General features: G+C 38.8%; 81 protein-coding genes. 41 read left to right on the top strand and 40 right to left on the bottom strand.

The window, feature by feature from the left end; all coding sequences use genetic code 11:
- Positions 1-144: 144 nt before the first annotated feature.
- Entirely contained in the window at positions 145-1290 is a 1146-nt protein-coding gene (locus DC53_RS09525; protein ID WP_033029958.1) for an iron-containing alcohol dehydrogenase, read from the bottom strand.
- A gap of 181 nt (positions 1291-1471) precedes the next feature.
- Between DC53_RS09525 and DC53_RS09530 the strand changes: the two genes are divergently transcribed.
- Positions 1472-2368 carry an AraC family transcriptional regulator gene (locus DC53_RS09530; protein WP_033029957.1) on the top strand — a complete coding sequence of 299 codons (897 nt, stop codon included), beginning with the start codon at positions 1472-1474 and terminating at the stop codon, positions 2366-2368.
- A 51-nt stretch (positions 2369-2419) separates the two neighbouring features.
- Here DC53_RS09530 and DC53_RS09535 read toward each other — a convergent pair whose 3' ends face one another.
- The gene (locus DC53_RS09535; protein ID WP_007378226.1) at positions 2420-2839 is read right to left on the bottom strand and encodes a VOC family protein; all 420 of its coding nucleotides are present in this window, start codon (positions 2837-2839) and stop codon (positions 2420-2422) included.
- Positions 2840-3052: 213 nt separating this feature from the next.
- Here DC53_RS09535 and DC53_RS09540 point away from each other — a divergent pair, with 213 nt between their 5' ends.
- On the top strand, positions 3053-3421 hold the full coding sequence (locus tag DC53_RS09540; protein WP_239462865.1) for a hypothetical protein: 369 nt from the start codon (positions 3053-3055) through the stop codon (positions 3419-3421).
- On the top strand, positions 3418-3792 hold the full coding sequence (locus DC53_RS09545; RefSeq protein WP_007378224.1) for a hypothetical protein: 375 nt from the start codon (positions 3418-3420) through the stop codon (positions 3790-3792). Before DC53_RS09540 ends, DC53_RS09545 begins: the two co-directional genes overlap by 4 nt.
- Here the strand turns inward: DC53_RS09545 and DC53_RS09550 are convergent, their stop codons facing one another.
- Positions 3793-4611: a sterol desaturase family protein gene (locus DC53_RS09550; RefSeq protein WP_033029956.1), complete on the bottom strand. Its 819-nt coding sequence runs from the start codon at positions 4609-4611 to the stop codon at positions 3793-3795.
- Entirely contained in the window at positions 4608-5054 is a 447-nt protein-coding gene (locus DC53_RS09555; protein WP_033029955.1) for an SRPBCC family protein, read from the bottom strand. Before DC53_RS09555 ends, DC53_RS09550 begins: the two co-directional genes overlap by 4 nt.
- 398 nt (positions 5055-5452) lie before the next feature.
- Here DC53_RS09555 and DC53_RS09560 point away from each other — a divergent pair, with 398 nt between their 5' ends.
- The 4 genes from DC53_RS09560 (at position 5453) to DC53_RS09575 (ending at position 9547) form a co-directional block, all read left to right on the top strand.
- A complete protein-coding gene (locus tag DC53_RS09560; protein WP_033029954.1) occupies positions 5453-6457 on the top strand; it encodes an AraC family transcriptional regulator in 1005 nt (334 codons plus the stop codon).
- Between the two features lie 97 nt (positions 6458-6554).
- Positions 6555-7319, top strand: a complete 765-nt coding sequence (locus DC53_RS09565) for a substrate-binding periplasmic protein (RefSeq protein ID WP_008135107.1) — start codon at positions 6555-6557, stop codon at positions 7317-7319.
- Positions 7320-7373: 54 nt separating this feature from the next.
- A complete protein-coding gene (locus DC53_RS09570) occupies positions 7374-8327 on the top strand; it encodes an alpha/beta fold hydrolase (RefSeq protein WP_008135106.1) in 954 nt (317 codons plus the stop codon).
- A gap of 122 nt (positions 8328-8449) precedes the next feature.
- The gene (locus DC53_RS09575; protein ID WP_008135105.1) at positions 8450-9547 is read left to right on the top strand and encodes a polysaccharide lyase family 7 protein; all 1098 of its coding nucleotides are present in this window, start codon (positions 8450-8452) and stop codon (positions 9545-9547) included.
- On the opposite strand, the gene DC53_RS09580 is transcribed toward DC53_RS09575, so the two are convergent.
- Positions 9548-9949 carry a nucleotide triphosphate diphosphatase NUDT15 gene (locus DC53_RS09580; protein WP_033029961.1) on the bottom strand — a complete coding sequence of 134 codons (402 nt, stop codon included), beginning with the start codon at positions 9947-9949 and terminating at the stop codon, positions 9548-9550.
- 185 nt (positions 9950-10134) lie between these two features.
- Here DC53_RS09580 and DC53_RS09585 point away from each other — a divergent pair, with 185 nt between their 5' ends.
- Together DC53_RS09585 and DC53_RS09590 are read left to right on the top strand one after the other, a co-directional pair.
- Positions 10135-12018, top strand: coding sequence for a propionyl-CoA synthetase (locus DC53_RS09585; protein ID WP_033029953.1), 1884 nt, complete (start codon positions 10135-10137; stop codon positions 12016-12018).
- Positions 12019-12195: 177 nt separating this feature from the next.
- Positions 12196-13053, top strand: coding sequence for an MBL fold metallo-hydrolase (locus DC53_RS09590; RefSeq protein ID WP_033029952.1), 858 nt, complete (start codon positions 12196-12198; stop codon positions 13051-13053).
- Positions 13054-13319: 266 nt separating this feature from the next.
- Here the strand turns inward: DC53_RS09590 and DC53_RS09595 are convergent, their stop codons facing one another.
- The 5 genes from DC53_RS09595 to DC53_RS09615 all read right to left on the bottom strand — a co-directional run bounded on the left by DC53_RS09595 (position 13320) and on the right by DC53_RS09615 (position 17936).
- Positions 13320-13664, bottom strand: a complete 345-nt coding sequence (locus DC53_RS09595; RefSeq protein WP_033029951.1) for a PDZ domain-containing protein — start codon at positions 13662-13664, stop codon at positions 13320-13322.
- 157 nt (positions 13665-13821) lie between these two features.
- Positions 13822-14016 (bottom strand): ATP-binding protein, encoded by a 195-nt coding sequence (locus DC53_RS09600; protein WP_033029950.1) that lies wholly within the window; start codon positions 14014-14016, stop codon positions 13822-13824.
- A 533-nt stretch (positions 14017-14549) separates the two neighbouring features.
- A complete protein-coding gene (locus DC53_RS09605) occupies positions 14550-15695 on the bottom strand; it encodes an ABC transporter permease (RefSeq protein WP_033029949.1) in 1146 nt (381 codons plus the stop codon).
- Positions 15692-16426, bottom strand: a complete 735-nt coding sequence (locus tag DC53_RS09610) for an ABC transporter ATP-binding protein (protein WP_008135099.1) — start codon at positions 16424-16426, stop codon at positions 15692-15694. Before DC53_RS09610 ends, DC53_RS09605 begins: the two co-directional genes overlap by 4 nt.
- Before the next feature lie 4 nt (positions 16427-16430).
- Positions 16431-17936 carry an alpha/beta fold hydrolase gene (locus tag DC53_RS09615; protein ID WP_033029948.1) on the bottom strand — a complete coding sequence of 502 codons (1506 nt, stop codon included), beginning with the start codon at positions 17934-17936 and terminating at the stop codon, positions 16431-16433.
- Positions 17937-18028: 92 nt separating this feature from the next.
- Between DC53_RS09615 and DC53_RS09620 the strand changes: the two genes are divergently transcribed.
- From DC53_RS09620 to DC53_RS09645, 7 genes are all read left to right on the top strand, one after another.
- Positions 18029-18400 carry a GntR family transcriptional regulator gene (locus tag DC53_RS09620; RefSeq protein ID WP_007376926.1) on the top strand — a complete coding sequence of 124 codons (372 nt, stop codon included), beginning with the start codon at positions 18029-18031 and terminating at the stop codon, positions 18398-18400.
- Between the two features lie 5 nt (positions 18401-18405).
- Positions 18406-19242 carry an ABC transporter ATP-binding protein gene (locus DC53_RS09625; protein WP_007376927.1) on the top strand — a complete coding sequence of 279 codons (837 nt, stop codon included), beginning with the start codon at positions 18406-18408 and terminating at the stop codon, positions 19240-19242.
- Positions 19239-20483, top strand: coding sequence for a hypothetical protein (locus DC53_RS09630; RefSeq protein ID WP_033029947.1), 1245 nt, complete (start codon positions 19239-19241; stop codon positions 20481-20483). Before DC53_RS09625 ends, DC53_RS09630 begins: the two co-directional genes overlap by 4 nt.
- A gap of 28 nt (positions 20484-20511) precedes the next feature.
- Entirely contained in the window at positions 20512-21210 is a 699-nt protein-coding gene (locus DC53_RS0120540; RefSeq protein WP_232525501.1) for a hypothetical protein, read from the top strand.
- A gap of 201 nt (positions 21211-21411) precedes the next feature.
- Complete coding sequence (locus DC53_RS09635) at positions 21412-24156, top strand: Ig-like domain-containing protein (RefSeq protein ID WP_033029944.1); 2745 nt, start codon at positions 21412-21414, stop codon at positions 24154-24156.
- Positions 24157-24169: 13 nt separating this feature from the next.
- Complete coding sequence (locus DC53_RS09640; RefSeq protein ID WP_007376932.1) at positions 24170-26848, top strand: TonB-dependent receptor; 2679 nt, start codon at positions 24170-24172, stop codon at positions 26846-26848.
- Positions 26841-27911, top strand: a complete 1071-nt coding sequence (locus DC53_RS09645; protein WP_033029942.1) for a cytochrome-c peroxidase — start codon at positions 26841-26843, stop codon at positions 27909-27911. The genes DC53_RS09640 and DC53_RS09645 overlap by 8 nt, the downstream gene beginning before the upstream one ends.
- Here DC53_RS09645 and DC53_RS09650 read toward each other — a convergent pair.
- On the bottom strand, positions 27906-28823 hold the full coding sequence (locus DC53_RS09650; protein ID WP_204247268.1) for a LysR family transcriptional regulator: 918 nt from the start codon (positions 28821-28823) through the stop codon (positions 27906-27908). The two genes, DC53_RS09645 and DC53_RS09650, sit on opposite strands and share 6 nt — an antisense overlap.
- 80 nt (positions 28824-28903) lie before the next feature.
- Here DC53_RS09650 and DC53_RS09655 point away from each other — a divergent pair, with 80 nt between their 5' ends.
- Positions 28904-30043, top strand: coding sequence for an alkene reductase (locus DC53_RS09655; RefSeq protein WP_033029938.1), 1140 nt, complete (start codon positions 28904-28906; stop codon positions 30041-30043).
- A gap of 368 nt (positions 30044-30411) precedes the next feature.
- Positions 30412-31152: a DUF6515 family protein gene (locus tag DC53_RS09660; RefSeq protein ID WP_033029936.1), complete on the top strand. Its 741-nt coding sequence runs from the start codon at positions 30412-30414 to the stop codon at positions 31150-31152.
- Positions 31153-31310: 158 nt separating this feature from the next.
- On the opposite strand, the gene DC53_RS09665 is transcribed toward DC53_RS09660, so the two are convergent.
- The 3 genes from DC53_RS09665 to DC53_RS09675 all read right to left on the bottom strand — a co-directional run bounded on the left by DC53_RS09665 (position 31311) and on the right by DC53_RS09675 (position 35036).
- Positions 31311-31781, bottom strand: coding sequence for a GFA family protein (locus DC53_RS09665; protein WP_007376937.1), 471 nt, complete (start codon positions 31779-31781; stop codon positions 31311-31313).
- A 102-nt stretch (positions 31782-31883) separates the two neighbouring features.
- Positions 31884-33956, bottom strand: a complete 2073-nt coding sequence (locus tag DC53_RS09670) for a catalase (RefSeq protein WP_033029960.1) — start codon at positions 33954-33956, stop codon at positions 31884-31886.
- 246 nt (positions 33957-34202) lie between these two features.
- Positions 34203-35036, bottom strand: a complete 834-nt coding sequence (locus DC53_RS09675; RefSeq protein ID WP_010553100.1) for a mechanosensitive ion channel family protein — start codon at positions 35034-35036, stop codon at positions 34203-34205.
- Positions 35037-35335: 299 nt separating this feature from the next.
- Here DC53_RS09675 and gss point away from each other — a divergent pair, with 299 nt between their 5' ends.
- The 5 genes from gss (at position 35336) to DC53_RS09700 (ending at position 44007) form a co-directional block, all read left to right on the top strand.
- Complete coding sequence (gene gss, locus DC53_RS09680; protein WP_033029935.1) at positions 35336-37192, top strand: bifunctional glutathionylspermidine amidase/synthase; 1857 nt, start codon at positions 35336-35338, stop codon at positions 37190-37192.
- 135 nt (positions 37193-37327) lie between these two features.
- Positions 37328-37696, top strand: a complete 369-nt coding sequence (locus tag DC53_RS09685) for a DUF2237 family protein (protein WP_033029934.1) — start codon at positions 37328-37330, stop codon at positions 37694-37696.
- Positions 37697-37930: 234 nt separating this feature from the next.
- Complete coding sequence (gene dps, locus DC53_RS09690; protein ID WP_007376944.1) at positions 37931-38455, top strand: DNA starvation/stationary phase protection protein Dps; 525 nt, start codon at positions 37931-37933, stop codon at positions 38453-38455.
- A gap of 605 nt (positions 38456-39060) precedes the next feature.
- Positions 39061-42000 carry a TonB-dependent receptor gene (locus tag DC53_RS09695; protein ID WP_033029932.1) on the top strand — a complete coding sequence of 980 codons (2940 nt, stop codon included), beginning with the start codon at positions 39061-39063 and terminating at the stop codon, positions 41998-42000.
- Between the two features lie 288 nt (positions 42001-42288).
- Positions 42289-44007 carry a SulP family inorganic anion transporter gene (locus DC53_RS09700; protein WP_033029930.1) on the top strand — a complete coding sequence of 573 codons (1719 nt, stop codon included), beginning with the start codon at positions 42289-42291 and terminating at the stop codon, positions 44005-44007.
- Between the two features lie 142 nt (positions 44008-44149).
- Here the strand turns inward: DC53_RS09700 and DC53_RS09705 are convergent, their stop codons facing one another.
- On the bottom strand, positions 44150-44764 hold the full coding sequence (locus DC53_RS09705) for a response regulator transcription factor (protein WP_008135054.1): 615 nt from the start codon (positions 44762-44764) through the stop codon (positions 44150-44152).
- A 33-nt stretch (positions 44765-44797) separates the two neighbouring features.
- Positions 44798-45886, bottom strand: coding sequence for a sensor histidine kinase (locus DC53_RS09710; protein ID WP_033029928.1), 1089 nt, complete (start codon positions 45884-45886; stop codon positions 44798-44800).
- 326 nt (positions 45887-46212) lie between these two features.
- Here DC53_RS09710 and DC53_RS09715 point away from each other — a divergent pair, with 326 nt between their 5' ends.
- From DC53_RS09715 to queG, 4 genes are all read left to right on the top strand, one after another.
- Positions 46213-47079 (top strand): DMT family transporter, encoded by an 867-nt coding sequence (locus tag DC53_RS09715; RefSeq protein WP_008135050.1) that lies wholly within the window; start codon positions 46213-46215, stop codon positions 47077-47079.
- The gene (locus DC53_RS09720) at positions 47076-47780 is read left to right on the top strand and encodes a glycerophosphodiester phosphodiesterase (protein ID WP_033029926.1); all 705 of its coding nucleotides are present in this window, start codon (positions 47076-47078) and stop codon (positions 47778-47780) included. Before DC53_RS09715 ends, DC53_RS09720 begins: the two co-directional genes overlap by 4 nt.
- A 60-nt stretch (positions 47781-47840) precedes the next feature.
- Positions 47841-49058, top strand: a complete 1218-nt coding sequence (locus tag DC53_RS09725) for a methyl-accepting chemotaxis protein (protein ID WP_007376955.1) — start codon at positions 47841-47843, stop codon at positions 49056-49058.
- Positions 49059-49297: 239 nt separating this feature from the next.
- Complete coding sequence (gene queG, locus DC53_RS09730) at positions 49298-50431, top strand: tRNA epoxyqueuosine(34) reductase QueG (RefSeq protein ID WP_033029925.1); 1134 nt, start codon at positions 49298-49300, stop codon at positions 50429-50431.
- 243 nt (positions 50432-50674) lie between these two features.
- Here queG and DC53_RS09735 read toward each other — a convergent pair whose 3' ends face one another.
- The 3 genes from DC53_RS09735 to DC53_RS09745 form a co-directional block, all read right to left on the bottom strand.
- Positions 50675-51802, bottom strand: a complete 1128-nt coding sequence (locus DC53_RS09735; RefSeq protein ID WP_007376957.1) for a response regulator — start codon at positions 51800-51802, stop codon at positions 50675-50677.
- 56 nt (positions 51803-51858) lie between these two features.
- Complete coding sequence (locus DC53_RS09740) at positions 51859-53838, bottom strand: ATP-binding protein (RefSeq protein ID WP_033029924.1); 1980 nt, start codon at positions 53836-53838, stop codon at positions 51859-51861.
- 120 nt (positions 53839-53958) lie between these two features.
- Complete coding sequence (locus DC53_RS09745) at positions 53959-54447, bottom strand: GNAT family N-acetyltransferase (protein ID WP_033015403.1); 489 nt, start codon at positions 54445-54447, stop codon at positions 53959-53961.
- A gap of 83 nt (positions 54448-54530) precedes the next feature.
- Here DC53_RS09745 and DC53_RS09750 point away from each other — a divergent pair, with 83 nt between their 5' ends.
- The 5 genes from DC53_RS09750 to DC53_RS09770 all read left to right on the top strand — a co-directional run bounded on the left by DC53_RS09750 (position 54531) and on the right by DC53_RS09770 (position 60219).
- Entirely contained in the window at positions 54531-55103 is a 573-nt protein-coding gene (locus DC53_RS09750; RefSeq protein WP_033029923.1) for a glutathione peroxidase, read from the top strand.
- A gap of 86 nt (positions 55104-55189) precedes the next feature.
- On the top strand, positions 55190-55471 hold the full coding sequence (locus DC53_RS09755) for a peptidylprolyl isomerase (RefSeq protein ID WP_007376961.1): 282 nt from the start codon (positions 55190-55192) through the stop codon (positions 55469-55471).
- Positions 55472-56318: 847 nt separating this feature from the next.
- Positions 56319-56669, top strand: coding sequence for a DUF2750 domain-containing protein (locus DC53_RS09760; protein ID WP_007376962.1), 351 nt, complete (start codon positions 56319-56321; stop codon positions 56667-56669).
- Between the two features lie 147 nt (positions 56670-56816).
- Positions 56817-57497 carry a site-specific integrase gene (locus DC53_RS09765; protein ID WP_033029922.1) on the top strand — a complete coding sequence of 227 codons (681 nt, stop codon included), beginning with the start codon at positions 56817-56819 and terminating at the stop codon, positions 57495-57497.
- Between the two features lie 148 nt (positions 57498-57645).
- Complete coding sequence (locus DC53_RS09770; protein ID WP_033029921.1) at positions 57646-60219, top strand: M1 family metallopeptidase; 2574 nt, start codon at positions 57646-57648, stop codon at positions 60217-60219.
- Positions 60220-60295: 76 nt separating this feature from the next.
- On the opposite strand, the gene DC53_RS09775 is transcribed toward DC53_RS09770, so the two are convergent.
- Together DC53_RS09775 and DC53_RS09780 are read right to left on the bottom strand one after the other, a co-directional pair.
- The gene (locus DC53_RS09775; RefSeq protein ID WP_007376965.1) at positions 60296-60661 is read right to left on the bottom strand and encodes a hypothetical protein; all 366 of its coding nucleotides are present in this window, start codon (positions 60659-60661) and stop codon (positions 60296-60298) included.
- Positions 60662-60736: 75 nt separating this feature from the next.
- The gene (locus DC53_RS09780) at positions 60737-61612 is read right to left on the bottom strand and encodes a TolB-like translocation protein (RefSeq protein ID WP_007376966.1); all 876 of its coding nucleotides are present in this window, start codon (positions 61610-61612) and stop codon (positions 60737-60739) included.
- A gap of 157 nt (positions 61613-61769) precedes the next feature.
- Between DC53_RS09780 and DC53_RS09785 the strand changes: the two genes are divergently transcribed.
- From DC53_RS09785 to yjjG, 3 genes are all read left to right on the top strand, one after another.
- On the top strand, positions 61770-62669 hold the full coding sequence (locus DC53_RS09785) for a phosphoribulokinase (RefSeq protein WP_007376967.1): 900 nt from the start codon (positions 61770-61772) through the stop codon (positions 62667-62669).
- A gap of 64 nt (positions 62670-62733) precedes the next feature.
- Positions 62734-63279 carry an inosine/xanthosine triphosphatase gene (gene yjjX, locus DC53_RS09790; protein ID WP_108912446.1) on the top strand — a complete coding sequence of 182 codons (546 nt, stop codon included), beginning with the start codon at positions 62734-62736 and terminating at the stop codon, positions 63277-63279.
- Positions 63280-63292: 13 nt separating this feature from the next.
- The gene (gene yjjG / locus DC53_RS09795; RefSeq protein WP_033029919.1) at positions 63293-63967 is read left to right on the top strand and encodes a pyrimidine 5'-nucleotidase; all 675 of its coding nucleotides are present in this window, start codon (positions 63293-63295) and stop codon (positions 63965-63967) included.
- 80 nt (positions 63968-64047) lie between these two features.
- Here yjjG and lpxC read toward each other — a convergent pair whose 3' ends face one another.
- The 16 genes from lpxC to mraZ all read right to left on the bottom strand — a co-directional run bounded on the left by lpxC (position 64048) and on the right by mraZ (position 81788).
- The gene (gene lpxC / locus DC53_RS09800) at positions 64048-64959 is read right to left on the bottom strand and encodes a UDP-3-O-acyl-N-acetylglucosamine deacetylase (protein WP_007376970.1); all 912 of its coding nucleotides are present in this window, start codon (positions 64957-64959) and stop codon (positions 64048-64050) included.
- A 106-nt stretch (positions 64960-65065) separates the two neighbouring features.
- Entirely contained in the window at positions 65066-66310 is a 1245-nt protein-coding gene (gene ftsZ, locus DC53_RS09805) for a cell division protein FtsZ (RefSeq protein ID WP_033029916.1), read from the bottom strand.
- Positions 66311-66331: 21 nt separating this feature from the next.
- Positions 66332-67564 carry a cell division protein FtsA gene (gene ftsA, locus DC53_RS09810; RefSeq protein WP_033023600.1) on the bottom strand — a complete coding sequence of 411 codons (1233 nt, stop codon included), beginning with the start codon at positions 67562-67564 and terminating at the stop codon, positions 66332-66334.
- The gene (locus DC53_RS09815) at positions 67561-68340 is read right to left on the bottom strand and encodes a cell division protein FtsQ/DivIB (RefSeq protein ID WP_033029914.1); all 780 of its coding nucleotides are present in this window, start codon (positions 68338-68340) and stop codon (positions 67561-67563) included. Before DC53_RS09815 ends, ftsA begins: the two co-directional genes overlap by 4 nt.
- Position 68341: 1 nt before the next feature.
- Entirely contained in the window at positions 68342-69262 is a 921-nt protein-coding gene (locus tag DC53_RS09820; protein WP_033029912.1) for a D-alanine--D-alanine ligase, read from the bottom strand.
- The gene (gene murC, locus DC53_RS09825; protein WP_008135027.1) at positions 69259-70710 is read right to left on the bottom strand and encodes a UDP-N-acetylmuramate--L-alanine ligase; all 1452 of its coding nucleotides are present in this window, start codon (positions 70708-70710) and stop codon (positions 69259-69261) included. The genes DC53_RS09820 and murC overlap by 4 nt, the downstream gene beginning before the upstream one ends.
- Positions 70711-71787: an undecaprenyldiphospho-muramoylpentapeptide beta-N-acetylglucosaminyltransferase gene (gene murG / locus DC53_RS09830; protein WP_033029910.1), complete on the bottom strand. Its 1077-nt coding sequence runs from the start codon at positions 71785-71787 to the stop codon at positions 70711-70713.
- Positions 71784-72959: a cell division protein FtsW gene (gene ftsW / locus DC53_RS09835; protein ID WP_007376977.1), complete on the bottom strand. Its 1176-nt coding sequence runs from the start codon at positions 72957-72959 to the stop codon at positions 71784-71786. The genes murG and ftsW overlap by 4 nt, the downstream gene beginning before the upstream one ends.
- Positions 72956-74290: a UDP-N-acetylmuramoyl-L-alanine--D-glutamate ligase gene (murD, locus tag DC53_RS09840; RefSeq protein ID WP_033029906.1), complete on the bottom strand. Its 1335-nt coding sequence runs from the start codon at positions 74288-74290 to the stop codon at positions 72956-72958. The genes ftsW and murD overlap by 4 nt, the downstream gene beginning before the upstream one ends.
- Positions 74291-75373, bottom strand: coding sequence for a phospho-N-acetylmuramoyl-pentapeptide-transferase (gene mraY, locus DC53_RS09845; RefSeq protein WP_007376979.1), 1083 nt, complete (start codon positions 75371-75373; stop codon positions 74291-74293).
- Positions 75373-76755 (bottom strand): UDP-N-acetylmuramoyl-tripeptide--D-alanyl-D-alanine ligase, encoded by a 1383-nt coding sequence (locus DC53_RS09850; RefSeq protein WP_033029904.1) that lies wholly within the window; start codon positions 76753-76755, stop codon positions 75373-75375. The genes mraY and DC53_RS09850 overlap by 1 nt, the downstream gene beginning before the upstream one ends.
- A complete protein-coding gene (gene murE / locus DC53_RS09855; protein WP_033029903.1) occupies positions 76752-78230 on the bottom strand; it encodes a UDP-N-acetylmuramoyl-L-alanyl-D-glutamate--2,6-diaminopimelate ligase in 1479 nt (492 codons plus the stop codon). The genes DC53_RS09850 and murE overlap by 4 nt, the downstream gene beginning before the upstream one ends.
- The gene (locus tag DC53_RS09860; protein WP_007376982.1) at positions 78223-80040 is read right to left on the bottom strand and encodes a peptidoglycan glycosyltransferase FtsI; all 1818 of its coding nucleotides are present in this window, start codon (positions 80038-80040) and stop codon (positions 78223-78225) included. The genes murE and DC53_RS09860 overlap by 8 nt, the downstream gene beginning before the upstream one ends.
- Positions 80037-80366 carry a cell division protein FtsL gene (gene ftsL, locus DC53_RS09865; protein WP_007376983.1) on the bottom strand — a complete coding sequence of 110 codons (330 nt, stop codon included), beginning with the start codon at positions 80364-80366 and terminating at the stop codon, positions 80037-80039. Before ftsL ends, DC53_RS09860 begins: the two co-directional genes overlap by 4 nt.
- Entirely contained in the window at positions 80363-81301 is a 939-nt protein-coding gene (gene rsmH / locus DC53_RS09870) for a 16S rRNA (cytosine(1402)-N(4))-methyltransferase RsmH (RefSeq protein WP_007376984.1), read from the bottom strand. Before rsmH ends, ftsL begins: the two co-directional genes overlap by 4 nt.
- 28 nt (positions 81302-81329) lie before the next feature.
- Positions 81330-81788 (bottom strand): division/cell wall cluster transcriptional repressor MraZ, encoded by a 459-nt coding sequence (gene mraZ / locus DC53_RS09875; protein ID WP_007376985.1) that lies wholly within the window; start codon positions 81786-81788, stop codon positions 81330-81332.
- Positions 81789-82282: 494 nt separating this feature from the next.
- Between mraZ and DC53_RS09880 the strand changes: the two genes are divergently transcribed.
- Genes DC53_RS09880 through DC53_RS09890 form a run of 3 tightly spaced genes read left to right on the top strand, consistent with a single transcriptional unit; the run spans position 82283 to position 83327 of the window.
- Positions 82283-82621, top strand: coding sequence for a hypothetical protein (locus DC53_RS09880; RefSeq protein ID WP_007376986.1), 339 nt, complete (start codon positions 82283-82285; stop codon positions 82619-82621).
- Positions 82622-82627: 6 nt separating this feature from the next.
- Positions 82628-83083, top strand: a complete 456-nt coding sequence (locus DC53_RS09885; protein WP_033029901.1) for a hypothetical protein — start codon at positions 82628-82630, stop codon at positions 83081-83083.
- Position 83084: 1 nt separating this feature from the next.
- Positions 83085-83327 (top strand): hypothetical protein, encoded by a 243-nt coding sequence (locus DC53_RS09890; protein ID WP_007376988.1) that lies wholly within the window; start codon positions 83085-83087, stop codon positions 83325-83327.
- On the opposite strand, the gene DC53_RS09895 is transcribed toward DC53_RS09890, so the two are convergent.
- Together DC53_RS09895 and DC53_RS09900 are read right to left on the bottom strand one after the other, a co-directional pair.
- Complete coding sequence (locus DC53_RS09895) at positions 83324-84304, bottom strand: glutathione S-transferase family protein (RefSeq protein WP_033029899.1); 981 nt, start codon at positions 84302-84304, stop codon at positions 83324-83326. The two genes, DC53_RS09890 and DC53_RS09895, sit on opposite strands and share 4 nt — an antisense overlap.
- 21 nt (positions 84305-84325) lie before the next feature.
- On the bottom strand, positions 84326-85168 hold the full coding sequence (locus DC53_RS09900; RefSeq protein WP_008135012.1) for a pirin family protein: 843 nt from the start codon (positions 85166-85168) through the stop codon (positions 84326-84328).
- A 482-nt stretch (positions 85169-85650) separates the two neighbouring features.
- Here DC53_RS09900 and DC53_RS09905 point away from each other — a divergent pair, with 482 nt between their 5' ends.
- Complete coding sequence (locus DC53_RS09905; protein WP_007376992.1) at positions 85651-86532, top strand: LysR family transcriptional regulator; 882 nt, start codon at positions 85651-85653, stop codon at positions 86530-86532.
- 39 nt (positions 86533-86571) lie between these two features.
- Here the strand turns inward: DC53_RS09905 and DC53_RS09910 are convergent, their stop codons facing one another.
- Entirely contained in the window at positions 86572-87525 is a 954-nt protein-coding gene (locus DC53_RS09910; protein WP_007376993.1) for a YihY/virulence factor BrkB family protein, read from the bottom strand.
- 116 nt (positions 87526-87641) lie between these two features.
- Between DC53_RS09910 and DC53_RS09915 the strand changes: the two genes are divergently transcribed.
- Positions 87642-88721: a mechanosensitive ion channel family protein gene (locus DC53_RS09915; RefSeq protein ID WP_008135008.1), complete on the top strand. Its 1080-nt coding sequence runs from the start codon at positions 87642-87644 to the stop codon at positions 88719-88721.
- Between the two features lie 211 nt (positions 88722-88932).
- The gene (locus DC53_RS09920; protein ID WP_033029897.1) at positions 88933-89400 is read left to right on the top strand and encodes a YcxB family protein; all 468 of its coding nucleotides are present in this window, start codon (positions 88933-88935) and stop codon (positions 89398-89400) included.
- The last annotated feature ends 101 nt before the right edge of the window (positions 89401-89501 follow it).

The raw sequence follows: 89501 nt of genomic DNA, 5'->3' as shown, positions 1-89501 counted from the left end.
TTATGCTGCGTTATCGCCTATTCATGGGGAATAACCACACTACATAGGCTCCGCCTTGCCTAAAAACCAAACATACTGCTGCGAATTCACCCACCAAAGATCAACACGCCCTAGTATATTTAAGTAAGCGCTTAGCTTTGAAAATTAAGCAACCGCTTGCTCTAAAATTTCGCGGCTTTCTTTTAGCGTAATAGCTTGGTTTTCGCCTAGAGCAACCATGCCGTGCGCTTCAAGTTTGCCAATAATATTGTCAATAGCTGCAGCTTTATCATCGCCATGCTCAGTAAGCTGGGTCGCTACGTCGAGGCTATGGTAAAACGCTTCAATCGCTAGAATTGTTTTCTCAGCCAGGTCGTCAGATTGCTCAAGACCAAACACATTTTTACCCATTTGCTCAAGCTTTGCTTTTTTAACTGCAAATTGGTTGCGCAGTAAAGAAGGCTGAACAATAGCAAGTGAACGTGCATGATCAACGCCGTAAGCGGCTGTAAGCTCGTGACCAATCATGTGCGTAGCCCAATCTTGCGATACACCAGAACCAATTAAACCATTAAGTGCTTGGTTAGCAGACCACATAAGGTTTGCGCGCCATGCGTCGTCTTGGTTTTCAAAGTTATCGCCCAGTGTTTTAAGCGCTTTTAATAGTGCTTCTGCGTAGCCATCTTGTACAAGTGCGCCTGCTGGGAATGTTAAGTATTGCTCACAGGTATGAACCCATGCGTCTACTAAACCATTTACAAGTTGGCGCTGTGGTAATGTTTTCATTACATCAGGGTCCATAATTGCAAACTTAGGTTGTACCGCCGGAGACATAAACGGAAGTTTTTGTTTAGTCGCAGCTTTGCTCACAACAGAACCTTGGTTAGACTCAGAACCTGTAGCAGGAAGAGTAAGTACTGCCCCAATAGGTAATGCGCTAGTTACTTTATGTTTACCAGTAGGAATATCCCAACCTTCGCCATCATAAACTGCAGATGCTGCGATGTATTTAACGCCGTCGATTACTGAACCGCCGCCGACGCCTAATACAAAGTCGATACCTTGTTCTTTACAAATTTTTACTGCCTGGTCTAATACTTCAATTGTTGGGTTAGCACCAACGCCCGAAAACTCTACCCAATCAAAGCCTTCAAGTGCTGCAGCAACTTGGTCGTACACGCCGTTCTTTTTAATTGAACCGCCGCCGTATACTACAAGTACTTTTTGATCCTTTGCGATCAAATCAGTTAGTGAGGCAATTTGTTCTTGGCCGAACTGGATAAGTGTTTGATTTACGTAGCTAAATTTCATTATTTTGCTCCTAGGTGACGGTTAATTGCTGAGTACTTTACTTAGTTACCTAATAAAGTATCGATGTGTGCATATTAATGGCAAAACAAACATAAAAAAAGCCCAATAACTCGCAAAAGCTTGCCTAAAACTATCAACGTTGTTATTTTACGTAAAATACACTCAATTAAAGATGCCTTTTATGCCCACCATAGCCAATATGTTGCAACAATACGCCGAGCATAATCAATTACTCAGCTTTGAAGGCACCATGGAAACTATTATTCCAGGCGTGTATTTTCATCGAGCAACTAAAAGCTCGCCGCGTCAGCCGCTTATATATAACTCAGGTATTATTATTGTTGGACAGGGTCATAAAATAATTCACTTTCCTGGACATCAAATAAGATACGGTGCAGGGGACTACTTAGTCCTTGGCGTACCGGTGCCATTAGAGTGTGAAGCATTTACTGATAACGATTTACCCGTTATGGGCATTGCCATAGATATAAACCCTGCAATGCTACACAAACTCGTTAATCAAATAATGCAGCATAAGCCTCTTTCAGCGTCATCGTCGTCAGCACAAATTGGCGCAGTGCAGTCGGCAACTCTAGATACAGCAATGGAGCTCATTACCCATCGGCTATTGACTGTTTTAAATAACCCACTTGAGGCAGAAATATTTGGCGAAGATATAGTAAAAGAATTGGTATATCGCGTACTCTGCGGCCCTCAAGGCAACACTTTAATAGGCCTTGCGATGCATGATGGGCATTATGCTCGCATAGCACGTACGCTCTCCACTATGCACAGTAGTTATGCAAACCAAATAACTGTTGAAGGTTTGGCGGAAGATGTAAACATGAGTGTATCGTCGTTTCATCGCGCCTTTAAGCAAATTACCTTTGAATCCCCTCTACAGTATCTAAAAAAAGTACGCTTGGCTAAAGCAAAAGAACTCATTACTGCCAGCGGCAGTAAAGCCAATGAAGCCGCGTTAAGAGTAGGTTATACCAGTCCATCACAGTTTAGCCGTGAGTTTAAACGCCACTTTAATAAAACACCTAGCGAAGTATTAACTCAGCTACATAGCTAGCCCACAAAAAAGCCACTATAAAAAGTGGCTTTAAATAGCACGAGTGAAAAACTATACTTTTTTAAATAAAACCTCTGGGTTAACCATGGTTTTCATTTCAAGTACATTGCCATTTGGATCTTCAATAAAGAATGTTTCTTGCTCAAACTCATCACCAATAAAGCGACGGTAAGGTTTATCAAGATACTCTATACCCGCACTTTGTATTCGTACTTTTAACGCGTTAAAGTCGGTTTCTGATAAATGAATACCAAAATGCGGTACAGCTACAGCGCCCATATCTACGTCGTGGCGCACTGTAGGAAGACGCTCAACACTTTGATGCAATGTTAACTCGTTACCCCAAAAGTCGATATCAACCCAGCGACCCTCTTCACTATTACCGGTTTTACAACCAAGTACGTCACAATAAAATGCTTTAGTGACTTTTAAATCACCAGCTGGAATAGCTAAATGCAAACAGTTAGACATAAATTACCCTTGGTTAACTCTTTTAATATACTAAATTACCCGCATTATACATAAATCTTAATTTATAGAACATTAACAGCCATATAATTAAGCATATTTAATACTTTCAAAATGATTAATAAACAACCTTATTAAAGTTAGTGAATACTTATGCAATTATATTTGCAGGCAGTGCTTTAAAACCAAAAAGGGTTACTTTAAAATGCGTGGACTATGATTAAATTCTTATCTTTAAAATTCATCACTTTTTTTATGGGTTTTATATCCTGCTTTGTGATGCATACAACATTTAATGTTCCATTAGTGATTTCGGCCGCATTAACTGGGCTCATTGGCTCGTTTATACCGTTTCCTAAAAACGTTAAAAATCACCCTTATGCTGCTATTTATGCCGGTAGTTTTGCTGGCATGTGCTCGACTAATTTAATTACTAGTTATTGGGAGATTGTAATTATCTCGCTTATAGGTGCTAGTTTGTATGTGCTTACTATGAACTTATTTACTGGTTTTGGCGGCAAGTTAGGTGGTGTTGCTTTTGCAAGTGTTGCAATATTTGTATTAGCTAAAGGGATTGTATTATGAGCCTTGAATATCCGTTAATTGCGCTGCTAGGGGCATTTTTAACGTTTTTTTTAGCAAAACATAATCGCTTTGATGCCATAAGAGCATCAGCTGCGCTTTCCATTGTTGCCTATCTACTTCTTAGCGTGCTTAACTTAAACCCTGAGCTTTACAGCATTGTGTTTTTTGGCGGCACATTTATAGGCATGAGCGCCCCACATCGCTTTGGTATATATACTGTAACTAACTCAGCCATTATTTTTTCAATACTCTTTGAGTATTTAGTTCCAAGGCTCGATGGCTATGGCGGTGCACTTGGCATTAGCGCGTTTTTGTCTGTATGTATTTGCCATACTTTTATTCTACTAGGCGCACCAAGAAGTAAAAAATAGTTAGGATTTACGAGAGCATGTGGGGTAACCAAATAAAACGTTTAGCTTTGCTTTAATGCCTTTTACTCTATAAATGCTTTTTATCAAATAGTCCCATTGGTGAAATGTTATTTTAAATGGGTTGTTAGTCTTTAACTGTCCTACGATGCCATATTTACAGGTTTTATTTGGGTCTTCCTCAACAAAGGTGCCAAATAATTTATCCCAAATAATTAATACACCCGCAAAATTTTTATCCAGGTAGCCTGCATTAATTGCATGATGCACTCTGTGATGAGAAGGTGTATTAAACACCTTTTCAAACCAACCAAGCTTATTCACTATTTGTGTATGCACAAAAAACTGATACGCCAAGTTGAGCGCCACAACAGTTAGGACTGTCATTGGGTCAAACCCGATCAACATCATAGGTAACCAAAATATCCACATGCCCACCAAGGGATACATTAAGCTTTGCCTAAACGCGGTAGTAAAATTCATTTTAGTAGAACTATGGTGTACGACATGCGCCGCCCATAACCAATGAATATGATGTGATGCTTTATGAAACCAATAGTACAAAAAGTCTTGCAGTAAAAAAGCACATAAAATAGAAAATACAGAAAGCTCTATATCAAACAAGCGGTATCCGTAAAGCCAATAAAAAAACGGCATGAGTATAATTAATGAAAGCGCATCTGCTCCTTGATGCATTAAAGCCAAAACCGTATTAGCTAGGCTGTCTTTTATACTGTAATAACGCCTAAACGCTATAAATTCAAATACTACAAAGGTTAAAAATACAGGGCTTAAGGCAAGTAAAATAATTTCAACACTCATGTTGTGCACTCCTTAAAATAGCGCTCTAATTTTGTAAGTGCGTTTTTAATATCATTTTTAATGAAAAATTTAAGTATAAAACTGGGCATCCACCAAGGTGAAATACACTGTATAGAATAAGTAAGCTCAGTAGAGATAAATGCCTGCTTTTCGATAACAGTTAAATAAATATCACCTTGATGAGCAGCCACAGGCTTATTGCCCACAATTTGATAGCAAATGTGATTATCACTAGCACTTATAACTTGCTCAGTAAAAGTATACCCTGATGTTCTAACTTGCCTCACGGCTCCTTTTCCGCCGCTTATCTGCCCGCAATTTTGCGGTTTCAATAATAAAAATTGAGCGTTAAAAAACCTATTTAAACGTTCATGATCAAGCAACACATTAATTATTTCAGTGGGAGGAGCCGCAAGGTTTTGTTTTAAATTTATTAATATCACTGCTATAACCTTAAAAATTATTCACCTAGGGCCCGTTTATCTTTCTAAGTTAAATTTGCAGCCGTATGCTTGGTTTTTAGGCAAGGCTGCGCCCATGTTGTGTGGTTATTTCCCATAAATAGACGATAACGCAGTATAAATACCAAACATGATCTCCCCTTGAGTTCGTCCTAGGGGCGGTAGCAGGATACAGAACTTTGCTCAGCTTTTAGGATGTAAGCCAGATCGGTAACACATGAGTAGGTACTTAGCCTTTTAGGTTACAAACCTCGCGCTGCGATTAAATTCCCCCTAAATAGAACAAACTTTAATCCCCAAAGGTCAATAGGTCCTAGCATAATAAAATTTTACATGGCAGACTTGCTCATACACGACCATTTTTTAGCTTTAGACGACAAATGTACTCACTTGCTGATCATTACTTTTCAAGTACTCTTGATTACTTACAAAGCCAAGGTATAGCCAATGAAGTGGCTTTGAAGGCCATCAAGTTTAATGAGTACAGTGATAATAAAGCACGACAATTCGCACCTCGTATTACCTTAACAAGTTACAACGCATTACTTGAATATTCACAAAAAACACTTAACGATCCCCTGTTCGGCTTTAAGTTTGGGCAGCATATTCGCACAGCAAATTTTGGAATTTTAGGTTACTTAATAGAATCAAGCGATAGTTTAGCCAGTGCTATACAGGTACTTTTAAATTATGACAGTTTGGTCGCTGACATAGGTAAATCACAATTTGAGCAGCTCGGCGATATTGCAATTATTCGCTGGCTACCGCATCCAAGTTGTAACGAACAGGTTATTTTGCGTAATATGACTGCTTGGGTATGTGTAATACGTCAATTACTTAACTCCAAACTATCTCCTAGTTCAATATGTTTTACGCATCACTACTCAAAAGAACATTTAAATACATTGGCTACGTGGTTTAATTGCCCTGTAAGCATAAACGCTAAGTACAATGAAATTTCATTCCCGAGTAGTTATTTAACCCTGCCATTTAAAACCGATAACGCAGCAGTTCACTTAGCACTTAGGCAAATATCAGAGCAGCAGCTTTCTAACTTTAAAAGCCAGCAACATGTAAGCGAAAAAATTAACCATATGCTTATGGTAAAAACCGACTTGCAAGAGTGCGACTTAATACGTACTGCAAATGCGCTAAATATCACGCCAAGGACCCTTCAACGGCATTTAAAGCTAGAGCAAACATCCTTTGCAATATTACTCGAACAAGAGCGTAAAAGACGTATTCCCTTATTAATAGGAACACAATCCTTAGCCAATTTAGCTTTATCACTCGGCTTTAAAGATCAGAGTTCGTTTAATCGGGCATTTAAACGCTGGTACTCATATAGCCCTATTAAATATTTTAAAATGCAAATAGGTAAATAAACCTACAATATAAAATTTACTTATTTCATACATTTGAGTATATATTTCAGACAAGAGTCTTTAAACTCAAGACATTGTAGTTAAAAAGATTATTGCTATGTATTTGCGTATTGTAGTTAATGCCTTTGTATTTATGTTTTGTAGTACGGTAAACGCAACTAGTCCACTTACCTTTATTGCCGAAGATTTACACCCTTATCATTTTCAAAACGAAAACGGTGAAGCAGACGGAGCCTCGGTAGATATAGCTAAAGCAGTATTAAGAGAAGCTAAGCTAAACGCGAAGTTTGAAATAATGCCTATGGCGCGTGCTTCCCATGAATTAAAAACCAACCCTAATACTATTATGCTCTCTTTTTTAAAAACCCCTGTTAGGCAAAATCAATTTAAATGGTTAGGTGCGATATACTTTACAGATGCGTACTTAGTTAGTTTAAAAGATCATAAAGATAATATTAGCCATTTAAATCACGCCAAATTTTACAAAGTAGCAACCATTCGCGGTTATACGAGCGCCAAATATTTAAAAGATATGGGTTTCGAAGAAGACAAAAATTTAATCTTAGTTAGTTATTATCAGCAGCTATGGCAAATGCTCTACAAAAAACGTATCGATTTTGTTGTAGTGAATACACTTACTTTAAATAATGAACTAAAAATGTCCGGGCTTGATCCTAGCTTAATAGCTAAACGAGTTCATTTAACTGATTTTCCTTCAACCCTCTATCTTGCTACTAATAACCAGTTTGATGAACAAACAGCCATCGCAATATCAAAAGGGCTAAAAACGCTAAAGGTAAATGGCAAGTACCAAGCTATTTTAAAAAAATGGCAACTCCCCCTCCCACCTACCATAAATTAAATGTAATAAAGCTGCCCTATACTCCTCACAAAGCTTGCTAACACTCACTTTGCCATGGCTATTATTAAGACTAAAAAAGGTATTAAACTCAGCTACCAAGATGAAGGCGATAAAACAGCACCAGCTATTATTTTAATTATGGGGCTTGGGGCGCAAATGATAGTTTGGCCAGACTCGCTCTATTATGGTTTAGTAAAAAAAGGCTTTAGAGCGATTAGATTTGATAACCGTGATGTCGGGTTATCTAGCCATTTAGATGATTACAAAAATCCTAGTTTATTTAAAACATGGTTAAGTAAGTACTTACCTATACGCTCGAATATTCCTTACCTGCTTGATGATATGGCTGATGATGTACTCGCCTTAATGGCTGCACTTAAAATAAAAAAAACGCATTTAGTTGGCGCATCAATGGGTGGGATGATTGCCCAAATTATTGCAGCAAAACATAAAAAGAAAGTACTTAGCTTAACCACAATAATGTCGAGTAGCTCTACTTTTAAGCCAACAATAAAAAGTTTAAAGGTATTTTTAAAAGTATCTAAACTGCAACCAAAAACACTAACGCGCAGTGCCGCTATAAACTACAACATTCACTTAAACCAACTTATTGGTAGCCCAGCTTACCCACAAAGTGAAGAGTTATTAAAAGAGCATGCAATTAAAATAATTGACCGCTCATATAATCAAAATGGCTATAAACGCCAACTAATAGCCATAGCAGCCAGTAAAAACAGAGCCCAGTTAATAAAAAAAATAAAAGCGCCTACGTTAATTATTCATGGTAGTGCCGATATAGTTTTTCCATCTATTGAAGGTGAAAAAACGGCTAAACTCATTAAAAAATCGAAGTTAAAAATTATAGATGGTATGGGTCATAACTTTGTACCAGAGCTTACGCCTAAAATGACAAAGTGGATTGCTAAGCATATAAAAAAGTCTCAACGAAAGTATTTAGAAAAATTACGCAATAAAAAACACCAACTGGTTAACCAAAATAAACTTTAAAAATAAGGTTTAATTATAAAAAACACAAAATTGGTAAGTTTTAATTTTTAAATTGGTATGTTAGATTGAAGTTGAGCGATGTCTTTACCGCACAATTTTTACTTCATCACACAGAGACAATAATGATAAAAAATACATCCACATTTAAACTTACGGCTTTAGCCGTTATCACACCTCTACTTTTTACGGCTTGTTCAAGTACCCAAAGCACTAATCAGCAAAGCGATGCGCCGGTACCTGCAACAAAGTTTGATTTATCACACTGGAAAATAAATGTACCAGTTGATTTAAACAACGACGGTAAAATTGATGAAATAGATGTAGAAGAAATTCAGACTTACGCACACCCTGATTTTTTCTATCTTGATGATAAAGGCTACATGGTATTTACCTCGCCTAATAAAGCGCTTACAAGTGCTAACTCTACTAATACTCGTAGTGAACTTAGACAAATGATCCGTGGATCAAATACTAAAATTAAAACTAAACACTCTAAAAACAACTTTGCTTTAGCTGTACATCCGTTATCTGACCGATTTGGTTCTGTTGGTGGAAAAATGGAAGCAACGTTAAAAGTAGATCACGTTGCGCTACGTGCAACTGATCCTGATAAAAAAGCAGCTTACTCTGTTGTTGTAGGGCAAATTCACGCAGGTAAAGATCAAGCGCTTATTGATACCAAGCTTGGTTATGGCTGGGGCAATGAGCCACTTAAAATATATTACAAAAAATGGCCAGGGCACAAAACAGGCTCAGTTTTTTGGAACTACGAACGTAACTTAGCTAAAACCAATCCTGACCGTACAGACATTACTTACCCAGTTTGGGGGAATACATGGGAAAACCCTAACGAGCCTGGCAGTGCCGGTATTGCACTAGGTGAAGAATTTAGCTACACGGTAAATGTGTATAAAAATGTTATGCACCTTACATTTAGCGCACAAGGCAAAGAAGACGTTAACTACTCTATTAACTTAGGTAATAACGTAGATGCTTATGGCAAAGTGGACGAAAAAGATCACCCACATGGTTACGCTGCAGATTGGCATTACTTTAAAGCCGGCGCTTATAACCAATGTAGCACTAAAAGCGCGAAAGGTATTTGGTACCCAGGTTGTTTAGGTACTGGCGATTGGACTACAGATAAACAAAATGGCGATTACGCTCAAGTAAGCTTTAGTAAACTAGCGTTAAGCCCAGCGACACCGCCAACAAAATAACTAGGCTAGTACAGCCTCAGATAAGTAATTTTTTAGTGATGTAAACAGCGGCGTTGGTAGATTATTAATATCGCACCAGCGCCACTTTAAACATTTATTAGGCTCTTTAAGCTCAGGCTCTCCGCCTTCAAAATCAGCTTTTACATACAACGTAATATAGTGTTTGTTCTCTGCTGTAAAAATATCATTGGTAAAATCAAGCTTAGTAATTTTACTTACCTTTAAACCTGTTTCTTCAAACACTTCTCGTATTGCACATTGCTCAGCACTTTCACCAAACTCTAAATGCCCACCAGGTGTTGCCCATGTATTAGCACCATGCGCGCCAATGCGCTCACCTAGTAAAATTGTGTTTTGATGCTTTATGATAACCGCAACCCCTACTCTTACTACGTTACTCATATCGTGTTTTCTCATATTTTTTACTGCCCGCCATGCTGAACCACACGCTTTGTATTGTCAATTTTGTATTTTTAAAACCAGTGTATTGATTAACTTTTAACCGACCAAGGTCGAATAGCTTGCTTGCTAAAAAAAGCCTACATTTTGTAAGGTCTCTCACACAAATTTAGCTTTAGGAGCCTTACATGTCAGGCGAATATAAACAGCAATATAATGGCTTTAAACAAAACCCAGCCCAATTTTGGCTCGAACAAAGTAAAAATATTCCATGGTATAAAACCCCCACAAAAGCATACACACAAGACGACGACGGGCTTTATCATTGGTTTAGCGACGGGCAATTAAACACCAGTTTTTTAGCGCTAGACCAACATGTTATTGCCGGGTTTGGCGAGCAAACTGCACTTATTTACGACTCTCCAGTCACTAACACAAAGCAAACTTATAACTACTCACAACTACAACAAGAAGTTGCTAAATTTGCAGGCGTAATACAATCGTTAGGTGTTACAAAAGGCGACCGCGTTGTTATTTATATGCCAATGATCCCACAAGCTGTTATTGGTATGTTGGCGTGCGCTCGCCTTGGTGCTATTCATTCGGTGGTATTTGGTGGGTTTGCTGCACATGAATTGGCTGTACGCATTGATGATGCCAAGCCCAAACTTATACTTAGCGCCTCATGCGGTGTTGAAGTAAACAGCGTTATTGAATACAAACCACTTATTGATAACGCAATAGACTTAGCTACGCACAAAGTAGAACACTGCGTTATTTATCAGCGCCGACAAGTAACCGCCACTCTTAAGCCTAAACGAGACATAGATTGGACTCAGGCAATGCAAACTGCTGCAAGCGCAGATCCGGTGCCTGTAAATGGAGATGATCCGCTTTATATTTTATATACCTCAGGCACGACAGGCACACCCAAAGGCGTAGTACGCGAAAATGGCGGTCACGCAGTGGCAATGCAATACAGCATGGCAACCGTTTATGGTATGAAGCCCGGCGACGTATTTTGGGCAGCGTCTGACATTGGCTGGGTAGTTGGGCACTCTTATATAGTTTACGCGCCGCTAATGTATCGCTGCGCGACCGTATTATATGAAGGTAAACCGGTTAAAACACCCGACGCCAGTGCATTTTGGCGCGTGGTTGAAGAATATAAAGTAAATGCATTATTTAGTGCCCCCACCGCATTTAGAGCAATTAAAAAAGAAGATCCAAATGCCGATGGTTTTAATCAATACGATACCTCTAGCTTAAAACGTTTATTTTTAGCTGGCGAGCGGTTAGATCCTCCCACTTACGAGTGGCTTAAAGAAAAAACCAAACTGCCAGTGCTCGATCATTGGTGGCAAACAGAAACCGGCTGGGCTATTGCTTGTAACCCTGTAGGGCTTGAGTACTTAACAACAAAACCGGGCAGCTCTACCGTGCCTACTCCAGGTTTTGACGTGCGAATATTAGATATGGATGGCAATGAATGCGCAGCTAACGAGCAAGGCGCCGTGGTAATTAAACTGCCACTACCACCGGGTTGCCTACCAACAATTTGGCAAGATACCCCGCGTTTTAAAGCAAGCTACCTAAATGAATACGAAGGTTATTATTTATCTGGCGATGGCGGCTATATTGATGAAGACGGCTACCTATTTATTATGGGCAGAACCGACGACGTTATAAATGTAGCAGGGCATAGGCTTTCTACCGGCGAAATGGAAGAGATAGTAGCCGCGCACCCTGCTGTTGCTGAATGCGCTGTTTTTGGTGTGAACGATCCTCTAAAAGGGCAACTCCCTATGGGAATGATCGTGCTTAAAAATGATTTTATGGGCTCAAGTACCGACGTGGAAGAAGCGCTTGTTTTAAGTGTTCGTAATCAGATTGGCGCTATTGCGTGCCTTAAAAATATAGTTAGCGTAGATAGGTTACCTAAAACCCGCTCGGGTAAAATACTACGTAAAAACCTGCGCCAACTGGTTGATGGCGAAGAGCTAAAAATACCTTCAACCATAGATGATGCCAGTATCTTTGAAGAAATAAACCAACAACTAACACAAAGATAAACCCAACCAACCTATCTAAAGCCATTTTTATAATGGCTTTTTATTTCATCCTTATATTTGATCTTTTTACTTAAGTTTAGGCTTAGGTTTAAGTTTTAATTTAACTAACAACTGAAATTTTTTACGGCCTTGCACTCTCTTCTTTTAATAGCGTTATCAACTTAAAAGGGATGGTGTATGCCCCGCTTGCTACAAAAACTATTAACCACAGCCCTATTATTTATAGGCTTTGCCACACAAGCCTATGAAATAGAAGACCTAGGCAATGGTTTACATCGCTTTATAGACGACAGACACCGCTCCGTATTTTTAATCACTCCTGAGGGCGCAATTGTTACCGACCCGCTTAACAAAAAAGCCGCCACCTGGTTAAACGAGCAAATTAAAACTCGCTATAACGTGCCTGTAAAATATGTAATTTATAGCCATAATCACAGCGATCATATTTACGGCGCCGAGGTATTTAAAAGCCCGCACACCACGTTTATAGCGCATAAACTCGCTGCGCAAGATATTAAAAACACACAAATGAAAACAGTAACGCCCAGCCTTACTTTTGATGACGAGTTACTGCTTACTCTTAGTGATTCCAAAGTAAAAATTAACTACCATGGTCCAAACGATGGTCGTGGTTCGGTTAGTATATTATTCGAAAAGCAACAAACGTTATTTGCAGTTGATTGGATTGTTATTGGCAGAATGCCATGGCAAAAACTGTGGAGTTACGATATTCAAGGCATGATTAACTCAACCCAAGCGGTACTCAAATACGACTTTAATACTTTTGTAGGCGGACATGCCGACATTGGCAGCAAGGCTGATGTAGCGCGTTACTTAAGTTATTTAGAGCTTTTATATAGGCAAGTAACAGCAGGCGTTTTAGCCGGTAATACGCTTGACGAAATTAAACAAAATGTAAAGTTAGACCAATTTAGTGACTTTAAACAGTTTGATGCATGGTTACCGCTTAACATAGAAGGCGTGTACGAGCGTTTAATGGAAGAGTCAGGCATGGGTTGGCGCAGCGATTTATAAGCTTTAGTCTAATAATCATTGGTATTGCCGTATTTAACGCAATACCAATGTATTCATTAATTAAGGTTATTACTGATCAAACCTTTTTAATCTATCCCAATTACTTTAAGCAGTAACCTACATATAAACCGAGTAAGTAGTACTCCAAAAGCTCACTAACGTTGCCAACATTTACTGCGTCTAGCTCATTTACACAAAACCACGCTTTGGAAATAACCATACTTTATAGGCTGGGTATATTTAGGTATTTTAAAAACTTCTTAGGTTTACCAAGCATTCATAGGGATTTTTAAAGGTACTTGGCTACCATCTTCATTCTCTAAAAGTAATTGTAAAATCTCTCCAGACTCCTTGCGCATTAATTCTTTTGCTTCACTGGCAGGGCAGCCTGGAATTTTACAATTTTCTATAGAAATTATTTTTTGCCCAGCAACAATCCCGGCTTTTTCAGCGGGTGAATTAGGTTCTACTTTTTGAATAATAAATGACGTTACCGTCGGGCTAAAAAAACCATCAGTTCCAACGTTCCCTAAAACTCCAAGTTTAACCTTCTCTGCAGCCAAGGCATTGAAAGAAGTAATTGAGATTAAAATAATTATGAATTTGAACATATGAATTAACACTCCATGTAAGTCTATCGTTAATATTCTTTACTATTTATAGTTTTAACAAATTACTTAACACATTACTATCACTAAGTTTTTTATATTCTCAGCGTTACATTAAATATTTTAGATATAAAAAAACTCAAGGATTAAAAAAAGCGTATTAACTAAAATCGACCACCACTTCATAACGCTCGGGCATATCGTTTACTTCGTATACCCAACCGTGTCGTTTTATTATTTTTTCGCTTAACTCCAGCCCTAAACCGTAGTCAACATTAGCGGGCTTATTTTTATTATTAGTAGCGTGCCGTATTAGTTTGTACGCTGTATTTACTATAGAGATCTCGCTGCGCAATATACCATTACCTTGATAGCTTGACTGGCTGCTTCATGCAGCAAGCGTACAACTAAGCGCAAGTAACAAACTGGTTGAGTGCTTTTTAAAATAAACCATTAATTATGCTTAATTCATACCATTACGAGCAGTTTATTAGGGCGAGAGTTAAAGATGGGTTAAATGGGCACACTTTATGAGAGTAAATACAAAAATTATTGTTACGCCATATTTAGCTATTTCTAGATTTTCCCTAAATACCATCTCAACAGGTGTTTTTAAGATTGTAACTACGTTACTGCGTTTTCATGACTCCTTACTACATCACTTCTACTTTATACCTCCCATATTTATGTTTGAGTACGTCCTCAGCCTCAGAAAAACATACAACACAGGTATTTTCTACTCTTAAGCGTAGCTTCTCTGCCCCCTTTGTGAGCACCTCTTTTTAATTCCAAAAAATATAAATTATAGCCATTATTTATCGTCGGATATAAAAACGCCCATGTTAGTTAAACTATGGGCATTGCTTGAAATACATTTTAAGCGTGGGGTTACAAACCAAACACAACCTTTTCACTTTTCAGCATTCGGCTGCTTAAAAAGCTAAACACGCTAAATAATATTAATGTAATCAAGGTAGAAAGTACTAATTGTGGTACTGGCAATGGGTTACCTTTGATAAACTCAATAAGTGCATATTGCTGAGCCGCAATAGGAACCCACTGTATAATATCGGTGGCAATGTCATAGGTAGTTATCATACTTAGCGACATAGGAATAAATAACACCATAGTTACATATGACTGTGCCTCTTTGAACGACTTTGCCATAAACGAAACAAATACCTGCAAGCTTGCCGACATTAATGCAATAGGTAAGCATACTGCAAAACAAAACAGCATAAATGTTGGGGTTATAGTGATACTAAAACCGAGCTGTTGCCAAGGCACTAAGCCGTATGTAATTTTAGATACAATTAAAATGATTACGAGTCCTAGCATCGAAAAGCTGGCAATAGCAGCCGATTTAGCAAGTACAATTTGTAAGCTACTCAACGGATGGCTTAATAATAACGACAGCGAATTACGTTCGCGTTCACCGGCGCTAGTATCTATAGCTAGGTTCATCGCAGCGTAAAATACCGTTAAAATTATAGACAACGTAGCAATGCCTAAAAACATACCGCCTTTAGAGTCTGGAGTCGCCTCATCATGCGTCTCTACCGCTAAGGTACGCATAATGCTTGGATCAATGCCACGCGATATTAAACGTAAACTAGCCACTTCAGCGTTATAACTTGCCAGAGCTTTTTCAATACGATTTATATGCTTACCAAGTTTATCATTTGATTTATCAGCAATTAATGTAACTGTTGCAGGGCGACCTTCACGCATATTTTTTTGATAGTCATCACTAATATTTAATGTAATAGACTTGAGTAGTTCGTCATTTTTATCGTTTGTACTCTGTATTTCATTGGCATTTAAATGCGCTACTAAACTAGGGGCTTGCTCCGCATTTACTATGGTGATTTTGAGCCCTTCGGGCGATGTAAGCTGTTGCAGTAATACACTTAATAGTAAACACATTGCAATGGGAGTACCTATTGCGTAATACAAGCCCGCCATCACTGAACGTTTGTCTCGGCTGGCATCAATGATTTCTTTTTTATAGAGTACTTTTAATAAATTAATCATGCTGCTATTCCTTCATCGCTACCAATTAGCTCAATAAATGCTTCTTCTAGCGTGGCTTTTCCTGCTTTTTCACACAGTTCATCTACCGAACCTTGCGCTATTACTTGGCCGTTAGCCATGATCACTACGTGGTCACATAATGCGGCAACTTCTTGCATCACATGCGATGAAAAAAGCACGCAATGTCCTTGTTCCTTTAGCTGTATAAGTAGATCTCTTAAAATACGTGTGCTCATTACATCTAAGCCGCGTGTAGGTTCATCTAAAATAACGTTAGACGGATTATGTACCACAGCCTGTGCTAAAGCGGTTTTCATGCGTTGGCCTTGTGAAAAACCTTGGCAGCGGCGATCCGCAATATCGTCCATATTTAATTTTTTTATTACCTCACTGGTTGCTGCTTTCGCTTTTACAGACGAAAGCCCGCTTAATTGTGCAAAAAAGGTAATATATTCTCTAGGTGTTAATCGCTCATACAGACCACACGGATCAGGAAATAATCCTAAATTTTTCTTAGCTTCCATAGGATTTTTTGCTACATCTATGCCGTCTATTTCGGTTTCACCGCTGTCGGCTTTTAATAACCCGAACACGGTACGTAAACAGGTTGTTTTGCCTGCACCATTAGGTCCAAGCAAACCTGTAATTTGGCCATTTTTCGCATCAAAGCTTAGGCCGTTAAGGGCGTTAACATCGCCAATTTTTTTAGTTAGATTAGTTACCTTAATCATACCTTTACTCCATACTTTGAATTGTTGAACTGGCTGCGCCATTTATATTCATAAAAAACTTTTTATCGTTATTGTTATTGATACATTTTGTATCTATATCTTGCATATTTTGTTGATTAATAAACTGAGCAATTATTTTGGGCGCGCATGTTTGTGAGCCAATACCATGAGTTGCCGAAGGTGACACCAAATGAGTGGCATTTTTCATACTTACCATTGCCAAGTCAGCCCAACTTGCAGGGGTTGCAGGGTCTCGCCCACCAGAAAGTAATAGAGTAGGCACTTCCGTCGTCACGGGCTTATAAAAGCTCTTATTTACTGGGGTTACATCCCAAATTGGGCACATTACATCAAACCCTTCAATCATCATTTTTCCCATGTAGCTTTTATTATATTTTGAACGCTTTTGCTCATTAAGCTGCGGCCAATCTTCACCACATACAATGGCATTGTGCATGCCCATTGCGAGCTGTTCAGTTATATCAACGCCCGACATCAATCCAACCCATGGCGAAAAATTACCATTAGCGGCTTGGCTAATTGCCAAAGGCAAAATTGCTCGCATTGAGTGGCTATAAAGTGCCATACGTATTGCGCCAAAAAACTTAGTTTTAGTCACCACTAGCGTTATGTTTTTGTATGTACGCGGGTGTTTCACTGTTGTTTCAATTGGCTGGCTATCTAACTGCGTCATTAAGGTATTAAATTGATTTTTTAACTGTGGATACTGTGAATTACAAAGCGTATTACTTTCACAACGTGCAAATAAAGCCGCTAACGAATCATCAATAGCTGCGCCTATTGCAGCCAAGCTTTGCTGCATAGGTACAACCCCATCCAATGTACTCGTTAATACTGAATTTGGAAATTGGCGGGTATATTCTTGCGCAATACGTGTACCGTACGATACCCCGTACAAATGCAGCCCTTTATAACCTAAAGCTTTACGCACAGCTTCAAAGTCTTTTGCAGCAACAGGTGTTGAAAAGTGACTTAAATCAATATTCAGCTGCGCTTTACATTTTTGTGTTTCTTGAGCGCCCAGTAATGCGAGATCAGTCATTGAATCGTTAAATGCAAACTGTGTTTGCAGGTCATTACTTTCACATTGCAACTTATTTGAGTAGCCAGTGCCGCGTTGATCAACCAATAAAATATCACGCGTTTCGCGGACAAATCGTAAATTACGATTAAAAATAGCAGCTAGCTCTATTGCGCCCTGCCCTGGGCCACCAGCAAAAGCAAGCGCTGCTTCATCAGGGTGGCTAGGTTTAATAGCTGGAATAATCGCAAAGTTAATGTCGATTTCGCCATCAGCGCTGCTATCTGAGAGAGGGCGCTTAATACTGCCACACATTAATCTATCGGCTAACCCTTCCATATAACATGGGGTTAAAGCTGTATGTATTTGATCATTACTTTGAGCAAATACACTACTGCCACTTCCCGCTAATATTGATAAAAGCGTTAGCTTAGTTAGTTTTTTACGTAAATTAAACATGGTTTCCATTACTTTTCCCTTGTTGCTTTTTACACTCAATATGATAACTTTAACTACAGTGTATCGGTGTATTAATGTATTAATACAGTAGAGAAAGAATAATGTTAGAATTTATTAATGTCAACCCTAATAGTGGCGATCCAATTTATAAACAATTGCATGAACAAATTGTGCGGTTGATTGTGGGCGGGCAATTATCGATAGGCGAGCAATTACCTTCAGTAAGAAAAATAGCTGAGCACTTTTCGGTTAACCCTATGACTGTGTCGCGTGCGATAAGTCAATTAGTTGAACAAGGTTGGTTAGAACGAAGGCGTGGGCAACCAACCTGTGTTGCGCAAAAATCACAGCAGCAAACACAACAACAAGATACGCTATTATTTAATGGTGCCGATCAACTTATTCAGCAAGCCAAACAACTCGATGTATCGCAAGCTGTTTTAATAGAATTAATTAAAAAGCGATGGAAATAACCCCTATGGAACAACCACTCCTTAGCTACAAAAATGTATATAAAACAATTAACTCAAAAAATATTCTGAAAAATATTAATTTAGATGTGTATCCAGGTATGGTAATTGGCTTACTCGGTAAAAATGGCGCAGGTAAAACGACTTTACTACGCTGTGCACTTGGATTAGTAACTCCCGATATGGGTGATATTAGTGTTTTTTCAGAGCCAAGTTTACAAATTAATGCTGAAAACAAAGCTAAAATTGGCTATGTTGCTCAACAGTCATTTGGTTATGAGGGGTTTAAAATAGCCGATGCATTGGCACTACATCGTAGTTTTTACCCTAACTGGGATACCGAGCTTGAAACCAAATGGCTAGGTCGGTTTGAACTTTCAAGCACCGCTGCAATTAGCAACTTATCAATAGGTCAAAGACAAACACTTGCGTTAATTATGGCAATGGCATATCGCCCTAAATTACTTATTTTAGATGAACCAGTTGCAAGCCTAGACCCTATTGCCAGACGCGAGTTTATGAGCGATTTGTTCGATCTCGCACTCGATTCCGGTTCGGGGATTTTGTTTTCATCACATATCACTTCCGACATAGAGCGCGTTGCAAGCCATATTGCCCTTATAAAAGAAGGTGAACTGCTGTTATTTGATGAACAAGATGAGATTCGCGAAACTATCCGAAAAGTTAATTTTACCGATAACACCATTAACTTAACTGCTTACACTGTATTAGCTCAAAACAAAAATTCGGCCATTATTTATGGTTATAACAACGAAACAATTGATGGCGCATTGAGTATTAATCCGCTTTCTTTAGAGCAACTGTTTGTGGAGCTACATGCATGAGTTCGCCACAAAGCCGTAAGTGGTATCAAGGTTGGAGCGGTTTATGGTTAAAAGAAGCCGGTCCCGCTAGTTATTTTGTGCCATCAATATTTGCGACTATTTTTTCCCCCCTATTTATTGGTAGTGAACCTGTTATTCTTAATCTGCTCGCAATGTTTGCGATTATTTGCATGTACGCATCACTTGCTTTACAAAGTATTCGCTTACAAGCCACAGAGTGGCAGGCGCTAGTTGTTGATTATTGCCAACATATAACGCAACAAGGCAAAGTGTTTATTGCAATAATAAATGGTTTTATGCTGATAAATGCAGCTATTGAGCAGAGTATTCATCTTTTATCTACTATCTTTGTAGCGAATACACTTGGTTTAGGGCTATGGCTTTTATGTAGAGTGAGCAGTCATTTATTTACCCTTGGATGTTACATAATATTCACCACAGGCATTATAAGTTGTGTGTTATTAGAAAAAACACCTATTTTTTTAATCCCTATAGCTATTGTTACTTACTTAGTCCTATTAGTATTTAGAGATAAATTTGGCCAACCATATCACTTTAGCAGTCATGCCTTTGCTAATTATCGTCATGGTGTGCAATCGGGGTGGTCGCCTGTTCCTGTTGGTTTTTTATCAAGTTACTCTAAGTATTTAAATAAACAGCTCTTCCCTTTGAGTTACTTTGTAGGTCCTTCACTATCTCAATTTGCTATTTTGCTAGTAGGATTGAGTGCCAGCGCAATAATCATTAACTTTTTTTACGATATATCTAAGCACTCAATGTTTAGTTTAACAAATGTCTTGCTTGCGCTATTCACGCTTTGCCAATGGAGTCGATCACAAAGGACGCAGTCATGGGAATTGCTTTACACTCTCCCTATTTACAATAGCACTGCACAAGCAAAAAGCGCTTTTATTCAAAGTGCATTAAAATTTACAATTTACGTAGGAATATTTTGTTTTATTGTTACTTTGCCATTAATTGGACAACAACAATGGCAGTTTGTATATGCAGCTAATTTTTCACTTACAGCATGCGCAGCTTTTTTAGCTAGTTTTATAATTGGTAACATTGTTAAAAACACCAGTATTATGGGTATACTTTTATGTTTTTCATATGGCGGCCACATGGCTTTAAGTACTTACATCATTCAAAGCGATAACGGCTTTACAGACCTTGTTTTGGTAAGCTTATATGTATGTTCATTAGCATTATTAAATCGTTTCTCTGCAAAATATTTATAGCTTGAATTAAATAGGAATAAACCAAGTAATGATAAAATTAGTGCTTATTTACATATCGTTATTATGCTGTAGCTTTTCAACAAGCGCGCTGGTGCTCGTTAAAAAAAACACCCTGTATTACAGTGGCCAAATTACTGAGGTTCAAAATAATAAAGCTTCTGAACTTTTAAAAAGCAATTCCTCGATAAACGCATTAACGATTACCAGCGGTGGCGGTAACATCGATTTTGGTATGGATTTAGCTGACTTGATCGCCGCTCATAAACTTAGCGTGAGCATAAAAGACTTTTGCTTTTCATCTTGTGCTAACTACATACTACTCGTAGGGCAACCGACAACCATTGAGAAAAATGCAATAGTTGGCTGGCATGGCGATGCAGCCTCTGCAAAATGGCTCGACAGTGATATAGACACTATGGTCAAAAATTTAGATGAACCAAAAAAAAGTAAAAAATGGCAAGTACTCCGTGCGCATTATGATCAGGTTATAGCCAAAGCAAGTAAGCGAGAACGAGCAATGTATAAACGCTTTAATGTAAATCATGACCTACTTACTGTGGGTCTTGAGCCAAGTTTACGCAAAGCAGCAATAAAAAAACATGCGCGAGGCTGGACATACTCACCCAAGGCACTTGCGTCTTTAGGTGTTAAAAATATAATTTTTAATCAGTGGCAACCTCGTTCCGTTAAGCACTTCCCTTTATTAATAATAAAAGACGTTAATTAAAGCTTAATCTATTGTTTGCTAAGGAATAACCATTCAGCCTTAGCAAACTACCATTCTATTTTTTAGTTTATTTAAACCCCTTAAACTTTATTTCATCCAATAAATCACTTTAATTTATCATATAAATTACTTTTTACATATGAAATGCAATTGATATGCGTTATCATTTGCAACATCATTAACCTTTATTGTTCAACAATCATGAATAAGCTAATTCAACTCACACCTATATTATGCACTTTAATTTTAACTGGTTGCGGTGGTGGCTCTAGTAATAAAGCACCTTTATTTAATGAGCCAAACCTAAGCTTCACTTTAAACGAAGACACCTCTTTTACTGCTCAAGTAACAGCCACCGACGATGACGTCCTAAGCTATACACTTGCTAACGCGCCAAGTAATGGCATCATAGCAGTAGAGGCTAACGGTGAGTTTACTTACACACCTAATGCCGACTTCTTTGGTAGCGATAGTGCTTCAATTTCTGCCAGTGATAGCTCTCTTAGCACAAATGTAACGGTTAACTTTACGGTTGAAAATGTTAATGACGCGCCTGTATTACAAACAACGAACGTGTTTGTTACCTCCTCATCAACAACAGAGGGCTCAATTAATGTTACTGATGCCGATGGGGATGAAATAACCATTACCTTGGTAACCCCTCCTGAGAGCGGTGAAATTACAATAAACGAAAGTACTGGAGAATTTACCTTTGAAGCGCAAACATTAAGCTCAGTTAACGAAGTATTCGAAATTAACTATACCGATGGTGTTATTGATGAACCAATTACCGCCAGCATTACACTTAGCCCATCGTATGTGACGAATGAAGACAAGCGTAATTTTTATTACAGCTCTAGTAAGTCACACTTAAAACAAGCCGATATTATTAACGAAAGTATAAACGATGAAATTTCACGTTATACCGTATATCAAGTGCAAGCTGCTGCTTATGCGCGTGCTGGGTTTTTAGATACCGCCGAAGACTATTTATTACTCATTAACGAGCAAACAGCACTAGCTAGTGGCCTACAAGATGTAGCCGTTGCTTTAGATAGTATTCGTAATGTGGAATTAGGGAATAACTACCGCACCCGCTCTTTAGCTGCTTACAACCAGTACTTAGCTGAAAAGGGCTTTGAAAATATAAACAGTAGTGATGCGTCTTGGTTACTTGGTTTAGTAAATGATTATATGGATGTAGGGCAAACTGAAGAAGCAGAAACCCTGCTAAATACCATTAACAGCTACGCAGAGATTGTACGTGAAGAAGAGTACACAAAAACATATGGTTACTTTCAAACAGCGTTTAAAAATGCAGCCGAAGGTGCATTAGACGTATATGCTGCCAACCCAACTGATGCCAATCAGCTTACAGCACAAACATTCGCTGCTGCACTGGTAAATATTTCGAGTAACACAGGTTACGAAATTCAAAAAAGCGGTGAATTTAAAGGTAAAAAAACACAAAGGCTAAAAGCGCTTTATACCGCATGGGCGGCAGAGGTTTTATTTCGCGCAAACTCGCTTGAACTAGCTCGAGAATACGTAAACTTAGCGCTGTCGTTTTATGGTGTAACGGGCATAGATAGCAACTATGACTTTGCTGCTTCAGAATACACTGAGGCCAATTTAGGTACTTATACCTATCCACTACAAACTCTAGCCGGATTACTAGAAGGCCTTTATGACCTCGAAGAAAACCCTGCGTTTGCATTACTTTCATCTGATTTTGATATCAGTGGTGCTAAACAAATTATGTATAGTTTCACTATAGCCAAAAGCATTATAGCAGGCACTTCAGTGGCCGATGCCGCTGCTGACGGCTTTGCCTATTTTACCGAAGAAGGTGATTATAACGAGTTTTTCAGAAGCTTGACCGAAACAAACAACAACGCAGGCACAGCGCAAATTTTATATCAGTACGGTTATACCGAACAAGCGAAAGACGTATTAACGTATGCGGGTGAGTTTATTTCATCTGACGAGTACATAAGTGCAGAGTCATCTACTTCTTTCTTAGCTGGCTATAAAGGGTGTGGTTTACTAGTCACCATTAGTAGAGAAGTCGGCGCAGATACTGCTGCTGCCGCAAATCGCTGTTTAATCATGTTAAATAAACTAAATACAGGCACATTACGCACTTTAACCGACACTTCTGCAATTGTTGTTCACAGCAATGTAATGGTATCACTTGACCGCGCAGGCTTAACTGACGAAATCCCCGCAATAAATACGCAATTACTTAGTAAAATTAGTGTATTAGATGACATTGAAGACCGCTTTGAATATCGCTTAGAAACATTAGGTTATTTAGTAAACGCAGGGTTTACCGACTTAGCCTTAACTACATTTAATAGTGCAATAGTTGAAGTAAACGAAAATTTAAGCACGTTAACAAGTGACCAACTACTTGAGATACTCGAATCATTAAAAATTGAAGCAATACTACTTAGCCCATCAGCAACTGGCTTTTGGGAACGTTACAGCATGCTTTCTAGCATGGGCGCTAATGTAGGTAGTATTTCTGACTTTGCTAGCACCTACAGTAGTGTGAAAACACAAACCTCAGCACTTGTCTCCGGTATTGAAACGCTTATTTTAGCACAAGCCGATACTGTCATTATTGAAGCTATGGAAGATTTAGTCGAAGCACATACCTTATTGGGCGAATACGAGCAAGCTACAGCGCTTGTAACTAACGATGTAAACGGTGAAGCCGACCAACTTGACCTTTACACCACAATGGCTGAATTAATTGCAAGCAAAGATGACTTTAGAGATAACCGTGTTGCCAGTGTTGATACTGATAACGACGGGCTTCCAAACTTCTTCTTAGCAAATGTAACTGATGAAGATATTGCCGCTTCGGGTTTAACAGCCGATGAAGATGCTGACAACGATGGTATTGCTGATAGCGAAGACAGCACTCCAATTGGCAACTAAATAAGAGAAAACAATGCAGACACGTTATATTTATGCGTGTCTGTTTTTGCTTGCCCATAATGCATATGGTGCGACCGAGCAAAAACAGACTCCTCCCCCACCTGAAGATTGCAGCACACTCACTGACGAAAAAAAAAGTTTATGTGAAGCTATCGAACACATTGAAGTCAAAGGCCAATTTATAGGGATAGAAGTTCCTGAAGTTATTGGTCGTTCGTATTTAGACCGCAGTTTTATTGATGCAACAGCCAAAGGGAATGGCGACATAAATGAGCTAATTGCACTTTTACCAAGCGTACAATTAAGCAATGAGGCATTCAGCATTGAAAGCTTAGCTGAGATAAGTGCGCCAGAAATATCCATCTCAGGTGCACAACCTTGGCAAACAGGTTTTTCACTTGATGGTATGAACTACAATAATCGTATTGATCCCGCCAGTAGTAGCCGCTTAACATCATCAAGTAATGATGTGTCAGGCGGTGTGCAAAGCATGAATGTAAACTCTGATGTAGTTGAGTCTATTACTGTTTATGACCATAACATTCCGGCTGAATTTGGTGGCTTTTCTGGCGGTGTTGTTGATACCAAAACAAAAGAAACGTTTGGCAAAGATAGTTTTAGCTTTACTGTACGCGGAAATCACAGTGATTGGGCTGATTATCATTATATTCAAGCGGACGATGAAACTAAGCAAAGCAGTACAGATGAAGCTGAATTAGAGGCTCCAGTATACGAAAAAATAAGCTATTCATTGAGCGGTAAAAAGCAACTTAATAAACGCCACGGTGTGATGTTTAGCTTAAATTACCTTAACAGTAATATAAGTGATTTATCGCTGGGGCAAACAAAAACCCAAAGCCGCCGTAACATTAACGCTATATTTAAATATGGTTATAAGAACGGCTGGGTTGATAACTTTACGGTAAGTATGATCTATTCTCCCTACGAGGTGAATGGTTTTATTACTGATGCACTCGATAGTGACTATCAGTTAGAAGGTGGCGCTTATGGTAGCGCAATACAATTAAAGCAAGATTTTAAATATGTAACATGGGCAAGTAATTTAAGCTTTAACATAAGCGATAGTAGCCGAGATGGCCCAGCGCATTTTTATAATTGGCTACAAACAAAAGGAAAAGACTGGGGACAATACGCTAACCAAGGCGATGCAGACGAACGCTTTTCACGCCAAGGTGGTTATGGCGCGTTAGATAACAGCCAATTCACCACCAATTGGAAAAATACATTTAATCTAGAAGCTTTTAAATTTTTAGGATCAACCCACTCAGTTGTGGCTGGTGCAGAAATTAAATATCAGCAAATAGAACGTGAGCGCTTTCAAGATGGCTATAACTACAGCTCACCTGTTATATGGTCTAGTGCTACTACACCACTTAATTGCAGTGGTTATTCGCTTGATTGTCAAGCACTCGAAACTCTCATCCCTATAGGAGAATTAGCTGAGCAACTAGGTGGGGAGATTGACTTTAACAACTCGGAGCACGTTACCGCTTACAGTAATAATATAACTACTACAGCGCAATTTTTTAATGGCCGAACAGTTAGCCCTGCTGAATACATAGATGTAAATTTAAATCGTAACGCACTCTACATTACCGACCACATCAAGTACGGTAAACTTGATGTAAATTTAGGCATGCGCTACAACTATGATGACTTTTTACAAAACCACGATGTAGCACCGCGAATTTCATTAGGGTACGACGTATTTGATAATCAAAAAACCATTATCAGTGCCGGCCTAAGTCGATATTACGACTCTGCAATTATCAGTTATAAAATTAAGGAACAACAACAGTTTTCTTATCTGCAATATAGACCTATCGAAAGTGGGAACTTACAAAACTGGTTAGATTCAAATTATACTGGCAGTTTTAAATATCGATTTAATGACGTGAATACCCCTTACGATGATGAGTTATCACTCGGTATCGCTCACGCATTTGAGACAATTGGTAATATTTCTTTAAAATACATAAAGCGTAAAAAACATCAGCAGTTTTCTCGTACCACTTCAGACGAAACCGATATTGATGGCTACACTTATATAGATATTAGCAACCAAGGTTCAGGAAGTTCAGAGCGGATTTCACTCGCTTGGAGCGCACAATTTGGTGCCCATTCAGTATGGGCAAATACGTCGTATGCCGAGAACGAAATATCAAATGACAATTATAATGCAACCGTAGATAACACCCCACTTGATGAACTCGTTTACTATGTTAATGCGAAAGATGAAGGATCACTGGTCACATTAAGTCAGTTGTCTCAGATACGGACGAACTTTGGTGCACCTATCACGGCTGCATTAGGTTGGAACGTAGATTGGGTTGATTCATTTAGTACTGGATTAAACATTTCATATTCAGGGAGCTACGATACCGCAGTAAATACAGGAGGAAGTGAAAGCATTGATATAGAGGATGCCTGTGCTAGCTGCCCAGTTGTTTCCACTCTATTTGATGTTTACCAGGAACAGACTATACGTGCCAGGACAATGCTAAACCTAAGTTTAAAATACAAACATAAACTGACCAATAGCCAAAGCTTAGAGTTACGAGCTGATATTTCCAATCTATTAAATAAGAGAACGTATACAGTTGCAGAGGGCGCATCAGGTATTGAGCCTGGTCGAGTATTTTGGTTGGGGCTTAGCTACAAATATGACTGAATTTATTCGTATTCTAAGTATTGTACTTTCTTTAAATGCCCAACCGCAGCAGCTTGATACTAAATCACTACGAAAAGTATATAGCGAAGAGCAGATAAACTGGCCTGCCATTCAAACCAGTGATGGGCGTATAGTTGAGCCTCTTTCGTTATTGCCAATAGCTACTCCATTGCCAGAGCACGTTGCACTTGGTAATAAGCTTTTTCATGATCCACAGCTTTCGCGCGATAAAACCGTAAGCTGCGCAAGTTGTCATGAACGAGATAAGGGGTTTCATGATGGTCGTGCCACTGCTATAGGCATAAATGATCAAGTGGGCACTCGCAATACCCCTGCTATTTTTGGTATAGATCAGTGGCAAAGCTTTTTTTGGGATGGTCGCGCTAAAACAGCTGAGCAACAAGCACTTATGCCTATTAGCAATCCAATTGAAATGGACTTAGATCCACAAGAAGCCTTAATACGGGTCAATAAAGATAAAAGCTATACGGCATTTAATAAAAGTGCCTTTAATTCAGACACGCTTTCTATGGCACAAATGGCAGAAGCCCTCGTTGCATTTGAGCGAACACTCATTGCACCTAATACTCGCTTTAAATCATTTATTAATGAGGTTCAGAGTAATCCAAAAAAAGCGCTTAGACGTTTATCAGATAATGAATTAAACGGATTACATTTATTTAGAACTAAAGCAAAGTGTATGACTTGCCACAATGGCGCGCTATTAAGTGACAACCAATTTCATGGCACTGGCCTTCATTACTACGGCCGTAGTTTTGAAGATAAAGGCCGGTTTAATTTTACAAATAATCCAAGTGATATAGGGTTATTTAGAACCCCTTCTCTACTTGGTTTAACTGAAACATTTCCATGGATGCACAATGGACTTTTTGATGATCTACTAGGCATAGTAAATATGTATAACCATGGTGGAGTAAGACCTAAGCCTAGGAAAAACCAATTAAACGATCCACACTTTCCTAAGACGACGAAACTGTTAAAACCATTAAAACTCACCAAGCAAGAGCGTTTAGATCTTGTTGCATTTTTACGGATTTTATAAGTTTTGTAATTGCTCTATCAACCATTTATGAACTGGGCTGTTATTAGTACGTGGATGCCATGCTGCTATCACTTTAAAAGTAGGTGGAAGTGCCTCAACTTCTAGCAGTCTAACTTTACTATTTGGTAATAATCTTGAAGGGTAAAACGCGAGCATATCAGTAGTATGTAAAATGTCGGGCACCGCTGAAAAACTCGGTACCGACATAACAATATTACGTTTTAGCCCTTGGCTTTCAAACCATTGATCGTGCGATCCGCGTAAATTAGCGCGTGAAGGCGACACCACCAGCTGCGGGTGCGCTGCAATCTCCGGCAGTGTTAAGGGCTCATCTTCAAACTCATTTTTACAGCCTGTAATACACAAGTGCTGCTCTTCTAGCAAAGTGACATACGCTAAGTTGTCAGGTATAAACTCTGGAAAGCTTATCAGTAAATCAAGCTCGCCTGCCGTTATAAGTTGATTAACGTTGTCAGACGCAAAGTCGCGCACTATCAGCTTTAAACCTGGCGCTTCACGGCGGGTAATATTAAATAATTGCGGTAATAAAGCCTGCGTGGCGTAGTCGGTTGCGCTTATGGTAAACACACCTTTATAAGTTTGCGGGCTAAACTGCTCAGGCTCTAGTAACGACTCTAATTGCTTTAAAATATGATTAACAGGCGCCTTTAGCCCTTGCGCTTTAGGAGTAGCAACCATGTTATTGCCTTGGCGAATAAACAAACGATCGTCAAATAAATCTCGTAGCTTTCGTAGTTGCTCACTAATTGCTTGTTGCGTTAACCCCATTTTTTTGGCTACTTGTGAAAGGTTTTGCAGTTCTAATAAGCTACTGAGTACTCTTAACTGCTTTATATCAAGCCGACTAATACCATTCATAATTGTATGCTGTACAAAAAAGTGTTGTTTCAAATTGTATCTGTAAATCTCTATGCTGCCAATGTCGCTTAACCACTATTTAAGCCTTTGTTTGCTTTATAAGAGAATTTAAAATGAAATCAGAATTAATTAACACCGCCCCTTTATTCTCATCAATTGAGCTTGGCCCTTTTACACTTAAAAACCGTATTGTGATGCCTCCTCTTACTCGCTCTCGCAGCACTCAGCCTGGCAATATCCCTAATGAATTAATGGCTGAGTATTACTCGCAGCGCGCATCGGCTGGTTTTATGGTTACTGAAGGCACACAAATAGAACCTCGTGGACAAGGTTACGCTTGGACCCCTGGAATTCACTCGCAAGCACAAATTGAAGGCTGGAAAAAAGTAACACATGCAGTACACGCTAAAGGCGGCGTTATTTTTGCTCAGCTTTGGCATGTAGGGCGCGTATCGCACACCACACTACAACCAAATTCAGGTAAACCGGTTGGCCCTTCAGATATTATTGCTGACAATGTAAAAGTCTTTATTGAAACCGCACCTGGTGAAGGAGTGTTGGCTGATCCAAGTGAGCCCCGCGCACTAACTACAACTGAAGTTGGTGAACTGGTAAACATGTACGCTCAAGCTGCACGCAATGCTTTAGAAGCAGGCTTTGATGGTGTGGAGCTTCATTGTGCTAACGGGTATTTAGTTAATCAGTTTATTTCTGAGCATACAAATAACCGTGATGATCAATACGGTGGGACACTTACTAATCGCCTGCGATTTTTAAAAGAAATAGTTGAAGCGGTAAGTGACGTTGTAGGCGCAAACCGTTTAGGTGTTCGCTTTGCTCCTTTATTTGAAAGCACAGACGAAACACGAGTGTATTTAGGACTTGTTGAATCAAACCCTCACCATACTTATATACAAGCCGTTAAAGTGCTTGAGCAAGCTGGTATTGCTTACTTATCGATTGCAGAAGCTGATTGGGATAACGCTCCCGATTTACCACTAGAGTTTTATAAAGCAGTACGAGCTGAATTTTCAGGTCGCATTATTTATGCTGGTAAATACACAGTAGAAAAAGCGGTGCGTATTTTAGGTGAAGGTTACGGTGACTTATTTGCATTTGGTCGCCCATTTATAGCTAACCCTGATTTACCAGAGCGTATAGCGAATAATTGGACGTTTAACGAAGCCGATGCAGCCACTATGTATGGCGGTACTGAAGTGGGTTATAGCGATTATCCTTTTTATCAAAAGTAATTAAGCTGTACTCTGGACAATAAATCTATCTCTAGCAGCTATTTTCAGCGCTAGAGAAAGTAAATTTAAATATCACCATGATTCAATATGTTAGTAAATATCTAAACCAAAGTTCAGGTTAGTTAATAAACAAAGCCAAGGAAGGCTTAATTACTAATTTTATATCCATTTTTTGTGACTCGACTAATCGTTTGGGGTGCATTAAAACGTTCCTAAAATCGTCAAAAACTAGGTATTATGTCAAGAACCGTTAGTAAAATGTAAAAAGCTGTAAGCATAGCTCTGTTTACTGTTGTATGTCAGTTAACATTCAGTTTGAGCCGCTAGTATTGAACCCAGTTATGTAAAAACATAAACGAGGCAACACTATGAAACTTACTTTTTTACTACCTGCCCTGCTCGCCATTGGCGCAGTATCAGGCTCTGCGCTTGGAGCACAAAACGAGCGAGAGAATGATAAAAGCTTTAAACGCGATCACGACAAACGTGTTGAATATAAACACGTTGAACGCCGCCATGAAAAAAAGCAGCGTATTGAGCATAAAAAAGAAAAACGTAAACTTGCTAAGTACAAACAGGAAAAGCGTGAACTACACCGCTACAACCAGCGAAAATATAACTACTTAACAAGCCATCACAATTCAGTCGCTTACAGACAAAATCGATTTATAAACCATTTACCACGCAATAGCGCATCAATCAGATTTAATGGTATTTCGTTTACGTTTAACGACGGCCTTTATTACCGTAAAGCTAAAAGAGGCTACCATGTTGTTAAACCACCTAGAGGCCTGCGTATAAATACGCTACCAAGAAATTACAGGCATTTTAAACACCATAATACGACTTACTACACTTATCAAAATGTATACTACATGGCGGATAATGATGGTTATACGGTTGTTGATGAGCCATCAACTCGCCTTAATCAGGCAATAAAAGTGGGTAATGTAAAGGACTATCGCTTGGGTCAAACATACGACTCACTGCCTATGGCTGCACAGGCCGTAATAATTAACTCACAGCAGTATTTTAAATACGGCGATATTTATTTTTTACCGCAAATAAGTGACGATGAAATAAAATACCTCGCTATAAAGCTGGGATGAATTAATTTATGTATATTGCTATTTAAACATTAAACCTACCACTCTCTCATTGAGCTCAATGAGAGAGTGGTAATAGCCCGTATACGCTAAATGGCTCTGATCAATAAAAGCAACAACGTCATTTTCGCCATTATTTTATAGTGTTAAAAAATACATTTTTATTGTTCTAACTTTAAACGTTGATGCCATTGAGCAATACTTTCGCTTGGGTATTGATCAAACTGCAGATCACCGTTTTTTATAGGCGCATCAACCCAATGGGCTTTACTGCCTAACATTAAATGAGTGCGCTCTGGCGGTATGGGTAACTCACTATCAATTGCACCAGCAAATGGGTGAACTTGATCTGGCCAACGCGCGTCGTACAGCCATAAATTAGCACTACAATGTTTGCAAAAATGACGCTCAGCGGGGCTGATTTTATTGTCTATTTTAGCGTGATAAATCGTTATATGCTCCGCACCTGTCACTTTTAATGTTTTATATTCTGCACTTAAATTAATAACAAAGCCCCCGCTTCCTGCAGTTTTTCTGCATATAGAGCAATAACATAAATTGTAAGGATAAGGGTGTTTTGAGTTGACCGTAAATACCACTTTGCCACAGTGGCAAGCGCCATTTAACTTCATAATAAATCCAATTTTATTGTTGGCTTGAACTAATACTTTAACGAGGTAAGCATAAAAAAACCACAACAATTACACGCTGTGGTTTTTAAATTAATGAGCTTACTAACGTTTCCAAAATCTTAAATTACGCAATGTACTTATAAATTTATCGGCAGAGTCTACCTTTAAATCTATCCAACCATCATCTACTTTTCCATCAAGGCCTGCCGCTTTAAATAAAGGCTTGGCCTCATTTGTAAAGCCTATAAATTTCATATGTGCGTACGCATCACTTACAAAGTCTTTAGCTTCTGCTATAGCAGCTAGTTTTTCAGCTCCTTCTTCAGTGGTGAGTACAAGTACCGCATCGTATAAAACCGATGGACCACCATTAATAACCTGATCAGCTTTAAAGTACTTACCTTTACTGCATTTAGCACCGCCAACTTGTGGGGCAATAATTTCAAAGTTTGCATCTTCACTTTTAAGTGTATTGGTAACCGATTCAAAAATTTCTGCATTAAAGCCATCACTTACTAAAATACCTAATTTACGGCCTTTGAAGGTGCTGGGCGCATTTTTCAAAATACTTAACGCATCAGATACAGGTAAGTCTTTACGTGTTGGCATAGCAGCTTCAGCTGGGGCTGGCATTTCTTGCAAACCAAGTCCTTCGGCAACTTTGTTTGCGAGGGTTTCGTCAATATTCAATAAATGCGATACCAAACGCTCTCGTATTAGTAAATGCTCAACTTTAGAAAGCTCGAACACGTACGCAGATTGAATATGCGCCTGCTCTACCTCTGTTTGACTTAAATAAAATTGACGAGCTTGACTGTAATGATCGCTGAATGTTTCTGAGCGATAACGCAGTTTATCACCGTCGCTTACTTCAGGTTCCTTTGAGCTTTTAAAGCCGTGTACTGGGCATTCACGAGGGTTATTTTCGCCTGCGCTCCATGAGTTTGGCTCGTAGTTAACACGTCCTTTTGGATTTTGCATCGCCATGTGCCCATCTTGCTGAAAATGCCTCATTGGGCACTTAGGCGCATTAACCGGAATATGCGTAAAGTTAGGACCACCTAAACGCTTAGTTTGAGTATCTAAGTATGAAAAGTTACGACCTTGCAGTAGCGGGTCGGGTGTAAAATCGAGCCCTGGTACAATGTTTTGTGTACAAAATGCAACTTGCTCTGTTTCTGCAAAAAAGTTATCGACTACGCGATTAAGCACCATTCGCCCAACTATTCTAACGGGCACTTGTTCCTCTGGTATTAGTTTAGTGGCATCGAATACGTCAAATTCAAACTCATCAGCAAATTGCTGATCAAACACCTGCACACCTAATTCCCATTCAGGAAAGTCGTCGTTATCAATTGATTCCCACATATCTCTGCGATGAAAATCAGGGTCTGCGCCATTTAGTTTAAGCGCCTCGTTCCACACAACTGACTGCATACCGCCTTTTGGTTTCCAATGAAACTTAACGTATTTTTCATCTCCTTTGGCATTAATAAATTTAAAGGTATGAACGCCAAAACCTTCCATAAAGCGTAAAGAGCGCGGAATAGCTCTATCAGACATTGCCCACATAACCATGTGCATTGACTCAGGCGATAAGCTCACAAAATCCCAAAAGTTATCATGTGCTGTTTGCGCTTGCGGAAAACCACGATCTGGCTCGGCTTTAGCTGAATGAACTAAATCTGGAAACTTCATCGCATCTTGAATAAAGAATACCGGTATATTGTTACCCACTAAATCCCAGTTTCCTTCTTGAGTATAAAATTTTACCGCAAAACCACGTACATCACGTGCTAAATCTGGAGACCCTTTATTACCTGCAACTGTAGAGAAACGAGTAAATACTGGGGTTTTTTCACCTTTGCGTTTAAAAATATCAGCACAGGTTAAATCTTCAAGCGTGTCGTAAGTTTCAAAGTACCCATGTGCCCCGAAACCACGAGCATGTACTACTCGCTCAGGAATACGCTCGTGGTCAAAATGAAAAAGCTTTTCGCGCAGTACCTGATCTTCCATTAAGCCAGGACCGCGTTTGCCTGCTTTTAACGAGTTTTGATCGTCGCTCACAGGGCAGCCTTGCGCTGTGGTCATTGTTGGGTAGCCATCAGATGCACTTTGGCGCAGCTCGCCGCCATTGCCTTTCTTACCTGCGTATTTAAATGATTCAGCCATGTCTAATCCTTCATTACAATTTAAGTGATTGGGGTCGTTTTTTAAAGTTTGCTTAACAGCAAAAACAGCTGAGCTAAATGCAAAATAAAGACCAAACAGTAAGAGCAATAAAAGCGCGGGATACAGAGTGAAAATGATGCTTTAATAGGTATTAAAAATAGAAAAAATTACAGAACCTTGTAAGTTTTTCAAGATCAAAAAAAGGCACTTTAAAGTGCCCTTGCGTTTAAATCGTTATAAATTTAGTTAATCTTTACTTTCGTTAACTAAAATTACTTTACGATGAGGGAAAGGTATTTCGATGTTGTTTTCATCTAGTGCTTTTTTAATTAACTCTGGCACAGTGTAAAGAATATCGAAGTAATGCTCACCCTTACAAAAAGGTCTTACTAAAAAGTCTACTGAACTGTTGTTAAGTGTTTCTACTTCAACAAAAGGCGCTGGATCTTTTAGTATGTGTGGGTGCGCTGCAAGTACGGCATCAATAACTTTACGTACAGCCGTTGTATCTTCACCGTATGCAACACCAAAATGCATATCAACACCACGAATTGGATGATGTGAATGGTTAATAATTTGCGCGCCCCAAATTTGACTATTTGGAATAATAACCTGTTGGTTATCGAACGTTTGTAAAATAGTAGTAAACATATCTACTTCTGTTACTTTACCAAAGCGCCCTGCAGCCTCAATAAAGTCATTCACTTTATAAGGTCTAAAAACAAGTAACATAACGCCTGCTGCAAGGTTCGACATTGCACCTTGTAACGCCAAGCCTATAGCAAGTCCCGCAGCACCGAGTAAAGCAATAATAGAGGCTGTTTGTACACCAAAGCGATTTAACACAGCAATAATAACAAACGCTAATATGATGTAGCGAGCCATGCTGCCTAAAAAGCGAAAAAGCGTATCGTCAAGATGAGTGTATTTATGACACAAGCCAATAATTAAATTGCGTACTTTACCCGCTAACCATAAGCCCGCAAGTAAAATTGCAATAGCTAGTAATATGTTGGTTGCCCACGTAATTGCAGCGGGTAAATATTGATTAATATCAATGTTGTTTATTATGTCTTCCATTATTTTTCCTGTTTTAAAAACTTTTAACTAATTTTAGCTAGTTTTGCTATACCAAGCGCAACAGTTTAACAAAAAATTAACCAAAGTACGAATATAGGTTCAGTTTTACATGTGTAAGCGCTTTGAAGGAGGGATTTCTTAACTACTGCTTTTAAAACGATGGATTGATAAAATATAATTTTAAGCCCTATTTAGCGCCAATATTTAATTAAAGATTATACCCAGTAATATCTTGCTATAACGCAGTTTGGCTCATATAGTCAGCAAATTATCACACCTTATTTTGAACATCTTTGTTTATGAAAGCTTCTGCTAGTGATTTTGGTACTTTATTAGGTTATGCACCTGGTAATGTTGCTGTTTACTCATCTGATTATGATACGGCTGACGAAAGCATTTATCCTAATCGTAGCGCCTATCGTAGTTACCTAGACGGTATTTACATGGGCTATAAATGGCAATGCGTTGAGTTTGCCCGTAGATGGATGTATCTCAACCATGGTTATATTTTTGATGACATAGCCATGGCTTACGATATTTTTGAGCTGCGTTCAGTGCGCGATGTAAATAGCCAAAATAGACTGCCACTAAACGCGTTTAAAAATGGTGCTAAACATCACCCTCAAGTAGGAAGTTTACTGATATGGGAAGAAGGCGGCGAGTTTGAAGAAACAGGCCATGTTGTTGTTGAAGTGCATGAAGATAAAATACGCCTTGCTGAGCAAAATGTAGGACATCAAATATGGCCAACAAATCAAAACTGGTGCCGAGAACTAAAAGCAAAAGTAACTAAAGATGGCGACTATTGGATTGAGTGCTCTTACAGCGACGCCACTATTTTAGGTTGGATGACACAAACTGATGAAACAGAATATGCTGAGTCAACGCCTGAGCTAAACACTGACTTATTTACTATAGAAGCCCATAAAGCAGCAGATACAGGGCAAGCAAATAAGTCATGGTTAAATATTGCGAATGACGATGAAGCTGCTTACGTAGAAATGATGCAAGGTCATAAACTTACATCCGTAGATGAAGATCAACATAATTACTTTGCGATATCTCAAACGGCGCAGCAAAGCATTGAGCATGCAACAAATGAGCTGCATGGCTTATTTATGCATGCAACCGACTATGTACTGCAGCACCCTGAGTTATTAAAAAAGTTTAATTTACCCGATGTTGTGCTTAATAAAATTCGCCAATCGTGGGATAACCGCTTAAACCAATTAATTACCAGCCGGTTTGACTTTGCCTTAACAGCAGCAGGTTTAAAAGTTTACGAATACAATTGCGATTCGGCATCGTGTTATATGAAAAGCGGCAAGGTTCAAGGTAAATGGGCAAAACACTTTGGTGTTAAAACAGGTGTAGATGCAGGTCAAGATTTATTTAAAGACCTCGTAAAAGCATGGCGTAAAAGTGAAGTAAAAGGTCTTGTTCATATTTTACAAGACGATGAACCAGAAGAACATTACCACGCATTATTTATGAAAGAAGCTATTGAAGCCGCAGGCTTTGAGTGTAAGTTAATAATTGGCTTAAGCACACTTCGCTGGAATGAGTTAGGCAACATAGCAGATGCAGATGGCGCACAACTGAGTTACGTATGGAAAACCTGGTCGTGGGAAACCGCACTTGATCAAATTCGTGAGGAATGCGAAGCTGATCAATCATTAGGTGATAACTTTGAACCACAATTCAAAGCTGGTGAAACGCCGCGCTTAGTCGATGTACTACTGCGTAAAAATGTCATGGTATTTGAACCGCTGTGGACATTAATCCCAAGTAATAAGGCCATTTTACCAATACTTTGGAGCTTGTTCCCTAATCATAAGTATTTACTTAATACCGCGTTTGAACTTAATGACGAGTTATTACAAACTGGTTATGTAGTTAAACCGATAGTAGGACGTTGTGGTGCCAATATTCAACTTGTCGATGAACAGCAGCAAGTTATAGAAAAAACAATGGGGCACTTTGCCGAGCAAGACCAGATATACCAACAACTATTTGCACTGCCTAAAGTAGATGACTACTTTGTACAAATATGTAGCTTTACGGCTGCTGGCAAATACTCTGGTGGTGGCGTACGCGTTGATAAAAGTATGATCATAAACGGTCATAGCGATTGCATGGCACTGCGTATTAAATAATAAATAATACTAAGCCCGCAATTTGCTGCGGGCTTAAGTTTGTGTGGCCCTTCCCTCTTTTAAGTTTTATGGCTATCTCAAGCGAGTTACTCCTGATAGAGTAAATTTATTAAACACCACAAATTAAGGTATTTCATGGCGAATCAATTTAATGTACTCGGCACACGCTTAAAACTATGTTGCGGTAATGGTGGCTACACACGTGAAGGGTTTTGTTATGTACCAGAATCAGATCTTGGCAATCACAGTGTGTGTGCAATTATGACTGATGAGTTTTTACAATTTTCAAAATCACAAGGTAACGATTTAATAACCCCGAACCCTCTTTACGATTTCGAAGGTTTAAAAGCCGGTGATAAATGGTGCTTGTGTGCAGTAAGATGGCTTCATGCTATTTCAGCAAACGTTGCGCCACCGGTGGCACTTGAAGCCACAAATAAAAAATCATTAGAAATAGTGCCGCTCGATGTTTTAAAAGCGCACGAATATATAGCCAACGTTTAAATACACCTAAGAGTAACTAAATCGAAGTCTGCATATTTTACAAATATATGCAGGCTTTTCAAAAACCCAATCTCCTCTTCAGCCTTAAAAACCTTAAATTAAAATATAACCATTTGTTTTTAAATTACTTTTAAAACAAATCAACTTACGGCATAGCAGTTGCTTTATTAAGCTTAAGTCACGCTCATCACGCAACATATATATGAGCAACACATTAGTTAAGTAGGAGAAATTATGAGTAACAATAACGAATCAAACAAAACAACTAAATTTACCGCGCCAGGTATGAGTGACGAATCAGCTCAAAAAACAATAGCTACCCTCGATAACCGCATGGTTGCATTGATAGACTTACAACTAACTTTAAAACATATTCATTGGAATGTAGTCGGACCTAACTTTATTGGCGTACACGAAATGATAGACCCACAGGTAGACATTGTGCGCGAAATGACAGACACCATCGCTGAGCGAATTGCGACTCTTGGTGGAGTACCAGTGGGCACTCCAAAATCAATTGTAGATCGCCGAACATGGAGCGAATACTCAATTGGTAAAGGGCTAGTGACCGAGCATTTAGCTGCACTTGATAAAGTATATAACGGCGTTAATGCCGATCACCGCAAAGCAATTGAGACTCTTTCTGAATTAGATCCTGTGTCTGAAGATATGATCACCAGCCAACTGGCTGATCTAGAACAATTTCAGTGGTTTATTCGAGCCCACTTAGAATCATCTACAGGCGAACTAAAAAGCTAATATATTTAAGCTAAGAAAGCCCAGCATTTATATGCTGGGCTTTTTTTTGCGTAAAAATCTATTTATCACTACCTAGTGTATCGCCCCCACCCCAGCTAGTACAAAATCAATATAAAAACAATAGAAAATTGGTATTACCAAAATAATTTTTAATTATTTTAACCTCTCCACTATTTCGCAAATTTATAAATCATTTAGAACTTTTAGTGGTCGCTCTTCCAATTCAATATCACTTAAAAAGTAAGCTAAACACGTATAAAAGTACGGCATAAAATTTAAAAATAGTACTAACAAATGTATTAAATAGTACAAAAAATATAAAAAACGCCTCTGGTAAAGATACTTTAATAAAATTCACTCAAAATATAAAAAACAAAAGCAAATCATAAGCCATTAAATTTATTAAATATAAAAAAACAAATGAACACTTTGTAATACATTTTGTGAATTTTTGGTAAACAAAGGTTGTAATAAAAGCTGAATTGGACTAATTTCAACCATACCACCTGTATGACACACTACAGGAAAAAGCAGTTAAATTGGTTAACCAAACCAAGTAACAACACACACAATGACGTTAAGTCGTACCCAAACGGGAGAGATACATGAAACTCAATCAAATTACTTCAACATTAACTAATAAACATAAAAGAAGTAGCTCTACAGCAATCAGTGCAGCAGCCCTTTTATTAATGGCTTCTTCTAATATTGCAGCGCAAGAGGCTCCAACTGCTTCAGAAACCGCATCTGATGATATTGAAGTTATTGAAGTAAAAGGCATGCTAGGTAGCATGAAAGCTGCGGCAATGCTTAAACGTACTGATGGGCGTATTGTTGATGCTATTGTTGCTGAAGATATAGGTAAATTACCAGACAATAACATTGCAGAAGCACTGCAACGTATTACTGGCGTATCTATTAATACCGACTTTGGTGTGGGTGACAGTGTTTCTATTCGTGGCTTACCTCAAAACCGTGTTGAATTAAATGGCCGCTCTACGATTGGTGACTCTCGTGACGGTATTAGCTTGCAAGATTACCCATCAAGCTTCTTAAAAACAGTAGAAGTAGTTAAATCGCCTACTGCCGATATGATTGAAGGTGCATTAGGCGGAACAGTGAGTTTAAAGACAGTTCGCCCACTAGAGCTGGATAAGCTAACCGGCGCAATCTCTCTTGATGGCGAATACGCTGATAAAACAGAGAATATTGCACCTATTTTTAGCGGCTCAATTGGTAACAATTGGGACTTTGACGAAATGGGTACTTTTGGTGCCATTGCTATGTTTTCATATCAAGATCGTGAAATTCGTCAAGATGAAACATCTAGCCGAGTTAAACCTCAAGATATCGAAATTAACGGTCAAGAAGGTAATACACCTAGTGGTAATGCCATTGTTAGAGATGAGCACAGTGTTGAACAATACGTAGAAAAACGTGAACGTACTGCTGTAAATTTATCTCTTCAGTGGGCACCAACATCTGGTAACGGCATGGTGTACCTTGATTTAAGCGGTACTAAGCGCTCTGGCGAGCAAGCTGGTAATTCTATTTTAGGTGTCGTTGGCTCATTATCAACAGATGCAAACACAACTCAAGGTGCTAACGGCGTAAACAACTACACGCTAACAAACGAATTTGGTATCCCAAAAACATACAGTGACTTTCGTGAAACCGACTCGTTTTCAAATGCACTTGGTGCAGAGTGGAACCTTACTGACAGCATAAAAATCTCTGGTGAAATTGCGGTAGCATCATCAGAAAGCGTAAGGCCTGATTCTGAATTTACACTTCGTCCAATCGAAAAGTCGACCTTTGAAGCTAGCGGTGGGGTTGATTTAGTAAATCATTTATATGATGGTGCATTTTCGCAAAACGGTAATAAATTACCAAGCATCATTCATTCAGATCCAAATGCATTTACCGACCCACAAAACTTAGCATTACGTACTTTTAAAAGTGAAGATAAAAGAACAAACAATGATGAAACAGCGGTTCGTTTTGATATTGAAATGTTCGAACCTCTCAGCAGCTTAAGTTGGGTATCTAAAGTAAAAGCAGGTGTACGTGTTACTAACCGTGATTACGAATACGAACAATACAAAGTAGAAATTAAAGACATTTATAAAAATGCATTTAATGACTCAGATGGTTCATTAGCTACTTTATGGGTTGATGATTTCAATGCTGCATTTCCTGATAGCTTTACTACCGTTAGCCACGACAACTCTTTTGACCAACTAGGACACTCGGGGCAAAATGACCTACTAACTTTTTTAAGCTATAACGGTTTATCCAATCCAGCAAATACTTATGCTCAACTTCAACAATTGCTTGTAGGCACTAACCTAGCTTCAACGGGCAGCCTTTCAGACAACCAAAAGTTTCAAGATAGCGCATACCGCAATGTGGTTGAAGATACGGCCGCAGTGTATGTATCTGCATATTTAGATTTTGATGATATCACCGCTATTGTAGGTGGTCGTTATGTAACTACAGATTTAGAATCAAGCGTATTTCTTAATGGCGAAAAAGTAACTGGCGACAATGACTACAGCGACTTTTTACCAAGCTTAAACGTTACTTATAACTACTCAGATGAAACACTATTTCGTTTTGCTGCAGCAAAAGTTATGCGCCGCGCTGACTTTAGCGAGCTAAGCCCTGCGTTTGACGTTAACAACGACATTACGGGGGCAACGCAAGGCTCTATTGATTTAGAACCATACCGTGCAACACAATACGACTTATCTGTAGAGCATTACTTTGATGAAGGTAACGTAATTTCTTTCGCAGTATTTTATAAAGATGTTGAATCTTTCTTAAGCAACGAAAGTAGTTGTGTCGCTTCATCAAGCACTACTGCAGGTCAAAACGTGACTCAGTGGAACCAAGTATGTCAACTTGATGCAGCGGGTGTATCTCAAGACAATTTAGTTTACTCTGATGCAACTGACTTTCCAGTAGATGCTGACGGCTTTAACCATGTTGCAGGCTTACGCGACGCAGGACTAACGGGTATCGATACTGTTAAAAATGTAAATGGTGAAAACGGTTCAGTTCAAGGTTTTGAAGTGGGCTACCAGCAGTTCTTTACAAGCCTACCAGGTGCATTTTCTGGCTTAGGCATCAATGCAAACTACACATATGCAGATAGTGAGCAACCAAATGGCAATCCGTTATTAGATATCTCTAAAAACACTTACAACCTACAAGTATTTTGGGAGTACGAAGGGTTCTCTACTCGTATCGCTTATAACTATCGTGACAGTTTCTTGGATACTGAAAACGAAAAACGTGTAGAAAATATTAACTCCAATGGCAGCATTTCTGAAGATGGCACTGTTTATGGTAATAACTACCGTGACGATAGAGGTCAGTTAGACTTCTCTGCAAGTTGGGACATTAACGAAAACATTACGCTTGTTGGTAATGCAACCAACTTAACAGGTGAACCTTCGATCTATCTATCTGAACTAGGTGGTGCTTGGAAGTACACTGAAGCGGATCGTCGTTACAGCTTTGGTATTCGCGCAAAATTTTAATATCTCCCTAAAGTTTAGCCTGCTCCTTATTTTTATGAGCAGGCACTTTTTAAAACTATAAAATGGCGCGCGTGTTATCACAACGCAAGCGTCATTTTTTATATCTGTAATTTAACTGTTTTTCAGCATAACAATCCCACATTAATTATCAGCTCGTGCTTTAAAGTAATTTAAAATCATTATTAATTTAAATCATCCCCATTTATTAAAATAACCCCGTGCCCGCTATACTTATTTGAATATTAAATTTACTATCAAAACGTTGTAACTATTAACAGGAAAACTGAAGTGCTGTCGCGTTTATATAATTTTATGCCCGGTTTAAATACATTGCTGCACTATGAGCGACAATGGTTTGCTGATGATGTAAGGGCGGCGCTATCGGTAGCTGCAGTGGCTTTACCTGTTGCCATTGCTTACGCACAACTAACCGGTGTTAACGCCGCCGTAGGGTTATATTCTTGCATACTGCCAATGATGCTATATGCACTTTTCGGCACTTCTAAACAACTAATAGTTGGCCCTGATGCCGCAACCTGCGCCGTTATTGCAGCTGTAGTAACACCTATTGCTGCAGGTGACAGCTTTAAGCATTGGCAACTTGTTGTCACCATGACCGCTATGACCGGCTTTTGGTGCTTTATAGCCAGTAAATTTAAGTTAGGTGTATTAGCTGACTTTTTATCTAAGCCTATTTTAATGGGCTTACTAAACGGCGTAGCCATCACTATTATTGTTGGTCAATTTTCCAAAGTATTCGGTTTTACCTTTGACGAGCGCGACTTACTTGAACGCCTAGGTGGCGTACCCACATACCTAGCGCAAACACATGTTCCCACCTTATTAATGGCCTTGTTTACACTTGCTGTTTATTTTGCCATGAAGCGGATAAAGCCCACTTGGCCTTCGTCTATGTTCGCCATTACATTCGGTGCGCTTTTGGTATGGATTTTTGATTTAAAACAATTTGATATAAAAACTATTGGCACCGTAACTGGCGGGCTTCCTGTTTTTAATACCCCTGTTTTTGATTTAGGGGTTATTCGTGAGCTGGTGGTACCCGCACTTAACTTAGCCATTGTGAGCTTTGTAAGTATGATGCTAACTGCTCGTAGCTTTGCAGCTAAAAACGGCTACGACATAGACGCCGATAAAGAATTTAGAGCGCTAGGTATTGCCAATATAGCGTCAGCTCTTTCGCAAGGTTTTGCCGTCAGTGGCGCCGACTCATGCACCGCTGTTAACGATGCAACGGGTGGTAAAACGCAGTTAGTGTCTATAATAGCCGCTGCCATTATTACGCTCATAGCTGTATTTTTAACAGCTCCACTTGAATTTATTCCAAGTGCAGCGCTAGGTGTTGTACTTATAATTGCCTCAGTTCATTTACTCGATTTAAAAGCGGTTTGGCAATTAAAGCGAAAAGATAAACAGGCATTTTATCTAGCCTCGGCCACCTTACTTGCGGTGTTATTTATTGGTGTTATCCCTGGCATCACGCTTGCTGTATTACTGGGACTATTTCAGTTTATCCGCACAGTAATGCGTCCAACTGACAATATACTAGGCGTAGATATAAACGGAGTTGTAAGAAGTTTAGATGCAACAGATAAAGCAAAAGCAGTCCAAGGTGTGTTTATTTATCGTTTTAATTCCCCTCTAACTTACTTTAATGCCAGCTACTTTAAACGCAGATTACTAGAGCAATACGCAAGACAAAAAGACGACACTCAGTGCGTAATAATTGATGCTGTACCCTGCTTTACTCACTTAGATTTAAGTGTAATGGCCATGCTTGCCGACTTAGACATTATATTTAAAAAGCGTGATATAAGGCTTGAATTAGCAGGTAGAAAACGCCAACTGCTTTCATGGTTTGAAATTGCAGGAATGACATCAGGTAAAGAAGGTATATACATCCACTCCGACTTATATATCGCCTTAAAAAGGAACAGCGTAAGCCAGCACTGTTTAGAAGTTAGTTTATTCGAATCAGCTCAAAACTAACGTACTACATAAATTTACTAGGAAAAAATACTGTCACCAACCGCTCCTAGACATATAAAATGAAGGGCATAAGGGAAATACATAACTATTATAGTTAATCTGTTTTTTTGCTTTAAAATATAGGGCTATGTTCAGCCCTATTTTATAGCCATCCTTTTTGTTTCGCTATACGTGCTGCATCTATTCGGTTTGTGGCATTTAATTTAGCTATAGCATCCGAGAGATAATTACGTGTAGTTCCCTCGCTTATAAACAACTGCTTGGCTATTTCACTCGTTTTAAGACCGTCACTTGCAAGTTTAAGTGCTTTGCGCTCTTTATCTGTAAGTGGATCTGAGTCATCCAATGCATTAATAGCAAGTTCTGGGTCTATCACTTTTTGACCTTGCATTACTTTTTTAAGGGCATTTATTAATTCTTCACTTGGTGCTTCTTTTAAAATAAAGCCTTTAACACCCGCCGAAAGTGAACGTCTGATATAACCTGCGCGGGAAAACGTAGTCATTATTACTACTTTAATTGATGGGTGTTTTGCAGCTATTTGTTCACTTAGTTCAATGCCATTTATATTTGGCATTTCAATATCGCTAAGTACAATATCTGGTAGTAATACGTTTGATAAACTAGATAGATGATCAAGTGCAGCTTGTCCGTCGCACGCCTGGCCTATTACTTCTATATTAAAGTCGAGACTTAGTAATGCCGATATAGCATCGCGAACTAACCCTTGGTCTTCTACTAAAAATACTTTGATCATACTTTTTCCTTTACTTGGTATTTTTAACTTTGCTTATGGCAAAGGAATGTGTGCTGTCAGTTTAAATCCATTTTGAATTTCAAATTTCACTTGGCCATTTAATTTTTCTACGCGCTGTTTAATACCCGTTAAACCATTGCCAGGAGTGATATTTTCACAATCACCGTTATTAAATAAATTTAGCGTTATGCTTTGTTTAGTTGATGTGAGATTAATATCGCATTGATTGGCTTTACTATGACGTAAAATATTCGTCACGCTTTCTTTAATAATTAAGCACAGCTCGCTTTCTATTACTGCAGGTAACACCGGTAAATTAAGCGTTACATTAGTGATAATGTTTTGCTCCTCTAAGCGCTGTTTTAGTTGCTCAACTTGCCCTGTCAGTTGCTGCTGTTTTAAATCGGTTACAGCGTGACGAACATCTGATAAAAGCGCACGGGCTAAATCGGCTACTTGGGTAATTTCATTTCCAGCTTGTTCAAACCGCTCAGCGTTATGTAATTTGTTGGCAAGCTCGGCTTTTAGAGCTATTGATGAAAGTGAATGGCCTAAAATATCATGTAAATCACGAGCTATTCGCTCTCGCTCTGCAATTGCTGCTAATTGCTCTAGTTGGTTTGCATTTTCTTGTTCACGCTTTTTATATTGACGCTCCCTTCTTGCTGCAATGCCGTAGCTAAATAACGCAGCGCATAAAATTAAAGCAATCGCTAAAAAGTACTGAACCTTTCCTATATCACCAATATATGCGCTTAATAAAACCGAGAATATAATCGCTAGTGCAGCATAAACTCTTTGACGCTTGCTGTATGCATAGCCTGCTATATAGGCTGCAAAGCCAAACAAGGTAGGAGTGCCAGTGCTGTAAAAAGTAGCACTGAAGCAAATTAATAGCATTGCTAAAAATAACTTAGTTACACCAGTACCTTTACAATTTATTGCTTTTACATATAAAAGAATAAAAGCAATATAAAAAGCTAAAGAAATAACGATTTGCTCACTCGTGAAATGAGCAAAATCGATTATCATCGGTAGTAAGTAAAAGCCAGTAAAAATTAGATGTCCATATTTCCAAAAACCTTTATCGCTTTGCTTAGAAAAGACACTAAGTGAACTCATGCTAATACCTCTGGTATATTATTTTTATTTATAATTTTGTTTTTATTACTAAATATAAATAACACGAAAATACATATCAGCATAAAGCAATATGCGTCACTAATAGTAAAATTTAATGTTTCTAGCGCTTCACTAAGAGTCAAACTAAATAAAATTAAGGAATTCATAACTACCTCCAATTAAGTAGAGTAATTATGCCAGTGTGCAAAAATAATGTGAGTGTGGAATGTCATTAACTTTACTGACATTTGTCATGTATTAAAAAAATCATCTCAAGAATTTTTAACCGATGCTAATATGCTAAAAAAGCATAACAAGGAAACTCAATGCAACCCCAACAGCAAAGCCTGCTTTATTTACATATTGCCGTATTACTTTTTGGCGGAACCGCTCTATTTGCAAAGCTCATTGGCTTAAATGCACTTGATATAACCGTCTATAGAACCGCAGTTGCTGGCATTGCGATTTGGTTTTTGCTAAGTATGCAAAAAAAACCTATTAAGCTTAATAAACCTAAAGATTATTTAATGGCTATATTGCTCGGTGTGGCGGTAGGTATACATTGGGTTACCTACTTTGCTGGTATGCAAATGGCGGGTATAACAATTGGGATGCTCGCATTTTTTAGTTATCCAGTAATTACTGTATTTTTAGAGCCTTTATTTAATAAGAGTAAACCCAAAGCTAAAGATATACTTAGTGCAGCGGTGGTTATATTAGGTATTTACCTTCTTGTCCCTACTGCCAGCTTAGGTGACGACGTAACTCTTGGAGTGATAACAGGCGTAGTGTCAGCATTCTTTTTTTCAATAAGAAACATCACTCACAAACGTTACTTTAGCCAATACGGTGGCCCACAAACTATGTTTTATCAAACCTTGGTTGCAAGCCTTATGCTATGTGCATTTATAAAAGTACCTGTGTATGAAGTAAGTAACCATGATTTGTTATTAATTTTGATTGCAGGGGTAATATTTACAGCTACGCCTCATTCACTATTTGCAGCCAGTTTAAAACATTTATCTGCAGCTACTGCGGGGCTCATTTCTTGCCTTCAACCTCTCTATGGCACACTATTAGCGATTATTATAATACATGAACGCCCATCAGCAATGACACTAATAGGTGGCACATTAATTGTTAGTGCCGCCTGCTTTGAAACTTGGTCAATCACAAAAAAGGCACGTAAATGAAAGTATTTGCACACAGAGGCGCAAGCGGACATTTCCCAGAAAACACTAAAAGTGCTATTTTAAAAGCGCTAAAAATAGGTGTAGATGGCATTGAAGTAGATATACAAAGTGCTATTGATGATTACATGTTAATCCACGATTCATGGCTTGATAGAACGACTAATGGCACAGGTAAGGTCAATGAATTTGACGCTGTAACAATAGCCAAGCTTGACGCGGGAAATGGTGAGTATGTACCTAACTTACAGCAGTTATTAGATTGGAATAACGATAAAACATTACTCAACCTAGAGCTTAAGCATACTTTTGAACTTGAAAAACTTGCAACTCAACTTGAATACAATATAAGCATGGGAAAAATATCACGTACCAATGTTTTAGTGTCATCGTTTGATCACCATCAATTACTGTGGCTTAAAAACCGTTTACCATGGTTGAAAATAGGCGTACTAACGTCTTCCATACCTATAAGCTATGCAAAATTTGCTGAAGATTTAAATGCCTATAGTGTGCATGTAGATAAAAATTTTGTTAATAAAGCATTTGCTAATGATGCAAAGCAACGCGGACTAAAAATTTATGCCTACACGGTAGACAAAGAGCAAGATATAGCACTAATGCTCGAATATGGTTTAGATGGGATTTTTACCAACTACCCGGCACAAACTAAAGCATATTTACTATCGTTAGATCATAATTAAACACATCTATACTCCTTACATAGAACGTAAGAGCACTAATACCATAAAGGTTTCAGTAAAATGAGTAGCTACATGAAAATTTATAATTACATTGAGCAGACCTTCTTTTTCACATTAACACGTAAAATTGTAGGCAATCTAAGTTTTGTATTCCTATTTCAAGCCATCACTCTGTTTTGGTTGTACCAAAGCCTTAGCGAACAACAAAGTACAGAGCTATTTTGGCTTTTAACACTTGTAATTGTTATGGGGTTTGGTTTTACACTTTCGTATATGCGTTTTTTAATCGTGCGTCCTATTACCGCGATGCGCGATACACTAATAAAAATAAACCAACAAGATGCTAATTTAGCCGCAAAACTTCCGCATTTTTCGTATGATGAATTTAGAGATTTAAGTACCCAATACAATACTTTCACCACTCACTTAGGCGAACTACTAAATACAACTTACAGTAGCGCTGAAGCCAGTGCCAATAGTAATAAAGCCGTTACCGAGTCAATGAAAAATACGGATAACTCAAGCGAGCAACAAATACATTTAAGCCACAGTATAATTAATGCGAGTATGCAAATAACGCAAAGCTTACAAAACATAGTCATTAATACCGACAGTGTCCATAACGTTAATAATGAACATCTAAACTTTGTAAAACTCTCAGCTAAAGAGCTTTCAGCGCTTGTCGAACAAGTTAAATTAATCACTAATATGCTAGGTAGTTTTTCAAATACGGTCGCAGGTTTAAAAGAAAACAGTGAAAATATACGTAGTATTTTAAAAATGGTTGAAGAGTTTTCAGATCAAACCAACTTATTAGCACTCAACGCTGCAATAGAAGCAGCCCGAGCAGGTGAAGCTGGACGAGGCTTTGCTGTAGTTGCCGATGAAGTCCGTACGCTTTCTATAAAGGTAAGTGGCGCAACAAGACAAATTAGTGATTTTATTACCCAAATGAATGAGCTAGTAAACGAAACAAATAAAGAGTCAGAGCAACTGATCACCCACTCTAATAGTGCACAAAGTGCAATTAGTGCAACGTCTGACGGGTTTAGCAAGATGCTTAATGAATTTGAGCAAAATCAGCAACAATTGAAGCAAATAGCCAGTGCCGTGCATCTGCTTGAGCAAACACAAACTCAAACTCATCAATCTGTTGAGCAAATTGTAGAGCTAGGTGAGCAAGCTAAGCAATTAATCGACACTGCTGTGGCCGATAGCGAAAACTCTCAGCAGCTAAGCTTACAAACTCAACAACAGTTAAAACGTTTTGTACTTTAACAAAACGTTTTAACTTATTAGAGCCTGTTGGCCTTTTAGGATTAAAATTTTTTCTACCTAGAGACAGCGCATGGCAGGCATCTATGCTGCGTTATCGACTATTTATGGGGAACAACCATACAACATAGCTTTGCCTTACTTAAAAACCAAACTCACGGCTTTAAATTCAACCCGAAAGATAAACAAGCCCTAGTAAATATGGTAAATTACGCAGCTATTAATTTAAGTGTGTAAAGTGTGTGAGCAACCCAACCCCAGACTATGAAAAATTAGCCCTGCAAATAAAAACCTGGGGACAAGAGCTTGGCTTTAGCGAAGTGGGTATTACCGATATTGACCTAAGTAAGCACGAGGCTCAACTGCAACGTTGGCTTGATGCTGGCTTTCATGGTTCAATGGACTACATGGCTTCACACGGCATGAAACGCGCTCGCCCAGCTGAATTAGTACCTGGCACACAGCGTGTAATATCAGTAAAAATGAATTACCTCCCACCCGATGCTGGCTTTGCAAAAACCTTAAAAAATAAAGAAAAAGCATATATAAGCCGATACGCACTGGGCCGTGATTATCATAAATTAATGCGTAATCGATTAAAAAAACTCGGCCAAAAAATAGAACAAGAAATTGGTGAATATGGCTTTAGACCCTTTGTAGATTCAGCCCCAGTACTTGAACGTCAACTCGCCGAGAAAGCGGGTTTAGGTTGGCGTGGTAAGCATTCTTTATTAATTAATCAAGAAGCAGGATCGTGGTTTTTTTTAGGCGAGCTATTTATTGATTTACCACTGCCAATAGACGCCGAAAACACCTTTGAAGGCTGCGGTAAATGCGTTGCCTGCATCACTCTTTGCCCAACAGGCGCAATTGTAGAGCCTTATGTCGTTGACGCACGTAAATGCATATCGTACTTAACAATAGAGCACCAAGGGCCCATTCCTGAGCAATATAGGACTTTATTGGGTAATAGAATTTATGGCTGCGATGATTGTCAGTTAGTATGCCCTTGGAATCGTTATGGCCAAATTACTGACGAAAACGATTTTCACCCGCGCACTCAATTAAAAGACAAAGATTTACTTGAGTTGTTTGCTTGGGATGAAGCTACTTTTTTAAAAAATACCGAAGGCAGTCCTATTCGCCGTATTGGTCACGAACGTTGGTTACGTAACTTAGCAATAGGGTTAGGTAATGCACAATTTAGCCCCGCTATTATTTATGCCTTAGAAGACAAAAGCCAAATATGCAGTGAACTTGTTTTAGAGCATATTGAATGGGCACTTTCCCAACAAAATGATAAACAACGAGTAGCGCTTCGTAAAACAGCTAGGTTAATCAGAATTGTAGAAAAAGGCTTACCCAGAGATGCATAATGCAGTTGGTGTAAGCCTTTAAAGTAACATTATTTAGTTAAGTATATTTAACCTGAACTCTGGTTAAGAGATTCACTAACATTTTGAATAATAACTATATTTAAACTTATTCCCTCTAGCCAGAGACTTCCAGTAAAACAGGCGAACTTGCATGTCAATCGCGGGCCTATTGCAAGAAAATTCAACGCAGTCAGTGCTGAAAGAACTGCTTAAGATAGATTTATTATCCAGTTATCAAGTTACTTAGCTCTTTAAAAGTAATGACAGGTCTTGTTCAATCTCAGCAAAAGAGGCTTTAACTTCTTGAACTGACTCCTCTCTTGAAATTGAATTTTGAATTGTTTCATCTACTTTTTTGTAAATAAAAACCTCTTGGTCCTCATCTAATCCCATTGTTGGTATTCGCACTTCAAGATCTTCTTGTAGTTGCTTAAAAACTCTTTCGTTATTTTTACGATTATCGTTAAGTAAGCCAATTAAACTATGAAATTTACTATGTACGGAATTTGCGACCGTATTTAGTCGTTCTTGTTGGGATACAAGTATTCTTTTGGTCATTATTGCTCGTAATTGCTGCTCTGTAACACTGACAATAAAACATACGTGGTCACGAATTCGTCCATGCTTATCTGGATCATGATCCGGCATATTTAAAACCAGTAAGCTTATGTATTCGTAGTTAACCAAAATTCGATGTGAAAATTCGTGCAACCGACCTTTACTTTTAAGCATTTCAAATAGTTCAATAACAATCGGTGAACAAACCCCATGTAACGCAAAATGCTCTATAACATTCGCATATCGAAACTCTACGTTACTTTGCAAATTAAAAGACTGTAGACAATCTATGAGCGCTTTTCCTAAGCTTTGGGGATCATTTATAAAACCAATATTTTCAACATAATTAACTATTTGCCCCATTTCACTACTGTTAGCCATCGCATTAAATGCTGTAGAAGTTGCATCTTCAACTTGTTTTTCAAGACTCTCTTTCTCTACCAACACTTGATTCAAATTATTTAATTTAGACTTGAGTTCGTCATGCCCAAACGGTTTAACAATATAATCTTCTGCACCAACAGAGTAACCTTCCATACGTTCCTCAACCGTCCCCCTTGCTGATACAAACATCACAATTATATGCGCGGTATTTGGGTTGGATTTAAGGCTCTTACAGACTTCGTAACCATTCATTTGTGGCATACTCACATCCAGCAATATAACCTGAGGCATATAGTCTTCTACCATACTCAAGCACTCTGGACCGCTAACGGCTACCTTTAATTCAAAATCGAGGTCCTCCAGAATCTCTTCTATAATTTCAAGATTAAAGGGTTCGTCATCCACTGCGAGTATTTTTGTTAAAGCCATCGTTTCATCATCCATTTAAATTCTAAATATGCTACTTCAAACACTTGTTTAAAAAATTAACTGCTTTGCAGTGCTAAGTGTTCGTCTAGGTTTATTTTAAGTGGTATTTGTATACAAATAGTAGCGCCGCCATTAGTGTTATTTAAGGCTGTAATATTACCTTGATGCAAAGAAACAAACTCCCTACATAATGCAAGGCCTAACCCTGTTCCACCAGCTCCGCTATTGGTTTTACTGCTTTGTACAAATTTAGTGAAAATGTCTTCAAGTTCATCCTCAGGTATACCAATACCATTATCGATAACGGCTATTACTGCAAACTCGTTCTCAGATGCCAATTCCACTTTAATTTTACTTTTTGGCTCACTAAACTTTAATGCGTTACCTAATAAATTACACATTAATTGGTTAATTTGTTCCTCATCACACAGAGCGACTACCGGGTTAGACTGCACTGAAAAAATGATTTCAATCTCTTTTTCCATTGCAGTTCCAGCGACATCATCAATACTCGTTCTAATGATATTAGCTAAATTATGTGTTCTAGGATTGAAAGGAAATTTACCCACATCAAGCTTGGATAGATCCAGTAAATTATTAAGTAATGAAAGTAACCGTTCTCCACTGGATTCAATTCGAGACAAGTACTTAAATAATTTTTCTTCCGCAAAATCACCAACCTCTAATTTATTTAAGCCAAAACGAGAAAAGCTTAAAATTGAATGCATTGGTGTGCGAAGTTCGTGAGACATGTTTGCTAAAAATTCTGATTTACTCAAATTGGCGGCTTCAGCCACATTTTTAGCGTGCTCTAACTGTGAGGTACGCGCTCTAACTTGTTCTTCTAAAATATCTTTTGCTTCAAGTAGCAACTCTTCTTTTTGTTTTAAGTGCGTTACATTTTTAAAAATAACTGCCAGCGCAATTTCACCATGATGATCTATTTCATTAAAAGATCCCACAAGAGGTATATAACCCCCTAGTGTTTTTGTTAAACGTAAATCGCAACTAAACTGTCGATTACTATTTAAAGTCAAAATTTTATCTTTAATTCCTGCGCTTGAATCAACATCTAAAAAATCAAAAAGAGACTTACTTTCTAATTCATTAAACGGTAAATCAAATAGTTTTAAGCAAGCATCATTCGCTTCGATAACTTTACCACCGCGCTCAAATAACATAATTGCATCGGGTGTATGCTTATAAATAACTTGTAATAAGCTATCCTTTTCAATAAGCGCATCTACGGTGTCTTGAAGCCTTTCTACTAACTCTGCATTATGTCGTTTCAATAATTCGGTTTGCCATAGCTTATGGACCGACTGCAAAAGAATACTATCGTTAAGGGGTTTAATGAGTACATCTTCAACTCCCTCACGAATAGCCTCAATCATGGACACTTGATCAGGGCGTGACGTAAAAAGTAAACACCTACAATGTGGCTGCTTTAATTTTAGGCTAGAAAATATACCTAACCCAGTTACATCACCAAAACTAAAATCACTAATTAATATATCAATTTTAGTATCAACGGATATTGCCAATACTTCATCTAAATTTGTCGCGGTGTGGGTGTTTATATGAGCGCCTACTAAGCTGCTTTTCATTTTTTCAAGACGCTCAGGTATATGATCAACCAGTAAAATAGTGGGTAATTGAAGAATATGGTTAGAGCCAAGCTCTAATAAACTCTCAAGTAGAGAAGTTATCTCCTTATTAGAAAAAAATGGGTAAACTACAGTTGCATTAGCAACAGCATGATTAAGCTCACTAAATGCGTTTAGTTGTTCACCATTTTCAGCTTTTGGAGCAAGCAACATAAACCGTGATTGTGAGACCTTAGCAATCAACGGTTCAATAGAAATAACAGGTACTCCATGCGCCACTATAATTAAATCATACGCATCAGCATTTATATGCATATCGAGCATAGAAAAATGAATTAATTCAACCTCACATCCAATTAACTCTAAAAGTACTTTTACTCGCATTGCGATAATAGTGCTGCTGTCTACTACTAATATTTTCCGAATCATCAAGCTACACTTTAAAAATAATTAACTTAATATATTAATAGCGTAGCCTATTATTGTTTAGTTAGCATAGGTTCTTAGCGTTATTTTATAAGAATTTTTTACCTAAAAGAGATACGAACTTTATTCTACATGTTTTCCGAAAATAGTAAGGCTATAAAGCTTACTATCCATCATAGCGACATTGGGTAACTCTCCCCAAACATCGAAGCCAAAATGTTTAAATAGATTTACACTTGGTAAGTTGTGGCTAAAAATAAATCCTAGCAATACGCGTATATTTAGTTGTTTAGCTTGGATTTGTGCAAATTCCATCAACTTTTTGCCAAGCCCTTTACCTTGTGCTTTTGCGGTAATATATATGCTCATTTCAACAGTGCCATCGTAAGCTGGGCGACCATAAAATGATTTATAACTAAGCCATGCGAGTATTTTGTTATTCTCACAGTAAACATAAATAGGTCTTTTTTGTGTATGGCTATTAAACCACTCACGCTTTTCTTCAACGGTCACTTCTTCAGTGTCAGCAGTCACCATTCGACCAGCAATAGTCTCGTTGTAAATTGCTACGATTTCGCTAAGATCATTTATAGTTGCTAAACGGGTTGTCATAATAGATTGCATGGTTGATCAATTTTCTCCATATTAGCGTATGATCATCCACTCAAACAATCGTAAAGTTTAGGTCGTTAGCTATGCTAAAAAAAATATTACTCGGGTTAGGGGTTTTATTAATAAATACACCACTTCATGCTCAAACAGAATCAATTGATAAGCACGTGGCCACAACATGCCAAGATTTTACTAACGTCAATATACGTAAGTTACGTTCTGAAGAGTCAATCAACTTATGTCAGTTTAAAAATAAGCCTTTATTGATCGTTAATACAGCCAGTAACTGCGGTTTCACACCTCAATTTAAAGGTTTAGAAGCACTTTATAAACAATATAAAAATCAGGGGTTAGTTGTCTTAGGGTTTCCTTCTGACGATTTCTTTCAAGAAGAAAATGATGAAAAAGCGACAGCTAAAGTCTGCTTTATTAATTATGGGGTTACTTTTCCTATGTTTGCTACCAGTGAAGTACGAGGCAGTGATGCCAATCCTATTTTTAAACACCTAAATGAGCAAACTAGTTCCCCTAATTGGAATTTTTATAAATACCTAGTATCTGCAGATCGCAAAACAATTTTACGATTTAACAGCAAAGTGTCACCTAACTCAGAAAAGATGATTACGGCAATTGAAAATACACTTTCTAATAATTAAGTTTATACTGGTACAATTAGTTGAAACTAACTAGAATGACATTTCATTAGGTTAAAAAAACACCACATAAATAAGCGGGAGATTTTATGACAGTGGCAAGCGCACGACACATATTAGTAGATAGCGAAGCACAATGCTTAGACTTAAAAACAAAAATTGAACAAGGTGAAGATTTTGCTGAATTAGCAAAAAACCACTCTAACTGTCCTTCAGGTCAAGATGGCGGCGCCCTTGGCGAGTTTGGACCGGGCATGATGGTACCAGAATTTGATAAAGTGGTGTTTTCTGCGCCTATTAACCAAGTACAAGGCCCAGTACAAACACAATTTGGTTATCATTTACTTGAAGTTACTAGCCGTTCAGAATAAATTTTTGTATTGTAAGTAAAACTTCTAAAAGCCGCTTTTGCGGCTTTTTTAATGAGCAATTAATACCAACTTTCTTATACCAATCCGCAATAATACTTAATCAATCTGAGATATCAAATCTGACGCTAGCTACGTTAAAAACTTCTGATATAGAACAAATAACGAAATTTTTCCTTGTTATCGACACGATTTTCTTACTTCAAAATAGATTATTTAATTAAGCGAATTGGTATTATATATGGTGTCTATTTAACGATAAGGAAACTGCGCTAGAACTAAGCAAGAATTTTTACTAATATATTGAACCATAATGGTATTTAAATTTATTGTTCTCTAGGAGCTATTTAATCGCGGCGTAAGGTTTATAACCTAATGGGCTAAGTAAAAACCGAGCAACAAAGAATAAATAGCCCTAGACAGAACCCTACGGGCAGCACATGTTTAACCTCGAAAGATAAACAGGTCCTAGCCAGAGGTTTTCAGTGAAAACAAGGCAAGTTTACGCGCCAATAGTGGGCCAATTACAAGTAAGTTCAACGCAGTTAGCGTTAAAAATAACTGACTAGGGTAAGTTTATTATCCAGAATTCAGATTACTTACGCTTTAATTTCATAAAATGAACATATTGTTGAAACATTAAACTATTTAACTGCCCATTTAACTGGTGATGAATTTAAAGGCTGTGAATGCTTCAACATCAGTTTATACTGCCCGCTTGATTGGATTTGCTTTCGTTTGTTGACTCATTTTTGCCAACATTCGTAATTTATTGCTTTTCATAAGTAATATAACCAACGCCAAGCAGCTATAGATACTAATCCTAGTCACTAATTAAAAAGGTAAACACATGAGCGATATCGAAATTGAATCACAACTAGTTAACTTTGTAGAAAAAGTACGTGTTAGCGAAGTAATTTGGGCGCTAGGTGCAGAAGATAATGGCTTTGTAGTATGTGATTCAAATCAATTTGACGAAACTGACGTATTACTACTTTGGGAAAGCGAAGAAGCTGCTAAGGCACAATGTAAAGAAGAATGGAAAGACTACAGCCCTGTAGAAATTAATCTTGACGAGTTTTTAGATGCTTGGGTTGAAGATTTAAGCGAAGATAACGCACTAGTTGGTATTAATTGGAATGATGACCAAGTATGTGTGGAAATTGAACCTGTTGGTCTAGCTCGCGCATTAAGCGAATAAACAGATAGCGTAGCTTATTATAAAGTTACTGAAACCCAACGAGTCCCGCTGCTCGTTGGGTTTAATTGATTTTAACCTCAACGACACTCGCATCTTACTGTGGTTTGAGTATAAAATATAATACGTCATTATTTTCAAGGTATTGCGTTGAAAACCCATCTTGGCCGTCGCCCTTTTTCAGCTATGGAGCTGCATACACTTTATAATGGATATATATACGGTGATGTTAAAGTTATCCGCGAGCAACCAAAACATTGGCACTTTTGGCTGCCCTTAATTTCATATTATAGTGGTGCTTACAGTGACGAAATTGGTTACTTAACACTTGATGATCTAATCTTTAAACAAAATATTTTATGTTTTAGTTTTCATACTCACGGAAAAATAAAGCCCCGCTTAGTCCCTGTACACAAAGCGCTTATAAATTATGGTCTTAATGAATATATAGCGTTTATTAAATCGCAAAATCAACACCGATTGATGTTCGACTTGCCCGCAAAAACTGGCAGGTACAGTGAAAAAGTGCGTATTTGGTTTTCAGGTGAAGGTGAGCGAGCCGGCTATTTACAAAAGTGTGATATACCAAATGTTGATCAACTCGGCATGAAAACAGCAATAAGCAGCTTACGCCTCAACTTTGAGCAACAAGTTCGTATACATGCTCTGCAGGCTAACTCGAAAGACGCCTTTAATTATTTAATGGGCTTTAACGAATATTCATGTGATGAATTTAACGACGTGCTTTTATTAAATAACGTGATCCAAAAAATACGTACTATTAACTCACACCTGCACTGGCAACGTTTTATAACACGTGAAAGTCACTGACAAACTTTGTTACTATTTCCCCTTAAAGTCACTGTTATAATCAATTACTCTATTTAAAAAAGCTGTTAGGATATCCACATCCCTAATTATATACGCATAAAAAAGCCTATTTAGGGTAATTTCTAACAACAACAATCTAGGGATCATTATGTTTCTCAAAAGCCTCTTAACTGTGAGCGTTGCGCTGGCAATGAATGCTGCAAACGCTAACGAATTTGTTATCGAAAAACTCGCAAAACCAAGCTCGCAAAAAGTATCGTTAACACTCGACCCGAGCCAAGATACATTCACAGGGATGACTGAGATTTCCCTAGAAGTACTAAAACCAACAAAATACATTGAATTAAATGGCGTAGCTTACGCTGTTAAAATGGCGCAACTGCTTGGTGATGAAAACTGTGATTTAAACAATGAAATGCTTAAAACAGGTAAAGTAAAATTTAGCTGTGATGAGCAAATTCAACCAGGTAAGTACACACTTAAAGTTGATTTTTCAGCGCCATATAACCGTCAAAGTGTTGGTTTATACAAAACATTAGACCAAGGCACACCTTACTTATTTACTCAATTTGAAATGAGTGATGCACGCCGTGCATTTCCTGTTTTTGACGAGCCAAGTTACAAAATTCCATTTCAGTTAACGATTACTGCGCCTACATCACAAAAAGTATATTCAAATACGCCTGAGCTTAAAGCAATCGTTAACGGCGATATGACCACACACTACTTTGATAAAACGCCGCCAATTCCTTCATACTTAGTCGCGATGGCTGTTGGCCCATTTGAAGAGTTAGAAATAAAAGGTATGCCAATTCCAGGTCGTGTAATTACCCCTCAAGGTAAAATTCACTTAGCCCAATACGCAAAAGAAAACATGCCAAAAGTACTGGGCGCACTTGAAGCGTATTTTGGTATTCCTTACGTTTACAAAAAATTAGACTCAGTGGCGGTACCAGAGTTTCCATTTGGCGCAATGGAAAACTCCGGCTTAGTAACCTACCGAGAAGATATTTTATTAGTTGATTTAGCTGCAGCAACACGCAGTAAAAAACAACGTAATGTATCAATTATTGCTCACGAACTTGCTCACCAATGGTACGGTAACTTAGTAACTATGAAATGGTGGAACGACTTATGGTTAAACGAAGCGTTTGCTAGCTGGATGGCTGCAAAAATTACTAAGCAGCTTAACCCTGAGTTTGAATCGCACTTAGACCTGCCACAAAACAACGTAATGGCACTTGATGCACGCCTAAGCACCAAGCCTATTCGTAAGCCAATTAAAACCGAAGCCGATATTATGGACGGTTTAGGTCTTGCTTACAGTAAAGGCAGCTCAGTACTTGCTATGGTTGAAAACTGGATTGGCGAAGATGCATTTCAAAAAGGTATTCAAAGCTACTTAAAAGAGTTTTCATATAAAAATGCTGAAGCAGCCGACTTATGGGAAGCACTTGGTAAAGCGTCAAATAAAGACGTAGCGAGTGTTTTAAAATCGTTTATTGAGCAATCTTCTTTCCCACTAGTTAAAGTAACTCAACAAGGTAGCAAAGTAACTATTTCACAAAGCCGCTTTGTAAACGCAGGCGTTGATGCGCCAGAGCAGTTATGGAATGTACCAGTTGCAATTAAATATGGTGCTGGTGATAAAGTAAAAACAGCAAACGTATTACTTAATAAACAAAGCCAAACACTAGATTTAGACTTTGAACCAGAGTGGATTTATCCTGACCAAGGTGCATTAGGCTACTACCGCTGGGTAATGGATGATGTACAATTTAGCGCACTTGTTAAAAAGGCGCCAAGCGTACTGAGTGACCGTGAACGCTTAGCGTTACTATCGGCTACTGATGCGCTACTTGATGCTGGTGTTATATCTGCTGCTAAGTTAATGCAAACACTTGAAGTGTTCGTAAGCGATAGTCACCCTCGCGTAGCAAATACCGCGCTAGGTTACTTAGTATCGCAACAACGTACTTTTAAAGACGATAGCAATAAAGACCTATGGCCTGAATTTATTCGCGGTGCAGTAACACCTGCTGCTAAAAAATATGGTTTAGAAGCAAAAGCGGGTGAAGATGCTGCTATTGCACAACTTCGTGCAGCCGTTGTATCACGCTTAGGTTTTGATGGTGAAGATCAAAACGTCATCAATAAAGCCAAAGAACAAACGCAAGTTTATTTAAATGATCCACAAAAAGTAGACCCATACTTAGCAGGCACGTACTTAACTCTTGCTGCTTTTCATGGTGACAAAGCGCTGCTTGATCAATTCATGACAACGTTTAAAACGACTAAAGATCCGCAAGTACGCACAAACATGCTTGCAGCTATGGGCTTTTTTGGTAAACCTGAGTTACAAAAAGCGGTATTAGCTTATAGCTTAACGGATGAAGTAACGGCATCTGACATGCGTACTATTTTGTCAGGTCAAAGTTACACAGATGAGCGCCAGGCATTATTTATTGATTGGGTTTACAGTAACTACGATAAAGTAACAGCAAGTTTACCGCCGTTCTTTATTCCTAACTTGCCGTACTTTACAACTGCAAGCTGTGATGCAGAAAGCTTAGCGACAACAAAAACCTTCTTTAACGAAAAAGTAGCTGATGTAGCTGGTTACGCTCGTACATTAAGTAAGCTTGAAGAAAGCACAAACGATTGTATTGCGCTTAAAACACGCGAACTTGAATCGGTTAATAGCTTCTTAAAAAGTAAGTAATTATTAGGTTTATTGAGCTATAAAAATACAAAAGCCGCTGAATATAAATTCAGCGGCTTTTTACATTTATGTTTTATTAATTACCAATAATCATAGTTAGCTTAGCTATAAAGTCTTTTGCTGCTTGCTCAGAGTTTATTTTAAATGCCACACCATAGTGAATAGGTTGAGCGCTTTTAAAAATACGCGTAGGAAAGCGTGTCATCTCACTGCTATGAAAGTACCCTTGCGCACGCGTTACGCCATCAATATCATTAAAGTCATCGCTAAACACCTCAAATGCTGGGCGAATTACTATTTTACCCTTGCCGCTTTCGCTGTGGGTATAAAATGCTTCTTTAGAGTTTACTAACATGTACTCTGCAATATTTTTAATCTTAAAATTACTTCTGCACTGTAATTTAATAAGCTGCTCTGTCAGCTCGTCTGCACTATAAGCCACGTGTAATCCCTATTAGTTAATTTGCGCATTAGATTAACGCATACACACAATAAAATCTGAATTTATTTGTCTGCTTTACTTTGTTATATCACATACAAAAGCGAGCTTTTCATTGTTGTAACTCATTCTTGTTATATTTTTTTCGCAGTAGGTGCTTAAATTAAGCCATTGCGATATTTCATCACTTCCATCAAGTTTACGCTGATAAACGCGGTTTTTAATAGCATAAGCAATGGTCGTATTATCTTTTAAAATAAAATCTTGAACTTGAGCCGGTAACCTTAATAGGTCTTCAACTTGTTTATCTTGCGGATTAAAACTCGCTAAAATGTGTTGCTCGTTTTTAGTGTAACTAAATAAAAATGCAGCCATTGAGTTGTTATAAATAAGCGTTCGCCCAATATTACTGGCTGCTATTTCCCCCTTCGCTTGTGCAACAGAAGTATATTGAAGAGTATGAGGCTTTCCTAAAATGAACATCACTAAATCATTTTGAACACCCCATGCATGGTACCCAACAGGTTCAATCCAATCAAAAATACGACTTGGCGCATCTTCATTTTTGAGTGGGTATTGCCACAATTTTTGCTTACCGTCAGCTTCTACAACAATCGCTGATATCGCATCACCACTTGGCATAACCGTTGGTGAATATTCGCTTACTGGAGAATTAGTTATATTGCTGATTTGTTTTGATGTTAAGTCATAATAAGCAATATCGGTTTGGCTTTGCTCATCAGTAATTACTTCATGAGTAAAGTATAAACCTGTATTTGTTAAATGTGGCTGGTTGTTATAACTGTTTTTATCACTCACAATACTAACTTGTAAGCCATAAGGCGTATTTAAATCAGCAAGTAATACTTGGCTTTTTGGCATGCTAGCCTGCACCACAATTGGGCTAAGCGCTGCTATAGAAAATAATCCAAGTAATGGTTTAATAAGTTTCATGCTTTCTCTCGTTTTAATTTTAAGCACCTCATGATAACGTTATTTGCTGATGGCGTCACTTGAGCTAAGTCAGTCAACTCTTAAGATACCCAAACGACTTAAAATAATGTTAAGTTTAGTCTGGTTATAAAATCGGCTCCTAAAAAAGAGAATTAACATGTCAGCTAAAAATCCTATTATTGCGATTACGGGTTCGTCTGGTGCAGGCACAACCACCACAACCAATGCAATTAAACATATTTTTCGTAGCCTTAATATTGAAGCGGCTTTTATCGAAGGGGATAGCTTTCATCGTTACACTCGCCCTGAAATGGATAAAAAAGTACGCGAAGCACAGCAAGAAGGTAAGCACATAAGTTACTTTGGCCGAGAAGCCAATGACTTTGGTGCCCTCGAAACTTTATTTAATCATTATGGTGAAACTGGGCAAGGTAAATTACGCCGCTATTTACATACATTTGATGAAGCGGTTCCGTACAATCAGTTACCGGGCACCTTTACTCCTTGGCAAGAGCTTGAGCATAATACTGATATTTTATTTTATGAAGGTTTACACGGTGGTGTAGTCGATCAAGATGTAGACGTTGCTAAGCATGTTGATTTATTAATAGGCATGGTGCCTATTATTAACCTTGAGTGGATTCAAAAACTGATACGCGATACCTCTGAGAGAGGTCATTCACGTGAGGCTGTTATGGACTCAATTGTCCGTAGTATGGATGATTACATTAATCACATCACGCCACAGTTTTCTCGAACTCATATAAATTTCCAACGAGTGCCGACCGTTGATACTTCAAATCCATTTAGCGCTAAAGATATTCCATCGCTTGATGAAAGCTTTGTAGTTATTCGCTTTAGAGGTATTGATGATGTTGATTTTCCTTATTATTTACGCATGATCGAAGGCAGTTTTATGTCTCGTATAAATACGCTTGTAGTACCTGGTGGCAAAATGGGCTTAGCAATGGAGCTGGTGCTTACTCCACTAATTAAAGATATTATTTTGAAAAAGCGTGCACTGGAAAACTTAGCACCTCTGGATATACCTATTTAACTCCTCTTCTAAGGTTGAGCTCTCTCACGTACACTGCTGATTTTTAGTAACAATAAGGGACATTGTGTTGTACTCATTAAAAATTATTGTGGGTTCTAAAAACCCTGTAAAAATTAACGCGGCTAAATATATTTTTACAATGTATTTCCCTGATCATGAAATTGATTGCCAAGGTGTTGATGCACCATCCAATGTGCCCGATCAACCTATTGGCGAAGACGAAACACGCATTGGCGCGCAAAACCGCGTTGATTACTGCAAAGAACATCACCAAGCTCACTATTACGTGGCAATGGAAGGCGGTGCAGAGCAGTTTAGCTATGGCCCAGCAACCTTTGCCTATGTAGTTATTGATAATGCCTTAAATCAAGTTGTAGGGCGCAGCAGTAACCTCCCCTTACCTCAAGTACTTTATAATGCATTACTTAAAGGTGAAGAGCTTGGCGATGTAATGGACAAGGCATTCAATACCACCAATATTAAGCAAAAAGGGGGCGCTATTGGACTACTTACAAACAATCATGCCACGCGTGAAAGTACGTATACACAAGCACTCACTTTAGCTATGGCGCCATTTTTACACTCTGAGCTATACAGCCAAACAAATTAATTTAGGAAGTTTAATGAAATACAGCTATGTATTGTTTGACGCAGACGAAACCTTATTTAGGTTTGATATTTTAGCGGGCATGACTCGCATGTTTAAAGCTTACAACGTAGATTTTAGCCAAGACGATTATATTCATTATCAAAAAACCAATAAGCAGCTGTGGATTGATTATCAAAACGGTTCTATAACTGCTGATTACTTACAAGTAACTCGCTTTAATGAATGGGCTGCAAAGCTAAATGTGCCAGCAAAAGAGCTAAACGATGCTTTTTTAGATGCTATGGCGCAAATTTGCGAGCCATTACCTGGCGCTATAGAACTTTTAAATAAGCTTAAGCCAAATGCTCGATTAGGTATTATTACTAACGGATTTGCCCGCCTACAAACGGTACGTTTAGAACACACTGGTTTAAAAGATATGTTTGAATGGTTGGTTATATCTGAGCTTGTTGGCATAGCAAAACCGAATAAAGCGATTTTCGAACATACATTTGAGCTAATGGGTAACCCAGATAAAAGCGAGATACTTATGGTGGGTGACACTGCTGCAAGTGATATACTTGGCGGCAACAATGCAGGTATTGATACTTGCTGGCTACAACACCCTGGCGAGCAATTGGCCGATGGGATAAAACCAACCTATACAGTAACTCATTTAAATCAGTTACAAGCTCTTTTAGAGTTATAATAAAGTAAATTTTACGCAAAAAAATGACGCTAATTAGCGTCATTTTTTATAACTGTTTGCGAACTGTACTTTTATTGCTTTTAGGCTGGAGCTAACTCAAGACCGGGTGCAGGCATCGTCACAGGCGTTTCAAATGTTGCCCACTCCCATGCTGACTCTGTAGCCATAATTTTACGAAGTAATTTATTATTTAAATCATGACCCGATTTAAATGCGGTTACTTTACCTAAAAGGTTATGACCTGTCATAAACATGTCACCAACACAGTCTAATATCTTGTGCTTAACAAACTCGTCGCTATAACGTAAACCATTAGGATTTAAAACTTTGAATTCATCAAGTACCACAGCACTATCCATACTACCACCTAGTGCTAGGTTGTTTGCATGCATGTATTCAATATCTTTCATAAATCCAAAAGTACGCGCACGGCTAATTTCTTCAATAAAGCTTTGCGTTGTTATATCTAACCCTATACGTTGGCGACTTTCGTTGATAGCAGGGTGGTTAAACGCAATCTCAAAGTCGATATGAAAACCATCATAAGGTTCAACTTCAGCCCATTTATCACCTTCTTCAATACGTACTTTTTCTTTAATACGAATAAAGCGTTTAGCAACATTTTGCTCTTCAATTCCGCCTTTTTGTAACAGATATATGAATGGTAATGCACTACCATCCATAATCGGCACTTCTGAGCTGTCTAATTCTACAATTAGATTATCAATGCCCATTGCAGCAACGGCTGCAATAAGGTGCTCAGTAGTCGATAAGCGAACGCCATCTTTGTTAATTAAACAAGTACACAATTGCGTATCACCAACGGCTTCAGGTGTTGTTTCAAAATCAACAACCGGATCAAGGTCGACACGACGAAATACAATCCCAGTATTTGCGCTCGCAGGTCGGAGAGTTATTGTGACCTTCTCACCTTTATGAAGTCCAATTCCTATGGCTTTGACTATTTCTGCAATCGTACGCTGTTTAATCATAGGTTCGCTCACTTTTAAATCAGTTACAGTTAGACGGCGGAGTTTAACATAAATCCTTTTGCCTTTCAATATTTGTACATATTTCAAACAAAAGTATTATTAAATGTTAATCTGCCTGCTTACGTAAAAAAGCTGGAATATCAAAATAATCACCGCCTTCTGATTTATCCGCTTTTTTACCGCTTTGCGCTGAAGAGCCTGAACTACTTGAACTCGTTGAAGGCGCTTTTTCTTTGCTTTGCGTTTGTGCTTTAGCAGCATTTTCTTCAGTGTTTGTGTCTTGGCTTGCAAAGCTTGGTACGTACATACTACTTGCTTGGTTTGATGTGCTTGCAACATCAGATCCTGATGCCTTTTTAAAGCCATTATCAACAATACCAAACTGTGGACGACGATCACCGCCTAAACCTGTTGCAACAACCGTTACACGTAGCTCATCAGTCATTTCTGGGTCGATTACCGCACCAACAACAACCGTTGCGTTTTCTGACGCAAGTGCTTTAACGTGATTGCCAACAATTTCAAATTCTTCAATCGCAATGTCCATACCGGCGGTAATATTAACCAAGATGCCTTTAGCACCTGTTAAATCAACGTCTTCTAGTAGTGGGCTTGAGATAGCCGCTTCTGCAGCCTCCTGTGCACGATCAGGACCTGACGCAGACGCCGTTCCCATCATTGCAGTACCCATTGCAGACATTACTGTACGTACATCGGCGAAATCCACGTTAATTAAACCAGAACGTGTAATTAGCTCTGCTATACCCTGTACCGCACCAAATAATACGTCATTAGCTTTAGCGAAGGCATCTAGAAGAGTAGTCCCTTTTCCTAAAACCTTAAGTAATTTATTGTTCGGAATTGTAATAAGCGAATCTACAATTTCTGACAATTCATTAATGCCTTGATCGGCGGCTGCTGCACGTTTTTTACCTTCAAAATCAAAAGGACGTGTTACAACTGCAACTGTTAAAATACCAAGCTCTTTAGCAATTTTAGCAACAACCGGTGCTGCACCAGTACCTGTACCACCGCCCATACCTGCAGCTATGAATACCATGTCGGCGCCTTCAAGGCTGGCACGAATTGTATCGGCGTCTTCTTCAGCCGATTTACGGCCTACTTCAGGATTTGCACCCGCACCTAGCCCTGAGGTTATTTGCGTGCCTAATTGAACTGTAATATCGGCAGCAGAGTTACGTAATGCCTGTGCATCCGTATTAGCAGCAATAAAGCGTACGCCTTCAATCTGTTGTTTTACCATGTGCTCAACAGCGTTACCGCCGCCGCCGCCCACGCCTATCACTTTTATGACAGCTTCTTCGCTGTGTTGTTCCATTATATCAAACATATTTACTCTCCGACTTGAGCATTAAAACTCGCCTTGAAACCATTTTGTAACACGGTTCCATAAATTATTGTTCCCTTCTGCTTTCGACTTTTGTGCATTCATCGATTGCATTGTACGTCCGTATTGTAACAAACCAACAGCAGTTGCGTACGAGGGATCATCTACATAGTCTGTCAAACCAACTATCCCAATTGGTTTTCCTATTCTAACTGGCATTTGGAAAATGTCTTCTGCCACTTCCATTGCACCAGTCATTTTAGCAGTACCACCAGTAACAACGAGGCCTGCAGCAATTTGATCTTCTAAACCAGAACGACGAATCTCTTCCATCGCAAGCTCAAATAATTCTCTAAAACGAGGTTCTACTACCTCTGACAATGTATGGCGTGACATCAATCTTGCTGGTCGTCCGCCAACACTTGGTACTTCAATTGTGTCTTCGCTACTTGCCATTTGGCTACTAGCACATGCGTATTGTACTTTGAGTGACTCTGCATGTGATATAGGTGTACGAAATATTTTTGCAATATCACCTGTAACCTGATTACCAGCAACAGGAATAACGGCAGAATGGCGAAGTGCACCATTAATATAAATAGTGATATCCATAGTACCGCCACCAATATCAAGTACTGCAACACCTAGCTCTTTTTCGTCATCTGTTAATACAGAATAACATGATGCTAGTGCGGTAAAGATAAGTTGATCGACTTCAAGACCACAACGTTCTACACATTTTTCAATGTTTTTTGCCATATCGTTTGAGCAAGTAATGATATGTGCTCGCGCTTCCATACGAACACCACTCATACCAAGTGGGTTTTTAATGCCCTCTTGCATATCAATACTGTATTCTTGCGGCAATGCATGCAGCATTTTACGCTCTGCCGAGATAGGCACAGAGCGTGCAATATGAATGACATTTTCAATATCTTCATCGGTCACTTCAGTGTTGTTAATAGCAACCACACCACTCTCGTTCTGGCACTGAATATGCTTACCAGAGATACCAAGGTACACAGAACTAATACGACAATCAGCCATTAACTCAGCTTCGTCTATAGCTCGTCGAATAGACTCAGATACCAAGTTTAAATCGTTAACGCCGCCTTTATCCATACCACGAGACACTTGGCTGCCCACACCAACAATACTGAGTTTGTTATCTGCGGTGATTTCACCTACCGTGGCAACCACTTTCGAGGTACCAACATCTAATCCAATCACGAGGTTTCTTTCTGCTGACTTAGTCATGCCTTACTCTTATTTTGTAATTGTTCTTCTTGCATTGGCTTAAAGCTTACTGCAAGGCCGGTATCATACCGTAAATCGATTGTATCTATCTGTGCATTTTCAGGATGTTTCATTCTCGGGTAAACATCTATAAAGCGCTGAACTCGCTTGGCTTTATCTTTACGCCCTAAATTTAAACGTACACCATTATCTAACCACAGTTGCCATGAAAAACGCTCAGACAACGCTAAACTATTTAATGTTAACGCATTTACTTTAAGCATTTCATCAAACTGTTTAAAAGCTAACCATGCTTCTTGTTCACTGCCTTCTGGCCCGAATAATTGCGGTAAATCTACATTTAGTTTATCGCTACTAGCCTGAAAAGCTTCACCTTTTTGATTTAGTAATAAATCACTATTCCAATGTGCCACAGCATCATGCTCAACAACATATACTTGCAAAGTATCTGGCCATTGCTTACGTACTGATACTGTCGCAACCCAAGGTAAATCTTGCACCAGTTGTTGCACATGTTTTACATCAAGTTCAAAAAAACTACTTAAATCGGCTCTTTTTATTGCTTTTATTATTGCCGTTTCATCAGTGTACTTAGGATGCCCTTGCACTGTTAAATGCTTAATTTGAGCATCTTTATTTTCAACTAACCAATGCGAAATCCCCGCCGTGATCTGTATTAAGCCAATCACAACAATTAGAAAAAAGCTCACACCAAAAATGAGCGACCAATTTAGTTGCTGTTTGATTTTCTGAGCTTTTTCTAAAAGGGGGTGCATATTAAAGTGTTTGCTCCAAAATGCGAACAACTAATTGCTCAAAACTTGCCCCATTCGCTTTTGCAGCCATTGGTACTAGTGATTTTTCAGTCATGCCAGGTACTGTATTTACCTCTAGTAGGTAAAAGTGTCCTTGCTCATCTTGCATTGCATCCACACGTCCCCAGCCACTTGCACCTACAAGGTCAAATGCATCAAGTGAAATTTCTTGTAAGTGCTCTGTATCGTGCTTTGATAAATTTGCAGGGCAATGATATTGCGTCGTGTTTGATTGATACTTAGCTTGGTAATCGTAAAAACCATTAGGCGTGGTCATCTCAATTACAGGCTGTACTTCATCACCCAATACAGTAACCGTGAACTCTCGTCCTGTAATCCACTGTTCGACAAGTACTTGGCTATCAAACTTAAATGCATTAGCGAGTGCTTCTTCTAACTCTTGCGCATTACTTGCTTGTGCCATACCTATGCTTGAGCCTTCGTGCGATGGCTTAACCATTACCTTTTTAAACTCATCCATAATGGCAACTGCATCAAAGCCTTTTTTAGCATCGACAACCGCATAAGGGGCCGTACTTAGACCCGCAGATTTAAACAAGTGTTTACAGCGAATTTTATCCATAGCGAGGGCTGAGCCCAATACATTACTACCTGTGTAAGGCAGGTTCATAAATTCAAGCGCACCTTGTACGGTGCCATCTTCACCACCACGACCATGTAACGCAATAAAAACGCGCTCTACATTTAATTCTTTTAATTCCCACAAAGAACGACTTTGTGGGTCAAATGCAATTGCATCAATGCCACTACTTTGCAGTGCATTTAAAACAGCTTGACCAGATTTTAATGACACTTCACGCTCTGCTGAATTGCCACCTAACAGCACCGCTACTTTACCAAATTGTGTGTTTACCTGGGTCATACTTCACCTTGCTTAAGTTTTTCTATCGACATACCCGTTGCAGCTAAGGTTTTTACTAATTGGCCTATATTACCTGCGCCTTGGGTTAATACTAAATCGTTATTTTTTAGGCATTCACCGAGGACACCTGCAAGCTCTGAACTTGAAGCAACATGAAGTGGCTCTTTGCCACGTTGGCGTAAACTTCTACAGAGGCTTTTACTATCAGCACCGACTATAGGGTCTTCACCTGCGCTATACACATCAAGTAATAGTAACTGATCTACATCAGCAAGTACTTTTACAAAATCTTCGTACAAGTCGCGTGTACGAGAAAATCTATGTGGTTGATATACCATAACTAAGCGCTTATCAGGCCAACCTTCACGCACTGCAGCAATTGTTGCTGCAACTTCTGAAGGGTGATGCCCATAATCATCAACTAACATCACATTGCCACGCTCGTTTTCAAATTCACCATAGTGTTGAAAACGACGACCAATGCCTTCAAACTTCTGCAGCGCTTCTAAAATTGCATGGTTAGCAATGTTTTGATCTTTTGCTACAGCAATCGCTGCGGTTGCATTAAGTGCGTTGTGTCTACCTGGCATATTCAACGTGGCAGTTAAACACTCACCTTGTTTGTTAGTTACTGTAAATGTGCACGTATTAGCTGATTGGCTAAAGTCGCTCATGCGGTAATCAGCATCCTTCGATTCGCCATACGTGATAACTGGGCGACCAAATCGCGGGATAAGTTCAGCAGCAACTTCAGAATCAATACATACAACAGCTAAACCATAAAACGGTAAGTTATGAATGAAATCTACATATGTGTCTTTCATTTTTTCGAGACTGCCGCCGTAAGTATCCATGTGATCTTCTTCAATATTTGTGATCACCGAAACCATTGGCTGCAAGTGTAAAAACGACGCGTCGCTTTCATCAGCTTCTGCTATTAAAAAATCACTTTTTCCTACTTTTGCGTTACTACCTGCGCTATTTAACAAGCCACCAATAATAAAAGTTGGATCAAGCCCCGCCTGTCCATAAATACTCGCAATTAGGCTTGTTGTCGTTGTTTTACCATGCGTCCCCGCAATCGCTATACCATGGCGAAAACGCATTAACTCCGCGAGCATTTCTGCGCGGCGCACAACCGGAACTCTTGCTGCTTTTGCTGCAACAATCTCAGGGTTTGTTTCATCAATAGCACTTGAAACAACGACTACGTTAGCATCTTTTACGTTATTTTCGTGATGACCAATAAATACCTCAGCACCGGCTTTAATTAAGCGATCTGTCATAGCGCTATGAGCAATGTCAGAACCTGTAATACGGTAGCCTTCAAATGCGAGTACTTCAGCAATACCGCCCATACCGGCACCACCAATGCCAATAAAATGGATAGTATCAATTCGACGCATTGCAGGTCGTGTGTGTTTTTCTTGTACTGATGCTTCTTTCACTTACACTCTCTTATTTGTTACTTGCTCACAGTGTGCTGCAACGCTTACTGTGGCATCTAAAATGGCTTGCTTTTGAGCATTTGCTGCCATTTGTTTAATTAATATAGGCTTAGCTAAATAAGGATTTAAAAGCTCAACAATTGAATGTTGATTAAACTGTGCTTGAGGCATTAACAAAGCCCCATTTGCCATTACTAAATACTGTGCATTCGCTGTTTGATGGTCGTCCACTGCATGAGGAAACGGAACAAATATAGCCATTTTTCCAGCCGCAGCAATTTCACTAACCGTTAACGCACCCGCGCGGCAAATGACAATATCAGCCCAAGCATAAGCCGTATCCATATCATCAATAAATTCAGCAACGTTTAAGTTATTACTATCAAAACTGTGTGCTTTATAAGCCTCTTTAACGCTGTGTAAATGGCCTTTACCTGTTTGATGCCACACACTAATTGCGGTGGTATTACTCAATACTTTAAATGCTTCAGGTAATGTTTGGTTAAGTACTTGTGCCCCAAGTGAACCACCCACTACCAACATATTTATTGGGCTTGATACATAACGCTTTGGTATATCAATAACACTTTGACGTACCGGATTGCCAACAAGTTCAGCTTGACCCTGTGCAAAAGCACTTGGAAATGCTGCTAATACACGTGTAGCCACCTTAGCTAGCAATTTGTTACTCATGCCCGCTACCGCATTTTGCTCATGAATAACCAGCGGAATACCTAAACTTTTGGCAGCAATACCTGTTGGTCCAGTTACATACCCGCCCATAGCAAGTACGACATCTGGACGCTGTTTTTTTAAAACTTTACGTGCTTGCAATATGGCGTTAAGCACCATAAATGGCGCTTTAACAAGACGTTTTATACCGTTACCACGCACACCCTTAACATCAATAAAATCAATGTCTATGTTATGCTTTGGAACAACGTCAGCTTCCATTCTATCAGGTGTTCCTATCCAGCTAACTTGCCAGCCTTGTTGTTTTAAATAGTCAGCTACAGCGATACCAGGGAAAATATGCCCGCCAGTTCCACCAGCTACAACGACTAATTTTTTACTCATCGCTTACCTCCGCGTGAAGTGGCTTGTTTTGTTGCCATCTTAGTCTCAAAATCTACGCGTAATAAAATGCCCGTGGCTATCGTCATAATCATTAAGCTTGATCCACCGTAAGAAATAAACGGCAGTGTTAATCCTTTTGTTGGTAAAATACCCGCACTCGCACCTACATTAACCATGGTTTGAAACGCAAACCAAATACCAATAGCAAACGAAAAATAGCCTTCATATTCTTTGCCACACTTTAATGCTTGCTGACCAATTAATAGCGCTCTAAATACCAAGGTAGCTAATACCATTAAAATACTTACAACGCCGATTAAACCTAGTTCTTCACCTATAACAGCAAAAATAAAATCGTTATGCGCTTCAGGTAAATATTGTAGCTTTTGTACGCTGTTGCCAAGGCCTTGGCCAAACCAACCACCTTGGCTATATGCCATTAGCGATTGCACCAACTGATAACCTTTACCAAAAGGATCATCCCAGGGATCTAAAAAGCCAACAACACGTGCCATACGATATGGCTCAACAATTATAAGTAAAACAACGAGGCCAACCCCCGTTAAAATAAGTACAAAAAACTGCCATAACTTAGCACCGGCTAAAAATAGCAGACCAACCGTAGTTACAAACATAACAACTACGGTGCCCAAATCGGGTTGCAGCAAAATAAGCAGAGCATATACCGCAAATACAGCAATAGGCTTTGCAAAGCCTTTAATATTTTCTTGTACCTCTTCGCGTTTTCTTACTAAATAGCCCGCAATATAACTAAAAAAATACAGCTTTGCAGCCTCAGCCACCTGAAAACCAACCGGGCCAATAGGGATCCATCGCCTAGCTCCATTCACTTCACGACCAATAATTAATACGGCTATTAACAGCACCATGCCTAATATTAATAAATAAGGGTTTGATCTTTTCCACCAATCCATTGGTACACAAACCGTTATCCAAAAAAGAACAAAAGCCATAGCTAAAAACATACTGTGACGAATAGTAATATGATACGAGTTATCAAATAATCGTTCAGCGGTCGGCATTGATGCGCTGGTTACCATGATAAAACCAACACCTATCAGCATTATTACGCAGTACAATAGCGGTACATCGTATAACTGCGCCGAAGGCTTAGGTGTTAATGCGTCTTTTATATCGGCAAAGGCAATCATACTTTCTCCGCCATAACGCACTCAACAAAGTCATCACCGCGTTGCATATAGTTGTTATACATATCAATACTGGCACACGCAGGGGCTAACAAAACAATATTGCCAGCACGACTAAGTACTTTGGCCAAAGCAACGGCTTCTTCCATATTGTTAGTTAAATAGCTCTTATTGGTAATCGCAGCTAAGTCGCTTGCATCTTTGCCGAAACAAATTAATGCTTTAACATGCCGTTGAATATAAGGTTTAAGGGCATTTAAATCAGCGCCTTTGGCATCACCACCTGCAATAACAATCAGGTTTTCACCATCACTAGCTAAGCTATCTATTGCTGCAATAGTTGCCCCAACATTAGTCGCCTTTGAATCGTTAAAATATTTTACACCATTAAATTCAGCTACAAATTGGCAGCGATGCGCCAACCCATTAAATTGGCTCAACGCGTTTACATACTGCTCTTTGCTTACTTCAAACAGACTTAAAAGCGCCATTACAGCAAGTGTGTTTAAATAATTGTGTTTACCCACTACAGCAAGCGTACTCACTGGTAAAAAGGCATCGCCTTTAACCATAAAGTGAGTTTCGTTATTGTATTGCGCTAAATGGTAATCACCTTGTTGAACACCAAAGCTAATTTTGGGGGTTGTACTGCGCTCAACTGGATGCGTTTGACTATCGTCAGTATTAACTACAATAAGCTCTGCACCGTCATAAATACTTAGCTTTGAGTCTATATAAGCTTGGTAACTGTCGTAGCGGTCAAGGTGATCTTCTGACACATTTAATACCGTTGCACTTATTGGCTTTAAGCTCTTTGTGGTGTCTAGCTGAAAACTAGATAGCTCAAGTACATACACATCAAAATCATCATTGAGTAAATCCAGCACCGCAGTGCCAATATTCCCACCCAAAGCAACTTTATAGCCGGCTTCTTTTAATACTTCATAAGCGAGCGTAACCACGGTTGATTTACCGTTGGAGCCAGTTACTGCAACAACCGGTTTTGTATTAATACGTGCAAATAACTCAACGTCGCCAATCACTTCAACACCTGCGTTAATTGCATCTGCAACAGCTGGTATTTTTAAGCTAAGCCCTGGACTTATAATAATTATATCGCTTGAACGAAGCTCTGCGTCATCCAAATTACCAAAGTGTGTATCTAGATTTGGTGCATGCTCTTTAAGCCAATCAATCCCTGGAGGGTTTGTACGGCTATCAACAACTTTTGGCATAAGGCTATGAGATAATAAAAAACGCACAATGCCCAGACCGGTAACACCGAGTCCGAGCACTGTTATTTGTTTATTTTTTATCTCGTTTAAATACTGCATTTATCGAATCTTTAATGTCGCTAGACCAGCGAGGACTAGCACAATAGAAATAATCCAAAAGCGTACGATAACACGTGGCTCCGGCCAACCTTTTAATTCGTAATGATGATGAATTGGCGCCATTCTAAAAATGCGTTGCCCACGTAATTTATACGATCCCACTTGTAATATGACCGAGAGTGCTTCCATAACAAATACGCCGCCCATAATAATAAGCAGTAATTCTTGGCGTACTAAAACAGCAATAATACCTAATGCACCACCAAGTGCTAATGAGCCTACATCACCCATAAATACTTGTGCTGGGTAAGTGTTAAACCACAAAAAGCCAAGCCCTGCACCCACAATGGCAGTACACACAACCACAAGCTCACTTGCTAGCGGTAAATGCGGAATATGTAAGTAAGCCGAAAAGTTAATATTACCTGTTAAGTAAGCAATAATTGCCAATGCTGCGGCGACTAAAATAGTGGGTACGATGGCTAAGCCATCAAGCCCGTCGGTCAGGTTTACTGCATTTGATGTCCCTACTATTGCAAAATACGTAAGCACAATATAAAACAAGCCAAGTTGCGGCAATACATCTTTAAAAAATGGAACAACAAGTGATGTTTCAGAAGCTTGTGCACTGGTAAAATACAATGCTGTCGCTACCACTAACGCAATTACTGACTGCCAAAAATATTTCCATTTAGCAATTAAACCTTTTGGATCTTTACGGATAACTTTACGGTAGTCATCAACAAAGCCAACAATACCTAATGAGCCAATTACAAACAGCGTTGCCCATACATACTTATTCGATAAATCAGCCCATAGTAGCGTACTGGTAAAAATAGCCGCTAAAATAAGTAAGCCACCCATAGTCGGCGTACCCGACTTAGATAGATGCGATTGCGGACCATCGTCTCGAACCGTTTGACCTATCTGCATACGTTGCAAACCACGAATTAACTTAGGTCCTAAATAAAGAGACATAATTAGCGCAGTTAAAATACCTAAAATGGCACGTAGCGTTAAATACGAAAAAACATGAAAACCACTAAAATACTGGGTTAAATACTCTGCCAGCCAAACTAACATTATGATACTCCATTGATGGCTTGTTGCTGGCCATTAACTAAATCGGTTACTAATAATTCCATGCGAGAACTGCGCGATCCTTTCACTACTATTGTTGTTTTTGTATTCACTTTATTAATACTTTCTTGAATTTTTTGCTGCATTTGTTCACGGCTCGAAAAGTGGCGATTAGGGAGTTCAAACACATCACTTGCGCATTTACTTAATACACCTAATGTAAATAACTCATCAATCCCTTGCTCAAGTGCATACTCACCAACTTCTTGGTGATATTTACGTGCATCTTCACCTAGCTCCCCCATGTCTCCCAGCGCTAAAATGCGGTGACCTTGCATATCACTTAACAAGTCAATCGCAGCCTTTACCGACTTAACATTGGCATTATAGGTATCATCAACCACGGTGAGTAAATCAGACACTTCAATTAGATTAACGCGCCCTTTTACATCACCCATAGTGGCAAGTGCATTGGCTATTTCTTCAACAGTTACATCAAATTCACTAGTAAGTGCAGCCGCAATAAGTGCGTTACTAATATTGTGCTTGCCAGGTAGCGCCAAAGTAACAGGGACTTGCTTGTCTTTAGTACAAAGCGTAAAGCTTGCACGCGCATTGGCATCAAGCGTGATATTCTCTGCCCAAATGTCGAGTTTTTCGGTTGTAGAAAAACGTTTAACATTACGCCCTTCAAGTTTATCTAACCAATACTGGCTAAATTCACTATCGCAATTAACAATGGCAACGCCGTCATCTTTTAGGCCATCAAAAATCTCACCTTTAGCTTTTGCAACCCCCATTAAGCTGCCAAAGCCTTCTAAGTGAGCGGCTGCAACATTACATACAACGGCTACATCTGGTTTGGTCATTGCAGTTGTGTAGGCAATTTCACCTAAGTGATTTGCACCTAGTTCAATTACTGCAAAACGATGTTGAGGCTCTAAGCGCAATAACGTAAGTGGGACGCCAATATCGTTATTAAAATTACCTTTAGTAGCTAATACATCACCGTGAACCGACAAAATTGCTGCACACATTTCTTTTACGGTGGTTTTACCTACACTCCCTGTAATTGCAATTGTTTTAGGCGCCACTTGCGCCATAACAGCAGTGCCAATTGCACCTAGTGCAATACGTGTATCGCTTACTATAAATTGTGGAATATCTACATCTACTTTGTGCTGAACAATAACGCCAATAGCGCCTTTTTGTTTAGCCTCAGCTATAAATTTATGGCCATCAAAATTGGGCCCTTTAAGTGCTAAAAACACTTCGCCATCGCACACTGTACGAGTATCAGTATTTATATTAAGCACTTGTTGATTATCACCTTGATAATCGGTTGTTAGTACATTGGCTAACCAATCAAAATCCATTGGGATCATTGTGTTATCCCTCTTACTGCTTTTTTTAGTTGTTCTTGTACATAACGGCGATCGCAAAAGTCGATGCGCTTATCGCCTATAATTTGATAATCTTCGTGGCCTTTACCTGCAATTAAAATAACATCATCAGCTGTAGCATTTTCTATAGCAAAACGAATTGCAGTTGCTCTATCAGCCTCTAAATGTGCGTCTTGAGGGTTCACTAAACCGCCAGCCACATCAGCAATAATGTCATCAGGATTTTCAGATCGCGGGTTATCGCTGGTAATAATAACTTTATTAGCATTTTTCTCAGCTGCTTGCGCCATTAATACTCGCTTACCTTTATCTCTGTCACCACCGCAACCAAATACACAACTCACACCACCTGGTACATGCTGTTGCAATGCTTGCAATGCAAGTGCAAGTGCATCGGGCGTATGTGCGTAATCAACAACACACGTTGGCATGCCTGCTTGACTAAATGCTTGCATTCGCCCAGCGACTGGCTGTAACTGCGCACAACCTGTAATTAATTGCTCTAGCGGATAACCAAGCCCTAGCAATGTAGCGAGCGCTGCCGTTAAGTTATATAAATTAAATTCGCCAAACAGAGGCGATTTAATTGATATATCACCCCAACTCGTCGATAACTGCGCCGAAATACCTACACTTGAATATTCAACATCAGAAAAATAGACGTATCGAGTATTCTTAGGAGCTAAGTTTTTGCGACCATAACAAATTAGATTATTAAAATCATACTTTTCAAGCCATTGCTCTGCTTGAAAATCATCTTGATTAAGCACCACAACTTGCGGTTCAAAATCACGAAAAAGCATTAATTTTGCATCACCGTAACTTGCTATATCACCATGATAATCTAAGTGATCACGCGAAAGATTAGTAAACACAGCCGCTTTAAATTCACATTTAGCAACACGCTGTTGCACTAACCCATGCGATGACACTTCCATGGCGACTAGCTTTTTATGCTGTAAATTTAGATCACTCAAAATATGCTGTAAATCAACCGTTGAAGGCGTAGTATTCATCAGTGGAGTTAAGTTATTAGGATGTCCATAACCTAGCGTGCCAATAATCGCTGACTCAGTACTACAAAATTGCGCTAAGTGAGCAATCATTGCTGTGGTGGTTGATTTACCATTTGTGCCAGTCACACCAATTAAATCCAAAGCCTGACTTGGTTGGTTATAAAAGCGACTTGCTAATTCTGGAAGCTTTTTATCAAACTCTGAAACTAAATATAGTGGTTCGAAACTTGTTTCAAATTCGCATAATCTGTCAGCAATAATAGCTGTTGCGCCATTTTCAATTGCTTTAGCAATAAATTGTCCGCCATCAAGTGAATGGCCTTTAATAGCAACAAATACATCACCTGGTGTTACCTCACGACTATCAATGCGTAAATGTTTTACCAGTTGCGAGGGCGCATCAATTTCGATGTATTTTAAAATATCTCTTAAATCACGCATCGTTCTTTTTACCTTCCACGTAGGCAACATCTTCCTTGTCCGGTGCTACATTTAATATTCTTAATGAATTCGAAATTATTTCAGCAAATGCAGGCCCAGCGGTGGCCCCTCCGTAGTACACATCCCCGCCGGGTTCATTAATCATAACAACAACGGCTAATCGAGGATTACTTGCAGGTGCGACACCTGCAAAATAGCCAACATATTCGTCACCATAACCACCAACAGCTGCTTTTTTAGATGTACCTGTTTTACCTGCTGCCCGATAGCCATCAACTTTAACGCGACTGGCTGTGCCGCCCTCTTCAAATATACTTTCCATCATATGGACTACGGCTTCTACGTCTTTTTGTTTAAAAATACGTTCGCCTTCTGGTACATTATCTTGTTTTAAAATCGTTAATGGACGGTTGACTCCCCCAGCGCCTAACATGGCATAAAATCGTGCCATTTGGGCTGTACTTACTGCAATATTGTAACCAAATGAAAGCGCAGCAATTTCATGATCCGACCAACGGCGATTAGGGTAAAACAAACCACTGCTTTCCCCCACCATACCGGTGCCTGAATCTGAGCCAAACCCTACCTTTTGAAACAATCCCACTAAATAATCTTTAGGTACTAACTGCGTTACTTTCGTAACTCCCATATTTGAAGAGTATTTTAAAATTTCGCGCAGTGTCATCTCACCATGATTGCGAGTATCTTGAACTAAGCTACCGCCTAAACGCATCCAACCAGGGTAAGTATCAATTTTGTCATCGGCTTTAATTGCGCCGTAGTCTAGCCCAGCTAAAATGGCTAGGGGCTTAACAGTTGAGCCTGGTTCAAACAAATCGGTAATTGCGCGGTTACGGCGCTTATGCGGGGCAGCATCGCTTAAGTTGTTTGGATTAAACGAAGGGCTATTAACCATCGCTAATACTTCGCCTGTTTTTATATCAACAACCATCGCTGAACCCGATGTCGCTTTATAAGTAAGTACAGCAGATTTAATCGCTTTATAAGCGATGCCTTGAATACGTTGATCAATACTTAACTGAATACTTTCAGGTTCTACGCGTTCGCGCTCATCAAGCACTTCTACTTCGCGTCCTTGTGCATCTTTGCGTATAGTACGACGGCCTTCTTCGCCCGTTAATGCATTCTCATACAGCTTTTCAATACCTTCAATACCTTTGCCATCTATATTGGTGAAACCAATAATATGTGCAGTTACTTCACCGGCAGGGTAATAACGCTTAGATTCATCTAATAAATGAATGCCAGGCAAACGTAAGTCGCCAATATAATTTGCAACGGCAGGAGTTACTTGGCGTTTTAAGTAAACAAAGCGACGAGAAGGATCGTTAAGAAGGCGTGAATTAATTTTTTTCGGATCGGTACGCAGAACGTCAGCGAGTTCACGCCAGCGCATATCATTTTTGTAATACTGCACTGTACGTTTATCAAGTTCGACCGCATTGTCTGCAAGTGATTGTTGATCCTCGCCATTTTTACGCGCTTGCTTAATCACTTTAGAAACAAGTGATTTGTGAAGTGCTTTAGGATCTGCATACACACTCACTACCGGTACACTCACCGCGAGCTCTTTGCCATTACGATCAAAAATCATCCCACGCTGGACATGAAGTTTTTCGACACGTACGGTACGTTTATCACTTTCAGAACGGGCTTTGTCAGGTTCAATTACTTGTAAATAAGCAGCACGAGATACCAGTGTTACAAACACCATAAACACAACGCCACACACCAGCATAAAGCGCCATGTAATTAAGTTATTTACTGGTTTTTTGCCTCGATTTCTCATTGCAGTATTATTACCTGTTCATCTTGACTCGTTGGTCGTTTCATTTTTAGCTGTGATTTCGCAATTTCTTCGATACGTGCATGCTGTGAATAAAATTCCTCTTCAACTAATAAATAACGCCATTCTAAATCAAGTTCATCACGCTCTTGGAGTAACGAATCTTGTTCAATAAGTTGCCCTCGAGCAAGATGTGTTACTTGTACCACAGTTAAACTTGACGCGAATATCACAACCAACAAGGCCGAGGTAAGCTTATTAGCTCCTAGGCCTTTAACAATTTCAAAAAATAAATTAGGTGGTTGACGATGATTCGCTTTTATATTCATTCCAGCCTCTGAGCAATCCTAAGTACAGAGCTACGAGAACGCGGATTACGCTCAACTTCAGCGGCACTTGGCTTAATCGCTTTACCCACTGCCTTTAACGTCAGATTTTTATTTATTTGTGCGTCAGTTAAAGGCAGACCTCTGGGTAATACTTCTCCCCGACTCTGTTTTCTAATAAACTGTTTTACAATACGATCTTCTAATGAATGAAACGAAATAACAACCAAACGACCACCGGGTTTAAGGACCTTAATTGCAGACTGCAATGCCGTTTGAATCTCTTCAAGTTCGCTATTAATATAAATACGGATCGCCTGAAAAGTACGAGTAGCAGGGTGTTTAAACTTATCTTTTACAGGTACTGCTTCATCGACTAAATCAGCTAACTGCTTAGTCGTAGTAATTGGCGTGTGCTCTCTAATCTCAAGTATTTTATGCGCAATACGCTTACCAAATTTCTCTTCACCCAGCTTTTTAATTACATGGGTAATATCATCCAATTCAGCTTCAGCTAACCATTGGGCTGCACTGCGACCACTTGTTGGATCCATACGCATATCTAGTGGGCCGTCTTTCATGAAACTAAAACCACGCCCAGCATCATCTAACTGTGGCGACGACACACCTATATCTAATAAAATCCCGTCGACTTTACCAATGAGATCGTTTTGCTCTGCTACTTCGTAAAGTTTTGAAAAGCGAGTATGTGCAATTGCAAATCGCGGATCATCAGCAAACTTTTCAGCTGATTGTATTGCCTGCGGATCTTGGTCAATCGCTTGCAAACGACCTTCATTACCAAGGCGTGCTAATATTTGCCCTGAATGACCGCCACGTCCAAAAGTGCCGTCCATGTATATGCCGTCTGGCTTAATTGCAAGGGCATCTATGGTTTCGTCCATTAAAACGGATACGTGTTCAAATTGCGCTGTCATTAGCTATTATTTGCCTTTTATTGTGCTGTTAGAGAGTGAAATTATCTAAATCAGGGTGAGGTTCAAAATCACCAAGCCTCTCAAGCTCAGTATCTTGGCGCATTTGTTCGTTCCAACGCGCCTCATCCCAAATTTCAAACTTATTCATCAAACCAACCAACATTATTTTTTTGCCTAGATCTGCATGTGCACGCAATGAAGGCGCTAACAAAATCCGACCATTTTTATCAAGTTGATATTCTGTGGCATTCCCTAGCAACATACGCTGCATACGTCGAGCTCGTGGATTCATATTTGAAATTTTAGCTAAACGATTTTCTATTTCTTGCCACTCAGCAAGCGGATATAACCATAAGCACGGCTCATTTAGCGCAACAGTACAAATAACAGTTCCTTGGTCTTCAGATAGCAGAGATTCTCGGTACTTGGTTGGTACCGCAAAGCGTCCTTTATCATCCAAACTCAGTGAACTTGCGCCACGAAACATAAACAGCCTGCTTTAAATTATTTTAATCGCCTAGCGATTACTTTGATCCAGTTTGATCCACTAAAAACCACTTTTTACCACAGTCCTCCAGTTTAGGGCTTGACAAGCCTTTTTGTCAAGTAAGCTGACCAGCTTTAACGAGTCTCAAAGCTAGAAAAAATAAGGGTTCAAGCAAAGCGATTGAATTACGTGGGAAAAAGTGGAATAACAGCGAAAAAAAAATTTACTTAGTTTTAATATGCTTATTTCTACATGTTCTGCTTACTGAATAAACAATGAATATTTACAGTTTTTTAAGCATTTTCACCTTCTTTGTAAAATTTACCTAACCGTGTAGTAATAGTTACTGTTTTTTTAAATTACCAACCTTGACAAAACCAGGGGGAAACAAAAAAACACCTGAAATTCAACAGGTTAAAATAAAAGTTAAATTTGGTTTAATCATTGCATCATCTAAATCACTACTTAAATTTTTAACTTATTAAGGATTGATTATGGCTACTGCAACAAATACGAAACCAAACACAACTTCAGATGTTAAGCCTGACGTTAAACTAAAAAATACTGACTCGCCACTTACAGAGAAAGCCACATCAGCGGCGCACGATGCTGTAGATGCACTTTCTAGCAAAGCAGCAACAGCTGAAAGCAGTGTTCGTAAAGGCGCTTCTAGTTCAGCAGAAGCACTAAGCGAAAAACAACTTATTGCACGCGAAAAGCTGAGCGAATGCACTGCAAAAACGCGTGCTTTCGCTTCTGAAAACCCATTAGCAACTGCGGGCATTGCTTTTGCTGCTGGTATGTTAATTACATCATTATTTCGTCGTAAGTAATCAGTGATGAATAACCCACAAACAACCGCAACCAAGGATGGTAACGCGCAAAACCAAGCTACTGAGCAGCCAAGCCAAAAGGACTATTGGCAAGATCATATTGCAAAGCTTTTAGAGTACTCTAAGCAACTCAAGGATGATTACCAGACCCAAGGAGAGATCACCCATCAGCTTGCTAAAGCTGAATGGCGGTTGTCGCTTAGATCGCTTGCATTGATCACTATATTTTTAGGCTGTTTTGCCAGTGGCTTGGTTTTGTTGTGGGCAGGATCTCTAGGTGCTGTTGGATACGGTGTATATGATCTCTTTGGGTCGGTATGGCTGAGTATTGCAACAGCTACTTCACTGCAAGTTGCTTGTTTAGTATGGCTTTGGAAAAACACAGTTTACCTAAGCAATAAAATTGGTTTTAGTAAAACACTTAAAAGCTTAAAGCAGCTATTAAATTTACATGGGAATTAGTATGTTAGTAGATAATTTGATTAAGGCCCCAAACAAAAACGTTCAAGCTCTTAGTAAGCAAATGGATATGCGCAGTGAATTAAAACGCCAACACCATGCGGCGTTTCAATATCGGTTAAAACGTTTTGCAGCAACTAAAGTAGGACTAACAAGTGCTTTTTTAGCCGGTGCTGCTGTACAAGCAGGGAAAAGCGAAACCAGCTTGGTTAGAAAATATGGCTGGCTTGTTAGGCTACTCGCTTAAAGATAAATACCTCTACCGTGATCAGATAAGTAATCAATACTTGGACCACTTGGCACAACTTGTGTCGGGTTGATCATTGTATGGCTAAAATAGTAATGACGCTTAATATGATAAAAATCAACTGTTTCAGCCACACCTCTAACTTGATATAGCTCTCTAAGGTATCCGCTCAGTGCAGGGTAGCTTTCAATTGTGCGTAAATTACATTTAAAGTGACCAACGTACACACTATCAAACCGAATCAACGTAGTGAATAATCGCCAATCAGCCTCGGTGAGTTTGTTTGTGGCTAAATAACGCTGCTTGCTCAGTATCCCCTCTACTGTATCGAGTGCTTTAAATAAATCATTAAATGCCTCTTCATACGCATCTTGAGTTGTTGCGAAACCCGTACGATAAACTCCATTATTTATATCTGGATAAATCAACGCGTTTAATTCGTCAATTTTTAGTTGCAATTCTTCAGGATAAAAGTCATCGGTATTGCCTGTTAATTCATTAAATGCACTATTGAACATACGTATAATATCGGCAGACTCATTACTGACAATTTTATTTAGCTTTTTATCCCACAATACGGGAACGGTTACCCGCCCGGAGTACTTTGGGTTATTTTTTGCATAAACTTGATGTAAGTAATTACTATTAAATAAAGTATCGCCAGTACTGTGGTTTTTCGTATCAAAAGCCCAACCACTATCAAGCATATCAGGGCTAACAACCGACACAGTAATTAAATTTTCCAACCCTTTTAACGCTCTAAATATAAGCGTTCGATGCGCCCAAGGACACGCAAGTGATACATATAAATGATACCTGTTCGCTTGTGCTTTAAAACCGGCCTCGCCCGTTATTCCAGCACTGCCATCAGCAGTTATCCAATGACGTAACTGCGCAGCTTCACGCTCAAACTTTCCGTTACTTGAATCGGTGTCGTACCACTTATCTTGCCATTGACCATCAACTAATAATCCCATGAAACTCTCCTAAAAATAGGGTTAAATTTTGCCGAACTCGCCGTTTTGATAATCACGCACTGCTTGCTGTACTTCAGCTTGCGTCGTCATTACAAACGGCCCCATGTGAGCAATCGGTTGATTAAGTGGATCGCCTGCTAAAACCAAAACACCAGCGCCTTGCTCTGAGGTAATATTAATATTACTGTCTGGCTCTAAAATAAGTAACTTACCAGCTGGGATTGTTTGATCGTCGCTTGTTATTATTGAGCCGCTATGAATATAGATCATTACTTTTTGTTGGCTAAGAGGCTCCAAATGAACGCTTTTACCGGCGGGTAATGTAATGTCAGCAAGTAGAGCATTAGCAGCTAAACCCTGCAAACTACTTGTAAGCGTTTCACTTTCGAACTGCCACGATCCCGCAAGTGCTTTTAACGTCACACCGTGCGTATTTGTAAAACTCGGAGCTGAATTTTGCGTAGTATCTTGATAACGTGGATCGCGCATCTTATCCAAACTTGGCATGTTGATCCAAATTTGAAAGCCATGCAATCCATCAACGGTATCAGCGAGTGGCATCTCACTGTGCATAACGCCGCGCCCTGTACTCATCCATTGCACATCACCTGCTTTAATTGCTTTTTTGTTACCCATTTGGTCACGATGTTCAAAGCCACCTTTTAAAATATAAGTAAACGTTTCAATCCCTCGATGGGGATGCTCTGGAAAACCTCCCATATAATCTTTTTTGTCGTCTGACTTAAGTTCGTCAATCATTAAAAATGGATCTAAATATTTACCATCAAATCCTGGGATACGACTAATACTTACGCCATCGCCATCTTGAGTTGCATAAGCTGTAAGCACTTTTGATATTTTCATTTTTTAATTCACTTTAAAAAAGAAGTTGATGAGGGTATTAAATCATTCATTAAATAAAACAACTATGTCTTTAAATTGGTCATAACATTCTAAAAAATAGAAAGTTATGCTTTATTGTTCATATTTCAAACCTTGTATTACCGTGGTTATTTTTACTTATTTTTTAAATATCCGCTTTATCAATTACTTAAATTGCTGAGTAATTGATTGTTAATCCTGAAGTACTAATGCAAAGTTGTTTAATAATGATTAGTAAAATTAGAATGCAGCTTGCTTTCGACGGCTTTGGTACAGGCTCCTCATCACTTACTTACAATAAATGGATACGACTACTTAAAAATAGAAATGATTTTATGGCGTTTCGAAAAATAAAAAATCATTCTATCTAAATAATCCAACAAAAAGTTTAACTGTTACGCAATAAATAATGAGTCTATGCGGTCAAGTTATGCAATCAGATAAAAGTGGTAGTAGGATAAAATATGGCGAAAGCAACACTAGAGCAGTGGAGAATGTTTAAGGCTGTTGTTGACCATGGTGGATTTGCTGGTGCAAGTGCAGCTGTTCATAAAAGCCAGTCAACGGTTCATCACGCAGTACAAAAACTAGAAGTCGCTTTGCAAATTAAATTACTTGAAGTAAAGGGTCGCAAAGCCTTTTTAACAGACAGCGGTAAACTTATTTTACGCCGCGCAGAGTTTTTAATTGAAGAAGCGAGTAAAATAGAATCTGTCGCCAATACGCTCAGCGAAGGTGTGGAGAGCACATTAAAAATTGCAGTTGATGAAGTATTCCCCCACCCCATTTTGTATCAAGCACTGGCCAGAACCAGTGAACTTTTCCCGCTTTTAAAAATCGATTTAATAGAAAGCGTGTTAACGGGCGCTAACGAGTTATTAAATAATGCCGTTGTTGATTTAGCTATTTCTTCAATTCCTATTTACGGTATTAGTTGTAACCAGCTTTGTGATATAGAATTTGTCGCTGTAGCACACCCAAATCATCCGCTGCATCAGCGCACAGAGACTTTGTCATTTCGTGATTTAAAATTGTATAGGCAAATTGTAGTTCGTGATTCTGGCACGCAAACTAGCCATGATGAAGGTTGGCTAGGCGCAGATATGCGCTGGACGGTTAGTCATTTACGAAACTCTATTGATATGGTTAGCCAAAATTTAGGTTATGCATGGCTTCCTCGTACACAAGTATCTCACCTAATTGAAGAGGAAAAATTAAAAGTACTAAATCTAGAGCAAGGGACAACCCGTGCCCTTAAGTTATATTTAATGTGTAATGACACAGACAGACTAGGGCCTGCTGCACAAGAGTTTAAAGAGCAATTAATTAACCTGAGTTTAGATTAACAATCTTTAACTCATCGCCCTAAGTTATAGTAAATTAAATCACTTGTTTTTCACATCGAGGTGGTCGGCTACATATGCGCCTCGATTGCCTCTTTTTTTTGCGGGGCCTATTGTGCTGTCTATCGCCGTTTGTTGTTCCGTTGCGGCGTTAGTCGAAGCGCCTAAAATAACAATATAGGCACTTATATAAAGCCACATTAACATAATAACTACCCCACCTAACGAGCCATAGGTTTCGTTATAGCTCGAAAAACGCGACACATAAAATGAAAAACCAATAGATGCCAAAATCCAAAGCATGGTAGCAATGGAGGATCCTATTGTGATCCAACGCCATTTAGCTGGCTTTCGGTGCGGGGCGTAGCGATATAAGAGCACTAATGTAAAATTAAATATTAAAGCCAATAATGGCCAAGAAATAAGCTTGATCAGTAAATCTATGCCTTCTTTAAGTCCAACTAAGTTAAGTACAATTGGCAAGATACCAATAATTATAAGTGAAAAAATAGCAACGATAATCGCACCCATAGAAAATAAAAAGCGCACTAGTAACGCTTTAAAAAATGAGCGTTTTTCGTATTCTCGATAACTAATATTACACGCAGTAATAAGCGCCTGACTCCCTTTAGAGCTACTCCAAATAGTAAGTACTAAAGTTCCCAATGCACTGATACTTAAACTAGCGTTTGAACTTTGAGCAAGACTTGAAACTTGAGACAAAATGAGTTCTCGTGAGCTGTCAGGTAATAACGTAACAAACAAACTCAAATGTTCACTAATATCAGTAGGAGAGGAAAAATAAGCATAAATAGAAACAACGGCGGCAATAGCCGGAAAAATAGCAAGCAGTGCATAAAACGCAACTCCTGCAGCAACAAGCGATAAATTGTCCTCGTTCATTTGCTTAAAAATACGCTTAACAATATCCCACCAACCTACTACAGGAATATGCACAGGTTGCGCTGCTTGCTGCCCTCGTTTAGTCTCTTTCATTCTAAATCCCAAAATTTGTGTTACGTTATCTCAGCAAAATGTTTGCCAAGTTATATTGAACATTTGGTACTAAACTTGCTGCTAACAATTATAAAAACTAAACACGGATGACAGCCATGCCCAGTAGCCAAGCAAACAACATAGTACAAAATAATGCCCCTCTCATAACACATAGTTTTGAAGGTGATATACTTTCATGGCATTTTTTCCACGAACAAAGTCTGCAATTACTGCACGCAACAGCGCAAATATTACCCACTCTATTACTTGGCACAGTCCTTTTAGTACTAAGCTATTTAATCGCAGGGCCGCTTTCGCGACTACTTATAAAACCCATCGATTATATGACCGACAGTAAACTCGTTCACTTAGTCGCAAGGCGCAGTATTAGCACCTTAATTATTTTATTAGGCGTGTACTTATTTTTACGTTTAGCTGGGCTTACTGAGTTTGCAGTCGCTATTATGAGTGGAACAGGATTAATAGGCTTAATATTAGGTTTCGCTTTTAGAGACATAGCAGAAAATTTCATCGCCAGTTTATTACTAAGCATACAAAGACCTTTTAAAATTGATGATGTAATAGAGGTAGATAATCGCTTAGGGATCGTTAAAAAAGTAACCGCACGGGCAACAACACTAGTGGATTACGATGGTAATCATATTCAAATACCAAATGCGACTGTGTACAAAAACACCATTAAAAATCTCACCGCCAATCCCAAAATGCGCGGTAAAGTAGAAATAGGTATTGGCTATGATAACGATATACGCAATGCACAAACTCTCGCACTCGACATTGCCAATCAGCAAAGTGCCGTACTAAGCGACCCACCAGCGCAAGTATTAATAAAAAACCTTGGCTCATCCACTATTAACTTTACCTTGTTCTTTTGGGTTAATAGCGAGCAGCACAGCCCATTAAAAGTAGGCTCACAACTTATGCGAGAACTTGTCAACGAATTTACAAAGCACAATATCAGCATGCCTGACGACGCAAGAGAGCGTATTTTACTTACCCCTGCTAACGAAACTATTTTTGGTTCAGAGCAAAAACAATCACCAAAAGTAAAAAACATAGTTAACGAAACAGACGATAAAACTAAAACACTCGATGATGTGAGCAGTGATACTGACGAAATACGTGAACAAGCAGATAAATCAAGAGATCCTGAACAAGGAAAAAATATTATTTAACCTGAACTCTGATTAAGAGATTTTCAGTGAAAACAAGGCTAATTTGCGCGTTAATAGCTGGCCTACTGCAAATAAATTTAATGCAGTTAGCGCTGACAATAACTGCTTGAGATAGATTTATTATCCAGAGTTCAGGTTCTTTATTATAAACACTGCGCATTTGCAGCTTAGCTTGCTAAAATAGGAAAAAATATGTTTTAAGTAAAACAATATGGCATTAACTACTACCTATACACTTGATAGACCTTACTTTTATGAATGCTTCGATGAGTCGCTTCCTTATAGTAAACGTGCGCAACCTAAATATTTTCTACTCGTGCTATTAACAGCACTGGGTTTGTTTGGTATTTATGGTTTAAATGATCATTACTTAGGTTCTTTTTTAATCATGCTGGCAATTCTTGAATGCGTTGCCTTTTACTATCGTCGTCCTTGGTGGGTAACCAGACAAATGCTCAGCAGAGCGTCTGGCTCAGAAGTCACCCTTACTTTTGATGAAGAAGGCATTAAATCGGTTAATCATTACAAAAACTATCAATTAGTATGGCAAGATATAAACGAAGTTATAGATACAGAGCGCGGATTATTATTAAAAAATAAACGTGGTATGCAATATATTTCAAAACAAATTTTAAGCCCCGAAATTATTAATTATATAAACAAAAAAGCCACTCAATGAGTGGCTTTTTTGTTTAGCTAGGTAAATTACTCAGCTATTTTATACCAATCTGCTTATATATGAGGTCTATTTAACGTTGAGAAAATTACGCTAGAACTAGG

It is taken from the genome of Pseudoalteromonas fuliginea, assembly GCF_000690055.1.
Lineage (GTDB): Bacteria > Pseudomonadota > Gammaproteobacteria > Enterobacterales > Alteromonadaceae > Pseudoalteromonas > Pseudoalteromonas fuliginea.
Note: the sequence above shows the minus strand (reverse complement) of the source record. Positions and strands in the feature narration are given on the sequence as shown.

Excerpts from the sequence above, each read along its gene's own strand:
- DC53_RS09525 (WP_033029958.1), bottom strand. The coding sequence starts at position 1,290 with ATGAAATTTAGCTACGTAAATCAAACACTTATCCAGTTCGGCCAAGAA.
- DC53_RS09530 (WP_033029957.1), top strand. The coding sequence starts at position 1,472 with ATGCCCACCATAGCCAATATGTTGCAACAATACGCCGAGCATAATCAA.
- DC53_RS09535 (WP_007378226.1), bottom strand. The coding sequence starts at position 2,839 with ATGTCTAACTGTTTGCATTTAGCTATTCCAGCTGGTGATTTAAAAGTC.
- DC53_RS09540 (WP_239462865.1), top strand. The coding sequence starts at position 3,053 with ATGATTAAATTCTTATCTTTAAAATTCATCACTTTTTTTATGGGTTTT.
- DC53_RS09545 (WP_007378224.1), top strand. The coding sequence starts at position 3,418 with ATGAGCCTTGAATATCCGTTAATTGCGCTGCTAGGGGCATTTTTAACG.
- DC53_RS09550 (WP_033029956.1), bottom strand. The coding sequence starts at position 4,611 with ATGAGTGTTGAAATTATTTTACTTGCCTTAAGCCCTGTATTTTTAACC.
- DC53_RS09560 (WP_033029954.1), top strand. The coding sequence starts at position 5,453 with ATGTACTCACTTGCTGATCATTACTTTTCAAGTACTCTTGATTACTTA.
- DC53_RS09565 (WP_008135107.1), top strand. The coding sequence starts at position 6,555 with ATGTATTTGCGTATTGTAGTTAATGCCTTTGTATTTATGTTTTGTAGT.
- DC53_RS09570 (WP_008135106.1), top strand. The coding sequence starts at position 7,374 with ATGGCTATTATTAAGACTAAAAAAGGTATTAAACTCAGCTACCAAGAT.
- DC53_RS09575 (WP_008135105.1), top strand. The coding sequence starts at position 8,450 with ATGATAAAAAATACATCCACATTTAAACTTACGGCTTTAGCCGTTATC.
- DC53_RS09580 (WP_033029961.1), bottom strand. The coding sequence starts at position 9,949 with ATGAGTAACGTAGTAAGAGTAGGGGTTGCGGTTATCATAAAGCATCAA.
- DC53_RS09585 (WP_033029953.1), top strand. The coding sequence starts at position 10,135 with ATGTCAGGCGAATATAAACAGCAATATAATGGCTTTAAACAAAACCCA.
- DC53_RS09590 (WP_033029952.1), top strand. The coding sequence starts at position 12,196 with ATGCCCCGCTTGCTACAAAAACTATTAACCACAGCCCTATTATTTATA.
- DC53_RS09595 (WP_033029951.1), bottom strand. The coding sequence starts at position 13,664 with ATGTTCAAATTCATAATTATTTTAATCTCAATTACTTCTTTCAATGCC.
- DC53_RS09605 (WP_033029949.1), bottom strand. The coding sequence starts at position 15,695 with ATGATTAATTTATTAAAAGTACTCTATAAAAAAGAAATCATTGATGCC.
- DC53_RS09610 (WP_008135099.1), bottom strand. The coding sequence starts at position 16,426 with ATGATTAAGGTAACTAATCTAACTAAAAAAATTGGCGATGTTAACGCC.
- DC53_RS09615 (WP_033029948.1), bottom strand. The coding sequence starts at position 17,936 with ATGGAAACCATGTTTAATTTACGTAAAAAACTAACTAAGCTAACGCTT.
- DC53_RS09620 (WP_007376926.1), top strand. The coding sequence starts at position 18,029 with ATGTTAGAATTTATTAATGTCAACCCTAATAGTGGCGATCCAATTTAT.
- DC53_RS09625 (WP_007376927.1), top strand. The coding sequence starts at position 18,406 with ATGGAACAACCACTCCTTAGCTACAAAAATGTATATAAAACAATTAAC.
- DC53_RS09630 (WP_033029947.1), top strand. The coding sequence starts at position 19,239 with ATGAGTTCGCCACAAAGCCGTAAGTGGTATCAAGGTTGGAGCGGTTTA.
- DC53_RS0120540 (WP_232525501.1), top strand. The coding sequence starts at position 20,512 with ATGATAAAATTAGTGCTTATTTACATATCGTTATTATGCTGTAGCTTT.
- DC53_RS09635 (WP_033029944.1), top strand. The coding sequence starts at position 21,412 with ATGAATAAGCTAATTCAACTCACACCTATATTATGCACTTTAATTTTA.
- DC53_RS09640 (WP_007376932.1), top strand. The coding sequence starts at position 24,170 with ATGCAGACACGTTATATTTATGCGTGTCTGTTTTTGCTTGCCCATAAT.
- DC53_RS09645 (WP_033029942.1), top strand. The coding sequence starts at position 26,841 with ATGACTGAATTTATTCGTATTCTAAGTATTGTACTTTCTTTAAATGCC.
- DC53_RS09655 (WP_033029938.1), top strand. The coding sequence starts at position 28,904 with ATGAAATCAGAATTAATTAACACCGCCCCTTTATTCTCATCAATTGAG.
- DC53_RS09660 (WP_033029936.1), top strand. The coding sequence starts at position 30,412 with ATGAAACTTACTTTTTTACTACCTGCCCTGCTCGCCATTGGCGCAGTA.
- DC53_RS09665 (WP_007376937.1), bottom strand. The coding sequence starts at position 31,781 with ATGAAGTTAAATGGCGCTTGCCACTGTGGCAAAGTGGTATTTACGGTC.
- DC53_RS09670 (WP_033029960.1), bottom strand. The coding sequence starts at position 33,956 with ATGGCTGAATCATTTAAATACGCAGGTAAGAAAGGCAATGGCGGCGAG.
- DC53_RS09675 (WP_010553100.1), bottom strand. The coding sequence starts at position 35,036 with ATGGAAGACATAATAAACAACATTGATATTAATCAATATTTACCCGCT.
- gss (WP_033029935.1), top strand. The coding sequence starts at position 35,336 with ATGAAAGCTTCTGCTAGTGATTTTGGTACTTTATTAGGTTATGCACCT.
- DC53_RS09685 (WP_033029934.1), top strand. The coding sequence starts at position 37,328 with ATGGCGAATCAATTTAATGTACTCGGCACACGCTTAAAACTATGTTGC.
- dps (WP_007376944.1), top strand. The coding sequence starts at position 37,931 with ATGAGTAACAATAACGAATCAAACAAAACAACTAAATTTACCGCGCCA.
- DC53_RS09695 (WP_033029932.1), top strand. The coding sequence starts at position 39,061 with ATGAAACTCAATCAAATTACTTCAACATTAACTAATAAACATAAAAGA.
- DC53_RS09705 (WP_008135054.1), bottom strand. The coding sequence starts at position 44,764 with ATGATCAAAGTATTTTTAGTAGAAGACCAAGGGTTAGTTCGCGATGCT.
- DC53_RS09710 (WP_033029928.1), bottom strand. The coding sequence starts at position 45,886 with ATGAGTTCACTTAGTGTCTTTTCTAAGCAAAGCGATAAAGGTTTTTGG.
- DC53_RS09715 (WP_008135050.1), top strand. The coding sequence starts at position 46,213 with ATGCAACCCCAACAGCAAAGCCTGCTTTATTTACATATTGCCGTATTA.
- DC53_RS09720 (WP_033029926.1), top strand. The coding sequence starts at position 47,076 with ATGAAAGTATTTGCACACAGAGGCGCAAGCGGACATTTCCCAGAAAAC.
- DC53_RS09725 (WP_007376955.1), top strand. The coding sequence starts at position 47,841 with ATGAGTAGCTACATGAAAATTTATAATTACATTGAGCAGACCTTCTTT.
- DC53_RS09735 (WP_007376957.1), bottom strand. The coding sequence starts at position 51,802 with ATGGCTTTAACAAAAATACTCGCAGTGGATGACGAACCCTTTAATCTT.
- DC53_RS09740 (WP_033029924.1), bottom strand. The coding sequence starts at position 53,838 with ATGATTCGGAAAATATTAGTAGTAGACAGCAGCACTATTATCGCAATG.
- DC53_RS09745 (WP_033015403.1), bottom strand. The coding sequence starts at position 54,447 with ATGACAACCCGTTTAGCAACTATAAATGATCTTAGCGAAATCGTAGCA.
- DC53_RS09750 (WP_033029923.1), top strand. The coding sequence starts at position 54,531 with ATGCTAAAAAAAATATTACTCGGGTTAGGGGTTTTATTAATAAATACA.
- DC53_RS09755 (WP_007376961.1), top strand. The coding sequence starts at position 55,190 with ATGACAGTGGCAAGCGCACGACACATATTAGTAGATAGCGAAGCACAA.
- DC53_RS09760 (WP_007376962.1), top strand. The coding sequence starts at position 56,319 with ATGAGCGATATCGAAATTGAATCACAACTAGTTAACTTTGTAGAAAAA.
- DC53_RS09770 (WP_033029921.1), top strand. The coding sequence starts at position 57,646 with ATGTTTCTCAAAAGCCTCTTAACTGTGAGCGTTGCGCTGGCAATGAAT.
- DC53_RS09780 (WP_007376966.1), bottom strand. The coding sequence starts at position 61,612 with ATGAAACTTATTAAACCATTACTTGGATTATTTTCTATAGCAGCGCTT.
- DC53_RS09785 (WP_007376967.1), top strand. The coding sequence starts at position 61,770 with ATGTCAGCTAAAAATCCTATTATTGCGATTACGGGTTCGTCTGGTGCA.
- yjjG (WP_033029919.1), top strand. The coding sequence starts at position 63,293 with ATGAAATACAGCTATGTATTGTTTGACGCAGACGAAACCTTATTTAGG.
- lpxC (WP_007376970.1), bottom strand. The coding sequence starts at position 64,959 with ATGATTAAACAGCGTACGATTGCAGAAATAGTCAAAGCCATAGGAATT.
- ftsZ (WP_033029916.1), bottom strand. The coding sequence starts at position 66,310 with ATGTTTGATATAATGGAACAACACAGCGAAGAAGCTGTCATAAAAGTG.
- ftsA (WP_033023600.1), bottom strand. The coding sequence starts at position 67,564 with ATGACTAAGTCAGCAGAAAGAAACCTCGTGATTGGATTAGATGTTGGT.
- DC53_RS09815 (WP_033029914.1), bottom strand. The coding sequence starts at position 68,340 with ATGCACCCCCTTTTAGAAAAAGCTCAGAAAATCAAACAGCAACTAAAT.
- DC53_RS09820 (WP_033029912.1), bottom strand. The coding sequence starts at position 69,262 with ATGACCCAGGTAAACACACAATTTGGTAAAGTAGCGGTGCTGTTAGGT.
- murG (WP_033029910.1), bottom strand. The coding sequence starts at position 71,787 with ATGAGTAAAAAATTAGTCGTTGTAGCTGGTGGAACTGGCGGGCATATT.
- ftsW (WP_007376977.1), bottom strand. The coding sequence starts at position 72,959 with ATGATTGCCTTTGCCGATATAAAAGACGCATTAACACCTAAGCCTTCG.
- murD (WP_033029906.1), bottom strand. The coding sequence starts at position 74,290 with ATGCAGTATTTAAACGAGATAAAAAATAAACAAATAACAGTGCTCGGA.
- mraY (WP_007376979.1), bottom strand. The coding sequence starts at position 75,373 with ATGTTAGTTTGGCTGGCAGAGTATTTAACCCAGTATTTTAGTGGTTTT.
- DC53_RS09850 (WP_033029904.1), bottom strand. The coding sequence starts at position 76,755 with ATGATCCCAATGGATTTTGATTGGTTAGCCAATGTACTAACAACCGAT.
- murE (WP_033029903.1), bottom strand. The coding sequence starts at position 78,230 with ATGCGTGATTTAAGAGATATTTTAAAATACATCGAAATTGATGCGCCC.
- DC53_RS09860 (WP_007376982.1), bottom strand. The coding sequence starts at position 80,040 with ATGAGAAATCGAGGCAAAAAACCAGTAAATAACTTAATTACATGGCGC.
- ftsL (WP_007376983.1), bottom strand. The coding sequence starts at position 80,366 with ATGAATATAAAAGCGAATCATCGTCAACCACCTAATTTATTTTTTGAA.
- rsmH (WP_007376984.1), bottom strand. The coding sequence starts at position 81,301 with ATGACAGCGCAATTTGAACACGTATCCGTTTTAATGGACGAAACCATA.
- mraZ (WP_007376985.1), bottom strand. The coding sequence starts at position 81,788 with ATGTTTCGTGGCGCAAGTTCACTGAGTTTGGATGATAAAGGACGCTTT.
- DC53_RS09880 (WP_007376986.1), top strand. The coding sequence starts at position 82,283 with ATGGCTACTGCAACAAATACGAAACCAAACACAACTTCAGATGTTAAG.
- DC53_RS09885 (WP_033029901.1), top strand. The coding sequence starts at position 82,628 with ATGAATAACCCACAAACAACCGCAACCAAGGATGGTAACGCGCAAAAC.
- DC53_RS09890 (WP_007376988.1), top strand. The coding sequence starts at position 83,085 with ATGTTAGTAGATAATTTGATTAAGGCCCCAAACAAAAACGTTCAAGCT.
- DC53_RS09895 (WP_033029899.1), bottom strand. The coding sequence starts at position 84,304 with ATGGGATTATTAGTTGATGGTCAATGGCAAGATAAGTGGTACGACACC.
- DC53_RS09900 (WP_008135012.1), bottom strand. The coding sequence starts at position 85,168 with ATGAAAATATCAAAAGTGCTTACAGCTTATGCAACTCAAGATGGCGAT.
- DC53_RS09905 (WP_007376992.1), top strand. The coding sequence starts at position 85,651 with ATGGCGAAAGCAACACTAGAGCAGTGGAGAATGTTTAAGGCTGTTGTT.
- DC53_RS09910 (WP_007376993.1), bottom strand. The coding sequence starts at position 87,525 with ATGAAAGAGACTAAACGAGGGCAGCAAGCAGCGCAACCTGTGCATATT.
- DC53_RS09915 (WP_008135008.1), top strand. The coding sequence starts at position 87,642 with ATGCCCAGTAGCCAAGCAAACAACATAGTACAAAATAATGCCCCTCTC.
- DC53_RS09920 (WP_033029897.1), top strand. The coding sequence starts at position 88,933 with ATGGCATTAACTACTACCTATACACTTGATAGACCTTACTTTTATGAA.